Below are 115,343 nucleotides of genomic sequence, written 5' to 3' on the forward strand. Positions count from 1 at the left end.
TCTCTTAGTAAGAGATATACAAGTGGAATAAAAAACCTTCTTCATCGGCAAAATTAAGAAAAATCAGCGAACCTGCAAAATATAGGATTGTTTTTTTCGTTCGCAAACGCTTCCAAATGTTGATGAAATCTTTCCATCCGAAGACATACCCCCTATAAATCAGCGCAATGAAAGCACTCATTGCTCTCTTACTAAGAGAGCAATCATGCAAGCGAGCATGAACGGAATAAGAATTGTTTTTCATTATTGAAATTAGGTTAATGTAAAGGTAGCTGTCTTGTGAAAGACGGCTATCTTTTTTAGTCTGAATCCGTTGGAAAGCAGAAAACGAAAACACAAAAAAGACCCTAATACAAAACATAAAAAAAGTCCTCCACAATCCATAGATTGTTAAGGACTTTCCTCTCGTGACCCCGGAGGGATTCTAACCCTCGACCTTCAGAACCGGAATCTGACGCTCTATACAGCTAAGCTACGGAGCCTTAAAAACGATGCAAAATTAAGAAAAAAACAAAGACGCACCAAACTATTTCAAAAAATTAATCCGCAAAATAAAAATTATCATATAGACACAAAAAACACGTTATACACTTCCAAGTTAACAAAAATACGCTATCTTTGCAGAACATTCTGAAAGAAATCAATAAACGTCATAAAGCAATGAGTCATTTAATCAAACCGGAAAACTATCATGCGCTGTTGGATTTGCAGCAGACTGAAATTGCCATTAAGAAAATAAAAGACTTCTTCCTGAGCAGTATATCCACCGAACTGCGTTTACGCAGGGTGACTGCTCCCTTATTCGTACTCAAAGGGTTAGGAATGAATGATGACCTGAACGGAGTGGAGCGTCCCGTCACTTTCCCCATCAAAGACATGAACGAGGCCCAAGCGGAAGTGGTCCACTCTTTGGCCAAATGGAAACGGGTCACATTGGCTGAGTATAAAGTGGAACCGGGATACGGCATCATCACCGACATGAACGCCATCCGTGCAGACGAAAAAATGGATAACCTGCATTCGCTTTACGTAGACCAATGGGACTGGGAACGCGTCATGCCGCCCCACAGCCGCAACACGGAATACCTGAAAAAAATCGTCAACCGCATTTACAATGCCATCCTGCGCACGGAATTCTTTATTTGCGAGACCTATCCCCAGTTGAAAGCATTCCTACCGGAAGACATACATTTCATACATGCCGAAGAGCTCAGGCAACGTTATCCCGACCTTACCCCGAAAGAGCGTGAGGATGCCATCTGCCGGGAATACGGTGCCGTATTCATCATCGGTATCGGCGGAAAATTGGAAGACGGAAAGGAACACGACCTACGTGCCCCGGATTATGACGACTACTCCACAATAGACGAACGCAGCGGCTTGGCCGGACTGAACGGAGACCTGCTCATCTGGTATCCCATATTGGGCCGCGCCATCGAACTTTCCTCCATGGGCATCCGTGTAGACAAAGAAACCCTGCTCAGACAATTACAACTGAGCGGAAAGGAAGACCGTAAAAAACTGTACTTCCACCGCCGCTTGCTTGACGGTACCCTCCCCCAGTCCATCGGTGGCGGCATCGGGCAAAGCCGCCTGTGCATGGTGTTGCTCCACAAGGCACATGTGGGAGAAACCCAGTCGAGTATCTGGCCTGAGGAAATGCGCCAAGAGTGCAAAGAAGCCGGTATAATATTGATATAGCCTACATCCTCCCGCCCAAAAAATCACGCCCGAAACTCGCAGCGATGTGAGTTCCGGGCGTGGTATATGGTTGTTTCGAGTGATTATTTCTTCACGCAGCGCACGAAACGGGCATCTTGATTTTAACCATAAATCAGTTTTATTTTTTCAAAAGCCACACATAAAACAGTCAAATAAGACACACGGGAAGAAGAGAAGGGATTGACCTTGCAACCTCCGGCAACGGCTCCCATTCTTTCCGCAGAACGAAAAATCGTTCGGCTGAGAACTTCTTTCCGTTCTGCGCCAAACGATTTACAAGTGTGCAACTACTGTCACACCCCCATGAAACAAAAACAAGAAAAAAGCCTTCACCTGTTCATACCCATTGTATTCCAACGAATTAAGGTGAACTTGCATCGCAATACCCTTCACCTGCCTTTCACCGTCCTTTCAACATGGACTGGCTTTCAAACGGACACCTGAAAGAGTTAACAAACGTAAAACATTCACCTTAACACGTTATGGGACAAGAAGTATGAGCACCTGAAAGCATTTTTCAGACACACCCCGAACGGGCATAAAACCTTACAGAGCCTTACCTTTCAGCACGGCACCACCCTGGGCTGCCAATGTCAGCTTGAATTTTCCGTTCTTAGCCACCTTGGCCTCTTCTGCCTGTGGAGTTTTTCCATCCTTGCCGTCGTGGTAATAAGACACTGCCGTACCGGCCAACATAGGCAATTCCACAGTCAGTTTCAAAGCCTCCTTTCCTGCATTCAAGGCTGCCACATACCAATCCTGTCCGTGGCGACGCGCCAACACGACGTAGCGTCCGGGATAACCGTCGATGAACTTCACTTCGTCCCACACCGTAGGAACTTCTTTCATGAAGTCTATCTCGAAAGCCGGCACATCCGTCAGGTTGTTCGGTGCCAACGCAAAATTCTGGATAGGGTTCTGGAAAGCCACGGCCGTAGCCAACTGGAATATGTCGGTGGTGACACGGGTCGTTCCACCGTCGTTACCCCGGTTCAGCCGCTTGTTGAGGAAGGTGCCACCGAACTCCATGCAGCCCACCGAGTTGCGGATGAACGGGTGCAGCGTGGCATTGAAAGCCTCGTTGTCGCAGAAATGTTGGTTGAAAATCAGGTTCTCGGATGCTAGCACGGCCTCGCTGCCCACATAGTTGGGATACATGCGCTCCCAACCGCGCGGCAACGTACAGCCATGGAAGATGACCATCAGCCCGTGGTCGTCGGCATCGCTCAGGATGGCTTCGTACAAACGCATCGTCTCCTGCTTGTCGCCGCCGAAAAAGTCCACCTTGATGCCCTTCACGCCTTGCTGTTGCATCCAACGCATCTCCTTCTTGCGCGTGATGGGGTCGCACATGATGTTAATCGGACCTTGTTCGATGTCGTTCCAGTAACCGCTAGAACTGTACCACAAGAAAATATCCACGCCTTTGCCTTGCGCGTACTTGATGAGGTCTTCCATCCGCTTATGGCCGATATTGTTGTCCCACCAGTTGTCTATCAGGGTATATTCATAGCCCATGGCAGAAGCCATGTCTACATAACGCACCTGGTCGTCGTAGTTGATACTGTTGTCTTGCCAGAGAATCCAACTCCACGTGCCGCGCCCGTACTTATATTTATGTTCCGTGGTGAAACGGGGCTCCACCACGTCCCAAACCACCGTGGTCTCCACGATGGGAGCCAAGTCACGGGACACCGTGAGCGTACGCCAAGGCGTATGGCCAGGCAAAGCGAAAGCCGGTTCCGGCGTGCCGTTACCGTTGTTCTCTTCCGGCATCGGGAAAGCCACGGTGTACAGGCCGTCCTGCGCGTCGCTCAGGCGGGATCCGCAATAGCGGCTGTCCACGCCCGTTTCGCTCACAAGTACCCAACCGTCTTCCCCCACACGGAACAATCCGGGGAAGGTATAACCATGGCCGTACTGTGAAGGCGTCCCCATCGGTGCGTCGGCCTTATACTCCTCTTCGTAGCTGGGCTTCGTCCGCTTCCAACCTATCATGGCATCGCTTTGCGGTGTCAGGAAAGTCGTGGTCTTGCCGGGAAAACGGAACCCGGTGGTTTCGTTCATCACGCGCACACTGCCCGTTCCGCCCTGTTTGGGCAGGAAATAACGGAAAGCCACATTGTGGTCTTCCACCACAAATTCCACTTCCATCTCCTGTTTCTTGGCATTGGCAAGACGCACGGTAAAGGTATTGGCCTTCTTGTCCACCCGACTCGCCTTGCTGCGCTCCAGGTCGTAACGGATGTCGCGCGTACCGGCCTGTTCTTTCACCCATACCAAGTCGCGGCTGAAATCGGCAAAGTTCGTCACCAGACCCAAGGGAGACTCCTCCAACATCGTCACTTCCTTCCGTCCTTCTTTTCCATTTGCATAATATCCTACCTTATAATATGCGCGTCCGTCTTTCAGTCCTACTTTGAGGAAGGTCATACCGTCGGGACTGGTGACGGTCTTTTCATCCTGCTGCGCTGCCGCAGCCATGACTGCCGCCAAAGGAGCAGCGTCCGCTCCGCCCACAGCCCAGACTGTTCCGCCCGCAGACATCATTCCGGCTAACAAAATAGCCGCCAAAAAGTTTTTCTTCATTGTTTTTTCATTTTTAGTTCATATAATTTTCCATATTCTCATTTTCCAAACTGATACCCCCGGAAAAGCTTGCCACTCCGTTCTAATTCCGCACCGAAATAGAAGCCGGGCTGTGTGGGTTGGTTGTAGGCCACGTTTTCCGTCACGATACTGAGCCGGTAAGGCCGATCCTCCAAGAACGTATAGAAACGGTAAGGAGTGGGAAGCGGGGACACATATACGCGCAAAGCCGTATTGTCCGCCGTACGCACCACGACCTCTTCGCGCCAGTCGCCCAAAATGTCGCCCTGCAAGCAAGGATTGCTTTTCGACCCGTTGTTGAAACTGCATCCGTCGAACGTAGCCAACGGACGGCAAGCCTGTGCCTCCCAGTCGTACTTGCTCACCGTTTCATGGTCCAACATCTCGCGCAGCAAATCGCCGTCCCACCACACAGCCATGTTCATCGGCAACCCTTTAGGTGCGGCACAAACCACTTCTCCTTTTATATTCCGTATGCCCCCGGAAGCCGACGACCACATCTCCAATCCGTAATTCGTAGGGTCGATGTCCGCCGCCATGCAACGCCCCACGTCTTTGGCAGCCGGGAGTTGAAAGACGACCTTTCCGGTCGCAGCATCGCGGAAATCGCTCCCGTCGCGCTTGTTCTCATGGCAGTCCCACACTTGCAAACAACCAGACGAGGGGTCGAAAGCCGTGAGATGCAAGGCGTCGCCATGGCCGAAACCGGTATTGTACAGCCCCGTCCCGTCATGGTCTATCGCACACGAGCCGTACGTGATTTCGTCACAACCGTCACCGTCCACGTCGGCCACACGCAGGTTATGGTTTCCCTGCCCTGCGTACGAAGCCCAACGGGCGGAATCCGTATCGAACACCCAACGCGACGCCAACCGCTTGCCATCCCAATCAAAAGCCGCCAACACAGTACGCGTATAATACCCCCGGCACATCACTACGCTCGGATGCCTCCTGTCCAAATAAGCCACAGCTGCCAGATACCGTTCACTGCGGTTGGCATAATTGTCACCCCAGTCTTCCAACCTTCCACGCGAAGGGATATAGCCTACCGTCTGCAAGGCTGCGCCCGTCTTCCCGTCGAACACGGTCAGGAACTCCGGACCCGAAGCGATATACCCTTTCCGGCCTTCCACCGGCTCTTGCGCCCCCACCCGGTAGTCTGCCGAGGGATCGCCTATCGAATGTCCCCGGCCGTCCACCGTGCCGTCCGCAGTCTTGGCCGTGACTTCAGCCCGTCCGTCGCCATCGAGGTCGTACACCATGAACTGGGTGTAATGCGCCCCCGCACGGATGTTGCGCCCCAAGTCGATGCGCCATAGGCGGGTACCGTCCAACTTGTAAGCGTCCAAAAACACGGTTCCGGTAAAACCGCTGTGGGAGTTGTCTTTGGCATTGGAAGGCTCCCACTTCAGCACTATCTCGAAATCCCCGTCACCGTCCAAATCACCGACGGACGCATCGTTGGCCGTATAGGTGCAAACCTCGCCGCCGGGCATAGTCTGCGGCTCCGGCTGCTGCAACGGGATGTCCAGATAACCGCACGGGGCATTGGCCGGAAGCGTCCATTTGCCGCCGGACGAGGGTTCTTCCCGGCCGTCCACCACCGGACGTACCTCATATACCGATTTTCCCCAGGACGGGTTATAATCGTAAAACTGCGTGGAAACAGACACTGGTTTTGGGGTAACCAACAGACCGTCACGGTACACATTAAACACCGTACGGACCGAATCGGAAGACAAATAACGCCAACCCACCATGACCGTATCGGGTGATAACCTGACAGCTACGGTTCCCCGTCCCAAACGTTCCCCGGTGGTAGAAAGAGATGACTTCATTTCCGGCCTCCCGGTTACACAGGCGGAAACGGCATCTTCCTCCTGCATGGCAACCGGCCATACGGCCCCGGCCATGCACAGGGCCGAAATACATAAACAAGTTTTCCTCAGATTATTTTTCATGAGCCTTCAGTTAATGACGGTGCGAATATAGCGAAAAGAAAGGAGACACGCGACCGGCAGACTGATAAAATCTATTAAAATCTCTGGGATGCCTTACAGAAAAGCATGAAAACAAGTCGTCCCTTACCTGAAAATCTATTATATTTGCACAAGATAGGCGACAGTCCGTACTTTAAGAAGCACCGAATTGCATTGGACTATCCCTATCTCTATAACAAAATGGAACTAAAAAAGACGATAAAAACGATAAAGCTCCTCTTCTTGTTTCTTTTGGCATACGTCGGAGAGACCCAATTCTTATATGCTTCGGCCGCACCGACCGGAACCGACCGTTTCACGTTGGTCATCGACGCAGGACACGGCGGGAAAGATCCCGGTGCCATAGGCCGTTTCTCCCGCGAGAAAAACATCAACCTGTCTGTAGCAAAAGCTTTCGGCAAATTGGTGGAGGAAAATTGTCCGGACGTAAAAGTGATTTACACCCGGAAGACAGATGTATTCATTCCGTTAGGACGACGGGCGGAAATTGCCAACCGGGCAAACGCCGACCTATTCGTATCCATACATACGAATTCCTTGCCGGGCAAAGCGATAGGCCGGGGAGCCGAAACCTACACGTTGGGTATGGCCCGTGCCGACGAGAACCTGGAAGTGGCCAAACGGGAAAATGCCGTTATTTTAGTGGAGGACAATTATAAAGAACGTTACCAAGGCTTCGATCCGAAATCTTCGGAAAGCTACATCATTTTCGAACTGATGCAGGACAAATACATGGCCCAAAGCGTAGATTTTGCCAAACAAATCCAAAAGGAATTCAGGACAACCGGCGGACGGCCAGACAAAGGCGTACACCAAGCGGGCTTCCTTGTTTTGCGGGAAACCAGCATGCCAAGCGTATTGATTGAATTGGGCTATATCTCCACACACGATGAAGAGGCTTTCCTCAACTCACAAAACGGTATCCGTAAAATGAGCCAAAGCATTTATAACGCTTTCCTTTCTTATAAGAAGCAGCATACGAAAGGAAAAACAACGGGAGCGGAAAAGGATGCGCGACAGGCTGAAGGAAACGAAATGCAGGCCGTAGAAAGTGCTGTAACGGATGCCCCCGAAAGTGATATCGATTTATTGACCCAAAACAGTGATAAGCCTTCAACTTCCGGATCAGAGGAGAAAAAGCAGGAACAACCGGCAACGGACTCCCGGCCTGTATTCAAGATACAAATCCAGGCTTCCACCCGGCAGATTCCCACAGGTAGTTCCCGCTTTAAAAACCTGTCTCCGATAGATTTCTATAAAGAGGGAGCTTATTATAAGTACACGTACGGGGCAACCACCGACTATCAGGAAGCTATCAAAATACGCAATAAAATAAAAGAAGATTTCAAAGGGGCTTTTATCGTGGCCTTTAAAAACGGCCGGAAGATGGAACTCTCTGAAGCTATCTCCGAATATAAAAAGAACAAATAAACGTTGAAAAACTTATGAAATACTTTACGAAAGAGGTTAAAATCGGCTTAACCGGTGCTGTGGCTATCGCTGCACTCTTTATCGGACTCAATTTCTTGAAAGGCATTAACCTGTTCAAGTCCAGCAATTCCTATTATATAGAATTTTCGGACATCAAGGGATTGGCCAAGTCCGGTCCTGTGTTAGCCAACGGATATAAAATAGGTACGGTACGCGACATACTTTACAATTACCAACAGCCGGGCCATGTATTGGTGGAAATCAGTGTGGACGAAAACATGTGCCTGCCTAAGGGCACAAAAGGCACATTGGTTACGGAAATGTTAGGCGGCTGTAACCTGAACCTTTTACTGGGCAATCCTGAAGACGGACACTACGCTCCGGGCGACACCATTCAGGGAGACGACACCAAGGGGCTGATGGACAAAGCTGCCGACATCGTCCCGCAAGTGGAACAAATCATGGGCAAAGTGGACACACTGCTGACCACACTGAATACGTTGGCAGCCAACCCCAACTTGCCAAACATTATGGAAAACGCCCAAAGCATTACGGCCAACCTTAACGAAAGCAGTCGGCAACTGAACGGTTTGTTACGTAACGATATGCCAAAACTGACAGACAAGATGAACCGGATAGGCGACAATGTCATTACCCTGACCGACCACATGAATGAACTGGACCTGCAAGCCACCTTAAGCAAGGTAGATACGACATTGGGCTACGTGCAGCTCATGACCGAGAAGATGAACCGCAAAGACAATACGTTGGGACTACTGCTGAACGACAGTGCTTTGTACAACAATCTGACTCATACGGCGGGCAGTGCCAACAACCTGCTTATAGACTTGAAAGAAAATCCGAAACGCTATGTACACTTCTCGCTTTTCGGACGTAAGAACTAACTTCGAAAAAACAGAGGCTGCAAGGCTTGTAAAGCCGGATACCCGACCAAGGTGTCCGGCTTTGTATTTTCCCTCCCGACCACTCCCTGAAAACCTATCTTTCGGCAAGACAAACACTTAGAGAAAAACAAGCAAAAAGCACAATTTTATTTTTTTATTTTTTATCATTCTGACTGCAAGGGAATTAAAACGCCTTCTGCTTCCCGTCCTTAGCCAAAGGCTTGTTTTTATCGCGGAATATTGCGAAATTTGCAGCGTAGAAGTATATAGGAAGTTCATCGGATAAACACAAAATCTAATGGAAGGTTCAGCGCAATCGTTATGGGAACGTTGTCTGCCCATCATTCGCAATAACGTAGACGAGAAACAATACAGGACATGGTTTGAACCGATTCAGATCATCTCTTTCGAGAAGCAAGTACTGACATTCGGCTTGCCGAGCCAGTATTTCTATGAATTCTTGTCGGAACATTTCGGCCGGCTGATATTCTCCGTAGTACGACGAGTTTTCGGAGAAGGAACGCAGTTGAAATACAGCCTGATGGTAGACCAGACCCATCATTTGACCGTAGACATCGAGCCGGTCAACACACAGCCTTTGACGCCCCGTGCCAAGATACAGGCAACGGGTAGCAACAGGGCACCCAGTCCGTTACAGGCTCCCATGCCTCAGGATTTGGATCCTCAGTTGAACCGGAACTACAGTTTTGAAAACTTCATCGAAGGAGTAAGCAACAAACTGCCCCGCTCCGTAGGGCAGGCTATAGCCGAACATCCGAAACAATCCACATTCAATCCTTTGTTTATCTACGGAGCTTCCGGTGTGGGAAAGACTCATTTGGTAAACGCCATCGGGGCCAAAATCAAAGAACTTCACCCGACAAAGCGTGTGTTGTACGTTTCCGCCCACCTTTTTCAGGTGCAATACACGGATTCCGTACGGAAAAATACCGTAAACGACTTCATCAACTTCTACCAAACCATCGACGTACTGATTATCGACGATGTGCAGGAATTTGCTAGCCTGACCAAGACTCAGAACACGTTCTTCCACATATTCAATCATTTACACCAGAACGGACGACAGCTCATCCTGACGTCCGACCGACCGCCCACAGCCTTGCAAGGCATGGAAGAACGGTTGCTGACCCGTTTCAAATGGGGATTATTAGCCGAATTGGAGAAGCCGAACCAACAGCTTCGCCATGATATCCTGGAAAACAAAATCCGGCAGGACGGCCTGAAAATACCGGAAGAAGTCATCGACTTCGTCTCGGAAAACGTGAACGACAGCGTACGTGAGTTGGAAGGTATAGTCAATTCTCTCATGGCTTACTCCGTCGTATGGAACCGAGATATAGACTTGCCTCTGGCAGAACAAATCCTCAAACGTGCGGTAAAAGTGGAAAACAAACCTGTGACCATAGATTTCATTCTCGACAAAGTTTGCGGATACTTCAATGTCAAGCAGGAAGATGTGTTCACCAAATGCCGTAAGCAACCGGTGGCACAGGTACGGCAAATAGCCATGTACTTGGCTCAAAAACATACCAATCTTTCATTGGCCCGCATCGGTTCGCTGATTGGAAAACGCACACACGCCACGGTATTGCATTCCTGCAGCGTAGTCGAAGACCGGCTGCACGTAGACAAGGCATTCAAATCCAAAATGGATGAAATAGAAAAGCTGTTAAAACAACGATAAGCTTTCTATTTTAAAGAACTTCCGGCGCACCTGCTTCTGCAAGTGCGCCGGAAGTTTTTATTTCTTGATGACCTTGATGGTCTTCTGTATTCCGTCGCGATACAAATTCAAGAGATACATACCCTTACGCAAGTGCCCCGCTTGCAATTCAGTTGTCCCGGTCGGCGCTTCGTCCTGTGCCACGACAGCTCCCGACAATGAGACCAAACGCACGTTCCAGACTTTATCCGTGGCGTTGGAAATGACAATACGACCATCCACAACCGTACGTTCCACAGTCAACAGACCATCGGTCTCCACAGCAGAAACAGAAGAACCACCCTTGGGCTCAAGCACCACTGTCATATAGGTTCCACCGATATAACGATAGACATCGTTTACGGCATACACCTTTTCAAAAGGCAGGTAGCCCTCGGCTTCCACTTTCATGCGGATTTCGTCACCGCGCACGTCGGCCAAAGTCAGATACCCGGAAGCATTCGTCCGGTACACTTCACCATTCAGCGTCACGGTAGCCTTAGCCAAGCCCCGGCCTTCCACATCCTCCACGTCCAACTCCAACAAGATACCTTCCTGCTTGCGATCTATGTTAAGTTCCACATCAGTCAAACGTCCTGACTCCAATTTAACAACCTGCAAATCAGATATATGCAAATCAAACCCATCATAATTCGAAGCCGTGGCCTGTATGCCATATTGGCCGGGGGCAAGTATGACATAAGTTACCGTACCACTGCCCTCGAAGTCTATCTCTGTGATGAAATCTCCTCCACTGGACACATTGCAATAATCCGCCTCCAACCCGTCGGGCACAACGGTCCTCACACGAGCATACGCCAGACGACTGAAGTCCAATACCACCTTGTCCGATACACCTTCTACGGTCTCATGTGTCACGTAATCGAACTCTACATTATCTTCTCCCGAATAAGAGGAATAGCAAGTCCAGTTGAAAACATATTCCCCTTCCGGTAAACGGGTCTGAAACGTTGTTTCCCCGCGTTCAAGACGGAACTGCCACAAATTTTCACCCCGGGGCGTACTCACCTCGCACGTAAACGACCGCCCTTCCATGAAATCCGGCAAATTCGCCACGGAGACTTCAACCGGCACACTCTCCACCTTTGACAAATCTATCTCAACTTCCTGCTGTTCCTCCATATCAAACGAACCGAGTGTCAGGAAGTCTACTTGCTGCGTGGCATAATCCTGCCTTTCCAACGCGTAAGTGTATGATCCGGTTTTCAAACCCAACTCTGCCACCCACATACCGGAAAAGCCATCTTCCCCGTCAATCTGATTGAAGCCGGTAGACCAACCGTCTTTCCCACGCCTTACATGGATACCATAATAATGACCTTCTTCCGCCCCTTTCAACTTGAAACGCATCGTCCCATAATCGGAGGAATGGAAAGAGCAAACCACGTCACGGCTCTCTGCCGTATTCACAAGCCCGTGTTCTGCTTCGAAATACATTGGGGGATTGTAAACAGGTTGCACTCCATACTTATACAAACCATCTACCATGTAAACGGTATAAGGGAAGTCTATATTATTCACATAAAACTCATCATACTCCATGCCGACGGGAGAAATCGTCAAACTTCCGGACTGTACATCGCCCTCCGTACGGAACGTCACGGGTTTATACCCTTTGTCTTGGAAAGAATAATCCACAGTGGTAGTTTTCCCTGAAGCCGTAAAAGTAGCCAAATCCGTTGCAGGCGAAGCCAAATAGTTGCCTTCCATCTCAGGATAATAGTAATATGTACCAGGCTGAAGATATCCCTGCACGCTCCCCTGTTCATCGGTAGACAAATCTAAATTCGCTTGGAGAAGAATGACCTCGGCTTCGCCCGGTTTCCCCTCAGCATCTTTGACCTGAAAAGTGACCAATGTCATATCATCCAATTTTTCTGGCGTAACCACGGCTACATCTTCATCCTCTACGGTCACTTTACCGTTTTTCACTGCTACGCTGATTCCCTCGGGCGTAAACGCAGACAGTTCATAACTGTACTCTTCCGCACGCAGAAATTCACCGTCATCCATCCTTTGCGTAACCACTCCGGGCGTAGATTGTCCGGAAGCCGACCCGTCAGACAAGCCCAAATAATCCAAAGTCACAGTATAATCCTCCGGACTGCCCGACGTGAAACTCACATAATGATAAGGAGAGAAATCCGCATTCACCTCCACCGTCGTAAATTCCGGGTTGCCGAAATCAAAATGAATCGGCCCTTCGTAAGAAATCGACTGGTCCGGCATGTAAAGCCGGATGAAGTTATCCTCGTAAGGGTTATAAGACAACTTGCCCTTGAAACTACTGGAAGTTGCATCCCAGACAAACCCATTCTCAGGCATCCCCTGCCCGTTGAGTTCAAGTTGCAACTGCGCCACGTCGAAACGCTCGGAAGACGACGGGGTGACCTTTATCACCGTAGTCAACTCTCTCACCTCGTCTTGGGCATAAGTCTGCATGCCTAAGAACAAGCACAATAAAAGTAAGATCTTCTTCATACACTTATTTTTTTAAAGTTGGTTTTATACGGATTCAAAAATACTGAAACTCCGACAAAACAAAAAGGGAGGCAAAGCTTTTTTACCCCCCCCCGTTAAGTTTATTTAACACAGAGTAAAAGGCACGCTCTTACCACGCATGCCTGCGCCCGTCAATCTAAAAACCCCTGACGTTTCAAAGCCTCCAACATACCCCGGCTCATAGCCTCGTTATCCTTACGGGTGTAACGGATATCCGTGAAAATTTGAGCCAACGTCTCCTTGTGATTGATTTCCACAAAATGCCTGTTCTCTGGTAATTGTTCTTTCGGCCCGTAATATCGGTCGATGGTTTCGGGAATATAGTCGTGATAGGTCTCTTCATGTACCACAGCCTCCAAAGGCAGACGGTCGGCCTGCTCGGGATGTTCGTCGGGCCATCCGACGGTGAGTGTCGCCACCGGCATCACCAAGCGGGGCAACTGCAAGATGTCGATAATTTGGGACGGCATATATAAAGTCGTACCTAAATAACAAATCCCCAACCCTTCCGCCTCGGCCAAATTACAAAACGTCTGCGTAAACAACAGCGCATCCGTAGCGGCATTCAAAAATGAAAGAAAATTGTCATATCCGGGCTGCGCCTTGCGCTGCTCCGCCCATTTGACCGTACGGTTGAAATCCGCACATACCGTCAGGACCACAGGTGCCTGAGTCACCATAAGCTGATTGAAATGCGCCGGTGCCAAACGCTTTTTCATCTCTTCGCTACGCGTCACCACCACGCTATAAAGTTGCATGTTCCCCATGGTCTGCGTGCGTTCCGATACTTCCAAAAGCCGACGCAACAGTCCCTCATCCACCGGTTTTCCGGCATACTTCCGAATACTTCTGCGGTTCTTTACTGTTTCCATGATTCATTCGTTTTTTACTTCGGACAAAGATACACAAAATGATTCATAATAGATTAGATTTCAAAGGTTTTTATTTCTTAAGATTTTCATTTTTGGATAACTTTTCCGATTCGCTTAAAATGCATCAAACTCATAATCAAACGAATAACACAAAAGAATGGAAAACTTTCCATAAAAAGACAAGATTTTAAGTTTTTCCTTTGGTCATATCAGAAAACATGTGTAGTTTTGCAACGTCCTTCCGGATTGACCGCTATTGCTTCTACAAAATCTGATAACGGAATCCTAAAGTAAACCATTTAAATTCAAACAGTCGTGAAAGAGAAGACTTACAGTTATGACGAAGCCTTTGAGGCTGCCCTTCAATATTTCAACGGAGATGAGTTGGCCGCAAGAGTGTGGGTGAACAAATACTCCATGAAAGACTCATACGGCCATATTTATGAAGTATCGCCCGAAGACATGCACTGGCGTATCGCGAACGAAATCGCCCGCATCGAAAACAAATATGAGAATCCGCTCAAGGCAGAAGAAATATTCGGACTTCTTGATCACTTCAAATACATCATCCCGGCAGGCAGTCCCATGACCGGAATCGGCAACAACCACCAAATCGCATCGCTCTCCAACTGCTTCGTCATCGGTCTGGACGGACAAGCCGACTCATACGGCGGCATCATCCGCATCGACGAAGAACAGGTGCAACTGATGAAACGGCGCGGCGGCGTAGGCCATGACCTGTCGCACATCCGCCCGAAAGGCTCGCCGGTGAAAAATTCGGCCCTGACTTCTACCGGCCTCGTCCCTTTCATGGAACGATACAGCAACTCGACGCGCGAGGTGGCACAAGACGGACGGCGGGGCGCACTGATGTTGTCCGTCAGCATCAAGCACCCGGACTCCGAATCGTTCATCGATGCCAAAATGACGGAAGGCAAAGTCACGGGAGCGAACGTATCCGTCAAGATCGACGATGAATTCATGCACGCTGCCATTGAAGGAAAATCCTACACGCAGCAATACCCCATCGACAGTTCTTCTCCCATGGTGGCCAAGGACATCAACGCACAGGATTTGTGGAAGAAAATCGTGCATAACGCATGGAAAAGCGCCGAACCCGGCGTCTTGTTCTGGGACACGATCCTGCGTGAATCCGTGCCCGACTGTTATGCCGATCTTGGTTTCCGCACCGTGAGCACGAACCCCTGCGGCGAGATACCGCTTTGCCCGTATGACAGTTGCCGCCTGTTGGCCATCAACCTTTACGCTTACGTGGTCAACCCGTTCACGCCGGAAGCCTATTTCGATTTCGATTTGTTCAAGAAACATGTGCAACTGGCCCAACGGTTGATGGACGACATCATCGACCTGGAACTGGAAAAGATTGAAATGATTCTCCAAAAAGTAGACGCCGACCCGGAATCCGAGGAAGTAAAGGGCACGGAACGTCATTTGTGGGAAAAGATATACAAGAAAAGCGGACAGGGACGGCGTACAGGCGTAGGCATCACGGCAGAAGGTGACATGTTGGCCGCACTCGGCCTCCGTTACGGCACGCAAGAAGCCACGGACTTTGCCGTGGAAGTACACAAGACCGTGGCCCTGCAGGCATACCGTTCATCGGTACAGATGGCCAAAGAACGCGGGGCATTTAAAATCTTCGACGCCGAACGCGAAAAGAACAACCCGTTCATCAACCGCTTGCGCGAGGCAGACCCGGAACTGTACGAAAACATGGTAAAATACGGACGACGCAACATCGCTTGCCTCACCATCGCCCCGACGGGGACGACCAGTCTCATGACACAGACCACATCTGGGATTGAACCGGTATTCCTGCCCGTGTACAAACGCCGGCGCAAGGTCAACCCGAACGACCCGGAAGTACATATCGACTTCATCGACGAGACGGGCGATGCCTTCGAGGAATACATCGTCTATCACCATAAGTTCCTCACGTGGATGAAAATCAACGGATACGACACGGAAAAACGTTACACGCAAGAGGAAATCGACGAATTGGTGGCACGTTCTCCTTATTATAAAGCCACGGCCAACGACGTGGACTGGCTGATGAAAGTCAAAATGCAGGGAGCCATCCAGAAGTGGGTGGACCACAGTATCAGCGTGACGGTCAACCTGCCGAACAATGTGGACGAAGAACTGGTCAACCAACTCTATGTGGAGGCTTGGCGTTCGGGATGCAAGGGTTGTACCATCTATCGCGACGGTTCGCGTTCGGGCGTGATGATTTCCGTGAAGAACGAGAAAAAACAGCCGGAACTTCCCTGCAAAAGTCCCGAAGTGACGGAAAAACGTCCGCAGGTATTGGAATGCGACGTGGTACGCTTCCAGAACAACAAAGAAAAATGGGTGGCTTTCGTCGGACTGTTGAACGGCTATCCCTACGAAATCTTCACGGGTATTCAAGATGACGACGAGGGAATCGTCCTTCCGAAAAGCGTCATGAAAGGACGCATCATCAAGAACGTGGACGAAGACGGCAACAAACGTTACGACTTCCAGTTCGAAAACAAGAAGGGATACAAGACCACCGTGGAAGGACTTTCCGAGAAGTTCAACAAGGAATATTGGAACTATGCCAAGCTGATTTCCGGTGTGCTGCGTTACCGCATGCCATTGGACCATGTCATCAAGCTCGTCGGTTCGCTGCAACTGGAGAGCCAAAGTATCAACACTTGGAAAAACGGCGTGGAACGCGCCCTGAAGAAATACATCACGGACGGCACGGAAGCCAAAGGTATGAAATGCCCGAACTGCGGTCACGAATCGTTGGTATATCAAGAAGGATGCCTCATCTGTAAGCACTGCGGCGCCTCCAGATGCGGATAGGCTCTATGAAAGTGAAGAACAGCCGCATCCTGCTGCCCCGCGTACGTTTCTATGCCCACCATGGCGTGGATCCGCAAGAACAACTGACAGGCGCTTACTTCCACGTCGGGATAGAAGCCGACACGGATTTCAACGAGGCCATGCGGACCGACCGGTTGGAGGGCACAGTGAGCTATGCCGACTTATACGAAAGCATCAAAGCGGAAATGGACATCCCTTCAAAGTTGTTGGAACACGTGGCGGGGCGGATTCTTCAAAGGCTCTTCGACAACTTCCCTTCCATCAGCCGCATCCACCTGACCCTGACCAAGGAAAATCCGCCGATGGGGGCCGATTGCCGCGAAGCCGGGGTGGAAATCGAAGCGGAAAGATAAGGACCCGGACATCGGTATGAACTGTTTTTAGACAGAATATCTATATTTTAGACATAAGAACAAAAGAACATATTTTCAAGTCTTAAAAGGCTTTTTGTTCTTATGTTCTTTTGTCCAAATATCATTTTGTCAAATTGTCACTTCCGCCTCCTCAGAATCGCATATTCCGGACATGCAGGCACACATGGAGAAAAGAAACGATTCTCACGCATTTGCAGAAACCCTTTGTGCCCCCCTGCCACAACTTTTGCTTACTTCTTGCACAAGAATGAGGCATACAACGCGCAAACAAGCGAAAAGCACGTAAGCCCCAAAGAAGCTCCACCTCTCATTGTGCCATCCTGATTTCGACAACTTCCGACCTCCAAATAGAGAAAAAGATGGCGATTTACGTACTTCCCTACACCGGTTTCTACCTGTCGGCGCGCCATCGGGCAGATGTTTTTTCCACATCCTGCGGAGAAAAAAAACGTTTTTTCAGCCGAACGAAAAATCATTCAGCTGAGATTGATTCTTAAAATCTGTCAACAAGATTTAAAAGCATCCCGAAACTGTAAAAAAACATAAAGGAAACGAAGTGAAAATTGTCTGAATGGTGTTTTTTACAATCATTCGTTCCCTCCCTAAACAAGCTATTATCTTTCTTTTTGTTCCATAAACCCGCATTTTCGTATCATTTATTTCAAACAGGCTTTTCAGCAACTTCCTGAAAAGTCTCCATACATACCGAGTTCCGATATTGCATTTTTTTAAGAGTATTTTTCCACACTTATTCTTCCATCCCACAAGAAAATTTTGTAATTTAGCGGGCAATAACATGAAACAGACACAAAAGGACAAATTCACATAATAAATTATCACCAAAACAATGGAAAACATAGGTTTAGCATTACAACTCATGGTGGTGGGCATGGTTACGGTGTTCATCATCCTCATGATTGTCATCCAGTTGGGCAAATGGCTGATTCAGATAGTCAACAAAGTAGCCCCCGAAGAAACGGTGGCTCCGAAACGGAAGCCCGCACCCGGTATGGCCTCGGCCATCGATGCCCAAACACTGGCCGTCATCCGGGAGGCTGTCAGCCAAATCACCGGAGGCAAAGGAAGCGTGAGCAAGGTAGAACGCCTGTAAGCACAAACAGTCATTGAAATCTAAAAGAAAAAACATACAATGGAAAAAAGAGAAGTAAAATTCAGCTTAGTGTTCCGCGACATGTGGCAAAGTGCCGGAAAATACGTGCCGCGCGTGGACCAGTTGGTGAAAGTGGCTCCCGCCATCATCCGGATGGGATGTTTCGACCGTGTGGAAACCAACGGGGGCGGTTTTGAACAGGTAAACCTACTTTTCGGGGAAAACCCGAACAACGCCGTGCGCCAATGGACGAAACCGTTCCACGAAGCGGGCATCCAGACCCACATGCTCGACCGCGCACTGAACGGCCTGCGCATGAGTCCCGTGCCGGCCGACGTGCGCCGCCTGTTTTATAAAGTCAAGAAAGCGCAGGGCACGGACATCACCCGTACGTTTTGCGGGCTGAACGACATCCGCAACATCGCACCCAGCATCCGCTACGCCAAGGAAGCCGGCATGATTTCGCAGTGCAGCCTTTGCATCACCCACTCGCCCATACACACGGTAGAATATTACGTGAAGATGGCCCAACAACTCATTGACTTGGGATGCGACGAAATCTGCCTCAAGGACATGGCGGGCATCGGCCGCCCCGAAACCCTCGGTAAAATATGTGCGGGCATCAAGGCTTACAAGAAAGACATCATCGTGCAATACCATTCCCATGCGGGACCGGGCTTCAACATGGCTTCCATCCTCGAAGTATGTAAGAACGGATGCGACTATGTGGATACAGCCGTAGCCCCGTTGGCATGGGGTACGGGGCACGCCGACATCCTGGCCGTACAGGCCATGCTGAAGGACGCAGGTTTCAAGGTGAAAGAAATCAATATGGCGGCCTACATGGAGGTACGCTCGCAGATACAGGAAATGATGGACGACTTCCTCGGATTATACTGCAATCCGCTCAACCGTATCAACAACTCCCTGCTCATCGCCCCGGGACTGCCGGGCGGCATGATGGGTTCGCTCATGGCCGATCTGGAGACCAACTTGGAGTCGCTCAACAAATGGAAGGCCAAACATGGGCAAGCCGAACTGACGCAGGACGAATTACTCGTCAAGCTGTTCGACGAAGTAGCCTACATCTGGCCCAAGGTGGGGTATCCCTGCCTCGTGACCCCGTTTAGCCAATATGTGAAAAACCTGGCCCTGATGAACGTCATCCAAATGGAGAAAAGCAAAGAACGTTGGAGCATGATTGCCGATGACATCTGGGACATGATTTTGGGCAAGGCCGGACGCCTGCCGGGCGAAGTGGCTCCGGAACTGAAGGCACTGGCCGAAGCGCAAGGACGGAAGTTCTCCGACACCGACCCGCAAGCCAACTATCCGGACGAACTGGACAAATACCGCCAGATGATGGCCGAAAAAGGATGGGACACTGGACAAGACGACGAGGAACTCTTCGAGTATGCCATGCACCCGTCGCAGTATGAGGCTTACAAGAGCGGCAAGGCCAAACAAGACTTCCTGGCCGACCTGCAAAAGAGACGCGAGGCTGCCGCCGCACCGGCCAGCGCAGGAAGCGCACCGGCACAGCCTTCTACCGTTACCGTTACCGTGAACGGACAATCTTACAAAGTGGACATCGCCTACGGAGAACAAGCCGCACCGGCACAGACATCAGCCGCACCGGCGGCACAACCCGCCGCAGCCACAGGCGAAGGCGAAGACATCCCGGCTCCGTTGGAAGGTAAATTCTACCGCGTGAAAAACACGGAAGAAACACCGAAGCAACCGGGCGACCGCGTAAAAGCGGGCGACATCCTGGGTTACATCGAGGCCATGAAGACCTATAATGCCATCCGCGCCGAATTCGACGGCACCATCACGGCCATCTTGGTCAACTCCGGCGATGCCGTGGAAGAAGATGACGTAATCATGAAAATAGCCAAGCAGTAAATTATGGAACAGTTAACAGATATATTCAACAAGCTATACCAGATGACGGCTTTCAGCAACATCATTGCCGACCCGTCGTTCCTCATCATGTATGCGCTGGCTTTCGTCCTGCTCTACTTGGGTATAGTGAAAAAGTACGAACCGCTGTTGCTCGTGCCCATTGCGTTCGGGGTGTTGTTGGCCAACTTCCCGGGCGGCGAGATGGGGGTCATACAAGCGGACTCGCAAGGGATGGTCACACTGGCCAACGGCAGCAAAGCCAACATCTGGGAAATGCCGTTGCACGACATCGCCCATGAATTCGGCCTGATGAACTTCCTTTATTACATGCTCATCAAGACAGGTTTCCTTCCACCCGTCATCTTCATGGGAGTAGGCGCCCTGACAGACTTCGGTCCGATGCTGCGCAACTTGCGCCTGTCCATCTTCGGGGCCGCCGCCCAATTCGGCATCTTTGCCGTGCTGTTGGTAGCCATCCTGATGGGCTTCACGCCGAAAGAGGCCGCCTCGCTCGGTATCATCGGTGGTGCCGACGGCCCGACGGCCATCTTCACGACCATCAAACTGGCCCCACACTTGCTCGGTCCTATCGCCATTGCAGCCTATTCCTACATGGCACTTGTGCCGGTCATCATCCCGTTGGTGGTGAAACTGACCTGCACGAAGAAGGAACTGATGATTAACATGAAGGAACAAGAAAAACTGCATCCGTCTACCACGGAAATCAAAAACCTGCGTGTACTGAAAATCATCTTCCCTATTGCCGTCACGACAGTAGTAGCCCTGTTCGTCCCCACGGCAGTACCCCTCATCGGCATGCTGATGTTCGGTAACTTGCTGAAAGAAATCGGTGCCGACACTTCGCGCCTGTTCGATGCGGCTTCCAACTCCATCATGAACGCGGCCACCATCTTCTTAGGATTATGCGTGGGCGGAACGATGACAGTGGATGCGTTCCTCAACATGCAGACGATAGGCATCGTCATCGGTGGATTCCTCGCCTTTGCGTTGTCCATTGCTTCCGGCATCGTCATGGTGAAGATATTCAACCTGTTCAGCAAGAAGAAAATCAATCCGCTCATCGGTGCCACCGGGCTGAGTGCCGTACCCATGGCCAGTCGTGTCTGCAACGAAATCGCCACCAAATATGATGTGAAAAACCATGTGTTGAACTACTGCATGGCCTCCAACATCTCCGGTGTCATCGGCTCGGCCGTGGCAGCCGGCGTGCTGATTTCCTTCTTGGGGTAAGACAGTTACAAACCGGATAAACAAAGAAGACAGAAGAACATAAGGATAAGATTTTTTCCTTATGTTCTTCTGTCTTTAAAAGAAGTAAAATCAAAGACGTATCACCTTCACTCACATCGGCAACCCAACAGATTAAAAAACGGGTTATTCTGTTTCCGTATGCTCCGAACCATTTTGCCTTTTAACCCGTTTTACATATAGCAAACGTCGCATTCACAGCTTTCTTGCTTTTCAATATAGTAGCCAACATATACAATCCTCTTTCCGTGAACACGGCAGGCAAGGCACGACTTTTAGACGATATTTTTACGGTCGGATTTTTCGACCGCAAAAATATCATTTCCTCACGTGTCAACCGAAACATGTAAGTGGGCGGGAACTTATCCGGATTATTTTTCACAGCCTCGTTCACTCGTTTGGTTTACACAACATACAATTCCGCTATATCTGCATCTAATATCACCACCGTCTCACGCACGGTCATTATTTTACTGCGAACCTGCTCAAACATATTGCCTGTCGGCAGTCCCACATCAGTATGCTGCAAAGTATTCCTATCCATTTCCATTTTTTATGTCAGTCCTGATAATACACCCTCTTCACCCGGGCACTGACTCCCGTCAGGATTTCGTAGGGAATCGTACCCACAGCGTCGCTCAGCACCGTCACCGGCAAATCATCGCCGAAGATGATGGCGGTATCGCCCTCACGGCAATCTATGTCCGTCACATCTATCATGCAGACATCCATGCAAATATTGCCCACATACGGGGCACGCTGTCCGTTGACCAGACAATACGCACGGCCGCAACCTAATTTGCGGTCCAAGCCGTCGGCATAACCGATGGGCAGGGCTGCAATCCTGCTGTCACGCGTCAACCGCCCTTTGCGGCTGTATCCCACCGTATCTTCCTTCGGCACTTCGTGTATCTGGAGAATCGTGGTTTTGAGCGTACTGACATTATGGAGAATCTCATTATTCCGGGAATTGATACCATAGAGCCCCAAGCCGAGACGTACCATCTCCAAATGACGCTCCGGGAAATGTTCAATCCCCGCACTGTTGCAGATATGGCGCAAAATCTTATGACTATAAGCCTGCTGAAGCTGCGCACTGCCTTTCAGGAACAACTCGTACTGACGGGCGGAAAAGGCATCGAAATCGTCGCTGTCGCTCCCGACGAAATGGGAAAATACGGAACGGGGAATCACAGCCGACTGGCGTTTCAACCGTTCCACCAGCAACGGCATATCCTTTTCCGGGTCGAATCCTAACCGGTGCATGCCCGTGTCTAATTTCACATGGATGGGAAAATGGGTCACCCCTTCTTTCTCCGCCTCGTGAGTCAAGGCTTCCAACAAACGGAAACTGTACACTTCCGGTTCAAGGTCGTACTCGAACAAGGTCGGAAAACTGCTCATCTCCGGATTCATAATCATGATATTCGCCGTAATGCCGGCCTTCCGCAAGTCCACACCTTCGTCGGCCACGGCCACGGCCAGATAATCCACCTGATGATCCTGCAGGGTTTTGGCAATCTCCACAGCACCGGCCCCGTAAGCCGACGCCTTTACCATACATACCATCTTCGTCTCCGGCTTCATGAAACTGCGGTAATAGTTCAAATTATCCACTACGGCATTCAAATTGACCTCCAATGTCGTTTCGTGCACCTTCAAGGCCAAGTGTTCCGTCAAAACGTCGAAACGGAAAGACCTTGCCCCTTTGATGAGAATCACTTCGTCGTGCAACGTGTCCAACACACCGCTGCCCAACAATTCATCCGTAGAACGATAAAAACATGCCTCCATACCGAACAGACCTCGTACGGCAGACAAGCACGGACCGACTCCTATGAACTTCTCCACGCCGCGCATAGCCACCAAACGGGCCACGCGGCCATATAAATCCTCAGGCGCACCGCCAGCCTGCTCGATATCACTCAAAACCAACGTACGTTTCCGCCCCGCACAATCAGGACGCCGGTTCATGAAGTCGAGGGCGATATCCAAAGAATTATAATCCGAATTGTAACTGTCGTTAATGAGCGTACAACCCGAACGGCCTTCTTTCACCTCCAGGCGCATGGCCACCGGTTCGAGCACGGCCATCCTTGCGGCAATCGTCTCGGGACTCATCCCCAAATGCAAGCATACGGCCAGGCAGGACACGGAATTGGCCAACGAAGCCTCGTCGATAAAAGGAATAGAACAGGCTGCCTCCTTACCTTTATATATATAGGACACAACCGTCTCTGCCTCCCGCTTTTCCACCGATGCGATATATAAAGGTACATCGCGCTGCTGCCGCGACCATGCAAAGTATTCTCCTTTGAAAGCCGAACGGTTGACGCAACCGGCTACGCACGCATCGTCCATATCGTACACCAAGACTTTGGCATCCTTGAACAACTTCAACTTCTCCATACACTTTTGCTCATACGAAGTGAAATTCTCCTGATGCGCATCGCCCAAGCAAGTAAAAACCCCTATGGTCGGCTGAATCACCGACTGCAAAGCTTCCATCTCTCCCGGCTCGGAAATTCCGGCCTCAAAAAGCCCTACTTCGCTTTTCTCATTCAGGTTCCATACGGACAAAGGCACTCCGATTTGGGAATTGTAGCTCCTCGGCGAACGGGTGACGCGTCTTTCGGGCGACAACAACTGGTAAAGCCACTCCTTGACCACGGTCTTCCCATTGCTTCCGGTTATACCCACCACCGGAATGTCGAAAGCCTCGCGATGACGTTCGGCCAAGCGTTGCAAGGCTTTCAGCGGACTGACCACTTGCAGGAAGTTGGCATCGGGACAAGATGTCATGTCTTCCGGCAAACGACTGACCACAAAAGAGCGTACCCCCCGACGATAAAGTTCGGGAATATAACGGTGCCCGTCGTTGCGACGGCTTTCCAACGCAAAAAACAAAGTATCTTCAGGGAAACACAAAGAACGGCTATCCGTTAGAATCCACCGGACTTCCACTGCTTCGTCGCCCCACAAATGTGCACCGACCAACGAAGCTATTCTTTCTAATGTATAAGACATAATCCTCAATATTTTAGCAGACTTTTCAAATTCTCGTATGCAGATGTCCGGACTAAGTTCGGGTATTTTTCAGTAAGTCGTTCTAACTTTAACATAGTTTGACGCAGGAACTCCCGGTAAGCCGCCGATTCAGGATGTAGCGGACGGTGTGACAAAGCCTTCGCCACAGCCTCCCATTCTGCCATGAAGCTTCGTGTTTCCGCAGGGAAACAGACTTCGGAAAAACGTTCCCAAATATACTCTACCGCCACCTCGGACGGATGCAACATGTCTGCCGCATAAAACCGGTAATCCCTCAATTCGTCCAACACAATCTCGTAAGCCGGAAAATAGAAGCAACGCCCCCCATACGCCCGGCATAACTCGTCCACGGCCAACAACAGCACGGCTTTCCCCAACCGACTGCCGTGAAAACCATATTTGGCATAACGGTAAGGACTGACCGTAAAAACAATTTGCAAGGACGGATTGACCCGCCAAAGAGCCTCCAAAGCCTCTCCGAGTTCAGCCTTCGTCCCCTCCACGTCCAACTGCCCTTCCGTAAACCATGCCCCGGGTTGCTTATGGCAATTCGCCACCACCCGCCCGTTGTCATGCAGACGGTAATAACGGTTCGTACCCAAAGTAAGAAACAGGACTTTCAGCGACCTGAACCGGGCAGCTTCTTCACAGCGCACGTTTTCCAGACGGGCACGGCATTCCTCCCGGTTCTCCGTAGAAAAGGAACTGTCATTCAACCAACTGTGCCACAGTCCTCCCGATTCGAAAAAAATATCTTCGGGCAACGGCTCTCCGGTAGCCATCGCCCTGCACCACGCGGCTATACTCAACGGATTGTACAATACCCCAAACGGGTTAGCATGCGCATCCAACCCTGACTGCACCATACGCCGGCCGATATGGTCGGCAAAGCAAGAGCCCAACAGGGTAAGCCCGTCTCCGGGATGGATATCCAATCCCTTCATCTCATTTTCTACTGTGGTACGAAACTTCATATCTCACATTCGTTAAATGTCAAAACGGTATTTTTTCCTGCAAAAGTAAGCAAGATATATGAAATTATGCTAATTTTGCATGAACTAAATCAAGCTGATGACAAACAAAAATACATATAACCTTCTGTCGCAAATCAACATACCGGCCGACTTGCGCCGTTTGCCCATAGACAAATTGCCGCAAGTATGCGAGGAATTGCGCCGCGACATCATCGACGAGTTGGCAGACAATCCGGGACATTTCGCTTCCAGCTTAGGTGTCGTGGAACTGACGGTCGCTTTGCATTATGTGTACGACACGCCTTACGACCGCATCGTATGGGATGTGGGGCATCAGGCATACGGCCATAAGATACTGACAGGAAGACGGGAACGTTTCTCTACCAACAGGAAGCTGCACGGGCTGAAACCTTTCCCCTCTCCTTCCGAAAGCGAATACGACACGTTCACCTGCGGACATGCTTCCAATTCCATCTCCGCCGCTTTGGGCATGGCGGTGGCCTCGGCCAATCAGGATGAAAAAAGAAGGCATATCATCGCTGTCATCGGTGACGGTTCGATGAGCGGTGGGTTGGCTTTCGAAGGATTGAACAATGCTTCTTCCACTCCAAACGACATCCTCATCATCCTGAACGACAATAACATGAGCATAGACCGCAGTGTGGGAGGAATGAACCATTATTTCCACCAACTCCACACTAGCAGTCTCTATAACCGCCTGCGTTTCGCCGCTTCCCGGAAACTATTCAACTGGGGATGGCTCAACGAAAACCGCCGGAAGCAACTCATCCGTTTCAACAACTCGCTGAAGTCGCTTATCAGCAACCAACAGAACGTATTCGAAGGAATGAACATACGCTACTTCGGCCCTAGCGACGGTCATGACGTCATCGAACTGGTACACACGCTCCGGGTCTTGAAAGACATGAAAGGCCCTAAACTTTTCCATATACACACCGTCAAAGGCAAAGGATTCAAACCGGCGGAGAAAGCGGCTGACATCTGGCACGCACCGGGCAAATTCGACAAGGAAACCGGCGAACGCATACAGACGGACACGAGCAACCTGCCTCCACGTTACCAAGATGTCTTCGGACAGACCTTACTCGAACTGGCCCGGATGAACCCGAAAATCATCGGAGTGACACCTGCCATGCCGTCGGGCTGCTCAATGAATGTCTTGATGAAGGAGATGCCGGACCGGGCCTTCGATGTAGGCATCGCCGAAGGGCATGCCGTCACCTTTTCCGGGGGCATGGCACAAGACGGCCTCATCCCGTTTTGCAACATTTATTCCTCCTTTGCCCAACGAGCCTACGACAACCTCATCCACGACATTGCGATAGAACGCCTTAACATGGTGTTATGTTTAGACCGCGCAGGACTGGTGGGTGAAGACGGTCCCACGCACCATGGCGCATTCGACTTGGCCGCGCTCCGCCCCATCCCCAACCTCATCCTTTCTTCCCCACTCAACGAAAAAGAACTGCGCCTGCTCATGTACACGGCACAGCTCCCCAACCAAGGCCCGTTCGTCATCCGCTACCCACGCGGACGGGGCGTGCTGACCGACTGGCAATGTGATTTTGAAGCCATCGAAGTGGGGAAAGGACAACTTCTCAAAGAAGGAAAGGACATCGCACTGCTTTCGTTAGGCCCCATCGGCAACACGGCGGCAGAGGCCATCCGCCTGTTCGAACAACAACAGGCACAAGAAGGACATCCTCTCACGGTAGCCCACTATGATATGCGTTTCCTCAAGCCGTTGGACGAAAACATCTTACACGAAGTTGGAACGCATTTCTCCCGAATCATCACGATAGAAGACGGAGTCATCTGCGGAGGATTAGGGTCTGCCGTATTAGAATACATGTCCTACCATGACTTCTTCCCTAAAGTAACACGGATGGGACTGCCCGATTATTTCGTAGAACACGGCACGGTGGAACAACTACGGCAAATAGCCGGAATCGACCGGGATGCCATCGTGTCACAACTCCGTTCCATTTCACAAAAGTAAATCCATGAAGATTATCATTGCCGGTGCCGGGGCTGTAGGCACACATTTAGCACAACTCTTAGCCAAAGAAAGCCAGAACATCACGTTGATAGACGAAAGCGAAGACAAACTTTCAAAAGTAGCCGACAACGTTGACCTCATGACCCTCAACGTAAAACCGACTTCCATCAGCGGCCTGAAAGAAGCCGGAGCCGCACATGCCGAATTGTTCATCGCCGTCATGCCAGACGAAATGAAAAATATCACCTGCTGCATGTTGGCCCACACCTTGGGGGCGCGGAAAACCGTAGCGCGCATCGACAATGCGGAATACTTGGACGAAGAATACAAAAGCTTTTTCAAGAACATGGGTATCAGTTCCCTCATCTATCCGGAAATACTGGCCGCACGGGATATCATAGAAGGCATCAAACATAGTTGGATAAGGCAGTGGTGGGAAGTGCACGACGGGGCACTCGTCATGTTGGGCATCAAGTTGCGTGAAACCGCAGAAATCCTCAACATCCCGCTGAAGATACTGTGCGGTCCGGACACTTGCTACCATGTCGTGGCAGTCAAACGAGACGACATGACCATCATCCCGAACGGTGATGCCACGCTTCAACTGGGCGACATCGTGTATTTCATGACCACGAAGAAATACATTCCTTACATCCGAAAGATTGTAGGCAAAGAACATTATGAAGACGTGAAAAACGTCATGATCATGGGAGGCGGACGCACGGCCATGCACACCGCCCTGAATGTCCCGGGATACATGGAGGTGAAGATCATAGAAAGCGACCCCGCCCGCTGCAACGAGCTGAACGAGGCTTTAGGAGACAGCGACGTGATGGTCATCAACGGAGACGCACGCGACTCTTCGTTACTGATTACGGAAGGCATACAGCACACCCAAGCTTTCGTGGCCCTGACCGGACAAAGCGAAAGCAACATCCTGGCTTGCCTTACGGCCAAACGGTTGGGAGTGCGGAAAACCGTGGCGCTAATAGATAACCTGGACTATATCTCCATGGCCGAAAGATTGGATATCGGCACCATCATCAACAAAAAGACGATTGCCGCCAGTCATATTTACCAGATGATGTTGGATTCGGACGTTACCAACGTGAAATGCCTGACCGTGGCCGATGCCGACGTGGCTGAATTCGAAGTAAAATCCGGGGCCAAAGTCACCAAGAAACCGGTGAAAGACCTCGGCCTTCCGACGGGAGTAGCCATCGGAGGGTTAGTACGAAACGGCGAAGGCATGCACGTAAACGGATTGACACAAATCCAGGAAGGCGACAGCGTGGTCGTATTCTGCCAAAACATGTTCATCAAGAAGTTGGACAAGTATTTTGCATAGCTCCGGCATCCATGCGGTCCAACAAACGCCGGATGTCCCGTTCAAGCAATTTATAAGGCGGCGCATCCTTAAACCCTACATTCTTCCGCAACATGTCCTCCACGGAATTCTGGCTATGTTGGTAACACGACAATTCGTTTTGCCGCTGCGTGTCGTGCTCGGCCAGATTACGGATTTCACGCTCACGTTCTTTACGCAGCAAAATACAAACAGGATCCAACAAGGGAGAAATCACGTTGTCGAACAAGGTATGCCCCTGAATATACAAATAAGTCGTCTCCGGGGTGACCCCCAAACCTAACAGTTCCGTCTTCAGCATCTCGTAATCTTTCTTCGCCTGTGGGAAGTGGCGTTGCAACCAAGCTATCTTCCGGTTGACCCTCCGCCGCACAAGTTCCAACGTCTGTTCGGGATGGTACACATTAATATCACTGAAACTCACATGATTGCCAAACTCCGTCAAAGTAAACTCCCGGTAATGGTTCCGCCGGTACACCCAAACCGACCATACGAACAACGGCCAGATAAGTTGGGAATATTCCCGCATGAAACTCTCAAAATCCACAATCTGGCGGTCGTTGAGCGTAGCCATTACACAGACACGGTGCAACGTCTCCGCATAACACTGGTAATTCTCGATGGCGTATGCATAAGTATGGAACACAAAAGGGTTCCGGTTAATCAGCCGTGAGGTCGGCGTGGCGCCCTGCAACAAATAATCGTAGTCCGCATCGACGCAGGCTATCATATAATTTCCCAGTTGGGGGCCGAGCTTGTTCGTCAACACCAGTTTTTTCCCTTTGCCCAACGTACTGCGGGAAGGCAACATGATTTCAAAATAACGGCTGTCATCCTCAAAATCATCCAATACGGTCCGCCAGAAAAACACATCGTCGTAACTTTCCACATACGCCACGATTTTCCGCCGTGCCGTTTTGGGTTTCAACCTCTGCGCCGCTCCCAGATACAAAGAAGTCAGGTTCTCAGACAATCTTTTGGCCATAACGCTCCCCTCCCTTCCTCAGAAATTTATTGTGTAATGTCGGTCACTTCCGTCACGGCATCCATCCATCCGTTCATGATCATGGCCGGCGAATGCGTCGTCAGGATGATTTGGACATTCGGATTCAACTGCCGTATCAGCGTAATCAGCCTTTGCTGCCACTCTACATGCAGGCTGATTTCCGGCTCGTCCATGAAAAGCACGTAAGGCTGACGGTCTTCCACCAATACGGTAAGCAGAATCACGAGCATCTGCTTCTCGCCGGAAGAAAGTTTGTAAGGCGAAAGCACCTCGCCGAACTGCTCCAACTGTATTTCATTGCTACTGCGTACGATTTTCTTTCCGGTCTCGCTGAACAGCTCGTCCACCATGTCTTGGAACTGCACACGGGCTTGAGCTGCCTCCTGGGCCTTGGCCTTCGCTTCCGGGTCACCGCTCGTCAGCATGGCAATCATACGATTCCCCACATTGACCTGATAGTCCAGGAAACGCCGCTGCAAGAGATAAAGCTGCCAGTCTAGCTCTGTAGCCACCCTGTCATCCGCTAATTTTTCCAACAAATTGCTGTGGACCAAAGGACGGTCGAAGCTCCGCACCACATCGAACCTTACCGTCACCGCATCCACCGGTTCGTATGTCAGTTTCACATCGGGCTTGTCCGTACAGCTGTCTTTGACCACCTGCAAAAGCCTTAATATCACTTTGTTCAGAATCGTGCTCTTGCCGACCCCGTTCACACCGCTCAGGATATTCACCTTGCGGTCCAATTCCCACACGATATGCTTCTGCCCGCTCCAAAGCGAGTCTATCTCAATACGCCGTATGTATTCACCTATCTTATCCATAGTCTGCGTTTTTCAGAATCCTCTTTATCCAAAGACAGCAAACAGCCAGGCCGAATCCTGTCCTCGCTTCAGCAAAGATAAGTTTTCCCATAGAAAGAAGCAACGGAAAGATGCTAAAATTTGTGATGAAACGACTAACTTTGCAGTCGTTTTTCCGATACGTATAAATTCAAGAAAGATGTATAAAGATAAAAACCTGACAGGCCACCTTTGCATGTTTGCGGCCTGTGCGGCCTGGGGACTGATGTCGCCCTTAGGCAAAGATGCCATGGCGCACGGCATCAGCGGATTGGCATTGGTAAGTTTCCGGGCGGCCGGTGCGGCCTTATGCTTTTGGCTCACTTCCCTTTTCGGCCGCCATAAGGAAGAAGTCGCTCCCCGTGACTTACTGATGTTTTTCTTTGCCGGCATGCTCGCCATCGTGTTCAACCAATGCTGCTTTACGATTGGGCTATCCCTGACATCCCCCGTCAACGCCAGCATCGTCACCACCACACTCCCCATCGTGACCATGCTTCTGGCCGCCCTGTTCCTGAAAGAACCGGTCACGAACAAAAAAGTGTTGGGCATCTTCTGTGGTGCCATCGGTGCCCTGCTGCTTATCTTAGGCAACGGACACGCCACCCAAAAAGGCAATGGCAGCCTGACGGGCGACCTGCTGTGCCTTACCGCCCAATGCAGCTTTGCCGTTTACCTGACTATCTTCAAGAAGCTGATACAGAAATACACCGTAGTGACCTGCATGAAATGGATGTTCACCTACGCTACCATCGTTATCCTGCCCTTCACCTACAAGGACCTGGCCATACTGCCATGGGCTGAAATTCCGACAACCACTTGGTTTGAAACGGCTTTTGTGGTCTTCGTGGCCACTTATTTAGCTTATATCATGATGATGACAGGACAGAAACTGCTACGCCCCACCATCGTGAGCATGTACAACTACGTGCAACCCATCGTAGCCTGTATCGTCAGCGTAGCTACGGGGTTAGGAGTCTTCGGATGGAGTCAAGGGGCAGCCGTCCTTTTGGTTTTCGGAGGCGTATGGTTGGTTACCCAAAGCAAAAGCCGGGCCGACCTGAAATCCGAGCATGCTTCTCCTACCGATCCCAAATCCTAAGCCGCCATGCCTGCATCACCTGTCTTATGGCTCCAACAGCAACGTCGCTTGCTCGAATTGGAATATGAATACGAAAAAACGCAATTCCGCACCCAAACGGAAATAGCCGGCATAACCCGAAAAATCAAACAAGGGCTATGTTGGTACCCGCTTTCCTTAGGAAAGAGTTATTACAACTCGCTCAACCAACTGGTAATAGAAGTAGAACGCACGGAGCATACAGAAGAAGACCATGGCTTCGAGCCGGGTAAACAAGTGTGTTTCTTCACACAAGATGCCTCCGGAGAGCTACGACAGGGCAACCACGGCGGTCGACTGCATTATTTCCACTTTACCGGCACCGTAAGCTTCGTAGACGGCAATACGATGGTGGTAGCCCTGCCGGACACGGAAACCCTTTCGCATTTGAGAGGAAACGACCGCGTCGGTGCGCAACTCTACTTGGACGAAACCACCTACCGCCTGATGTTCGAAGCCTTGGACCGGGTAAGTGCCGCACGGCATGGCCGCTTGGCAGAATTGCGCGACATTTTTCACGGAACGGCCCAGGCCGGTCACTTTACATTCCAACCAGTACGTTTTCCTTGGCTCAATCCCACACAAGAAACCGCAGTCAACGAAGTGTTGCGTGCCAAAGACGTGATGATCGTGCACGGCCCTCCGGGAACAGGCAAGACCACTACCCTTGTGGAAGCCATCTACGAGACGCTCCACCGCGAGAGCCAAGTATTGGTGTGCGCACAAAGTAACATGGCCGTAGACTGGATTTCGGAGAAACTGACCGACCGGGGCGTGGCAGTCCTGCGCATCGGAAACCCTTCTCGCGTGAATGACAAGATGCTGTCGTTCACCTACGAACGGCGTTTCGAAGCACATCCTTCCTACCCCTCGCTCTGGGCCATCCGCAAAGCCATCCGCGACCTGTACGCCCACCGCCCGTCGTCGGGCCGTGAAGCTTTCCACCAAAAGATAGCCCGGCTACGCGACCGGGCAACCGAACTGGAAATCGCCATCAACGAAAGTTTGTTCAACGAAACGCGGGTCATTGCCTGCACGCTGACAGGCAGTGCCAACCGCGTATTAGCAGGAAAAAAGTTCTCAACCTTGTTCATCGACGAAGCCGCCCAAGCCCTCGAAGCGTCCTGTTGGATTGCCATCCAAAAGGCCGGGCGCGTCATCCTGGCCGGTGACCACCGCCAACTTCCTCCCACCGTGAAATGCCCCGAGGCCATGAAGGGCGGACTGGACCGCACGCTGATGGAAACCATCGCCGCCCGCCAACCTTCCGCTGTCAGCCTGCTCCGCACGCAATACCGCATGAACGATGCCATCATGCACTTCTCTAGCGAATGCTTCTACGACGGGAAGGTGGAAAGTGCCCCGGAAGTGAAATACAGGGGCATTCTGGACTGGGACACGCCAATGGAATGGATAGACACGGCAGACGAGGAACAAACCGCCCCATACCTGACAGAAGAACCTTCCAATCCGGTATCCGCACCGGCTCCCCCGACGGCAGGGATACCCGACTTCGAAGAAACCCGCAATCCGGACAGCACTAGCCGTTCCAACCCCGAAGAAGCACGGCTCACCCTGAACATACTGAAGGCCTATTTCCAAAAGATAGGCAAGGAAAGGATATTGGCGGAACGCATCGACACCGGGCTCATCTCCCCTTACAAAGGCCAAGTGCAACTATTGCGCACCCTGTTGCGCCGGGATGCCTTTTTCAAACCCTACCGCCATCTGCTGAGCGTAAACACCGTAGACGGGTTCCAAGGGCAGGAGCGCGACGTCATCCTCATCAGCTTGGTGCGGAGCAACGAGAACGGGCAAATCGGATTCCTGCACGACCTGCGCCGTATGAACGTGGCCATCACGAGGGCACGCATGAAGCTTATCCTAGTGGGCAACAGCCATACGCTATGCCGCACACCTTTCTACAAACTGATGTACAGCTACATCAAATCATTAGACACCCAATGATTTCCCCATTCCATGAGGGATACTAAAAACCGCCTGTTATCTTCACGACAACAGGCGGTCCAACCTTAACTAATCGAAAATATACTTTCCCATACGGAAAGCCTATTTCATTCGATTCTCCACTACTTTCCAATCAATAATCTGCCACAAAGCTGCGATATGGTCGGCACGCCGATTGCGATAGTCCACATAGTAGGCATGTTCCCAAACATCGAATCCCAACAGGGGCACGTAGCCCATCGTCACAGGATTGCCGCCGTTAGGACATTGTACGATAACCAATTCGCCCTTTTCGTTTTGCGCCAACCACGCCCAACCCGAACCGAATAAACCGGTGGAGGCTGCCGCCATTTTCTCCTTGAATTCGTCAAAGCTTCCGAATGCAGTCCGGATGGCCTTGTCCAACTTGCCTTCCGGCACTGCCGGGCCTTCAGCCCCCACCGGACGGAACTGTTCAAAATACAGTGTATGATTGAGCACCTGGCCCGCATTGTTAAACAACGGACCGGCCGGTGCATGGCGTACGATCTCTTCCAGATTCTTCTTTTCATACTCGGTGCCTTTCACCAACGTATTCAACGTATTCACGTATGCCTGTAAATGCTTGCCATAATGATAATCTATGGTTTCCTTGCTGATGACAGGTTCCAAGGCATTGCTCTCGTAGGGTAACTGGGGCAGCGAAAATACGGCTGCCATAGAAGTGATGATAATTTGCGTCAACATGATTTCTTCATTTTTTAATTAATATATTGGGTTTAGTATGCTTCCCCTTCATCTCTCACATACACAGGAATCGCATATCACAAAGGTAACACTATTTGCCATACCCACAAACTTTTCAGGATTTTATTTACCCTCATTTATACTTTGTGAAGAAATACTTATTTTCTGCCGCATAAAATACAGCTTTATTGTTTTTTGTGTACATTTGTTCACTGAACCACAAAATACATGATTATGGACTTCAAAGACCTTTGCCACGCACGCTATTCCGTGCGTGCCTTCAAGCCGGATGCCATTCCGGCAGAGAAAATGGAATATATCAAAGAATGCACGCGCCTGGCTCCCTCGGCCGTCAACAGGCAGCCGTGGAAATTCATCCTCTTCACCGGCGAAGACGACCGCGCACGCCTGCAGCAATGTTACGACAAGGAATGGTTCCGCGAGGCTCCGGCTTATATCTTGGTCTGCGAAAACCACGGGGCGGCCTGGACGCGGCGGTATGACGAGAAAAACCATGCCGACATCGACGTGGCCATCGCCATAGAGCACTTGTGCCTGGCTGCGACTGAACAAGGATTGGGCACTTGTTGGGTGTGCAACTTCCGCGTGCAACTCTGCCAAGAGCTTTTCAATCTGCCTGACGAGTGGTATCCGGTAGCCATCATCCCCATCGGCTATCCGGCCACACCGGCCATTCCGGAAAAGACACGCAAGGCGATGGCCGAAATCTGGGAAGACCGCTAAGCCCGGGAGTCAGGGCGTAAAGATTTACAAATTCCTCATGTAGGAAATCTGAAAAACAACATGCGCCAAATGAAAAATCAATCTCAGCCAAACGATTTTTCATTCGGCTGAGATTGATTTTTCATTTGGCGCAAAGAATTTCACGGCTCTACACAAAATATTAAACCTCTGAATGCCAACATAATAGAGGATGACACCCAGAGGTTTCACACTTCATCCGGAAACTTTACAAGAAAAGTTCCCGAAAAATATTCCTTACGCCACCTTTTCGAGCTTCTTCATAATGGAGAAGATGAACAAGGCCGAAAGCAGACAAAGCACGATGAGCACGCTCCACACCATCCACAACTCGATGCCGCCCCACAGGTAACCGATGATAGACACCATGTAATTGCCGATAGCCGTGGCCACGAACCAACCACCCATCATCATACCCTTATACTTCGGGGGAGCCACTTTAGACACGAAAGAAATGCCCATGGGAGACAACAACAACTCAGCAAACGTCAACACAAGATAAGTGGAAATGAGCAAATTGGGCGAGACCAAGCTGACATCGGCACCCTGAGCCAACGCATCGGGCGTAGGCAATCCCATGGAACCGAAAGCCATGATACCGAAACCGCAGGCGGCAATCAGCATCCCCAACCCGATTTTACGAGGAGCCGAAGGTTCCTTTCCTTTCTTGGCCAAGAAACCGAATATCGCCAACGAAACCGGTGTCAAGGCTACCACGAAGAACGGATTGAACTGTTGGAAAATCTGCGGCAGGATCTCCACCTCGGCATCGCTTGCTGCATACTGCCCCGCCAGAACGCCCACGGAAGCTACTGCCACCAGACCGGAAACCAGTTTGCTGCGGCCTGTCCTGCTTTGGAAGAGAGAGAACATGGCATACACCAAAGCAATAATCAGCACCAAATTGAACACATTAAACGTCATGCCCAACAAGCCCGAAGCCGAAGCCTGCGTATAATCGCGTGCGAAGAACGTAAGCGTCAAGCCGTTCTGGTGGAAAGCCATCCAGAAAAAGAGCACCACGGCAAACACAAGACAAAGCGCGGTGATGCGTTGGCGCGTCTCGGCCGGAGACAGTTCCTCCACGGGTACATGCCCGTCAGATGCCGTCTTCGCGTTATAATCGGCATGCTTGAAAGTGCTGCGGAAGCCATAGTATATAAGGATGGACACGATAAGCGAAACACATGCCACGGCAAAGCCGTAATTGTAAGCTTCGGACAACTTTTCGATGTAACTCTGACAGAAAACCGCCGTGTCACCCGTGAATCCCTGTGCAGCCTTGAGCGACTCCAACGTGGCGGCAGACTGTGCCGTCATTCCCGCCGCATTATCCATATACTGGTGGGCAAGGGCAGGAATCTGTGCATTATAAGTGAAGCCGTTCATGCCCAACACGTAATTAGTCATCTTGGTGGCCGCCGTGGGGGCAAACAGCGCACCGATGTTGATGGCCATGTAGAAGAGGCTGAACGCCGTGTCGCGCTTGTCCCTGTACTCTGGCGCATCATAGAGGTTGCCGACCATGACTTGCAGGTTGCCTTTGAAAAGTCCCGTGCCGCAAGCAATCAATGCCAACGCACCGAACATCATGGACTTTCCGGCCACATCAGCACCCGTCGGGACCGCCAACAACAAGTAACCGATGAACATGATGAATATACCGAGCGTGACCATCTTGCCGAACCCGTACCTGTCGGCCAACATTCCGCCAAAAAGCGGCACAAAATAAACCGCCCCGAGGAACACGCCGAAAATTGTGGATGTCTCACCGGCCGAGTATCCAAATTTCGCCTGTAAGAACAACGTGAAAATGGCCAGCATCGTGTAGTAACCGAAACGCTCGCCCGTATTGGCCAGCGCCAATGCATAAAGACCTTTAGGTTGACCTTCGAACATAACTTAAAATGTTTTTAATAGTGAATAATTTTAATCGCAAAGATAACATTTAATTTTTGCTTTCCACCCCATTTTGAGGCTTTAGTATCGTTTTTCCCCCATATCCACAAACATTTTATCATTTCCAACCTCTGCATAAAAACGTTTTTTAGCAATTTATTAGAGTTTGTGACATAAAAGGGCTATCTTTGCACTTCCTTAAAAACAATCAGGATATACAAATCCAAAATAATCAGATTATGAGCAAATTTGAATTCAAGCCTAAACTATTCCTTGACTTGAGAGAGTACAACAAAGAAAAGCTGACGGCAGACATCATGGCCGGCCTCATAGTGGGCATCGTAGCCCTGCCATTGGCCATAGCCTTCGGCATTGCATCCGGCGTGACACCTGAGAAGGGCATCATCACGGCCATCATCGCCGGACTGGCCGTGTCCCTGTTTGGCGGAAGCCGTGTGCAAATCGGCGGACCGACGGGGGCTTTTATCGTTATCATCTACGGTATCATACAACAATACGGCGAAGCAGGCCTGCTTGTGGCCACCGTCATGGCCGGCGTGTTCCTGATTCTGTTGGGCGTATTCCATCTGGGTACCATCATCAAATACATCCCCTATCCCATCGTGGTAGGCTTCACCAGCGGAATCGCCGTGACCATTTTCACGACGCAAATCAAAGACCTGTTCGGACTGACCATCGACAACGTGCCGGCCGATTTCATAGAGAAATGGATCGTGTACATCCGCCACTTCGGCAGCTTGGACGTATGGTCCACCGCCGTGGGTATAGTCAGCGTGGCCATTATCGCCCTCTCCCCCAAACTGACCCACAAGATTCCGGGTTCGCTCATTGCCATCATCGTCATGACCGTGGGAGTCTACCTGCTGAAACAATACGGTATAGCGACGCAAGTGGAAACCATCGGCGACCGCTTCATGATTAAAGCCGAACTTCCGGGCATGAACGTACCCGAACTGAACTGGGAAAGCATCAAGCAACTGATGGCTCCTGCCATCACCATCGCCATACTGGGAGCCATCGAATCGCTGCTCTCGGCCACCGTGGCCGACGGTGTCATCGGCGACCATCATGACTCGAACCAGGAATTAGTGGGACAGGGCATCGCCAACATCCTCTCCCCCATCTTCGGCGGCATCCCTGCCACCGGTGCCATCGCCCGTACCATGACGAACATCAACAATGGGGGACGCACGCCCGTGGCCGGTATCGTGCATGCTATCGTGCTGCTGCTCATTTTCCTGTTGCTCATGCCACTGGCGCAATACATTCCTATGGCCTGTCTGGCGGGCGTATTGGTCATTGTGAGCTATAACATGAGCGGTTGGCGGACATTCAGGGAACTTTTGCGCAATCCTAAGTCCGATGTGGCCGTCTTGCTTATCACTTTCTTCCTCACCGTGATATTCGACCTGACCGTAGCCATTGAGTTCGGACTGGTACTGGCCTGCCTGTTGTTCATCAAGCGGGTCATGGAAACCACGGAGGTGAACCTTTTTAAGGATGAAATCGTCCCTACGGATGCCGACGGCACCGTGATTTCGGAAGAACACTTGCACATTCCCGACCACACGGAGGTCTACGAAATCAACGGCCCTTACTTCTTCGGCATTGCCAACCGGTTTGAAGAGGTCGTACTACAAACCAAGGAACAGCCTAAGGTACGTATCATCCGCATGCGGAAAGTTCCGTTCATCGACTCTACGGGTATCCACAACCTGACCAACCTGTGCGAGATGAGCCATCGCGAAGGGGTGCACATCATCTTGTCCGGAGTTAATCCGAAAGTACACGAAGCCCTCAAGAAAAGCGGATTTTATGAACTGCTCGGCAAGAAAAACATCTGCGACAATATCCATACGGCCCTCGAAGTGGCCCGGCATTACTTGAACCGCTGACCCGTTTCTCCGGCCTTGACTAAAAAACAGCCGCCCTCCCATATATATAAAATAGGTATATGGAAGGGCGGCCGTAACTTCGGCTATGCCATCTACAACGCAAGCAGCTGTTCGCCGTGCGTCTTGGTCTTGACTTCTTTCGGGGAGAAGACCTTCTCTATCACTCCTTCTTCATCAATGACAAAGGTGGTGCGGAAAGTTCCCATATACTTGCGGCCATACATGCTCTTCTCTCCCCATACGCCCATCTCATTGACCAACAACTTGTCCGTATCGGCAATCAACGTGAAAGGCAACTCATGTTTCTCTATGAACTTCTTGTGCGAATCAGCACTGTCCACGCTTACCCCGATTACCTCGTATCCTTTATCCTTCAGCGCAGAATAGTTGTCGCGCAGGCTGCAAGCTTCGGCCGTACAGCCCGACGTATTGTCCTTGGGATAAAAATAAAGCACCACTTTCTTTCCACGGTAGTGGCTCAACAAAATCTGCTCTCCTTGTTCGTTCACGCCCAGCACCTCGGGCGCCTTGTCTCCTACATTCATATTTTCTTTATTTTCAGGTTAAATATAATCATCAGTCCGGCATCTTACGATTCACTCGCATTCGTCAATCGTATAGTTCACAAAATCATTGAAGGGCTTCATCAACTCGAAAATCTCGGCCGTACGGTCCAACCAGTTTTCATCACGGAAGAAATCATCCGGCACCGTGTGGCAAACGGAGTAATCTTTCGGCCTCAAATAATCCGGATAAGGGAAATCCTTCGGAAAGCCCTTAGGAAGGGTTTTCAAGTGCGTCTCGCCTATGACGGGAAATGCCGCCTTGAAATCTGCCGCCTCCACAATAGAACGGAATTCGTCCACCTCGTCCACGATGGACTGGCGGACAGCTTTCAGAATCGGCGAAGGCAGACACCACGACCCACCGGCCAACAAGCATTCACCGGGCTGAAGGTGGAAATAATAACCGCTATGCCAGGACTTCTTGCCGCAGGCGTTGATATAGGCTCCGAAATGGCGCTTATAAGGCGATTTGTCTTCAGAGAAACGCGTATCGCGATAAAAACGATACGTGCAATCCTTTACCGTAAGGTGTGCCACACTACCGTCAAATACCGCGATACGATGGATAAGTGCCTGCACCATCTCCTCGAAAAGCCCGTGCGCTTCCTCATACTGCCTTTTGTGTCCTGCAAACCATCCCCGGTCGTTATGCGCCGCCACATCTTTCAGGAAGTCCAATATGCAATCTATCTTTGCTTTCATTTGTGCCTTATTTTACAAGGGCAAAGATAGTACAAAGCGGATAAAAAACAAAGCAAATGCGCCAACCTGTGCCCAAAAAGAGCGTATTGATTCAACCCTACCACTATTTGACGCGTTTATTCTCTTTCCGCTATATCATAAAGGTGTAAATTTACAGCGTCGAGATCTTTGATAACCATAAAAAACAAGTATCGTGGGCGCACCCGCAATACTTCATTACAACTTAACCCATAAATTAAACAGTTAATCACAATGAGAAAAAACACGTTACTCGTAGGAGTACTGTCCTTATTGGGGACAAGTCAGGCGATGGCCGACGATTGGGTCATCGAACTCATGAAAAGCAACGCATCCCACATTGAGTTGGTAAAAGATGCGAGTTTTGATGTAGGTTACGGCTGCATCGGGAACACTTCGACGGAAACCGTCATCGGTTTGGGAGAAGTGGATTTCGGTACAGACGGGACGAACTACAAAGCCACCGGAGTGGAGTTCGCCCACGGATGGGGCAGTTACGACGAGGAGAAGATTGTAGTCCTCAGTGCCGGAGCCACGGCAGAAGAGGCCGTCCCGTTCAACGAAATGACCGTGACCCGCACTTACGGTTACCATCAGTTTGAACTATTTGCCGAGAATATGGACAAAGGAGACGGATTCGTCCTTCCCGCCGGTAAACAGAAAGTGTGGCTGACTTTCCGGGCCGGACAAGGCAACCTGCGTTCGGTGAAGTTCTATAAAAACGCCATCTCCGAAGGAATGGAAGGCGTACAGCCTTGGCCCAACCAAGCGGAAGGCTACGGAGACATCACGACTTCCATAGAAGCTGCCGCATTTGAAAGAGCGGTGGAAGTACCGGAAAATCCGGAAGAAGACCCTTACAAAGATGCCAAATACGATGAAAATACGGCATGTTGGGGCGGAACAAACGACGGATTCATCGTCAAATCCAATGAAGAAATAGACTTCGGCAACGGAGAATTCCAACAATTAGTGGCCTATATCGGGCATGACGGCGAAAGATACACGGAGTACATGGAATTCTATATCGACGAAGTAAAACCGGAAAATATGGTGGCCAGGACATGGACGGGCATCAATATACAGGAATGGAACAAGTTCACACCGGTGGCCACTACGTTGAAAGAGGTAACGGGCAGCCATCACCTGTATGTGAAATGGGGCAATGCCACGAACCTCCACCAGATAGATTTGGTCAAAGAACCCGTCTGGTATGAGAATCCGGACTGCGGAGTCGTTTACGACAACGCACAACCGTCGGAGAATGCTGTGGTATTCGTGACCAAAGGCGAATCCGGAGCTACGGAAGGCGGAGACGTGTCCCAAGGCGAAACTGCCTGGAAAATAATCCAACCCATCAGCGGGGGGGCCAAATGCGAAGGCAGCAACATCGGTTACACCAAAGCCGGCGTAGTGGTCATGTACCAGGACATAGACTTCAAGGACGGTTACTATAAGGACGTGTTCATCAACGCTTCTTGCGACAAGACCTATATCGGTGGCACCACGGAAGAAGCCAATTATTCTTTATACGTGGATTTGGATGACATCGACTGGGCCACCGTGACGAATCTGGACGAACTGCATGGCGCACTCGAAGGCCGTGAGCCGGTGGCTGTGGTCAGGGCACAAGGCACGGGCGCGTGGAGCAACAAACTCACCACTACCGCCCCGTTAAGCCACGTGGAAGGCGTACATAATTTATATGTGGTCTATAATTTGCCCGACAGGGACAATATCGGTGCCAACATCTACGGATTGTATTTGGATCCGGGACAGAACCCCGAAGAGCCTCAACCTGCTACCGGCGACTTGTTTATCCCGCTCATGAAGAGCAATGCGGAAAACATCGAATTAGTAAAAGATGCGTCTTTTGACGTCGGTTACGGGAATATCGGCAATACAAGCGAAAACACCATCATCGGATTGGGAGAGGTGGATTTCGGAAAAGACGGGAATGCCTATCAGGCTACCGGTGTGGAGTTTGCCAACGGTTGGGGCACGTATGGTGAAGCCAAATACGTCGTACTCAGTGCCGGGGCTACTCCGGAAGAAGCCGTCCCGTTCAATGAAATCAGGGTGGAAAGGACTTTCGGTTACCACCAGTTCGACATGTTTGCCGAAAACATGAAAGAAGAAGACGGTTTCGCACGTCCTACCGGCAAACAGAAAGTATGGCTGACTTTCCGTGCCGGAAGCGGGAACTTGCGTTCCGTAAAATTCTATGAAGAGGCTATTCCCGAAGAAGAGGAAGGCCTGCAACCATGGCCCAACGAAATGGAAGGATACGAAGAAATGGCCATCGTCATTGACGGTTCTGCCCTTGTGAGAGCAGTAGACGTTCCGGAAAATCCAGAAGAAGATCCTTACAAGGATGCACTATACAATGAAGAAACGGGGTGTTGGGGCGGAACAAACGACGGATTCATCGTCAAATCCAATGAAGAAATAGACTTCGGCAACGGAGAATTCCAACAACTGGTGGCCTATATCGGTCACGACGGTGAAAGATACACGGAATACATGGAGTTCTACATCGATGAAGTAAAACCGGAAAACATGGTGGCCAGGACATGGACAGGCATCAATATACAAGAATGGAACAGCTTCACCCCAGTAGCCACCCGGATACAGGAGGTGACTGGCAGCCATAGCCTGCTCATCAAGTGGGGAGGTGCCACGAACTTGCAGAAGATTGAACTGGTCAAGGATTCCCTCTGGTTTGAAAATCCGGATTGTGGAGTCGTATATGAAAACGTAGAACCATCGAAGAATGCCGTAGTGTTTGTCACGACAGGAGAAAACGGAGCCACGGAAGGAACTGACACCAACCAAGGCATACAATGGGAAGTCATCAAGCCCATCAGCGGGGATGCACGATGCGAAGGAAGCAACATCGGGTTCACCAAAGCCGGCGTAGTCGTCGCTTACAAAGGCATCGACTTCAAGGACAATTACTATCAAAAGGTCTTCATCAACGCATCCTGCGAACCGTCATATATTGGCAGTACCATAGAAGATGCAAACTTTACGCTTTACACAGACTTGAACGACATCGACTGGGAGAATGTCACCAACCTGGAAGAATTGAATGCGACACTCGAAGGACGCGAACCCGTAGCTGTCGTCAGGGCACAAGGCACCGGAAGTTGGGGCAACAAGCTGACGACAGCCGGCGATTTGGCAGACTTAAGCGGAATACATGACTTGTACGTAGTCTATAACTTACCCGACAGGGACAATATCGGTGCCAACATCTATGGCTTGTACCTCGACCCGGGAGAGAATCCCCAAAGCATCAAGGAAAACATTGCCCAAGGAAACGGAATAGAAGTACGCGGCCATGACAACCGGGCCACCATTTGTACCGGCACGGATATGCATGTCACGGTTTACACCGTAAACGGAACTGCCATAGCTGAAATGGACGTAAAAGCCGGCACAACGCTCATCGACAACCTCAATTCGGGCATCTATATCCTGAAAGCTACAGACAAGGACGGTAAGACAACCGCCCAAAAGTTTATCGTGAAATAAAAAACACCTAACCTTTGGATGCGGGGTGAACATGCCCCCGCATCCATTTCTAAAATGACCATTATGAAAATAAAACACATGATTGCCGTAAGCCTGCTATTACTCACAGGCATACGGACGGCAAATGCCGTAGAATGGCAAATGAAGCAAGGCCCCATGATGACACCTTGGAGCGAAACCCTTGACCCGGAAAATGTGCTCGGCGAATACCCCCGTCCACAAATGGAACGCCAAGAATGGATGAACTTAAATGGCATCTGGGACTTGCGGAAAGCCATACAAGACGAAGATTACAGCCCCGATTTCATTTATGACAAGAAAATACTCGTGCCCTTCCCACTTGAATCGGCCATTTCCGGCGTAATGGAAGAAAGCGACAACCAATGCTATTGGTACAGGCGAACTCTGACGATACCGGAAAGCATGAAAGGGAAAAACATCCTGTTGCATTTCGATGCCGTGGATTGGAAAGCGATTGTCTATGTCAATGGAAAAAAAGTAGGCCAACACACGGGAGGTTACGACCCGTTCTATTTCGACATAACCTCTGCACTAACAGACGGAGGCGAGCAGGAAATAGCCGTTTATATCCATGACAATACGGGAGCAGAAGGCCAACCTAAAGGCAAACAAGCCTTGGACAAGTGGGGATGTTGGTACACTCCAGTCAGCGGCATCTGGCAGACGGTTTGGCTCGAACCGGTGAATCCGGTACATATCACCCGGTTGTCTATCGAACCGGACGTGGACAATTCCTGCTTCAAACTGCAAGTGAACGCTACCGGCGACAGCGAAGCCACTGCCGACATCCGGTTGTCAGACCCCGACGGTAACACTGTAGCTTCATTGCAAGGCGTAGCCACAGGCACTCCATGCACCTTGCCTGTAAACGCTCCGGAACTGTGGTCGCCAGAACATCCCTACCTTTACGACCTCAACATCACACTATCTTCGGAAGGACAACAAACCGATGCCGTGAAAAGCTATTGCGGCATGCGCAAGATTGAAGTGAAAAACGTGGACGGCACACCACGCATCTTCCTGAACGATACACAAATCTTCCAAATGGGACCATTGGACCAAGGTTGGTGGCCGGACGGACTGTACACGGCACCTAGCGACGAAGCCCTCCTGTTCGACATCAAAGCGATGAAAGAACTTGGCTTCAACATGATACGCAAACACATCAAAGTGGAACCGTCACGCTGGTACATGCATTGCGACCGCGAAGGGATATTAGTATGGCAAGACCTGCCCAGTCCTAACCTTCCTGCCGGACACGAAGCCTTTGCAAGGCAGAACTTTGAAGAGGAAGCTGTCCGCATCATAGATGCTTTCGAAAACCATCCGAGCATCGTGCAATGGGTCGTATTCAATGAGGGGTGGGGACAGTTCGACACCGAACGGATGACGCAAGTAGTCATCGACAAAGTCAGCCCGCAAAGCCTTGTCTGCTGCGCCAGCGGATGGAATGATGCCGAAATCGGTGACATCAAGGACTCTCACAGCTACCCCTACCCTTCTTGCCCCATCGACCAGAAACGCGCCTGCGTCAACGGTGAATACGGAGGCATCACCCTGAAAGTACCCGGACATATCTGGCCGGGCGGAGACTTCGGATACACGACAGTGGAAACAGCAGAAGACTTTACCATCATGTTCAATGACTTGGCTGACAAAATCAAAGACCATTATTATTATGGGCTTAATGCAGCCGTTTACACACAGTTGTCGGACGTGGAAATCGAGAAGAACGGCATCTACACCTATGACCGGCGCATATTGAAACCATATTCACCCACAGGAGAATTGAAAGATAAAATCTTGGAATGCATCAACATGCCGCAAAGCGACGTAAAGATACAACCCGTCGTATCGACGGCCAAGGAACATAAATACAAATGGAAGTTCATCACCGAAGACAATGCACCTCGCCACTGGTTTTCCAAAGGGTTCGACGACAGCCTATGGCCCAAAGGGACTGCCGCATTCGGAAAGAGTTCATTATGGAATACGCAAGGACTTATCTCCATACCTTGGACCACACCGCAAATTTACATGCGCCGTTGGTTCTACTTGGGCGACGTAACCCAAGAAATGATCGACTGCATGCGCTTCATGATTTACCATGACGATGACATTTTCATCTACATCAACGGAGTTTGGGCTGCCACGAAGAAAGGTTCTGTTTCCAATTACATTCCTTACGACATTTCCGACGAAGCACGCCAGACCCTCAAACCGAACAGTTGGAACCTGATAGCCGTAAAATGCATACAAGGCAGCGGAGAGCAAATCGTAGACGTGGGCATCTCGGCGTTTTCAGCCACAGACTTCCATTATAAGGAGGTGTACGACGAATTCACGAACGAAGACTTTACCGAACTTCCGGAACCGGGTAATCCGACAGAACCGGTATTTGAAAAAGTGAAATACCCCGTGCCTGCCGAACAAGCGGCTACCGCCATCTCCCGTGGACAGTTCCTGCATTCTACCGACCGTTCCAATGCGGCTTGGGGAGACTTCGACAACGACGGATTCCTGGAAGTCACTTATTCCGGCAACAACGAACACCAACGGATAACCTCGCGGAAAAAGTTTTCCGCCCTGTATGACTATCAAGAAGACGGGACATTCAAGAAGCTGGACAGTCCTTTCGACGTGGTATATTATGCTTGCCCCACATGGTTCGACTACAACAACGACGGCTTAATGGACTTGTTCGTACCCGGAGTGAAATCCATGGATTATGAAAATGACCTCGATGATGTGGTTGCCTACTTGTACGAGAACAAAGGTATCGGACCGGACGGGCAATATGTATTTGAAGAAGTAAACCAAGCCACGCCGGAAAGCAACCTCATGGGAATCTCTCCTATCTACGGCTCGCTGGACGGTGGACGGTCGCGCCACTACGTATCCGTAGGCGATTATGACAAAGACGGTTACCTTGACCTCATCATCGCCGGACTGGACGACTACGAAGACAAAGACGGCATCACGGATGAAAACGGTAACCCCGTCGTACACCACGACCGGCGCGTGCTTTACCTCTATAAAAACAATAAAGGGAAAGGATTCATCCGGCAAGAAACCCCTCTGGACGGCGACAAACCCTTCACGGGGCTGTCAAGAGGTTCGGTACATTTTGCCGATATGGACAACGACGGTTGGTTGGATATCATCTCATCCGGTTACGGCCCGGGCGAAGGCAATCTCCGCATCTATTGGAACAATGGCGACGGCACTTTCTCCGAAAACGGGCAATACCTATACGGATCATACGATTCGTCTTGTTTCCCCTGCGACCTGAATGCCGACAGGTGGACGGACATCGTGGTAACCGGATATTCTGCCACCAAAGGACAGAATGCCAAATCATTCTACGTATACCGCAATAAGGGCGGACGGACATTTGAGATGTTGGACGATTTGTTCTGCGGATTTGAAGGAGTAGACGGGGCTACCCCCTCGTTCGGCGACGTGAACCACGACGGGCTGCCGGACATCTTAGCGGGCGGACACGGCGAAAGCCACGAAATCACAACCTGGCTTTATCTGAACCGGGGAGATTTCTGTTTCAAGCCCTACGGCGGATGGTACGACACGGAATCTCCTTGGACGTTCAACCGCATCACCCACGGTAACAATCATTTGATAGACTTCGACAACGATGGCTATCTGGATGCCTGGAACATGGGATGGGCGCATAGTGACGTATGCTCACGCGAATGCGCCACCGAACTTTACCGGAACATGTCGTCCGACAAGGGAGCCGTCCCCAACGGAGCCCCCACCGCCCCCAAAAACCTGAAAGCCGTCTACGACCAAGCCACAAAGATGGTCACTTTCAGTTGGGACGCAGCTTCGGATGACGTCACTCCCCAAGAAGCCTTGCAATACAACCTGTATTTGAAAAAATCGGGTTCAGACAATATCTTCATGACCGTGCCGGCTGACGTGCAAACCGGTTTCATCAAAACAGGAGAAATCTCGGGACAAATCTCGACGACCGTCTACTCCATGTACATAGATGACGAGGAAGCCACGTATGAATGGGGCGTACAGGCCATCGACAACGGCAAGAGAGGCGGAGCGTTCACACAGTCCCGCTTCGACCCGTCCGGCAGTTCCGTAGAGGAATATATGCTCCCCGGCGTCCGGATATATGGTGCAAATGGCAAATTGCATTACCACGTGAACGAAAGCACAACCCTGACCATCATGGATGAAACCGGAACCACCATTTCCCACATGACTGTCAACGGCAGCGGAACAACCGACATTCCCCTACACGGGGTCTATCTCATAAAAGCCGACATTGGAAATAAGGCACAAACTTTCAAAGTTGTCTTATAACCACTTCCACAAACTGAATTACGTACACTTCCGCAGATAAAACCACATTATCCTATGGGCGGAAGTGCACGTTTCTTTTTCTCTTCCCCCGTTTTGGTGCAGCTATTACATTATTTGAAGCATACATCAACTTTTTGAAAGCTGCGGAATACATACCTTTGCTATGCAAAAGAAACTATTTTTTATAACCATTAAAAACATTCGTCATTTATGTACAAAAGTTTAAGAAGCATGCTGCTCATGGTTACCTGCGCAGTGTGTGGTTCAGTCCTCGCCCAAGACAACCTGAAAGCCATGCAACAGAAATTCGTCAACGAGAAGTTCGGCATGTTCATCCATTTCAACATGCCCTCATTTGTGGACGAAGACTGGCCCGACCCCGACATGCCGGCCGAAACCTTCCACCCGAAGAAACTGGACTGTAACCAATGGGCCGAAGCTGCCCTTAGTGCAGGAATGAAGTTCGGATGCCTGACCACAAAACACCACAGTGGTTATTGCATTTGGGACACGAAGACCACGGAATACAACGTCATGAACAGCCCCCTGAAACGTGACGTGGTACGGGAATACGTGGACGCTTTCCGTAAAAAAGGGTTGGAGGTGATGTTATATTATTCCATCCTCGACACGCACCACCGTTTACGTCCGGGATTTATCCATCGTGACCACATCGATTTGATTAAAAATCAATTAAAGGAGCTGCTGACTAACTATGGCCCCATTTCCGCCCTCATCATCGACGGTTGGGACGCTCCTTGGTCGCGCATTTCATACGAAGAAGTCCCGTTCGATGACATCTACCACTTCATCAAACAGCTCCAACCGAACTGCCTCGTCATGGACTTGAATTCTGCCAAATACCCACAGGACGCATTGTTCTACACCGACATCAAGTCCTTCGAACAGAATGCCGGACAACACATCTCCAAAGACACCAACCGGATGCCGGCCTTGTCGTGCCTGCCGCTGAACTCGTCGTGGTTCTGGAAAAGCGACTTCCCCACAACGGACGTGAAATCGCCCGAATGGATTGTCAACGAGAACCTGGTACCTTTCAACAAAGCATACTGCACCTTCATCCTCAATGTGTCACCCAACCGGGACGGATTGATTGACGACAATGCCTTGGAGGCGTTGAAGGAAATCGGCCGCCTTTGGAAAGGAAAAGAAGGCGGTGAAATGACGTTGGGCGAATATGAACGTCCGATTACAGCAGAAAACATCGCCAAACACCGTCCGGCCAATTCCAGTTGGAGTTACGATTCTTTCATCATGGACTTCGGGAACGACGACAACTTCGGCTCGGCCTGGCATTCCAACCCGAGAATCAAAGAACCATGGTACGAAGTGGAATTTGAACGCACGCGCCCGTTCAACATGATTTCACTCGTAGACAACAACGAAAGCTTCAGCAGCTACCGCATACACTACCTCAAAGACGGAGTTTGGCATGAGATTCCCGTGACACCGAAGAACGGGAAAATAAAAGTGCACCGCTTTGATGAAGTATGGGGCAATAAAGTCAAAGTCACTTTCACCAAGAAGAACGAAAACGAACGCATGTACCTGAATGAAATCGGCGTGTACAACGAACGCCGCGACTAAAAAAGATTTCCCCTTATTCAGTCCTCTCCCATCTGGAAAGAGAAAGAATAAGGGGATTATTATACGTGCACGGCATCTAAAGCCGACACACATTCCAACTTACTTTATCAACAAGCGGAAAGCACCCTTTTGTGTCTTCACGATGTATAATGTATTGGTACGCAAAGCTACCGGAATAACAGTGCCTTCATACCGACCGACCAAAGCTCCTGTCAAGGCGTAAACTTCCACGCGTCCGCCGCAAGGCACATACAAATTCCCATTAGCATAAGCCACTTTCACGTCTCCACTATTTACAGATGTAACTCCATTGCCCTTTTCCACCGTCAAAATACCATTTACGGTCTTCACTTCATAGTTTTCGGGCATGCTCTCAACTTTCACTACGATAGGATAAGTACCAGGTACGAGTTCCGTCGGAAGTTCGGGTTGCGCCACAGGTTCAGTTTCAAAAACGGTCTCCACTGTATCTTTCCCTATCCAACCCTCATATACCAAATCGTAGGTCGGAGGCAGTTCCTCATCCACTTTAACCGTCACATTCTTTGCCGTAACCGTAAGCAAAGCTTTCTGTACTTCGAACGACACCTTCGTTGTAGTGGCACCGTAATCCACATCATCCACCGTTTTGGCGTTAGTCATTACCACCAACTCAGCCTCACCCGCTTTCTTTGCCGTAACCACACCTTTAGATGTCATACTCACCACGCCTGAAGTCAACACCTTATTACTATATGTAATACCATGCTCATTGGAAACTAACGTGAATTCATCACCATAAACAACTTTCTCGGGTATTGTTACCGTAATATCAGGATTGGCCGCCATGACAAGTTTGGCAACATCTGGTACAATACTGATAAGGTCAAAGTTATCAAAAGACACCTGTTCCGGCAATTTCAGTGAAACCGGGAACTCATCACCAATTTCAGCATCCTTGCTCACCGTACATACCACCTCCGGCTGAACGTCCATATTGGCCAAAACGTCTTCATCATCATATACAACATCCGTGTATTCTACCGTAAAGATGTATTCATCTTGCCCCACAGCCACTTTCACAGTACGATATTGTTCACCGTCGTATACCGATGACAAAGTATTGTTTCCATATCTGACGTATACACCCACTTTATTTTTCACCACCGCAAACTTTGCCTTGTCCGACAACGCAAGTTCATAATTTGCAGCCTCTCCGCCACTTAATGCAGCCTCACGCATGTCACCGGCCTTTTCTTCTTCTTTTGGCGCATTAGCCTTCACCGTAGGAAGCTTGGAAAGAATTTCCTCCACAGGTTTCTCGGCATCATCACCTTTCAAGCCATCCAAAACAAACGAATAACCACATTTGCCTTTATCTAAATTGGAAGTACTTACATTGACGCCGCGCCAACACCAGGCATCTTCCGCAAGGGAAACATTCAATACCGCCTTGGACACCTGCACCATCAACGGTTCAGAAACAGCCGGAGTATAATCTTCACTACCGGTCTGACTTGCCGTTACCATAACTTCACCGGCTCCAATAGCATGTAATTTCCCATCTTCTCCTTGTTTCAGTACGCCGTCGACAGAGAATGAATAACTAAAAGCCTGGTCACTATTGGATACAAAACCAAGTCCATCTAAGGCATCACCATACGTGATGGACGGTGCCGCTTCGGGTAAGGAAATCACGGTTTGTACTCCCTTAAATGTCAACTTGTAAGTATTTTCTTTCTCACCTTTGGCAGTATCGTCGGTCACAACAATTGTCGTCACATTTCCGTTTTTTGAGACAGCCACTTTGGCATCTTTACCAAAAGCCTTGGCTTCCACTTTGGCATCCACCATGTCACCGGGTAGTTGGTATTCGAATACGCCATTGTCAAAACCGGAAACCTCTTGCCCTCCCACCGTCAGGCTTTTCAGGCGTGAATTATAAATGAATCGCACATCGTCCACCGTCAGTGTATTGCCGGTTCCTAATGCAGAACGGTCGAAGTAATCGGAAGCAGCAAAAATAATATTCATCTTTTCCGGATTCACATCCGATTTATAATCGATGGCAAAAGAATTACGCGTCCAGTTTTCAACATCGCCCTCAATATAATATTCATTAGAAGCCACTAACTTGGCATCTCCGGTCACACCTTCTGTTATCTTTCCCAAAATATCCTTCTCGCGGTCTACCATATCAATAACCTCCGGCGCATTGCTCATTCCGGTAGTAACTTTCGAAACCGAACTTCCCGTCCATGAATAAAACACCACCGTAGCCCTTTCACTTTCATTAAAAGAACCGTTTGCAGGTTTCTCATGCGCATGAGTACGCTTTATATAAAAAGCCAAAGAATCTGGACGAGAAGTAAAGGCGACACCACCATACGCACCACCGTCACTGGTATCTTCCGGAGTTCCTACATTAGACACATCACCATATGCCCAAGCCTTACCCAACGTGATATATCCGGGAGCGGTTGCACCGATGCCGAACATTCCGACGTAATCATTCCACATTCGCACGGAATGTCCATCTTCATTGCCTATACGGTCGGCATCTGCTTCCACTAATTCTTTCTTCATCGTGATGATGAAGTTCTTGCATACACTGGATGCCATCCAACCCTTCGGCTGCGTACCCACTGCCGTCTTTCCATCGGGATAGCAAGTTTCCCAAGGCCCATCAAACGAACCGTCAAAACCCTGTGCCGCCATCGAAGCCGATGCCAACAACAAAGTAGATAAAAGTAGATTTCTCTTCATTATTTTCTTTTTTAAGAATTATACATACTTTCTTTACGCACATTACAATTAATGAAGACAAAGTTACCATTGTTCGCATGAAAGACAAAGCAAATACGGTAAAAAGAGGAGGTTTACCGAAATATATACCGAAAAATCCATTCTAAAGTACCACTCAGCGGATTGCTACAGGCTCCCATAACATTGAATAGTCTATACCATCCTCCAAAACACATTTCCCCGTCCGCGTTGGCAATGCCACGGTCTTTTTTTCAGGTTCAGGGTTTGTAACCGAAAAGTCGGACCGAGATATCCCCCCCGCTTTGCTTTCTCTACCATCCTGCCATGAGGCAACTTTACTTTCCGGCCGAACGAAATAAACCGTATCACGCACGACCTCATGGCATATTACCGTATCTATTTCCTGCGCAACCTGCCGAAACGACGATTCATCTGACATTTTACCTAATTCCACTCCCCATAAAAGACCAACCACGGCTGCCACCGGCGTAGCTACCCATCCCCAAGAAATGCCACTACCCCGACGCGGGTTCCGTGGCACACATAAACGACCGTTTTCTTCATTCCGCAGCCGTATGGCTGCCTGTGAAACTTGTTCCTCAAAGTGTTTCATAAACCTTCAATTTCTTTCTTAAGTATTGCAATAAATAATGAAGACGCGATTTCACCGTACCTTCCGGGATACCCATTACTTCGGCCAGTTGCGGCACCGTAAGTTCCTCCTCATAACGCAAAGCAAACAGCACACGTTGCTCCGGAGGCAGCTTGTCCAACAATGTGGAGAGTTCGCGATCGAACATCTGGACATCCATCCGAAGTTCCGGCTGTTCCTCATACGTATCCGGCCCGCCACGCACCTCTTCCGCAAAACCTACCGCAATATTCCGGAAACGATATTCATTCCTGCACAGATTATAGGCCATCGTGAAAAACCAAGGACATAACTCCCGTCCGCATTCATACCGCCCCCTTACCGCCCATACGCGCAAGAACAGTTCCTGTGTGAAGTCCGAAGCCAACTGCCCTTCCCGCCCCAACATACGGAAGAAGAAGCCATACAGGCGGCGGGCATAACGACGGTACAGTTCATCGAAAGCCTTTTCGTCACCCATTTGCCGTACACGTCCCATCAATTCCTCGTCCGACAGTTTCCGCAACGACGGCCTGAAGTTTATTTTTACCGCCATTTCTCCAAATAGTCCAAATATTCCTTTTTCTTCGCGGCTGAAAACCGGCCGTTCTCCACCGAAGCTTTCAATATCCGGTAAAGCCAACCGGCACGCTCCTGATTACCCGATTCCCTATATGATTGTACCAATGGCCCTAACATGACCGTGTAGTTCAGCAGCAACATCTCGCTTCCCGACCACCATGACTCCAAACGGAAAGCAGGTTCGGTCAGGTAATCGAAATGATAATCCCGCTCTACATGGCGCTTGGCTGCCGAAACATTGTCATAAGGCTCTTCACTGTACCGGTACACCAACCCCTCATTATAAAGTTTGCGGGCTATGCCCTGCACGGCCCACTGCGAACCCGGCGAGAAGTAAGCCGGGCGACCGGATTCGCGGATGACATATTCCACCATCTCTTGCACAGCCGCCTTGAACTCTTCTTCCGTCCTGACCTCGCGCCCGGGAAAGATCGGAATCCCCAACTTCCGGCACAAAGCGTCGCGATAGGACCGTATGGACAGAAAAGGAATCACGACCACCACCTTGTCCGTATGCACGTGCATCGCACGCTGCAACATGAGCTTGTCGAAAAGTTCCGCGTCGCCGTTACCGAAGAAAAGCCCTCCTTCGGCCATCCCTTGCAACTGGTTGTAACCGAAACGAAGGATAAACGAAGGATATTTGCCATGCTCATACTGGCGACGCAGGATGTCATTGAAAAGCCCGGCCTTCCATCCTGTCCCGTCCGTTTCCCCCATCATCCAAAGGTAACCCAGTACGGCATCATACCCACGGTCTGAAATATCGTCGGGCAACATCTTCATCGCCTTCTCCGCAAACTTGTTGTCTGGCCCTTGGGAGGCGCGGTAAGCACATATATTATAGGTATAAGTCTCGGGAATAGCCCGCTCCATACGCTCCAAGACACGGGGTATTCCTCCATCGTTCTTTCCACGGGAACAAGATTTCAGCCCCCAGGCAGCCTCAAACAGGTTGCGCCACGCCTTTTCATCCTGCCCGTCTGCATCCACTTCTTTTTGCCAAGCCTCGACCTGCCCTGCATACCAGAGCGAGTCATGCGCCTCTTCCACTATGCCTCTTATCTCCTGCGGTTCCTGTGCCGGTGCGCAAAGTGCCACGGCCATCGCCCACGAAACGATTAACTTCTTTCTCATATTCTTTACTATTTCTACCATAAATGATGTTTGTACTTGCAACACGTGTCATAAGGATATACACGCCACAAGGCATTTCGTTCAAAGAAAAAACAAGGCATGCCACGCCCATCCTACTAAAATACGATAGAAACGGTTCCGGGCGGTGGAGTACCCCCGAAAATTACCCGGCAGAGATTGGAAAATCATTCTGCGCCAAACGAAAAATCGTTCGCCTGAGATTGATTTTTCGTTTGGCGCAGAAAAATCTGGCCGCTTTTTCCCGTGTAACAACCGGACATTTGACCCTCGCATTCACGCCCCGTCACGGCCTTGCACCGCGCTAAGGAGCTTGCCAGAAATAACGGTCGTCGTAAGTAGCATACTCGGATAACGGCCAGAACCCCTCCGGTACCAAATAGATTTGACGGCTTCCCGACCCGTCAGCAGGCTCCGTCTCAAACCGGCTTTCAAGGTGGGCATCGAGCATATAAAGGTTCTTGGCCATGTAATTCTCCAAATATCCTTCTTTGGTCTGTTTGAGCTTATGGTTCCAGTTTGCATCCTCGTTCAATACCAAAGGGAGTCCCTTGATTAGCCGCTCGCGCACCTCGCCCAGATGCAACAGCAGACCGTTTTCGTCGGTGACGTAAGCTGCAAAAGACGCGTCCATCCATATCCATTTCCCCAACTGGTGGCTCCACACCATATTGATGACATGGCAATCGGTGTCGGTGTTATACGCTTTCGACTGGCACGTCACGAAGCGAGACGGGAATCCCATGGCCAGATACATCTCATTGAGCACCTGTGCCAGGAAACGGCAGTTCAGCCCACGCCCTTCGCGCTTGCATAACTCATACATGGCTATCGAGTTCCGCGCACAGTCCGGCCTCCCCGAACCACCGTCGTGACGGATGGCATCATGCAGCCAATACATCAGATTCTTGATTTGGCTGATTTCGTCGCCGCCACCGGCTATGCTGTCCAAATTGAAATAGCGGCGCACACGTACCAAATTGCTGTCCGTAGGCGGTTGGTACGTAAATGCAGGCATCGGACGGGCATCTTCCCGATAGGCCGGGGACTTCTTCAATATATAAAGGTAGTCCCCCACTTCACGCACCTTTTCCACAAGGGCTTGAAACTCCGGATTTCCGCGCAGGGCATCCCACTCCTTGTCGCTCTTTATCCGGTCATACTCGGTAAATCCCAACTTTATTGCGATGTCCAAATGCGCCAAAGCCTCCTTGTCTCTTCCCTCAGATGCCCAAGCGCAGGCCGAACGATAAAACCAAGGGGAGGAGGTCTTCTTCATGTATCCCATCACCTCTCCGCCGTGCGCCCAAATCCGGTGTACAACCGACGCGAACCGGCTCATGAAGTCGGCCAAGCCGCGTCCCTCCAGACTCTCTTCATCCGATAATTGCGGAACGAAGTCTTTATGCTGACTGTACAAGACCTTTCCTTTCACGGTATATCCTTCAAACAAAGGGCAATGCTCTGCCTCACCGAGTCCTGTTTTCAATATATCGCCATGGAACACCACCTGTTCCAACCGGGGGCAGTCCGCCAACAACGTGGGGCCTCCCGATCCCAAGACCACGCCACGGAAATCCACACGCTTCAACTGCGGGCATTCGGCAAAAGTGCGCCACCCGTCGAGTTGTCCCACGTCTCCGTTCACTTCTATCCGCTCCACGGCCGGCATCTTCTGGAAAGTACATCCACTGATAAAGTCCACATGATTCAACGACAAGACTTTCAATTGGGTACATCCTTCAAAAGCCCCCTTCCAAATGGCTTTCGTATGTTGGGGGAAGACCACTTCCGCCAATTCGCTGCTCCCATAAAAGGCAGAAGCACCCACAAACACATTTTCCGGCAATACGATCCTGCTGATTCGTGTGGCTCCCAAAGCCCCTTCCGCTATGGTGTCCAACCGTTCGGGCAAAACGATATGCGCCAATCCACATTCGCTGAACAAATAAGGCGGAAGCGTATGCTCTCCCTGCACCTCTCGCCATTCCCCGTGTCTTACGTACCCACCTCCGCCACGGGCAAAAGAAACGCCCCGCATGTCCAACGTGCGCAAACGTCCCGGTGTGGATTGCCGCTCTTTGTCCCTCCCGGCCATTTCGCGCAGGAAGCACAAGTCCCTCCCGTTCAATGTTCCTTTCAGCGTCAGGTCCGTCACCTTGTACTTGGCTTTCTTCCCCACCAGTTCCGGTAACGTCCCGGGCGTTTCCACTTCCACTTTCAAACGTTTTGCCACGGCATGTCCCACATTTCCCAAAAGACAAACCCACACGAACAATATCCGGGCATAATACAAAACACCCTCACTGCTACAGTTTTCTTTCCGTTCCATGGTATTTCACTTTTTAATAGTCCTACATATATGAATACGCAGAAACCGGATTTTTGTGACAAGAGAATCGTGTTTTTCCTCAAAAACTGGTCAAAAAAGTATCTCATTCATCAAAAAGAGGCTTGACAGACCTCAAATACTTGTCCCGTGAAATCGCACGGTTGCAACCGCTCCGGTCAGCCCTAAAATTCGTACATCCCAAGAACGGTTCTCCCCATCCTTCTTTCACTATCAAATAACCGTCCTTGCAACAGTCGCATTTCAGGATGGGCAAATCACCGCCCTTCAGGTTATTGGTCATGAAATCGCAAATCTCCGGTTCATTGGAACAAATCCACAACTTCAACCCGTATGCCTTCTTGTACCTCAGCTGCATGGGATAACCGCATACGGGACACCGTTTCATTTCAGTGCGCGTCTCCCGGCAATCGTCCAATTTACCATTTACCATCACGCCGGGATAGTCTTTCACGAGTTCCCGTACAAAATCGGAGGGATGCTGTTGAGGCGTAACGATGTACACGCGGTTCTTGGTACGTGTCAAGGCCACATAGAAAAGCCGCCGCTCTTCCGCATATTCCATCGAATGGTCATCCCTCACGACATACTTCAATACCGGGTCGTCCTGCACTTGCGACGGGAAGCCGTACAACTCATTACGGGCATTGATGAGGATGACATGGTCGTATCCCAATCCCTTTGAGCGGTGCACGGTCATAAAATCCAGTTTCGCGAACGGGTACTTCTTGGAAATCACATTCCCCGTCTTCTCCTCGTACGTGAACTCCGATGAACGGCAAAGGTTAAAAGCGTCGAACCCGTAACGCCCCAACAACAATATCGACGCGTCCGGATTCTCCTCCAATATCTGCCCGACAATCCTCTCCACCGTTTCGCCCACAAGGAAATACTTCCCGCCTCTTCCGGCATATTTGCTCCGGTCTACGTTCTCCGTATAGGTCTCGACCACAATCGGACGTGTTATATGTTTGGGCGAAACCAGGCTTTTGCGTATCTGCGCCGTGTTCTTCTGTATGAAGCTACCGGCTATGTCGATTACTTCTTGGGCGTTCCGGTAAGTTTGGGTAATACCCAGTTCCAATCCGTACCCAAAGGAATCCTTGAATTGGGTGAACAGCGTGATATCCGAACCTGCATAGGCATAAATGGATTGCCAATCGTCGCCCACGGCCACGATCTTTGCATCGCAGAGTTTGCTCAACTCCAAGGTCAGATTAAACCGTTGACGGGAAATATCCTGATACTCATCAACTATGATATATTTGAACCCCAATCTCTCCCCTTGGATTTCCTTTTCGCGGAGCATTTTCGCCGAACTGTTTATCATGTCTTCAAAATCTACCGCCTGCTTTTCTTTCAGACGCTTGGAGTATTCTAAATAACACCGCTCGCAGATGGATAGAAACAACTTGTTTCTCTCATTGGAGGACTTGCTTTGAAACTGGTGGAAATGCTCTATCGTGAAGCCGTTGGTCTTAAAGCCATGCAAGAACGTACAAACCAACTTGACCAACTTTATGATATATTTGTTCTCTTCCGTGCTGACCAACCTGTCGAAAACTTCCCGTGAAGTTCTCGGGTGGAACTCAATCCCTTGGGCTACGAGCATTTCCTGCAAATGGTCAAGGTAATCGCGCCCGTCGTCATATTCGGAATAAGTATAAACCAAATCCGTATGGTGCCTGCGGTGCAAACGGATTTTATCATCTATTTCTTTTTTATACCGGGCCAACTGTTCTTCCGTATATCTGCTGTTCCGGCCATCTTCCGTAATGCCGAAATGTTCAATATACACCGTCTTGTCTCCTTGGGTAATCGTAAAATCCGGAGTATATGGCTTGTACGAATACCTCATATTATAAGGATAAATTTTCTCGTACACATAGTCAATGCCGTTCATGAACAGGAAATTCGCTATCCTGACCTCCTGAACCGACCTTAACGTCTCGTGGGCAATGCTGACACATTTGCCGGTCCGTTGGTCTATAATCTTTTCCGCATACTCATCCATATTGCCACGCAAAGTGGAAAAGTCGGCTTTGGATATGTAATTGAAGAAATCATTGAGATTGTCGCCCTCATACGGTGCGTCGAAATAACTTCCGAAGAACAATATCAGCTTATCCACCAACTCCGGACACTCCAATATGTTTTCTTTCAAGTAATTGTTGACCACATGCCACATAAAGCCACCATCCACTACCGTCTTCCTTTCGGTGTCTTTCTTTCGCAGTATGGCATAGCCCGTCTTATGGAAAGTCGTCACCGGGCAATCTATCTTCAGACCCTTATTGATTTTGCTGCGCAATTCCCCGACCGCCTTATTCGTATATGAAATGACCAATATCTGTTCCGGTTTCACCCCTCTTTTTTCCACAAGGTATTTCACCTTCGCAGCCATGGTCGTTGTCTTCCCGGCTCCGGCCCCGGCTACAACCAACGTGTAGTCTTCATCGGACAATACGACCCGTCGCTGTTCCTCATCCAGCTTCACATTAGGGTCCACCCTACGAAGTATCGTATCAAGATAAAGTTTGTCTTTGGCCAAATGCCTCTTGACAAATTCGTCATTGTGCGCTTCAACGACCTTGGAACCCTCCTTACTGCCCAAGTCTTCATACAGGCAAAGGAATCTCTCCATTTTCTTCGGGTCTATACGGTTCTTTTCGCAATACACGTCCAACATCCCCATCTTTTCCAAATTGGACAGACTGACATGCAGCTCTGCATATCTTTCATGAATAGTACGGTAATCGCTTCGGGCTATGAAACGGTCGCTATGCAGTAAAAGTCCGATTTGCCTCTCGAAATCCTCCAAGCGCTTGCTTCCAGTGCATTCTTCACCCTCTGAATGCACCTTTTTTCTCCGGAAAAATATCTTATCCCACTTCCCAACTGACATACTTTGTTTTTCCTATTGGCAAACCGACTTGATTTATTTGGGTGTAAAATTATAAAAAAAGCCACAACCATCCTGTGATACAGCCATTTTTAACAATAAAGAGGAATACTTCTTTTTACACAGAAAGTATTCCTCTTCATGATTATCATATATCGTACCGGATTATTCAGCCGACGTTTCCACAGCCGCCTGGCGGTAGCTATCCAATTGCTCTGCCGTGAACTTGCGGATAAAGTTGAAATGCTTCTCCACCTCGGCCTCGGCATAGTTCACATACACGTTCAGGCTCTTGGCAAACAAATCGGGACGGCGCGTGGCATCCTGCATCATCAAATGGCACATGATGGTATCGGCTGCCATCTCCATCAAACGACGGGCCACGAAATCGTGCAGTTCTTGGTTGCCTGCTTCTTTCACGGCGTTCGTACAAGCGTCGAACTTGTTGGCCATCTCCTTCACGCGGTTCATGTAGCCCTCGTATTCCGGAAGCACAGGCTGCTGCTCGAAATCACGAATGGTGGCGATGTATGCCCCATTCGTCACGTAACGGATGGCCGCCACAGTCTGCAACTGGGTCGTACCCTCGTAAATGGAAGTGATACGAGCGTCGCGGTAAATGCGCTGACAAGCATATTCCAACATGAAACCGGAACCTCCGTGCACCTGGATACCGTCGTAAGCATTCTGGTTGGCGTATTCCGAATTCATACCCTTGGCCAATGGCGTAAAACTGTCGGCCAGTTTGGCATACTTCTTCTGTTCGGCACGTTCTTCCGGCGTCAGCTTGCGTTCGCAGGCTATGTCGTCCAATGCCTTGTAAATATCCACATAACGCGAAGTCTGGTACAACAATGCACGACCTGCGTCCAACTTAGCTTTCATCGTGGCCAACATGTCATATACGGCCGGGAAGTTGATGATGGCCTTACCGAACTGTTCACGGTCTTTCGCGTATGCCAAAGCCTCGTTGTAGGCCGCCTGACTCAACCCTACCGACTGTGCAGCAATGCCGAGGCGTGCACCGTTCATCAATGCCATGACATACTTTATCAAACCCAACTTGCGGCTTCCGCATAACTCAGCCTTCGCATTCTTATACACCAGTTCGCAAGTCGGCGAACCGTGGATACCCATTTTGTTCTCGATGCGGCGCACGTCCACTCCGCCGTCGCGCTTGTCGTAAATGAACATGGAAAGCCCACGTCCATCCCTCGTGCCTTCCTCCGAACGCGCCAACACCAAGTGAATGTCGGCATCCCCGTTCGTGATGAAACGCTTCACACCGTTCAGTCTCCAACAGTTGTTCTCCTCGTCGAAGGTGGCCTTCAACATGACGCTCTGCAAGTCGGAACCGGCATCCGGTTCGGTCAGGTCCATCGACATCGTTTCCCCGGCGCATACACGCGGGATGAAGCGGCTGTGCTGGTCTTCGTCGCCAAATTCATACAAGGTTTCGATACAGTCCTGCAACGACCAGATGTTTCCGAAACCGGCATCGGCGGCAGCCACCACCTCGGCACACATCGTGTACGGCGTAATAGGGAAGTTCAACCCGTTGTACTTGCGCGGCATCGTCATGCCGTTCATACCCGCCTTGACCATGGCGTCCAGGTTCTCCACCGTCCCACTGGCATAATCCACACGGCCGTCGTGGCAGTGCGGGCCTTCTTCGTCTACCCCTTCGGCATTCGGGGCAATCACATTGGCCGTGATGTCGCCTACGATGTCCAACACCTTATTATACGAATCCATCGCGTCGGCATAGTCCACCGGCGCATAATCAAATTCGTCCTTGTCCCTGAAGTCGCGCTCTTTCAATTCCACAATGCGCTTCATCATCGGATTCTCTAAGTGATACTTGAGTTCCGGTATATCTGAATAGTAATTAGCCATGTTGTTTACTTGCTGTTTTGTTTGTAATACTTGATGAGCTTCGGCACGACTTCCTCCACCGTACCGTTAATGACATAGTCGGCAATGGCATTGATCGGGGCGTTCGGGTCGCTGTTCACGGAAATGATGATACCGCTTTCCTTCATGCCCGCAATGTGTTGGATGGCCCCGGAAATGCCGCAAGCGATATACACTTTTGGGCGCACCGTCACGCCGGTCTGGCCGATTTGCAGGTCGTGGTCGCAGAACCCGGCATCCACAGCCGCACGGCTTCCACCCACTTCGGCATGAAGCTCGTGCGCCAATTCATAGAGCATGCCGAAGCCTTCCTTACTGCCCATGCCGTAACCTCCGGCAATGACGATGGCCGCACCTTTCAAATTGTTTTTAGCCTTCTCCACATGGCGGTCGATGACCTTCACCACGTATTCCGTTTCCGGTACATACTTGGCCACATCGTGCACAATCACTTCTCCTTTATAATTAGGATCGAGCACTTCCGCCTTCATCACGCCGCTGCGCACCGTAGCCATCTGCGGACGGTTCTCCGGATTCACGATCGTAGCCACGATGTTACCCCCGAACGCCGGACGAATCTGATAAAGCAGGTTCTCATACTTCTTTCCGGCTTTCTTATCCTCATGGGAACCGATTTCCAATGAGGTACAGTCTGCCGTCAACCCGGAATGAAGGGCGGACGACACACGCGGCCCCAAATCACGCCCCACGACATCGGCCCCCATCAGGCATATTTGCGGCTGCTCTTCTTTAAACAGATTCACCAACACGGCCGTATGCGGCAACGACGTGTAAGGAGCCAACCCCGGAGCGTCGAAGATATGCAATTTATCTACGCCGTATGGCAATATCTGCGGTTCTATCTTTCCCGTAATGCCCGCCCCGGCGGCCACAGCTTCGAGCTGCACGCCGAGCGTGTTGGCTAACTTACGGCCTTTGGTCAATAATTCCTGGCTTACTTCGGCCACCGTAGTGCCTTCAAGCTCGCAATATACAAATACGTTGTTCATCTTTATCCGATTGTATGGTTAGCCAATAATTCCTGTATCAATCCCTCAACGTCGGCATCGGAAGCCGTCAGCACCTTGCTCTCCTTGGCCTTGAACACGATGTTCTGCACGGCCTTCACCTTGGTGGGCGAACCGCTCAGCCCGCACTGCTTCAAGTCGGCATCCACGTCGGCCGTACTCAACTGTCCCAAAGTCAGATAAGGTTTCTTGTCGTACTCTTCAGCGTAGGCCAACCCTTCCGCAGGCTTTTCCATCGGCACCATGGCGCGCTTGTATTTCATCACCAACTTGGCGTTGCGCGGACGGCAAGGAGCCGCACTCCCGTTCACCGTCAGCACAAGGGGCAACGGAGCCTCCACAGTCTCCACACCGCCGTCGATATGACGCTTCACCGTCATCTTCCCGTCGGTGCATTTCAGGATTTCTTCCACGTAGGTCACCTGAGGCAAGCCCAATTTCTGCGCCACTTGCGGCCCCACTTGTGCCGTATCGCCGTCGATGGCTTGACGACCACCCAAAATCACATCGGGCATGCCCAATTTCTGAATTGTAGCAGCTAGCGCATAACTGGTGGCCAGGGTGTCGGCACCTGCAAAAGCACGGTCGGTCAACAAATAGCCACCGTCGGCTCCACGGTATAAACTCTCGCGAATCACTTCGGCTGCACGGGGAGGCCCCATGGTGATGACAGTCACGGTAGAACCCGGATTCGCATCTTTCAGCCTCAAAGCCTGTTCCAACGCATTCAAGTCTTCAGGATTGAAGATAGCCGGCAAAGCAGAACGGTTTACCGTGCCTTCCGGTGTCATGGCATCCGGCCCGACATTGCGTGTGTCGGGAACTTGCTTGGCAAGTACAATGATGTTTAAACTCATAGTTCTTTACTTATTTTTGTCGTACAGATTAAGATTTGTTTCCTTTTCATGGCAAAACATATCTCGCAAATGTACTTATTTTATGGCAAGTGCCCAAAGAAAAAAAGCATAAAAAGGCATTCAGACCGTAATTTGCAAGATGATTCACTCTCGGAACAAAAGTTTTTCCCTATCGAAAGAACAGGATTCCAGTTCAAAACATTATCTTTGCCACACCAATCGAAACACTGACTGACATGAAAAAGACCTGTATGCTTTCCGCCATTTTAATAGGATGCGGATTATGTTCCACCGCCCAAAACTCCAAGAACTTCCGCCCGATGGAGGACGTGAACCACGTCACGGACCTCACGCTCGACAGTCTGGAAAAGGCCAATACGGCACGCCCTGTGCCCGGTTCGTCGCGGAAGGGCAACCACCCCGTGCTCTTCCTCGTGGGAAACTCCACGATGCGTACCGGCACGAAAGGCAACGGCGACAACGGCCAATGGGGTTGGGGATATTATGCCCACGAGTTTTTCGACGCAAACAGGCTGACCGTGGAAAACCACGCCTTGGGCGGCACGAGCAGCCGCACGTTCTACCGTAAACTATGGCCGGACGTGAAGAAAGGCATCCGCAAGGGAGACTACGTCATCATCGAACTGGGGCACAACGACAATGGTCCGTTCGACAGCGGACGGGCACGGGCATCCATACGCGGCATCAGCCCCACGGACTCGCTTTGTGTGACCATCAAGGAGACGGGCGAGAAAGAAACCGTCTACAGCTACGGCGAATACTTGCGCCGCTTCGTCCGTGAATGCAAAGCCTTGGGCGCACACCCCATCCTGCTCTCGCTCACGCCCCGCAACGCATGGGACACGAAACGCCCCGGGCACATCGTACGCGTGGACGAGACCTTCGGACTTTGGGCGCGGCAAGTGGCCGAAGAGCAAGGCATACCCTTCGTAGACCTGAACGAAATATCGGCCTCGAAATACGACCGGTTCTCGGCATGGAAGGTGGATTACCACTTCTATCGGGACCGCATCCACACCAGTGCGTTCGGCGCACGCCTGAACGCCCGTTCGGCCGCCGAAGGAGTGGCCGCTTCCACGCACCCCACGCTGAAAGCCTTGCAGGCTTGCCTGACGAACCTCGAACCGCCCACCGCACAAGTGAAACGCGAGAAAGGCAAACCCGTGGTCTTCATCACGGGAGATTCCACCGTAAAGAACGAGGACAAAGACCCGGACAGCATGTGGGGTTGGGGCAGCCAGGCGGAAACCATCTTCGATACGGACAAAATCACCGTGGCAAACGAAGCTAAAGCCGGCCGGAGCACCCGTACTTACTTAGAAGAGAACCGTTGGGAACGTGTATACAATGCCCTTCAACCGGGCGACTTTGTGTTGATACAATTCGGCCATAACGACATCGGTGACATCGACCGTGGCAAGGCCCGAGGCGTCATTGCCTGCGCACAAGACACCAGTCACGTTTACCGGGTCAATAAAGGAGATAAAGTTTACAACGAAGTCATTTACTCCTTCGGATGGTATCTGAAAAAATTCATCGACGACGTGCGCGAAAAAGGTGCCACGCCGATTCTGGTGTCCCTCACGCCCCGCAACGAATGGCCCGGCGGAAAGATAGAACGCCGCAACGACAGCTACGGCAAATGGTATCGGGAGGTAGTGGCCGAAACCGCCGTAGAGTTCGTGGACCTGCACAACATCTCGGCCGATACCCTCGACCAGATAGGGCAGAAAAATGCCAAAGCTTATTATAACCGCGACCACACGCACACCTCACTCAAAGGTGCGCAACTCAACGCGCAAAGCATAGCCGAAGGATTGCGTGCCATAGACAGCCCGTTGGCCCGGTACTTGAAATTTCACATTTCTTCTACATGCCCTATTAAAAATTAACGCGTGCGCACAATAAAAGAGGTGACGGACACGTTTTCTTAAAGTATATTTAGCAAAAAAAGACATGATAGAATACGTGAAGGGCCAGATTGCCGAACTCACTCCGGCCACCGCCGTCGTGGATTGCCACGGCGTGGGATACGGCCTCAACATCTCTTTGAATACATTTTCCGCCCTGCAAGGCAAGCAGGAAGCCAAACTATATGTTTACGAAGCCATCCGCGAAGACGCTTACGTGCTTTACGGTTTTTCCACCCGCCAGGAACGTGCCCTCTTCCTACTGCTCATCAGCGTATCGGGCATCGGGGGCAACACGGCACGCATGATTCTCTCCGCCCTCACACCGGCAGAATTGGTCAACGTCATCAGCTCCGGCAACGACAAGTTGCTCAAAACCGTGAAAGGCATCGGGCTGAAAACCGCCCAACGCATCATCGTGGACCTGAAAGACAAAATCGCATCGGTGGAAATCGAAGGGACAGCCTCCCCCGGCACTTCCGCGACCATGGCAACCGGACATTCCGAAATACTGGAAGAGGCCGTGGCCGCCCTCACCATGTTGGGCTTCCCGCCCGCCCCCTCGCAAAAGGTCGCATTGGCCATCCTGAAAGAAGAACCGGAAGCCGCCGTGGAGCGTGTCATCAAACTTGCCCTCAAAAGATTATAGGAAGCTGAAAGCTTCATAGCCCAACGGAACAGCATGAAAAGAAACCTACAAAAGTGGCTCTACCTCATCCTTTTGGCCATCAGTGCCAACGCACTGGCGGACATGGGAGGTGCCGCTTTCTTGCATATACCCCGGAACGAGACCCCGGCTCCGGCCGAACCGGACACCATCCGGCCACGTTTCAGCGTGAAGCGGACGGTGCCCCGCGACGAAGACGACCTGAAAAAACGGAGCCTCGACCTGAAAGACCCGGACAACCTGAAAACGGATACTGTTTACGACCCGGCGACAGGCAATTACACCATCGGTACCAAAGTGGGCGACAGTTACCTGAACGCCCCTCTCCTGATGTCGCCGGAAGAATATCAGGAATGGAGCCTAAAAAAGTCCTTACAGAACTACTACCGGCAAAAGAACAGCGAAGCTTTCGAAAATGAGGGCAAAAACAAATTCGACTTCACGGACATGCAATTCGACCTGGGACCGGCTGAGAAAATATTCGGCCCCGGCGGCGTACGCATCAAGACCCAAGGTTCCGCCGAACTGAAAATCGGGGGCAACCTGAAGAAGACAGATAACCCAAGCCTATCGGAAAACCGCCGGAAAACCTTCGGATTCGATTTCGAAGAGAAAATCAACATGAGCATGAACGGCAGCGTGGGCGACAAAATCAACATGAACCTGAACTACAACACCGATGCCACGTTCGACTTCGACGCACAAAGCATGAAACTGCGCTACGAAGGCAAGGAAGACGAAATCATCAAGTTGATAGAAGGGGGTAACGTCTCGCTTCCCACCAATTCCTCGCTCATCAAAGGCGCTTCCTCGCTGTTCGGCCTGCGGGCTGACCTGCAATTCGGCAAACTGAAACTGCAAACGGTCGTTTCCCAAAAGAAATCGGCCTCGAAAAGCGTGTCGTCCAAGGGCGGCACACAAACGCACAATTATGAGTTCTCGGCCACGGAATACGAAGAGAACCGGCATTTTTTCCTCGCCCACTTCTTCCGTGAACATTATGACCAGAACATGAGCAAACTGCCCACCGTCATGTCCGGCGTGACCATCAAACGCATCGAACTTTGGGTGACGAACAAATCGGGAAGCTATGAAAGCAACCGTAACATCGTGGCCTTCACCGACCTGGGCGAACATGACCATATCTCCAACCCGATTTGGAGCAAAGGCAACGTGCAAGTGGCCGCCAATGCCGCCAACACCCTCTATTCGACCATGACCACGCAGCATGCCGCCGCACGCGACATCAGCCAGACATCGAGCGACTTGGACGCCATCGCGGGCTTTGAAGGCAGCGTGGACTATGAAAAGCTGCAAAGCGCACGCCTGTTGTCTTCTTCGGAATACACCGTAAACAATTCATTGGGCTACGTGTCGCTCAACTTTACCCTGCAACCGGACGAAGTCCTGGCCGTAGCCTTCGAATACACTTATAACGGCACAACCTACCAAGTGGGCGAATTCTCGGCCGACCTGACCGACAATACCCAAGCCTTGTTCGTCAAGGCCCTGAAGAACACCTCGAACACACCGCAGATGGGCAACTGGGACTTGATGATGAAAAACGTGTACAGCTTGGGAGCCACAAGCACGCAAAAGGAGAAGTTCAAGCTGGACATCCAATACCAAAGCGACTCCGCCGGGGTGTACGTGTCCTACATTCCCGAAGCCAAGTTCAAAAGCACCAAACTTTTAAGAGTAATGAACTTAGACCGCTTGGATGCCAACAACCGTCCGAACCCCAACGGACAGTTCGACTACGTGGAGGGATACACCATCAACAAAGGGCGCATCTATTTCCCCGTGACCGAACCTTTCGGAAGCCACCTGCGTAAATATTTGAACGATGAAGCCTTGGCCGAAAAGTATTGTTTCGACGCATTGTACGACTCCACCAAGACCATGGCCAAGCAGATAGCGGAAAAGAACAAATTCCTGCTCTCCGGAGAGTACAAGGGAAACAACGGTGCCGAAATCAGCCTCGGCGCCATGAACGTGCCACAAGGCTCCGTGACCGTAACGGCGGGAGGCGTGACGCTGACGGAAAACACGGACTATACGGTGGACTACTCGATGGGCGTAGTGACCATCATCAACCAAAGCATCATCGATGCCGGCACGAACGTAAGCGTGGACTTCGAAAGCAACGACAACTACGGCATGCAGCGCAAAACGCTCGTAGGATTCAACCTGCAATACGACGTGAGCAAGGACTTCACGTTCGGCGGAACGTTCATGTTCCTGAACGAACAGCCGCTCACCACAAAAGTAAACATGGGCGAAGAACCTTTGAAAAACACCCTGTGGGGCGTCAACCTCTCGTGGAAGAAAGAAAGCCAATGGCTGACCAACCTGATAGACAAAATACCGCTCATCGACGTGACCGAGCCTTCGCAAATCAGCTTTACCGGGGAGTTCGCCCAACTCATTGCCGGGCAAAACAAGAAGATACAGGGGTCGGCTTCCTACATCGACGACTTCGAGAACACGAAAAACGGCATCAGCGTGATGCAGCCCACCAACTGGATGATTTCCAGCGTGCCGTCCGACTTTGAAGAAAGCAAGCTCGTCAACGACGTGCGCGGAGGCTACAACCGCGCCCTGCTGAGCTGGTACACCGTGGATCCGCTCTTCACGCGTCAAAGCTCCTCGCTTACGCCCGCCCATATCAAGAGCGACTTGAACCAACTTTCCAACCACTATGTACGCGAAGTGTACGAACGGGAACTCTATCCCAACAAGACACAGACCAGTTACAACTCGGCTGCTTCGCTCCCGGTAATGAACCTCGCTTTCTACCCTACCGAACGGGGAGCCTACAACCTGGATCCGAACTTGGACTACAACGGAAGACTCACCAACCCCAAAACCCGTTGGGGCGGCATGATGCGTAAATTGGACACCAACGATTTCGAGACGGCCAACATCGAATACGTAGAATTCTGGTTGCTCGACCCGTTCATCTATACCCGTGACAAGGGCGGCGATTACGGGGGGGACTTCTATCTGAACTTAGGCGAAGTGAGCGAGGACATCCTCCACGACGGGAAGAAATTCTTCGAAAGCGGAATGCCCATCGACGGGAACTCCAGTTACTATACGGAAACAGCGTGGGGACGCGTGCCCAACACCACCAGCGTGGTCTACGCCTTCAACAACGAGTCCGGAGCGCGCGAGCGGCAGGACATCGGGTTGAACGGACTCAACAGCGAAGAAGAACGCACGTTCGGTGCCTACCGCGAGTTCCTCATGGCCGTACAAGGGAAAGTAAGCCCGCAAGTGTACGATTCGCTGATGAACGACCCGGCCGGAGACGATTACCATTACTTCCGGGGGTCGGACTACGATGCCCAACAACGCAGCATCCTCGACCGTTACAAGTACATCAACCTGCCGGAAGGCAACTCGCGGTCGAACGAAAATGCGAACGAATCGTATGACACTTCATACAAGACCACGCCCGACGTGGAAGACATCAACCAGGACTACACGTTGAACGAGTACGAGAAATATTACCAATACAAAATCAGCATCCGTCCGGAGAGCTTCGTCGTGGGACAAAACTATATCGTGGACAAACGCACGGCGAGCGTCAAGCTCCGCAACGGCAACACGGAAGAGGTGAACTGGTACCAGTTCCGCGTACCGCTTACCGAATACCAAAAGAAAGTGGGCAACATCAACGACTTTACGAGCATACGGTTCATGCGCATGTTCCTGACCGGTTTCGAACAGCCCGTCATCCTGCGTTTCGCCACGTTGGACCTGGTGAAAGCCGAATGGCGTTCCTACGAACAGGCCCTTTATGCAGGAGAAATGCCCTCCACGACCGGAAGCATGGAAATATCGGCCGTCAACATTGAAGAAAACAACGACAAGACACCGGTGAACTACGTACTCCCTCCGGGTATCAGCCGCGTAGTGGATCCCTCACAAAGCCAACTGGCAGAAGACAACGAACAGGCCCTCTCGCTGACGGTCCGCAACTTGGCCACAGGAGACGCCCGTGCCGTGTACAAGAATACCAACTTGGACATGCGCCAGTACAAACACCTCCAAATGTTCGTACATGCTAACGCGTTGGCCGAGAACGTAACCGAAACGGAAGACAACCAGACCAGTGTCTTTATCCGCCTCGGTTCGGACTACAAGAACAATTTCTACGAATACGAAATTCCCTTGAAGCTGACGGCTGCCGGACGGTACGACACTTACTCCGCCGACCAGTGCCGTGCCGTGTGGCCCGAAGAGAACATGTTGGACATCGACCTCTCGGTGTTTACCAAAGTAAAACAGGCACGCAACCGCGAAAAGAGCCTCGGCAACACCAACCTGACCACACTCTTCTCCGTCTACGACGACAACAGGCCGAACAACAAGGTAAGCGTCATGGGTAACCCTACCTTGGGAGAAGTGAAGACCATCATGATAGGCGTGCGCAACAATGCCCGCGAAACCAAGTCGGTGGAAGTATGGGCCAACGAGCTTCGCCTGCAGGAATACAGCAACGACGGCGGATGGGCAGCACAAGGCTCCTTGAACGTCCAATTCTCCGACCTCGGCTCCGTCAACCTGACCGGGCACATGGAAACTGCCGGATTCGGAGGCATAGAAGACAAAGTGAGCGAACGCAACCAGGAGGACATGTACAATTACAGCATCACGACCAGTTTTGAACTGGGCAAGCTGCTGCCGGAGAAAGTACGCTTCACGGCTCCCATTTACTATTCGTTCAACAAAGAGGTCGTCAAACCGAAATACAATCCGCTCGACACGGACATGTTGTTGGAAGACGCCCTCGACGCTTGCGCCACGGAACACGAAAAGGACTCGCTGCGAAGCCTGACTACCACGGAAACCACGAACAAGAACTTCAGCCTGAGCAACGTGAAATTCAACATCGCCACACCCAAACACCCCATGCCCTACGACCCTGCCAACTTCTCGTTCAGCTATTCGCACAGCGAGTCTAACAAAACGGGCGAAACCACGGCTTGGGAAACGGAAAAGAACTGGAACGGAGCGTTCAACTACAACTATTCTCCCGAATACAAGCCTTTCGAGCCGTTCAAGAAGATGATTAAAAGCAAGAGCAAATGGTGGGACATCATCCGCGACCAGAACTTTAACTACTTGCCGCAAAACATCAGCTTCAACACGAACATCCTGCGCAACTATTACGAGTACCAGGAACGGGACATCGAGAATCTGGAAGACCCAACGTCGCTCCCTCTCTCCTTCTCCAAAGAATTCCTGTGGAACCGTGATTTCAGCCTGAAATGGGATTTGACCAAAAACCTTCATTTCTCGTTCAATTCCGCCACCCATGCGGAAATCGAAGAACCGAACGTTCCGGTCAACAAGGACCTCTACGCCGACCAATACCACGCATGGAAAGATTCCGTATGGCACAGCATCAAGGGTTTCGGTACGCCGCTTGACTACCAACAGGACTTTACGGCCTCCTACAAAGTGCCTTTGGAGAAAATCCCGTGCTTCTCGTGGATTTCGCTTGACGGGAACTACACGGCCAACTATTCCTGGGAACGCGGCATGGAACTGGAAGACGGGACTTCCTACGGCAACACCATCAACAACCAACGTTCGGCTACGATAAACGGGCGCTTCAACCTGGAAACGCTGTATAATTTCTCTTCTTTCCTGAAAGAGGTCAACAAGAAATTCTCGGCCAGCGAACGAAAGAAAGCCAAGGACAAAAGCAACCGTGAACGGGAGAAGGCCAAGGCACAAAAAGAAAAAGAGAAGGAAGCTGCCGCCAAGGGAAAAGACGGGCAAAACAAAGACGGGAAGGACAAACCGGGCAGCAAACCGGCAGACAATGCCAAAGGCACGGCCAACGCCAAGGTGAAAAACCCGAAGTTCAAGGGATTCGCCGGTGAAATCACCCTGAAGCCCGACACGACCGTGGAACTGGCGCACAACCAAAAAAGCCGCCGCATACGCGTCACCGCCGTAACCGCTGCCGGACACCGCTACCCGATCAAGTTCAAGAAACTGGACAAGAACAAGATTCGCATCCTGAACATGGACTCCGTAAAACTGCGTGTCAACGTCATAGCCAAGACACCGGCCAGGGAAAAGCCCTGGTACCCCTACTTACAAGGAGCTACACGCTTCCTGATGATGGTGCGCAACGTCAGTGTCAGCTACCGTAACACGTTTGCCATGTCCTTACCCGGGTTCCTGCCCAACGTGGGCGACATGCTCGGGCAACGCACGGGCGGCGGCATGCAACCGGGATTGGACTTTGCCTTCGGTTTCACTGGCGAAAGCTATATCGACAAGGCCAACGAACGGGGCTGGCTGCTCAACAATGACAGCATCAGCACGCCGGCCACCACCAACGCCATGGAGGACCTCCAGATTAAAGCCACGTTGGAACCTATCCCGGACTTGAAGATTGACTTGAACGCCAGCCGTACGGTGAACAGCAACAAGAGCATACAATATATGTATGCGGGCATGCCCACCACGCAAAGCGGCAGCTTCACGATGACCACCATTTCCATCAAATCGGCCTTCGAAAGCCGGGGCGATGCCGGAAACGGATACAGCAGCAAGACATTCGCCCGTTTCCAACAATACCTCAACACGTTCCAAAGCCGTGTGGAAGCCCGCTACGCCAATGCCACCTATCCGGCTGCCACCGGGTTACAGGGCAAGTTCGACCCTGCCAACGGTACGGTAGACAAGTATTCGTCCGACGTAATGATACCGGCTTTCCTGGCCGCTTACACCGGGGGAGGTGACATCAACTCCCCGTTGGACATTTTCCCGAGCCTGGCACGCATGCTGCCCAACTGGACCGTATCCTACAAAGGCCTGGCCTACCTGCCTTGGATACGGGACCATTTCAAGAGCGTCACCCTGAACCACTCTTACAAGAGCATCTACTCCGTGGGGGCTTACAATACGTACAGCAGTTGGATGGAGTACATGGGCGACTTAGGATTCATACAAAACACCACGGACAATGCCATCATCCCAAGCAGCATGTACGACATCAGTTCCGTATCCATCAACGAAGCCTTCTCGCCTTTGGCCGGATTGGACATGACGTTGAACAACAACATGACTTTCAAGGTGGAATACCGCAAGACACGCGTACTCACCCTGAGTATGACCGCAGCGCAGTTGAATGAGGCGTGCAGCAACGACTTCGTCATCGGATGGGGCTATAAAATCAATGATTTCAAGTTCTCGTCCCTCTTTGGAGGCCGACGCAAGAAAGCCGGGAGGGGAAGCAACAACAAACAAACGAACGCGGCCAACAACCGGAACAATACCCGCAAGAGTGGGACTTCGGCAAAAAACAGCCGAGTCATCAGCCACGACCTGAACCTGCGTTTCGACTTCTCGTTCCGCAACCAAGATGCCATTACGCGCAACATACAGACTTCGCTGTCGGAAGCTACAAGCGGCAACAAAGCCATCAAAGCCTCGTTCAGTGCGGACTACACGATGAGCCGTTACGTCACATTGAGCCTCTACTACGACCGCCAACGCAACCAACCGTTGCTCTCGTCCAACGCTTATCCCACCATCACGCAGGATTTCGGGTTCAGCCTGCGGTTCTCGCTGACAAGATAAGCCCTCAACCTACCAACGATACGGCGGGGCAGGAAAGCATCCAGCTCCGCCGCATTGTTGGTTTCCCGTCCAAGAACTTTGTTTCACATGTATATGATTTTCATCGTCCCTCCGCCCCAAATAAAAATCTCCTGAGAACGGAATTTCATTCGGCTGAGAATGAGAAATCGTTTGGCTGAGATTGATTTTTCGTTTGGCGCAGAACGAAACGTCATTCTCTTCCGTTCGAGAACGAACTATCTACCCAACTGTATCACAGTTAATTAAAAAGAAAGCGGCCACCCATGGCAAAAGAAGCCACAGTCTCCTCCGGCTGTCAAACTTCTTCCTTTACCGATGCAGAAGGTGCTCCTCCTATTTCTGAAGTGCCGACCGGTTTAAGTCCCATCTTTACCGCCCGACGGAGCATGAACTCGTATGCCGCATCGTGCTCGTTCGGCACCACACCGTCGAGAATCGCATCCTTAATTGCACTCTTCAGGCTACCGACTTCACGGCAAGGAGGCAGTCCGAACACCGCCATAATCTCCTCTCCCGAAACCGGAGGCTGGAAGTTGCGCACGCGATCGCGCTCCTCCAAATCCACCAACTTGCGGCGTACCAATTTGAAATTGTCTAAGAAACGTTGTTTACGTTGGGCGTTCTTCGAGGTAATATCAGCCTCGCAAAGTGTCATCAAGTCCTCGATGTCATCACCGGCTTCGAACAACAAGCGACGCACAGCAGAATCTGTCACTTCCTCATCGGCAATGACAATGGGGCGCATGTGCAGCTCCACCATCTTTTGCACATATTTCATCTTCTCGTTCATCGGCAGCTTCATCTTCCGGAAAATGTCCGGCACCATCTTGGAACCGATAAAGTTATGGTTGTGGAAAGTCCACCCCGCCACAGGGTCAAAACGTTTCGTACGCGGTTTGCCGATGTCGTGCAAGAGGGCCGCCCAACGCAACCACAAATTATCCGTGTGCCGGCAAATATTATCGAGCACTTCAAGCGTGTGGTAGAAATTGTCCTTATGCGCACGTCCTTTTACCTTTTCCACCCCCTCCATAGCTGCCAACTCAGGAAAAATGAGAGGCAACAAGCCGCACCGGGCCAACTCCACGAAACCCTTCGAAGGCGTAGGGGTCATCATTATCTTGTTCAATTCATCGGCAATACGCTCGCGGGAGACAATCTTTATCCGTTCCCGGTTCCGTTCCAGTGCCTCGAACGTCTCTTCGTCTATATAAAAATTCAGTTGGGTGGCAAAACGCACACAACGCATCATGCGCAGCGGGTCGTCGCTGAAAGTGATGTCGGGGTCGAGCGGCGTACGGATGAGGCGGTCTTCCATGTCCCACACGCCGTCGAACGGGTCGACCAGTTCCCCGAACCGTTCACGGTTCAAACATACGGCCAACGCGTTAATCGTGAAATCACGGCGGTTCTGGTCGTCTTCCAACGTCCCGTCTTCCACCACCGGCTTGCGCGAGTCATGGCTGTAACTCTCCTTCCGTGCTCCCACGAACTCCACCTCCATCCCCCGGAACTTGACTTGTGCCGTACCGAAATTGCTGAACACACTCAGGCGTGCACCTCGCCCTAACCTGCCGGCCAGGGCCTTTGCCAAAGCTATGCCGCTCCCCACCGTCACGACATCGATGTCCTGCGAAGGACGCTCCAGAAAAAGATCACGCACATAACCGCCTACGACATAGCATTCCACACCCTGCTCATCAGCCACTTCCGATATTTGATGGAATATCTTTTTGTCCAACAAATGTCGCAAATCTTCCTTCGTCAAATTCCTCATTCTTCAAAAATACCATAAAATAATTGCAAAAATACGATTTTTTGCGCATCGGTTTGAATTATTCCCTCAAAAAATGGTACTTTTGTAAAACGAACTCTGTGACAAAAAGCCTATGAGAAAAGCATTATACACCTTATTGCTTCCTGTTATCGCCTGTTCCTGTACAGGCCAAGAAGATAAGGAAGAAGAATACGCAGGCCGTATGATCGATGCCGCGCGTACCTTAATGACAGAAGGAAACTACGTAGCTGCCAAAGACAGTATTCTGGCCATGCGTGAAACTTTCCCTACGGCCTTTAAAGCCCGCGCCACCGGCATTATCGTAATGGACAGCATCGAACTCCTTGCGGCACAAGATACGTTGGCCATAATGGACAGCACCTTGATGGCAGAACAGGAAATACTGAAAAAACTGGAAACAGAAAAACGACGGGGAAATAATGCCGAATATTACCGGCAACGCACGGAAGTATTCCATCTCAAACAACGTTTTGACGAACTGGGAGCCAAAGTCAAATTTTATCTGCGCAAGATTGAAGTGGACATGCTTGAGAACAAGCGAGACACGGGCAATAAGGAACAAGATTGAGCCACTACCCACTTTTTACATCATAAGGAAACAACGTCCCCTTCATAGCCGTTGCGGCAAGAAGGGGACGTCTACTATAATTGATTGTGTTTGTGTGTTACCAGAACTTATTGGCTGCCGCATTATATTCCAAACCGGCTTCGGCCATCTTGCCTTCCAATTCCTGACGGTCCACGTCCATATCATCGCATAAAGCATCGAGCGTCGGATAAAAATCACGCAACTTCATATTGATGAAACTCATCAACATCATCGGATCTTTCGGCATTTCTCTTTCCATCTTCTTTCTCTCCATCTTATCATTATAAATGTCCGTGCCTGACCGTCACCACCAACGTGCCTATGCAAAGCGCAGCCGCCACCAGACAAGCAAACAACACGTGCCATATATATGTATCCATCTGAAAAAATAATCTTTTTACCTTAAACAAACCGTAACCTAACGCGTATCTTTACCTTAAAACAATTACCTATTAATCTCTTTTTCGTGATACAAAGATACAAACAGGACGTTTATCCCGCAAGGATGAATAATCATTTAGAAATGAATTCCGGTAAATTCTTGACCTAAATCAAGAATTTACCGGAACGTTGTATCAGATACGACAAAGATGTTACAATAAGAACCTCACAATATCATTATAACAAGCCAACACCATAAGACCCATGATCAAAGCCATACCTACCACTTGGGCACGTTCGAGGAACTTGTCGCTAGGCGGGCGGCGAAGAATCATCTCGGCAACGAGAAACAGCACGTGACCACCGTCCAACGCCGGAATGGGCAGGATGTTCATGAAGGCCAGCATCAGGCTCAGGAAAGCTGTGGTTTCCCAAAACGTCAGCCAGTCCCACGTAGCAGGGAAAATGCTCCCGATAGTGATGAAACTGCCCACACTTTTCGCTCCGTCGGCCGTAAATAAGTACTTCAAGTCGCTTACATATCCGGAAAGTACATCTATCCCATGGGAAACACCGGCCGGAATACTGGCCCAGAAACCATAGTCAACCTTTATTGGTTTATAATATGCCGAAAGGGTTTGTTTCAACAATCCTAATTTGTAATCCGCCCCAAGTTCCAATGTAACGGTATCCGTACGAGTGCCATCTTTCGACTGGTAAACCACAGACAGGCGACTGAGACGCACGCTATCCTCATGGGACGGGCTTTCGGCCATCAAAGGTTCCATGCGTGCTCTCATAATTTCGTCAAAGTCGCTCCACGTAGCCACCGGCTTCCCATCCATCGCCACGATGCGGTCACCACTACGGATTCCGGCTTCATACACCGGAGAGGAAGGAAGAACAGAATCTATGACCGAGGGAATGAAAGGAACCATGAACGGCGGATTGGACTTGAGCATCTCCAACATGTTCATATCTTCCGGCATTGTCAAGTTTGCTTCCTTGCCCCCACGCAACACAGTCACTTCACGGGCTTCCGATACGGCACGGTAAACGGAACCGTCCCATTTCCGGATTTCTTCACCGTCCACCGCCAACAAGACATCCCCGTCACGGAAACCTAACCGTTCCGCTTGTTCGTTGAACTGATATCCCATCGTCATATCCTTGGCCGGAACATACTGTTCGCCCCAATGGAAAAGAATCATGGTGTAAATGAACAAAGCCAAAAGGAAATTGACTACTACGCCTCCAATCATAATGAGCAGGCGTTGCCACGCCGGTTTGGCACGGAACTCCCACGGCTGCACCGGTTTTTTCATCTGCTCGGTGTCCATGCTTTCGTCTATCATGCCGGCAATCTTCACATAGCCTCCAAAGGGAAGCCAACCGACACCGTACTCGGTCTCATTGTCCTTGCACTTGGGAAACAAACGGGTAAACCATTTGTCTTTCGTACTAAATAAGTGGAAATAAGGATCGAAAAAAAGAAAAAACTTCTCCACTTTCACGCGGAAGAGTTTGGAGAAAAAGAAATGTCCCCCCTCGTGAAGCACTACGAGAATCGAAAGCGAGAGCACCAACTGGAGGGCTTTAATCAATGTTGCATCCATGTAATATTGTGTTTGTTTTGTTTTTGTTTAACATGTCCCGACGTACTCTGCCGCAATCCGGCGTGCCTCGGCATCTGTCTGCAAATAATCCTCGTACGTGGGTTCCTTTATGAAAGAAGCTTCCCGCATCGTATTGGCTATCACATCGCTCATCTGCAAGAAACCGATACGATCCTCCAAAAAGGCACGGTTGACAACTTCGTTAGCCGCATTGACAATGCAAGGCATGTTCCCACCCTCGTACAAGGCTTCATACGCCAAAGCCAGATTCCGGAAACGACAGGTGTCCGGCTCCTCGAAAGTAAGCGTACCTATCCGGAACAAGTCCAACCTTTCGAATGAACTCTGCAAACGCAACGGATAAGAGAAAGCATATTGTATGGGCACACGCATGTCCGGCACTCCCAACTGAGCCTTGACCGCCCCGTCGGCAAACTGCACGGCACTGTGCACGATAGACTGTGGATGTACCACCACCTGTATCTGTCCCGGCTCGACGCCAAACAACCATTTGGCCTCTATCACTTCAAAGCCCTTGTTCATCATCGACGCGGAGTCGATGGTAATTTTCGCCCCCATCGACCAATTCGGATGTTTCAAAGCCTGGGCTTTGGTCACCATAGCCAACTGTTCACGGGAAAACGTGCGGAAAGGACCGCCCGAAGCTGTAAGGATAATCTTCTCCACAGGGCTTACCTCACCAGCCAGACATTGGAAAATGGCGGAATGTTCCGAATCCACCGGAATGATGTCTGCATGGTAATCATTTGCCAGACGGTTAATCAATTCTCCGGCCACGACCAATGTTTCCTTATTGGCTAAAGCTATGGCCTTACCGGCCTTTATGGCACTGATGGTCGGCTTCAATCCTGCAAATCCCACCATGGCCGTCAGCACCACGTCCACCGGTCTTTCCTGCACAATCTGGCAAAGCGCATCCGCCCCGGCATATACTTTAACGGGCAAGTCGGCCAACGCATCTCGCAGCACCTCATACTTGTCCTCATTGGCAATGACTACCGCTTCGGGCATGAAACGGCGTGCCTGTTCTATCAACAGCTCCACCCGGTTGTTTGCCGTCAGTACATACGCCTCATACAAATCGGAATGTTCCTCGATGACTTGCAAGGCCTGCGTCCCGATAGATCCCGTGGAACCTAATATCGCAATCTTTTTTTTCTCGTTCGTATTCATCCAAGGTATTATTCTCATTCACCCAAAGCCAAAAGGCCATCGGGCAAAGTCATGTAAATCTTACGGTTTTTATGGTCGATATCATCCACCAAATCTTCACCGGCCGGAAGCAAAATCTTCCCGCCGGAAGGGGTAGCGACTTCAAAAAGGATATTCAACGTAGATTCGTCTACCGCTTCCACCTGTCCCAATTCACCATGAACCATGTCCACAACTGTGAAACCAGTGAAGTAACTCCACGTATATTCTCCCTCATGTACCTCTTCCGTCAGGGCCTTCGGGAAATAAACCTCCACGCCGACCATGCGGCGTGCCTGCTCCTCCGTATCCACCCCTTCGAATTTCATCAAGACCGTCGTATCGCTCCGAAAGCGGTATTCTTCCATAAAGAAAGGCACCAGTATCCCGTCCATACGGCATACCACATACTCCGCTTCCACACGGTCGAACACATCGTCCGTAAAGGCCATGTTCAATTCCCCCGACACCCCGTGTGTCTTGGTCAACATACCTATTTTATATACTTCGTCTTCACCTATCATTCTTCCACACGTTTGATGCAAGCTCCCAATGCCGCCAGACGCGATTCGATATTCTCGTATCCCCGGTCAATCTGTTCGATATTGCTGATACGGCTCGTCCCGTCTGCACTCATGGCGGCTATCAATAGGGCAATTCCGGCACGTATGTCAGGCGACGTCATGCGTCCGCCACGCAAACGGATTTGATGGTCGTGCCCGACCACCACGGCCCGATGCGGGTCACAAAGGATAATCTGTGCACCCATGTCAATCAACTTGTCCACAAAGAACAAGCGGCTCTCGAACATCTTCTGGTGAATCAACACCGTACCTTTGGCTTGTGTAGCCACCACGAGCAACACACTCAACAAATCCGGGGTCAGTCCCGGCCACGGTGCGTCGCTCAAAGTCATGAACGAACCGTCCAAGAAAGAATCAATCTCATAATGGTCATGCCTCGGGATGAACAAATCATCTCCATGACGAAGCACTTGCACGCCCAGACGGCTAAAAGTATAAGGAATGATGCCTAAATTATCATACGAGACATTCTTGATGCCGATACCGTCGCCCACCATGGCCGCCATGCCAATGAAGCTGCCCACCTCTATCATGTCCGGCAAAACCGTATGTGCGGCACCGTGAAGCGCATCCACTCCTACGATGGTGAGCAGGTTGGAAGCTATTCCGCTGATGTTCGCCCCCATACGGTTGAGCAAATGACAAAGTTGCTGGATATAAGGTTCGCACGCGGCATTATATATCGTTGTCGTACCCGTAGCCAACACCGAAGCCATAATGATATTGGCCGTACCCGTGACCGAGGCTTCGTCGAGCAACATATACGTACCACACAAGCGCCCGGCATGAATGTCGTACACGCCCCGGCGGATGTCGTAATCAAACTTGGCCCCCAGTTTCTGGATTCCGAGGAAATGTGTGTCCAACCGACGGCGTCCGATTTTGTCTCCCCCCGGTTTAGCCACCATGGCACGGCCGAAACGGGCTATCATCGGCCCGATAAGCATCACGCTTCCCCGCAGTTTGGTACAACGCGCCAGGAACTCATCGCTCTGCACATATTCCATGTTCACCTCGTCGGCCTGGAAAGTAAAGTCGCCCGGAGCATTCCGCGTGACTTTCACACCGACATCTTCCAACAATCGGATTTGGTTGTTCACATCCGAGATGTCGGGTATGTTTTTGATACGTACCGGTTCTGAAGTAAGCAATGTCGCACAAATCACCTGCAAGGCTTCGTTCTTCGCGCCTTGGGGTACAATCTCTCCGGTCAAACGACGACCGCCCTCTATGATAAATGAAGCCATACAAACAGAACCGCCGCTTAATTTTTCCGTTTGTTCTTCCGCCCAACATTGCGATAGGCCACAGGAGCACGCCCCGGTTGGACCTTATCGTATTGGTCGAAGAATAGATGGAACCGTTCTTTGTCCAAATGCACGGAACCATGCGTATAATGGTCCAAATCCAGAGCCACCTTGTCATCGTCCATGGCATCCTTGTTCCAATTTCCCAAACTCCGTTTCATCTGCCCGGCTACCAACATCGTCAGTTCTTCCCGTTCCACGCCCTCCGGCATCTCGGCCAATTTGCGTATCAACGCTTCCAACAAAGCCCCGTAATGACGATAACGGATCTTTTTCATCGGATAAGCCATAGGAGACGGCTTACCGTCCCCTCCTACTTTTCTGGGCGTCACTTCGTACGGATAATCAATATCCAACTTATAATCGGCCATGATAGCCAAATGATCCCACAATTTATGCTTGAAATCCGGTACATCACGCAAATGCGGAAACATATTTCCCATTATCGAGACTATCGTGCGGGCACAACGTTGACGCTCCTCACGGTTTTCCAATGTGAGCGCATAATCCACCATTTCCTGAATGCCGCGCCCGTACTCCGGCATCGGTAATTTCTTGCGTTGGGTATTATATATCATTTACAAAAGTTTTTTCGGTTTTGAAGCTACAAATTCTTTCAAATAGAAAGGCTCGAAATAAGCCACATCTTCAAATCGGCCCAGTGCGAAAGCCTTCTCGGCCAGAGGCCCCATGTTCCGTGCCAAAGGCAGGACCTCCGGAAGGAAACGCGCATTCGGGTGCGTAATCCCGACCTTGCACTTCTCAGCCCCGTCACCGAAGAAGTAGACGGGCCGCTCATTCAGAAAGTCTTGGTAAGTGCTTCCGTCCACGATGTCGGCCCCGATGGCCCGTACAGGTCCCAAGGCCCTGTCGTACAAAGCGGCATACACTTCCATCCTGCGCGCATCTATCATAGGACATAGCAAAGCGTCTTCAGGCAAATCTTCGTGATAGAGCAACACCGGCACGCACAACAGTTCCAACGTCGGGACAGCTATCAACTTCAAACCACGGGCATAACAGATGCCCTTGGCCATCGACACACCGATACGCAATCCCGTATATGAACCCGGCCCCTGACTCACTGCCACCGCATCAAAAGGAATTCCGTGATTGTCGATATAAGAGATAGCTTCGTCCACAAAAACACCTAACTGCACCGCATGTGAAGGCCCGCTTTTGTCTACTTTTTCAAACAATACCGCCCCGTCTTCCGTGACGGCTACCGAGCAAACCTTCGTACTCGTTTCAATATGCAGTATACAAGACATAAACTATTTTTTCCTTAGAATAACTCCGCAAAGTTACCATTTTATCCTATTATTTTCCTACTTTTGCATAAAATAATTATTAAATCATGATTCAATCAATGACGGGCTACGGCAAATCGACTGCCGTAGTGAAAGGCAAAAAGATACACGTGGAAATCAAATCCCTCAATAGCAAGGCTTTAGATCTTTCTGCACGTATCGTACCGCTCTATCGGGAAAAGGAAATGGAAATCCGTGCCATGATCAGCCAGACGTTGGAGCGCGGAAAAGTGGACTTCACTATCTGGGTGGAAAAAGACGACACGCAAACGGCTACACCTATCAACGGCGTTATCTTGGACAACTATTACCAACAGATTAAACAAATCAGTGAAGAACGGCATATTCCTCTTCCGGCCGACTGGTTCGCCACGTTATTGCGCCTGCCTGATGTCATGACCCGCACGGAAGTGGAAGAATTGGACGAGGAGGAATGGAATGCCGTACGGACCGCCATCAAGGAAGCCATCGGCAAGCTCGTGGACTTCCGTAAACAGGAAGGTGCCGCATTGCAAAAGAAATTCACCGAGAAGATACAAAACATAGGTGATTTGCTGAAAAGCATCGAGCCGTATGAGCAAAGCCGCACCGAACGCATCCGCCAACGCCTGGTGGAAACCTTGGAAACGATTCCCAATGTGGAATACGACAAGAACCGCCTGGAGCAGGAAATGATTTATTATATCGAGAAACTGGACATCAACGAAGAGAAACAGCGTCTGGCCAACCACTTGAAATATTTCGTGGAGACCATGGAAAACGGGCATGGACAAGGCAAGAAGTTAGGCTTCATCGCCCAGGAAATGGGACGTGAAATCAACACGACAGGAAGCAAAAGCAATCTGGCAGAAATGCAAAACATCGTGGTGAAGATGAAAGACGAACTGGAACAAATCAAAGAGCAAGTGCTCAACGTAATGTAACCATACTGACGAAAATGACAGGCAAACTGATTATCTTTTCCGCTCCCAGCGGCAGCGGGAAAAGCACGCTTATCAATTATCTGATGGGGCAGGACTTGAATTTGGCTTTCAGCATCAGTGCAACCAGCCGCCCGCCACGGGGAACGGAACGTGACGGGGTGGAATATTTCTTCCTCACGCCCGAAGAATTCCGCCAACGCATCGCCAACGGCGAATTTTTAGAATACGAAGAAGTCTACAAAGACCGCTTCTACGGAACCTTGAAAGCACAAGTGGAAAAGCAACTGGAAGCCGGACAAAACGTAGTATTCGACGTGGACGTGCACGGTGGATGCCGCATCAAAGAGTTTTATGGCGACCGCGCCTTGAGCATGTTCATCCAACCGCCCTCGGTGGAAGAACTTCGCCGCAGATTGGAAAACCGGGGCACGGATACGCCGGAAGTCATAGACGACCGCATCGCACGGGCGGAATACGAACTGACCTTCGCCCCCAAATTCGATACGATTGTCGTAAACGACGACCTCGAAAAGGCCAAGGCCGAAGCACTGGCCCGCTTGAAAGCCTTCTTGCACCCATAAAACCCATATTCCATGGACGATAAAACCATCCAAAGGAACTTACAGACTAGCATCATACTGTTCGTCCTGTGCCTGATAACCACCATCGCCGCAGCCCTTCTGCAATGGACCGAAATCACTATAGCCATGGGCGTGTTGGCTGTGGTGCAAGCCTATATCATCTACGTATGGTGGCACCGCAAACGTCACCGGAGACCCCATTTCCAACATAAATCCCACGAAAGGGCATGACGGAAACGGGCATCTACGGGGGGTCTTTCAATCCTATCCACCGGGGACACGTGGAACTGGCCGAACGCCTTTGCCGGGATGAAGGGTTGGATGAATTGTGGTTTATGGTATCTCCCCAGAATCCATTCAAAAAATCGTCTCCCGATTTGTTGGATGAAAATAGCCGTCTGGAGTTGGCCCGCATGGCCGTACGGGAACATCCCTGCCTCAAAGTGAGCGATTTCGAGTTCCGCCTGCCCCGTCCATCCTACACGGCAGACACCTTGGCCGCCCTGCGGCAAGCTTATCCCGACCGGCTTTTTACATTAGTCATCGGTGCCGACAACTGGCTTGCTTTCAAGGATTGGAAGAAACCGGACGAGATTCTAAGCCACCATCGCATCTTGGTCTACCCCCGCCCCGGTTATCCGGTGCAGACCGCGTCCCTGCCCTCCGGAGTCCGGCTCACGGAAACCCCGCTCATCGACATCAGTTCCACCGAACTCCGCCGTCTCATCTCCCAAGGTGAAGATGCCTCTTACGGATTGGACGAAGTGGTCTGGCAGGAAATCCGCAAAAGGGGATACTATCGGAAAGCATAAAGCACCCTGTAGATAAAAACAGGCATGCCCACTGTCTCTTCCACGATTCAGCAGGCATGTCACATCTTTACGGCATCCTTCTCTCATAAAAGCCGATATGCCGACTCATTCATTATACCAATTTTACCTTCAATACCGGTGCTATGCCATTCGTCTTCCCCTCCGGCAACGTCACTTTCAGGCCATCTTCGCCACAAGTGAACTTCACCTTTCCGTAACCTAACAACTCCACACTTTTCACCTTTCCTTTATAATAAGGAGAACCTTTACGGAAGCTTTTCATCATGATTACTTTGCTTTCGGGCCATCCCAAAGCCGTGGCATATACAATCTTCTTGCCTTTCTGCACAAAACGTACATCCTTTGCCGTATAATTCTGTCCTTCATTGAACCCTTGGGCTTTCATCGGGTTGGCAGCCTCTGCCAAAGGCCCCTCACCAAATACGTTCCACGGGCGCGTACCATAAATACTTTCTCCATTGACATCCATCCACGCTTTAATATCTTTAAGGATAGCCACTTCCTTCTCATCTATGGCACCGCTTCCCCTCAAAGGCACACTCAACAAGAGGTTACCGTTTTTGCTCACGATATCCACCAACATCTTTACCACTTGGCTTGCAGGCTTGTACCCGTTACGGTCGTACACGCTCCGTTCATAATGCCAGTTACCCAAGCAAGTACACGTTTGCCAAGCTTTCTCCTGCGGACGGTCGGGTATGCCGCGCTCCACATCCCACACCATGGCCTCCTTGTGCTTGTCCTCAAGTATTTTGCCCGTCACCACGGCACGCATCTTCCCCTTGTTCTCTTTCAGGCTCGTGTTATACATGTGGGCCAGAATCCTCACCCCCTCGTCACTGATGGGATAAAACGGCAACACGGTATCATCGAAATACAACACGTCGGGATGGTAACGGTTCACTACATCCAACGTCCGGTTATATATTTTCGTCTTGAAATCTTCCGAAGGCTGCGAAGCCCCGTTGCCCCATGCCCACTGCGAATGAATGGTTCCGACATTCTTGCTGTCCTTGCTCCGTTCGTGCCGCTGTTCGTACAAATCCTGCGGGTCATAACCTTCCCACCATTTTCCTTTCCCGTCGGTCTTCGTCAACTTGCCATCGAAATCCTGAGAACCTTCCAACCAAGTCCAGGCATGCGAGGCATGGATGCTCACGCCGAGCGGCAAGTCGTATTTCTTGCAAGCCGCAGCCCATTCTCCGACCACATCCCGTTTCGGCCCCATGTTCACGGAGTTCCACGGTTGGTATTTGCTGTCCCAAAGGTCCATATTGTCATGATGGTTACCCAATGCCATGAAATAACGGGCACCCACGCTCTTGTAAAAACGCACCAAGGAATCAGGTTGCCACTCCTCTGCCTTCCATTCGTTAATCACATCCTTGAACCCAAAATCCTTCGGATTGCCGTATTTCTTCACGTGCACGTCGTGCTGCCAATGTCCCGGATAATACATGTGGCGCGCGTACCAATCGCCCGACTCCGGTTCGCACTGCGGTCCCCAATGCGCCCAAATGCCGAACTTGGCATCGCGAAACCAGTCCGGGCACTCGTATGCCGCCAAAGATTCCCACGTCGGTTGGTATTTGCCCGTTTGCATCGGTTCGGGCTGTACATTTTGCTGTGCTGCAACGGGCACACACACAAGCATCGCCGCTCCACAGCACAAAGACATCATCCATTTGTTTCTCATCATCTCATTTATTTGGTTTTGGATGCAAATTTAAATATTTATCCTTAAAACAGGATTGCACTATCTCAATTTAAAATAGGATTTTATAGGCTTTTCCCTTTATCTCTCATTTTCTCACCGGACGATTCAACTCCACGGCCACAACCGTCAAGTCTTCTTTTACGGGACGAATGCCCCTCAACGTCACTCCCCGCCCCTTTTGCCTGTATTGCAACGGCTGCTTGGTATAAACGTTGTATGCCCGTTTCACTTTCATCCCTTTATCCAACCGAGGCAGGACAAAAGTATCATCCCCATAACCTCCGAGGAAATAAATATAAATCATATTGCCTTTGTAACAAAAGCCATACTGTCCGTCCACTGGCTGCCAAGGTCCGCCACGCGTACCGTAAACAGCTTCACGCGTCGCGTTCACCCATTCGCCAAACTCAAGCATACGCTGTTCCACCAAAGGAGCGACGTTGCCATGCCGATCCGGCCCCACATTCAACAGGAAACACATATTGCGCACCATGCAATCGGCAAAAAGACGCTTCACCTTCTTCAAAGGCATGATGCTCGACAGATTCTCCATCTGCTTGTTATATCCCCATCCGGGTGCCAAAGAAACGCACTTTTCCACCACTCCGGAACGAATCTCTCCCGTCACAGCTCCACCGCCTTCCTCACAGGTGAAATCGCCTATCCAACCGCTGCGCGGATTCACCACAATATCCGGTTGGTATTTCCGGACGATACCCATCAATCCCAACGGCTTCCCGGTTTCCTCATCATAATCACGGAAGTAAGGATTCACCGGCCACCCGTTATTCTCGTCCATGTATTTTCCAGACTCCCAAAACGATGCTCCTTCCGCATCCGTTCCCTTTTGGGCAATCCAACCACCATCCCAAAACAAGTGGTCGATTTTCCCGTAATGCGTCATCAGTTCCTTGACCTGGCAATAAAGTTCTTCCTTCATCAGCCTGGCGTTCTCCTTATGCCATGATGCCGTGGTATAACCGAAACGGTTCGCCGGATTACAGTTGGTACCCGTAATGTCATAATATCCTGGAAAACGCCAGTTAATCAGCGTCTTGTAAAGCCCGACCTTCAAACCGGCCCTACGGCAAGCCTCTACGTATTCTTTCACAAAATCCCTATTGTGCGTCTGCTTCGAAGTAAAAGCGTTCATATATTGGCTTTCAAAAAGTGCGTAACCGTCATGATGCTGAGTGGTGAGGCACACATAGCGCATTCCCGCTTTCTTAGCCAACCGCATCCACTTGTCCGCATCGAAATCCCGGGCATCGAAATATTCCTCGCCAGACTCGGGATAAGCCAATTTACGGTATTCCTCTATGCCGACACCTTGATTCTCCATATACCATTCGCCCTTTCCCGGCCCTGCGTACAGCCCCCAGTGGATGAACATGCCCAACTTGCCATCCAACATCCATTTTATCTTCTCGTCCGGCTGCATGGAAACACCCAAATCGGTCTTCACTTCACGCATCGGAGCGGGTGGAATCCCGTCGTACGTTTTCTCGTGATACTTTCCCGTACATACAATACGAAGGTCGTCCAACCAGGCACACGTGCCCTCCGGATTGTTCTCAAACATCACTTCCACCACGGCCTCCTTTTGCCCTGCCGAAGTATGAAACGGTTTCTTGAACTCCGTCCAAGCAGCCAAAGCCGTAGAAATACTGATGTTGTTTTTCCCTAACCCGGTAGTTTGCAACGTCACATTGTCTGCCCCACTTTCCGTTTTCATGCGTACGGCAAGTTCATAAGCCGACGAAGGCTGCAAAGCCACCTTCAAGCGGAAAGTCGTTCCCGGCGATAATTTGGCCGATTTCCCCCGGTATGCTCCTTCGTCACTGACCGGCTCAGCTTTTCCCCGCGCCACTTCCCAACCTTGCAACCCACATTCGAAATCGGAAACCACCACTTCCTGTGCCGCCAAACAGGCCGAAGACAACACAGCTATCCCCCAACAGGACACACGCCTGCCCAAGAGTCCCAATCTGAACCTGTCAGGAATATTTTTCATATACATAGGATTTACCATTAATATTATGAGATTAAGAAATATTTATTTGCAAAGATACATCTTAAGATGAAAAAAAGTTTGTACTTCATCTGCAATAAATAGTATTTTATCGACATATTTTTCACTGACAGCAAAATGCCCAAACGTCAAAGCACCAAACCAGAGCGGACATGATTCGCACAAACCCGCGCCCTCCATATTCCGGCACATTTTATGCAATCCCATAGCACCAGAAGCAAAACAAAAAATGGCTTTCCGCAGCCACATCAGGCAACCGAAGATTTGGACATTTGCTGCAAAAACAGACAATCCGGATACATAATGTAATCATCAACCCCATTTTAGACAAAAAGAAAGTCTCATAAAAAACGCGTTCCAAGTGCTTTTACACCCCTTTTCAGAAACACTATTTTGCATTTCAGGCTCGTTTTTCACCCGATTACAGCATTTTTAAGAAAAAACGAGGCCAAACTTTTTTCCGTCCTCAGCAAGAAACACTTTTTTTCTCCGCAGGCCACCGCGCCAACGTCCGCATACCGACGCGCCAACGGGCTGTCCGCAGCATTCGGAAACGGGCATACCCCCCTTTTTTCCCACAGAACGGAAACGGATATTGTAAAAAACCGGATGACACAATGCCCGGAAAGTGCCGCAAAAGTCTTACGCATCCTTCACCAACGAGCGCACGATATTTCCCTCCATGATGCCAAAAGTACCCTCAAACAGCCTTACGACTGACACAAAGGTTCGGGCAAGGCACGCGAGAATCGCGTCTTTCCATACGATTACGCCCCTACCCTCAAAAAACGGAATCTTCAAGAGGCAGAAGTGGCAATTTGACAAAAAGACAAAAGAACATAAGAACAACAAACTTCAGGGCTTGAAAATATGTGCTTATGTCCTTTTGCCTAAAACCAATCTGTATCCAACCGGACTTACTTATGCCCACCCCTTCCGGTAAGCCCTGTGTCCATAGATCGTCACGACGACAAAGCAAACGAACGGCAGGACAAAAGACAGGTTAACGGCAGGCATGCCCCAAAGCGTGTGCAGGTCGATAATGGCAGCCTGCACCGGCGGCAACACCGAACCGCCCAAAATAGCCATAATCAAACCGGCAGCACCGAACTTGGCATCATCCCCCAACCCTTGCAGGGCTATACCGTAAATCGTCGGGAACATGAGCGACATACAAGCCGAAATGCCTACCAGGCAATACATGCCCCACACATCCTGCAAGAAAATCACTCCTATGGCCAACACCCCGGCCACGACGGCCAACGTACGCAACAGGAGCCCCGGATTGAGGTAACGCAGGAGGAACGTACAAATGAAACGGCTCGTACAGAAAATGGCCATCGCTATGATATTATACTTTTGCGACAAGACCTCGGCAGCCTGTTCTTCCATTCCCGTCTCCATAAACAAGCGCGTACCATATTGGATGATAAAAGTCCAACACATGATTTGCGCCCCCACGTAGAAAAACTGCGCCAATACGCCCTCACGATAACGCGGCACAGCGAAAATACGCTTCAGAGTGGGAACAAAATCAATATTGTGAGTCTGGTCATTGTTACGTGGCATCTTCGTGAAACGGATGAGCAACAATACGCCTAACGTCACCAAGCCTATCATCAAATAAGGAGCTATCAATGTGGACAAATCGGCATCTCGGATGGCAACAAAATCGGCATCGGAAAGTTGGGCGCGTTCTGCCGTGTCCATCGGATGCAAACGGTTCTGTATGAAATTCATCGCCACATACATACCCAACAAGGAACCCATCGGATTGAAAGCCTGCGCCAGATTAAGCCGACGCGTGGCCGTTTCTTCCGCCCCCATGGACAATATATAAGGATTACTACTGGTTTCCAAAAACGACAACCCGCAAGTCAGGATAAAATAGGCCAACAGGAAAGGATAGTAATCTCCGGTCAACTTGGCAGGGAAAAACAAAAAAGCCCCTAACGCGTACAAACCCAATCCCATCATGACACCAGCCTTATAAGAATACTTACGAATAAATATCGCCGCCGGGAAGGCCATGGCAAAATACCCCCCGTAGAAAGCCACCTGCACGAGTGCCCCTTCGGTAACGCTCATACGGAAAATCTTGGAAAAGGCCTTCACCATAGGGTTCGTTATATCATTGGCGAACCCCCATAGCGCAAAACAACTCGTAATCAAAATAAAAGGGATGAGAGCCGCCCATGTGCCATCACCGACAATCTTTTTCTTTTCGATGCTTTTCATGTCTTGTTTTTATTAGCTTTGTCTATTACTGTTTTCTATTCATAAAGGTAAAACATCCTCTCCATCGGCTTCCACTTTTCCGCAGAAGAGGCACCCGGATCAGCTTGTTGGAATACGGACATATAGTCTTCCCATTCTTGTTGGCGTGGCAGTGTGGCCAGTTTGGCCATGGCCTCATCCCAATCGAAATCCAACGGGGTCTCCACAATCATGAAGAGCTTAGTGCCCAAGATGTAGATTTCCATCTCCAAAATACCCACCTCGCGGATGCCCTGCCGGATTTCCGGCCAAGCTTCCTCACGACTATGGCGCCGACGATACTCGGCAACCAATTCGGGATTGTCCCGCAACTCCAATGTTTGACAATAACGCTTAACCGGTGCGTTATATTGCTTTACTTGATAACCTTTCATGTTTTTTTTAGATTATAATGTGAATTTCGTTCTTGTTCTTGATTTTTCCGCACGCTTCGACCTGTACCAACAGGTTGCCGATAGCCGTAGCCTCTACAGGACCGGACAATACAGGAATACCCGTAGCCTCTTCCGTCAGGCGGTTGAGCAAATGATTGCGGCATCCGCCGCCGATGACATGCAGGCACTCCACCGGCCGGGACAACAAGGCGTTCATTTGTTGTATCCCCATCCGGTAACGCTCAGCCAACGACTGCAACACACAACGCACATATTCACCTTGCGTGACCGGTACTTTCGTTCCCCGGGCTCGGCAATAGTCCGCAATAGCCTTTTCCATATCAGCCGGATGCTTGAAATCCGGTGCATCGACATCTATGGACGATACGTCTTCTACTTGTTCCGCCCCAGCTATCAGGAAATCATAGTCGGCACGCCATCCCCGGGCTTCCCATTGACGGACGAGGCACTGCAATATCCACAAGCCCGTGATGTTTTGCAGGAAACGGATACGGCCACCCACTCCGCCTTCGTTGGTAAACCCTGCACGGCGGGCTTCTTCGGTCAACACAGGCTCATCCAAGGCGACACCTAGCAACGACCACGTGCCGGAACTGAGAAAAGCACTGACCGCCTCCTTTCCCTTGCGGAAAGGAACGGCATGCACGGCACTGGCCGTATCGTGAGAACCTACGGCCACCACCTTGACTCCCGGGGACAGGCCGACCTCGGCAGCGACTTCCGGGCACAACGTCCCACGGACAGTTCCCGGCTCCAATAACTCGCCGAACAAATGTTCCGGCAAACCCAGTTCGCGTATCAGCGGCATGTTCCATGTGCGTCTACGCGCATCCAGAAGTTCGGATGTCGATGCGATACAATATTCATTGCCGGGTACGCCAGTCAGATAATAGGCAAACAAATCGGGCATGAAAAGCAAGTGGCGGGCTTCGCGCAACCAAGCTTCATTCTCTTTTTTCCGGGCATAGAGTTGGAACATCGTATTGATGGGCATCACCTGTATGCCGGTTTCGGCGTAATGTGCCGCCTCGTCTATACGGGCGAACATTTCCTCCGGCGTGTCGGCCGTGGAAGCGTCTCGGTAACAAAGGGGATTCCCCATCAGATTGCCAGCCTTATCCACTAGCCCATAGTCCACGCCCCACGTGTCGATACCGATGCTTTCCACGTCGGCATACTTGGCTGCGGCACGGCGCAGCCCCTCTTTCATCTCCTCGAACAAGGCTAGGAAATCCCAGTACACATGCCCCCCCAACCGTACTTGCCGGTTGGGGAAGCGATGCAATTCGTCCAATTCCAACTGCCTGCCGACTACGTGCCCGGCTATCACCCGCCCGCTTCCGGCTCCGAAATCCACAGCCAAGAACGTACTCATGGTTTCTTACCCAATATGTAAGTTTCCAAATCGTCTATTTCTTCCTGCGAAAGGACTTCATAACGGCCTCCCGAGAGCACGATGATGCGGCAGGCCATCTCGAAGAACATGGCACGCTCGAAAGCCTGGTCGAAATCCTTCCCGCACACCACCTGCCCATGCTTGCGCAGCAAACAGGAATTATGGTCTTTCAGAGCTGCCTTCACCTGCTCCGCCAACTCAGGAGAACCGGGACGGAAATAGGGAATCACGGGAATCACGCTCCCCACATGACAAGGCACCTCAGCCGTCACATTGAAGTTTCGGGGTATCTCCTTCATACAAGCCACCGCCGTGGCGTAAGGCGACTGGAAGTGGAGCACGACATCCACGTCGGGACGTTCTCGCAGGATCCCGAGATGGAATCCGCTCTCCATCGAGGGCTTCACCCCGTTCAAGACTTCCCCATCGGCCACGCGGCATACGGCTATTTTCTCTTTTGTCAAAGAGGGCACCCAGGAACCTGTACCGGACACCAAAGCCTCCTCTCCGATGCGCCAGGACAGATTGCCACTGCTGCAAACGGTCAAACCGGCATCCCCCACACGGTGAGCCTGAGCTATGAATTTTTCTATTTGTTCTGCGGTAATCATATTCTTTTCAGTTTTTCAAAGCCATTAATACATTAATATGAAAAATAGACGGCAAGGCCGGACAAGGAAACTTTCACAAGTTTCCTGTCCGGACATCCCGCCAACTTTCAAACACTAAACATTATTCACTTATCATTTATAAATAGGACCATATACCTGACATGCCCGATAATCAGCCCCTTCTTTGTCCATGCCGAACGCATTCCACGCCGCCGGACGGAAAATCTTGTCTTCCTCCACATTGTGCATGCAGACGGGAATGCGGAGCATCGAAGCCAACGTGATCAAATCTTGCCCGATGTGACCGTAACTGATGGCTCCATGGTTGGCTCCCCAGTTGTTCATCACGGAATAGACATCACGGAAAGCCGGTTTGTCGCACAAACGGGGCACGAACCAAGTCGTAGGCCAAGTGGGGTCGGTACGCTTGTTGAGCACTTCATGGATTTCCGAATCCACATCGGCCGTCCATCCTTCAGCAATCTGAAGCACAGGGCCTAATCCTTTCACTAAGTTCAGTCGCGACATGGTAACAGGCATTCCTCCTTTCGACAAAAAATTGCTAGAGAAACCGCCTCCACGGAAATAATCACGGTCGGCCGGCAACCAGTTAGTGGCCTTCAGGCAAGCCTCAGCGTCTTTTTCCGTCATCTCCCAACAAGGTTTCATGCAGGGTTTGCCTGCCGCATCGGTACTTTCACCCGTGGCATCCAACGTGGTGGCACCCGAGTTAATCAAATGAATCATGCCCCCCGCTGCCAGACCGGTCAGTTCTTTTCCCGTCACACGTTTCACGGCTTCGGGACTCCAATATGTACGCACATCACTGAACATCTGCCCGCAACCGGTCAGCAGGTTGCCGAACAACATGGCCACTGCGTTGCAGGAGTCGTTTTCAGTAGCCAACACGTATGCCTTGCGGATACCGTTCCAGTCGAACGTGCTGCACATCAAAGCTTCCGTGAAATCCCCATTGGGCTTCCAGTCCGTCCACTGACGCTGTCCTTGGAAACCTGCAGCAATGGCATTATGCCCGATGGCCTCTTCCTTGAAGCCCATCTCACGAAGCCGGGGATTACCCTGCATCAGATCACGGACGATAAGGGTCATTTTCACGACAAATTCCCAATCAGCATCTTTCTGTTCCCGGGTTTTCTGCCGTTCGGGACGGTTTTTATCCCAACCTTCTTTCGACTTGCAATACTGCTCCGTCCATGCCATAGCTTTATCATATTCTTCGTGGTCATATATTCCCTCTTCCATGCGACGCAGGATTTCGGTCTCGTCCACACTTTCATTGCGCATGCCCAAATATTCCTGAAAGAAATTCTGGTCCACGATACTGCCTGCAATACCCATGCACTGGCTGCCGATGGACAAATAGCTTTGCCCGCGCATCTGGGCCACAGCCACGGCTGCACGCGCCCAACGCAATATCTTTTCGGCCACGTCGGCCGGAATGGAATTGTCATCCAAATCTTGCACGTCATGCCCATAGATGCCGAAAGCGGGCAATCCTTTTTGAGCGTGCCCGGCCAATACGGCAGCCAAATATACGGCTCCCGGACGCTCGGTCCCGTTAAAGCCCCATACGGCTTTCGGCCAATAAGGATTCATGTCCATCGTCTCCGAGCCATAACACCAACAGGAAGTTACGGTAATCGTAGCCCCTACCCCCTCGCGCTCGAATTTCCCGGCACAGGCCGCACTCTCGCCTACGCGCCCTATTGTGCCGTCGGCAATCACGCATTCCACCGGCGTACCGTCGCTATACTTCACGTGCGAAGAAATCAAATCTGCGACAGCCCGAGCCAAACTCATGGTCTTGTCTTCCAAACTTTCGCGGACACCGCCCTGCCGACCGTCGATGGTCGGACGAATACCAATCTTAGGATACTTGTTCATAATATTAAAGGTAGTTTTTGAATAATCATATTGCGGAAAACACTCTCTTGTTCATCCGATGCAAAATTAGTGATTCCATTTCCGGGAAAATGGTACTAAGCCGTCAAAGAATAGGATTATATCGACTTCTTATCTTTCCCAACGAAGAAAAAACATCGTGCAAGCCTCTTTGGTCAAAAGCTTTTTCATTATCTTTGCCTCCGTAAAAGCCGAAATACAAAATCTATGAACAACGACATCGACCAAATGCACTTCCTCGTGCTTCATATCGGAGAAGCTTGTTGCAGAGAGAATTGGAACTACAAAAACATCTGTAGTCCGTTCACCCGAATATATTACGTAACGAAAGGCTACGCACAAATCGAGTTACCCGACAAAAAACAAGATTTGCACCCCGGATTTATGTATATTATTCCGGCCTTTACCACACACAGTTACGTTTGCCATGGAGAGTTTTGCCATTATTATATCCACATCTATAATGAATCCGACCACGATATTCTGGAAGACTGGGAACTCCCGACAGAAATCCGGACGGCAAATGAAATGCTTTCCTACATCCGGAAATTGAATAAACTGTGCCCGGGATTGGAACTTACGCAAACCGATCCGCAATATTATGACAATAGTCCGGCACTTACCCGCAATATCCTGAAGAACAAACAGCGGGAACTGTATGCACGGGTGGAATCCCGCGGCATCATCTACCAATTATTGGCAGAATTCCTGCATCAGGCACAACCGAAAAAATACGTAGCCGACGAACGTATCACCCGGGTTTTGGCTTATATACGCACGCATCTGAATGCCAAACCGGACATTGAAGCTTTGGCTACTCTATCCTGCCTGTCCAAAGACCACCTGATCAGAATCTTCAAACGGGAAATGAGAATGACACCTTTATGCTATATCAACAAGAAAAGAATGGAGAAAGCACAACTTCGCCTAGTGACGGAGTTGACTCCAATTAAGGAAATAGCTTACCAACTGGGCTTTGAAGACCAAGCTTATTTCAACCGTATCTTCAAAAAAACGACGGGACTGACTCCGATGAATTACCGTAAAGCTTATCATAACCAAACATTATAAGAAACAAACATGGAAGAACCGACTTCTCTCCCTGCACATTGGACACAAAAGACATGCTGCGCATGGCCCATCCTCCTCGTTTTCTTTTTGGCCCTTCTCACCAGACTATATTGGATACACGAAAAGGAATACTTATACGGTGATGACCCTACCTCTATCAGCCTTGCTTACAACCTACCAGGGTGGGGGAAGAAGACATTTGAGGTCGGACAAATCCTTACAGGAAAGGAGCTACGCCAACAATGTTACATCGATGACCGTGGAGGACCGGAAGGCTTGTGGGACGATTTGGCCGCATTACATCATGACAATAGGGACGGCTCGCATGCCAGCCTCTATTATATGGCACTACGTTGTGCGCTGACGGGAGTGAACACCCCATCGACAGACGTGCTTATCCGTCGCTGTTGCGGGTTGAACCTTGTGTTTTTCGGCCTGTCTTTCCTGTCCATGGTACTCTTCTTGCGCATGTTATTTCCCGGAAAAACCATGTTGACGGCTTTCTGCCTGCTATTAGCCTATATGAATCCTGTATCCGTTTCAAATGTCCTACAGGCTCGCGAATACCTCATGGCTGAATGGCTGTTTGCCCTTTGGGCCTATTGGTGCCTGCGAGCAGCCTCACGCATCCACAACCAACAGACAATTTGGACACCAGGCATTTCCATAGGTGGTCTTGCCATATCAGCCGCCTTATTGTCATGCGGATACTTCAATGCCTTGTTCTTCGGATTTTCCCTCTTATGCCTTGCAGTATACAGCTACCGTCAACACGCTTACAAGGACTTGGGCTTTTACCCGGTCCTGGGAATAGCCAGCCTACTCTTATGCGTACTCCTTTATGAAGGTTTCTTCAATTTCCTGCATGATGCCCGCGCAACGGAAGTAGCAGATAAAATGCAAGGCAGTGACTGGCTTAGCAATTTGAGACTTACCGTAATAGGATTGGCCTACATCACCGCCTTGCGCATACTCACCCCCGTATGGGGAATAGCCATTATTCTCTGCTTGGCAACTCTCCTTGTTCGCAAACCGAAACAACCGTTCCATTTCCACCGGTTACCAGGTGCATGGCTATTTGCCTGTGCTATGGCATGGGCCGTAGTTATCATGTGGATGGCCAACTGGAAAGCGACTCGGTATATCAGCCCTTCCGTTCCGCTGTGCTTAGTGGCTGTGGCTTACTATCTCGCCTTGGGCTTGCAGCGCGCCCCCAAAGTCTTGGCCGGCATATTCGTGGCGGCGTTTATCGCTTATGCATGGTGCGAACGCCCCATGGAATACGTGAATCGCACCTCGGACAGAGAATGGCCGTCACACGCGAAACGAATCTTGCTTTACGGTCCCGACCATGAAGAAAAGAACACCCTTCTCCTTATAACCCACTTCATCGGTGACAAGCAAGAAATCGCCATTGTGGAACACGCAACTGACATCCGACATTATGCCACAAAAGAAGACACGACCATCTACGTGTACGGCGCAAAAAACAACCCGGACTTACAAGCCGAGCCGGGATATAAAACAGAAAAAGTGTTCGACGATTGGTTGAGCGTCTATACTTTTAACTTTCAATAAGCACGGTAGCGTATGCAGAAATACCTTCTTCACGCCCAGTAAAACCTAACTTTTCTGTCGTTGTGGCTTTTACAGACACGTCATCTGCATCAATGCCCATCACATCAGCCAGACAAGCTTGCATGGCGGGAATATGAGGTTTCAACTTCGGACGCTCTGTACAAACCGTGGCATCGACGTTTCCCACACGGTAGCCTTTCGTGCCAATCAGTTCCACCGTCTTGCGCAACAAGATTTTACTGTCGATATTATGGAATTCCTCTCCCGTATCCGGGAAATGGTAGCCGATGTCTCTCATATTAGCGGCTCCGAGAAGAGCATCACAAATAGCATGAATCAAGACATCAGCATCACTATGCCCCAACAAGCCCATGAAATGATCCAAACGGACCCCCCCCAACCATAATTCACGTCCTTCTACCAAACGGTGTACGTCGAAACCGAAACCCACTCTAATCTTTCCCATGATTTACCCTTTACGATTAACGACGGCGACCGAACAAATCTTTCATGCCGTCCAAATCAAAACCTAAAGTGAAACGCATGGTCTGGTCAAGCGGATTGCTTTGAGCCGTAGAGAATACGTAACCGGCATCCAACGAGAATACACTCATCCGAAAACCGGCTCCCACGGTGAAATACTTGCGGTTTCCCTTGTTTTCGCTCTCGTGATGGTAACCGGCGCGAAGCGAAAAGCGGTCATTATAGATATACTCCAGGCCCATGCTCCATTGTATCTCTTGCATTTCTTCCTTAAAACCGTTGGGAGCATCACCGAAACTCTTGAAAATACCGGCAATGGGAGATATATCGTAATAATCCCGCTGTACACGATCCGTATAATCCTGATCGGCCTCGCCTTCGTTCTGTTTCGGATAAGTCGGCACCAAAAGTTTATTGGCATCAGCCGCAATGGAAAACTTGTTATACTCATTTATAGGAATGAGGAAATTGACTCCAAAACGCAAATTCGTCGGGATGAACTCGGAGTTATCATCTCCACCGTAAGAAATCTTACTACCGATATTACTGATGTTCAAACCTATGCCCATGTTCCATTCCCGCGTACGCCCCGTAAAATAACGATTCCAATAAAGTGCTATGTCGGCAGCAAAAGCTTTACCGGGACTCGTCTCATCCGAATAATCGTAAGTAATATCGGAATATATGAAACGTAAAGCTACTGCCGCCGAGAATGTTTCACTCAACATGCGGGAATAGGCCACATCCACCGACATTTCATACGGGCTGATAGTCATATTATCCGACGAAGACATATCGCTGCTCGTTGACACTTCACCCAAAGAAAAGTAACGCAAAGAAGCACTCAACGCCTGATAATCACCAATACGGTAGAACCCGCTCACGTATGCCAGGTTAATATCATTGACCAACTGGCGCAACCAAGGCGTATAATTCACGGCAACTCCTGCCCGTCCGATACAAAAAGGGTACTTGGCCGGATTCCAATACTGCGAACTCACGTCCGGATCCGTAGCCGTCCCAAGGTCGCCCATCGCACCGCCACGCGCATCCGGTGCGATGGATTGAGAGGTCACACTGGTGGTTACGGGGTTGAACATATTTTTTTTGTCCTGTGCATGTAGCGACAACATCGTGCCACCCCACAGGCACAAAATAGCAAACAGATATTTCTTCATACTGGTTTTCTTTCTTTTTCACATGATAAAATAACGCGAGGCTTTTCTATTTATTGCCCAGTATAATGATTTTATTCGCACGGGAAACAGCCTTGCTATCCGACGTGGACACATAAGCCCTATACAGATAGACCCCGGTGGAAAGCGGCATGCCGGTAGATGTCGTCAAATTCCAATCCACCCGATAAATACCGTCTTCCGACATGCCCTGTTCCGTATGCGTCCAAAGTTTACGTCCTGCAAAGTCGAACACTTCGAGCGTAAACTCGCATTCCGTACCCGGACGGTCGTACCGCATAATAAACGTAGTCTGCTCACGGGCAGGATTGTTCGTGCAAGTCAAATTTATCAAATCAGGACTAAGGCTACCGTCCACATTAAAATCCAAAGTCACGGTGGAGGAATTATTCATCACATCCCATGCCCGGAAAGTCAAGGTATGCTTGCCATTCGGCAATGCAGGTATGACGTAAGCCAGTTGCCCCCTCCGGTAATCGCCGAAGTCACTTACGTAATCATTATTCAAAATATAAGTCATAGCAGGATCTCCGTCTATCGTAAGCTCCAAATCATGCCCCACAGCCGTATTGGTCACATTAATCCCACTCTCGTCTTCCAACAATGCCACGAAATAAGGTGAAGCGTTAACCGTTCCCCCTGAAATGAAATCCTCACGGTTCAGATAAGCCGTAATCTTCGGCCCTTCCTTGTCTCCGGACAATTCATCACTGCTACCGCCCACCGTCACATTTTCCGTATACCCGTTAGCCTCACGCCGCTTCTCATTGTCAATCGCGTACAACAAAACCCGGCCGGCCTCTCCTGAATACTTGATATCCATCGGTATCGGAAACGTAATGGTAAATTCACCCTTCTTAATGGAATCGCTACCAGTATACAAACGTTTGTCACGCGTGACATAAACCACGGCAGAATCCGCCTCCCCATCATTGTTCAAACAGGTGATGACACTTTCACTGTCATACACCATTGCTGAAAGTACGCCCGAGTAATCAGGCAATCGGGTACCTGAAGCATCTGTAACATGTCCGGATACACGGGCTATACTTCCCGCCTCAAAATTGGCAAAAGGCAAATCATCCCCGATTTGTGTCCCGTTAATACTATCTATCACGAGTTTGTATTCTGGTACGCCGAGATTCAAAGCCGGGTCACCCAAAAGGACATAATGGAGTTTGTTGACAGTATCATCTTTTCCCGTATCCACAAGATCCATTTTAGCCAAACGTACGGCATCTCCAATAGTATTGCGCCGACCGGATGCATCTTTCCCCAACACATACTTAGTAAAATAACGGTTCATCCAACTGTTGGGCGTGGAATACACCGTCCGGGTGGTTCCGTAAAAAGCCACGGCAGCCCCTTTCGGGTTCAGCACAGCCCGCTCGCCGATGTTGTCTTCCATCATATCAAAAGGATTCACATCGCAAGCAGCCGTAATCCACAAAGGTAAATTAGGTGAAGAAAAAGAAGAAAAATCAGCCATCTTCAGCACCAACTCATGCGACAATTCGCGTGGATTTCCATGCCCCGAATAATTCATCACCAGGCATCCCTCCTCCATCTGTTGCTTAATGTCCGCCGTCACGGCGGGGTAAGAATATCCGGAAGCACTGGCTTCCCTTTTATAAGCATCCCAATAAATACGGTTTACCTGCATGTCGGCATGTTCTTCTTCCACCTGCTTTGCAATAAGTTCGGCCTTCACTATATGGTCATTGTTATCTCCATCGTCACCCATCACACAAATCACATTTCTCCAAGAGCCGGCATACTTGTTCTCCATATAACCGACGGTCTTGTCCACCAAAATCTTGGCTTCTGCCTCCGTTGTAACCGGGAAACGGCCGATTCCCAAATCCACCTTATCCATCATCAAATCACCTCCTTCACCATCATCCAAAAGCCCGAAATAGTCTTCCATCACGAAACTAGAAGTATGGCTGAGAGAATTCTCCGATTCGTAACAAAGCAGATAATCATCCGGATTAAGGCCACGCGTGTCGGCTGTTACCATACGGTTGTCCCATACACCGTCGCCGAATAACAAAAGGTAGCGGGGCATATCGGCATCTGTCGCCGCACGATCATACAGCATTTTCATAAAACGGCGATAGGCCGTAGCATCCGGTGTACCGGAAGAGAATTCATTATAAATCTGGTCGGCACGTACAATTTGTACGCGCAAGCCATCCAGACGCCGATGAGCCTCGGCCAAACGTTCCGCCTGCGCATAAAGTTTGCCGCTAGCCGGAATGATGATAATCATGTCGGTAGCAGGCATAGCATGCAAATTTTGGTTGGACACCTCACCGATATAAGACGGTGATGGAAAATCCGCATTCACATCCACTGCCACATATTCCAAGGTCGGATCGGATACAGGAACCGTATAGGTGGAACCGGACCATGTGCCTTGAAACTCCACCATAGGATTGCCCCTACGTCCCAAACACCACAACTTCAATCCGCTCCTCCCATTAGCATCTATCACAAAATTACTGGAGGAAGTTTCTGTATGACGAATATACAGAAAAGCATCCCGCATTTTGAGTCGCCTGCGGTAACACAACTCGAGATAGCCCAAACGGGCATCTACCCCGGCCGTAGAAACCAAAGTGACTTGGGTCCCCGTCGTTCCTTCACGCAAGGTATTCAATGTATAAGTCTGGGTTCCCTCCTTGGCAGCATCGTATTCTCCAGACGCCGTAATTGTTATAGGATTCAATGGCACGCCGTCCACCGTCGGCTGCACGGAAGAACTTCCGCCAGTGGTATGTGCCGTAAAATTCACTTTCAAGGAACCACCCGCAGAGGCAACGGGATCCACGACCGGCAACTGATAAGTATGCGAATTGGAAGAGGCGTAACTGACAGACTCGTAAAAGTTACGCCCCGACTGGTACCATGCATATTCTTCTTTTTTATATAATACATTTGCCGGTGTGTAATCCAAATTTTTCTGTGGAGAGCCGGACACGGATGTAACTCCTATAGTTTTGGGCGAATCACCCTCCGTAAGAAAGTAACAAGCTTGTTTTGCAAAAGTATTCACACGGTGGGTCGCCCGCCCCCTACGGTCCGTAGCCGACCACGAAATCACCCCCTTGCCGAAAAACAGAAGTCCCCGTTCATCACGATAAAGAGGGACTTCTTCCAAATCGTCAAAATCCGTATCGGCATCTATCACTTCGTCCTGCACATGCCCCCCATAGCCATACAACTTCACCCGGGAAGGATCATTAAATCCCATCCGCTTCAAATCAGCAGCAGTCAGGCGGTACACCCCATCTTCCGTAATACCGATCTTCACCCAACGCCCCTGCGACAACACCGAATTAGCGGCATATCTTTCCGCTGCCGTCTTTTCCTCCGCGACCGACAAAGCCCTCGTATGTGCTTTCGGACTGCGAACTATATTCATTTTGAAACTCGCCAACTTATAATATTTCCCTCCACGCCGTACGATTGGGACAAAAGCCACATCCAACACACCCTTCTTCCGGCTTACCGCCACTTGGCAATAAACGTCCGGATTCTCCGGCAAGTCCTTTCCCCATACAGCCACACGCTCCGCTTCCGTTGCGGTCAAACGGACATATTCAGGATAATCCAAACGGACTTCGTAGCGGAAACCACGATAATCCTCGTCCAAAGGAATCACTTCCGTATATTGGACCGGCAGTGTATCTGGACGCAATATATTCCAATCTACATAAGTAAACTCCTGTGCCCACAAACGTGACATGCACGTCAGAAGCAAGAATATGGCTGTCTTTAATCTCATTCTTTCACCTCACATTAAAATCCAAAACTTTTCGTTCCTGGATATACCCCTGTAAATGTTGTCCCACAGCTACAGGCCCTACCCCCGAAGGCGTGCCAGTAAACAGCAAGTCACCTATCTTCAGCGTATAGAAGCGGCTGACGTATGCGATAAGTTCATCCACCGCAAAGAGCATGTCGCCCGAATAGCCTTCCTGCACCGTATGCCCGTCAATATCCAAGTGGAAAGGTATCTGCTGTATATCCGGGAGTTCTTCCTTAGGCACAAAATCTCCTATGACTGCAGAGTTATCAAAACCCTTGCAAAGTTCCCACGGCAGACCTTCCTTCCTGAACTTCCTCTGCAAATCCCGTGCCGTAAAATCAATCCCCACCGTCACTGCATCGTAATAACGATAAGCAAAACGCGAGGCGATGTTCTTGCCTAACCGGGAAATACGGATTACTAATTCTGTTTCGTAATCGCACTGTTTCGTAAAATCCGGGATAAAGAAAGGTTTCCCATCCTTCAATAAAGCCGAATCCGGCTTTGCGAAAATCACAGGTTCTTCCGGTTTATATAACGTTCCGTCAAGCTCTTTATTGTGCTTGGCATAGTTCATGCCCACTGCCAGTATCTTCATGCTCTGTCTCTTTTTAAATTATACTGCAAAAATACAGATTTATTCTCTACACCCGCAAGCCTTAAACCTAATAACGTTATTTTAACGAAAAAAGAGCAGGACAATCCATCGGGATGTCCTGCTCTTCCTCAAAATATATTCGCGTATGAAAAATTATTCGGCACGCAAGGTAAAACGCTTGAAAGCTGTCACCGTACAATCCTTGTCGGCACCCTTCAAATAGTCTGCCACGCTTACCTTATCGTTCTGGATGAAAGCCTGTTTCAACAAGCATTCTTCCTTGAACAGCTTATTCAGACGTCCGGTAGCAATCTTTTCAATCATATTCTCAGGCTTGCCCTCCTGACGCGCCTTGTCAGCAGCGATTTCTTTTTCCTTAGCCAATACGTCTGCCGGATAGTCGCTTTCGTCAATCGAACGGGGATTCATGGCTGCAACCTGCATGGCTACTGCGTGACCATATTCCTCGGCCACTTTCTTGTTCAAAGCAACCATGGTGCAAAGTTGGTTCTTGTTCTGATGGTTGTACACAGCGATGTCCTCACCTTCAATCACCATATAACCGTCCAACTCCATCTTTTCTCCGGTGATACCGCTACGGTCAACCACAGCATCTGCCACAGTCGCCTTACCCATCGGCAAAGCTTTCACCTCGTCCAGAGTCTTGCATTTGTTGGCTACGGCCAAATCAAGAATGTCCTTTGCCAACTTCACAAAGTCTTCGTTCTTGGCTACAAAGTCCGTTTCACACTTCAAAGCGATAATCGCACCGAAACCATTCTCAGCCTTTACTATCACGCAACCTTCTGCAGCCTCGCGGTCTGAACGCTTAGCAGCCACGGCCTGACCTTTTTTACGAATGATTTCCATTGCTTTCTCGATGTCATTGCCTGCCTCTTCCAAAGCTTTCTTGCAATCCATCATACCCGCTCCCGACATTTGGCGGAGCTTGGTAATATCTGCCATTGTAACAGCCATAATCTTTATCTTGTATTACGTGTGATTAAATCTATTATGCTTCAGCCTCGGCCGTCTCGACAGTTTCTTCCGTAGCCTCTTCCGACTTCTCTACACGAGCCTTGGCCGTGCGTTTACGGGGTTTGTTTTCTGCCTCGCCAGCAGCCTCTGCATCCACTTTTTCTGCCTTACGTTCTTCCAAGCCTTCAGCGATAGCCGCACAACAAGCCTCAAGTATCACCTCCACACTCTTGTTTGCATCATCGTTTGCCGGAATAACGAAATCGATGTTGTCCGGATTTGAGTTCGTATCTACGATAGCAAACACGGGGATGCCTAAACGGTTAGCTTCGCGGACAGCAATCTGCTCTTTTAACACGTCAACCACGAAAAGTGCAGACGGAAGACGAGTCAAATCAGCAATAGAACCCAAGTTCTTCTCCAATTTGGCACGTTGGCGGGAAATCTGAAGAATCTCGCGCTTTGACAAATTGGAATAAGTCCCGTCAGCCGTCAACTTATCAATATTGGCCATCTTCTTCACAGCCTTGCGGATGGTCGGGAAGTTGGTCAACATACCGCCCGGCCAACGTTCGATCACATAAGGCATGTTCACAGCCGCAGCTTTCTCAGCTACGACCTGCTTAGCTTGTTTTTTAGTAGCAACGAACAAAATCTTCTTTCCCGATTTTGCAATCTGTTTCAAAGCCTCTGCGGCATCGTCGATTTTAGCCACAGTCTTATGGAGGTCGATGATATGGATACCATTACGTTCCATAAAGATATAAGGAGCCATTGCCGGATTCCATTTTCTTTTCAAGTGGCCGAAGTGGCAACCGGCTTCCAATAAGGTATCAAAATTAGTTCTTGACATTGTTTTTTCTTTTTTAATCGTTTACTTTCTTTTTTGTTTTCTCAACCAACCCACAGGTAGTCACTACGGAATCCCGCAGATTTAGATACTAAACGTTTATGCAGCTCGATAAACGGCCGATATTAACGTTTACTGAACTGGAATCTACGACGTGCTTTCGGACGACCCGGTTTCTTACGTTCAACAACGCGGGAATCACGTGTCATGAACCCTTCTGCACGAAGTGCCTTCTTATCGTCAGCATTGATTTTCACCAATGCGCGGGCGATAGCAAGACGCAACGCCTGAGACTGGCCGGTAAAGCCACCGCCATATACGTTCACCTTGATGTCATATTTCTCTTCTACGCCCAGGGTAGACAGAGGCTGCTTTACCACATATTGAAGAATTGTAGAGGGAAAGTACTCTGCAAGGTCTCTCTTGTTAATAGTAATCTTTCCTGTACCCTCGCTAACATATATGCGAGCTACGGCACTCTTACGTCTGCCTAATGCATTAACTACTTCCATCACTTATTATTTATACAGGTTTATATCAATAACTTTAGGTTGCTGTGCCTCGTGCTTGTGCTCACTGCCGGCATAGATATACAAATTACCTATCAACTGGTTCGCCAAACGATTCTTAGGCAACATTCCCTTTACTACTTTTCTCACCAACCTATCCGCGCCGTTAGGACGAGACATCAAACGGGCCGGAGTCATTTCACGCTGGCCACCGGGATAACCTGTATAACGGAGATATACGCGATCCGTCCATTTCTTACCGGTCAGCTTCACCTTGTCCGCATTGATGATAATTACATTATCACCGCAGTCCACGTGAGGCGTAAAATTCGGTTTGTACTTACCTCTCAATAATTTTGCCACCTTAGAGCCGAGACGACCTAACACTTGGTCTGTTGCATCTACAACGACCCATTCTTTCTTCGCGGTCTCCTTATTGGCCGAAATGGTCTTGTAACTTAAAGTATCCATTCTTTAATTTAAAAATAAAATTGTTACTACTAAAAAAACTTTAATTTTCCTTTTCTGCGATTCCCTAACCGCCCTTCCAGGCCAATGAAAGAGCTATTAACACGCAGGTTCTAAGACTTTTATCGTCTTTTTGATAATAATCGGCTTGCAAAATTACTACTTTTCAATCAAACGTCCAACAAAATCCACAAACTTTTTCACCTTTTCTTAGAGTTCAAGGCGCATGATATAATCATTCATATAGAACCCGTTACCGATATCGAAATCGCCTTCACGGTCGATGCGCATGCCCATACGGCGATAAAAACCAAGCGCTGGATTTTGCCGGTTCACGTTCAGCTCTATTGCCCGCGCCTCCGGACAAATCCGTCTTACATACGCCACGGCATGGCGGAACAAGGCACTTCCACAATGGCATCCCTGAAAATCAGGCAAAACATAAATTTTCTCCAAATGGAACACTCCGGCATCCTCCGGCCTCACGGACACATAACCGGCCGGCTCGTCCTCCACATATATAATAAAGTACACGTGCCCTTCTTCCGTCATTTGCCGACGCAAGTTGGCTTCGTCGTACATCCAGTGCATCATATACTCGATTTGCTCCGGTGTCAGTATGGCCTGGTAAGTAGCAGGAAAAGCTTCCCAAGCCAAGCTATTAATTAAATCACAATCTTTTATTGTAGCTTCCCTTATAGTATATCGGGGTTCTAAATCATGTATACTCATTCTTTTATGTTCCTTTATACTATGGGCAAAGATAAGGCTTTCTCATGCGTTCCACAACCCAACGCTTATTTTTCAAATCCCATCGTCGACAATTTAACATAAGGCATGCTTACAGTTATCCCCCACGCCTCCAAAAACGGACTTACCACAAAAGATATATCTCCTCTATCCCCCCTAAAAAGTCCATAGTTCCAACTTACAGAAAACAAGACACAGCACATCCTAAAATCAATCTCCTGAGATTGATTTTTCATTCTCAGCCGATTGATTTTTCACTTTCAGGAGAAAAAAACACCAATCTGCGGAGATTTATAAAAAGTTGTAATTCAGATATTTGCAAGACTTACGTTTCATGACAAAATGAGTGACGAAAAAAGGATGCCCGTTAGCGGGCATCCTTCTCTTATATATGTTTCCCACTCGGGAGAACAACAGGCTTAGAACTCTGCGTTCTTCGGGGTACGGGGGAATGGAATGACATCGCGGATGTTCTGCATTCCGGTGACGAACAAAATCAAACGCTCGAAACCCAAACCGAAACCGCTATGCGGACATGTGCCGAAACGGCGGGTGTCGAGATACCACCACATGTCCTTCATCGGGATATTCAGCTCCTCGATACGGGCCATCAGCTTGTCATAGTTCTCTTCACGCTCGGAACCTCCGATAATCTCGCCAATTTGAGGGAACAACACGTCCATGGCACGCACCGTCTTCCCGTCGTCGTTCATCTTCATGTAGAAAGCCTTGATTTCCTTCGGATAATCCGTCAGAATGACAGGACGCTTGAAATACTCTTCCACCAAGTAACGCTCATGCTCGCTGGCCAAATCGGCTCCCCAATATATCGGGAACTCGAACTTGCGGCCGTTCTTCACGGCCTCCTCCAGAATCTCGATACCTTTCGTGTAAGGCAAGCGCACAAAGTCGTTCTCTACCACGAAGTTCAGGCGTTCGAGCAACGTCTTGTCAATCATCTTGTTCAGGAAAGCCAAATCGTCCTGGCAATGCTCCAAAGCCCAACGCACACAGTACTTGATGAAGTCCTCTGCCAAATCCATATTGTCGTGGATGTCGTTGAAAGCCACTTCGGGCTCAATCATCCAGAACTCGGCCAAATGGCGCGGCGTGTTGGAATTCTCTGCACGGAACGTAGGCCCGAAAGTGTAAATGGCTCCCAAGGCCGTGGCACCCAACTCACCTTCCAACTGCCCGGATACGGTCAGCGAAGTCGTCTTGCCGAAGAAATCGTCGGAATAGTCTATCTTCCCCTCGTCGTCTTTCTTCAAGTCATAGAGGTTCTTCGTAGTCACCTGGAACATCTGTCCGGCTCCTTCGCAGTCGCTGGCCGTAATAATCGGTGTATGGAAATAGAAAAAGCCGTGCTCATGGAAGTAACGATGGACGGCCATCGCCATGTTATGGCGGATACGGAACACCGCACCGAACGTGTTGGTACGCAAACGCATGTGGGCATGCGTACGCATATACTCCATGCTCTGCCCTTTCTTCTGCATCGGATAATCCGAACCGCACGTACCCAACACCTCTATTTCACGGGCTCGGATCTCCACGGCTTGTCCCGAACCTACACTTTGCACCAATTCACCTGTCACACTCAGGCACGCACCGGTCGTGATGAGTTTAATCAGTTCATCATCAAACTTATCCGCATCGGCCACTATCTGTACATTATTAATCGTAGACCCATCATTCAAAGCAATGAAATGGACAGACTTGCTGCCTCGCCGCGTACGCACCCAACCTTTTACATTGACCTCCGAACCGTAGTCTTCACGCTTCAGTACATCTATAATCTTTATTCTACGAATAGTTTCCATTTTTTTCCTCTTTATGATATCCTATCATTCGAACGCTCCCATACGCAACATGTTGACTTCCTGTTCTGTCAGGAATCTCCAGTCGCCCCGGCGGACGTTCTTCTTCGTCAGTCCGGCAAACAGCACGCGGTCGAGCTTCACCACACGGTAACCTAAAGCTTCGAATATGCGGCGCACAATACGGTTTTTACCGGAATGGATTTCGATGCCTATCTGTTTTTTATCGGTAGGACTGGCATACTCGATGGCATCAGCCTTGATCTCACCGTCTTCCAACGTGATGCCCTCGGCAATCTGCCGCATGTCGGCTGCTGTTACGTTCTTGTCTGTCGTCACATGGTAGATTTTCTTTTTCAGGAATTTGGGATGCGTCAACTTGGAAGCCAGTTCTCCGTCATTGGTAAACAACAGCACGCCCGTAGTGTTGCGGTCAAGGCGCCCCACCGGATAAATACGTTCACGGCAAACATTCTTGACCAAATCCATCACGGTCTTGCGGTTTTGCGGATCGTCGCTGGTAGTCACGTAATCTTTCGGCTTGTTCAGCAGGACATACACCTTGCGCTCGATGCTCACCGGCTGTTCGTGGAACTTCACCTCGTCCGAACGCTTAACTTTCGTACCCAACTCCGTGACCACCGTCCCGTTGACGCTCACCACGCCTGCCGTGATGAATTCGTCCGCTTCACGACGGGAACAAACTCCGGCATTGGCCAAGAACTTGTTCAAACGAATCGGAGCATCCGGATCCACATTGAGTTCTTTATACTCAATCTGTTTCTTCAAGCTATATTTGGCATTGGGGTCATAATTGCCGGTACGGCGCTGCTGCGGCCTGCCTCCGCCGAAACGATTGTTCCCATAGCCGCCTTGCGGACGACGGAAACCGCCACCATTATTGTCGCGGTTGTAGCCTCCTTCACGGTTACCGTAACCGCCTTCGCGACGGTATCCACCGTTGTTCGGACGGAAGCCACCCTCACGGTTATATCCCCCTTCTCGGTTGGCATACCCGCCTTCACGACGATACCCTCCATTATTCGGACGGAAACCGCCATCGCGGTTATAGCCTCCTTCTCGGTTGGCATATCCCCCCTCCCGATTATAGTCCTGACGGGGCTGATAGCTGCGATAAGGACGCTGGGCACCACCGTAACTACGCTGTTCGCCACCAAAGCCACGCTCTTCACGGTTGTAAGACGGGCGGAAAGGCCGTCCCTCCTGTGCACCGTCGGCCCCATTGGCCGTATAAGCACGCTCGGCCCGCTGAATCCGCGGCCGCATCACACGACCTTCGCGCACTATGCGGTTCGTACCTTGATTGTTGTTCTCACTGTCGAATGGCTTATAGCCCTCACGGCTACGATCTGTCCTTTCAGAAGCAAAATTATCCTGCCATTTTTCGTCTTCCATACTTTTTTCCTTTCTATATAATAATTAAAACAAGGAGACTGCGTTCGCCCTCGCGGGCCAATCGCATCTCCGGTCAACATTTTTAAATACCCGTGTAAGAATGGGGCGTAATGGCACGAAGCTCTTGCTTCACCTCTTCACTGACAGCCAGCCCCTCTATGAAATTCTTAATGGATTCTTCCGTTATTGCCTGGTTCGTACGCGTCAAGGCCTTCAAAGCCTCATAAGGATGAGGATATGCCTCCCGGCGCAAAATCGTCTGGATAGCTTCGGCCACGACCGCCCAACAGTTGTCCAAATCGGCATTGATGGCCTCACGGTTGAGCAACAACTTGCGTAAACCTTTCAGCGTGCTCTGGATGGCTATTACCATGTGCCCCATAGGTACACCGACATTGCGCAAGACTGTGGAGTCCGTCAAGTCACGCTGTAAACGCGACACCGGTAACTTCATGCTCAAATGTGCCAATATGGCATTGGCTATGCCCAAATTACCTTCGCTATTCTCGAAATCGATCGGGTTCACCTTATGGGGCATGGCACTGGAACCGACCTCGCCGGCTTTAATCTTCTGTTTGAAGTACTCCATAGACACGTACTGCCAAAAATCACGGTCCAAGTCAATCAAAATCGTATTGATGCGCTTCATGGCGTCGAAAACCGCCCCCAAATTGTCGTAATTGGAAATCTGGGTCGTATACTCCTCACGCTCCAACCCCAACTTGCCTGCCACAAAATTATTGCCGAACGACTTCCAATCATAACGGGGATAGGCCACATGATGGGCATTGTAGTTCCCCGTCGCTCCACCGAACTTGGCCGTAATGGGGCACGCCTTGAGCATCTCCAACTGGCGTTCCAGACGATAGACAAATACCATCACTTCTTTCCCCAAACGGGTAGGCGAAGCAGGCTGTCCGTGTGTCTTGGCCAACATGGGCACGTCATTCCATTCCCCTGCATACGCACGGAGTTGGGCTATCAGTTCCTCCATTTGGGGATAGTAACATTCCTCCAACGCTTCCTTGATGGACAAAGGAACCGATGTATTGTTGATGTCCTGGGATGTCAGTCCGAAATGGATGAATTCCTTATAAGCCTCAAGACCGCCGATTTTATCAAACTCTTCCTTGATAAAATACTCCACAGCTTTCACGTCATGGTTCGTCACGCTCTCTATTTCCTTCACCCGTCCGGCATCCGCTTCCGTGAAATCCCGATATATGTCACGCAAACGGGGAAACAAGTCATGATTGAAAGCAGCCAACTGCGGCAAAGGCAATTCGCACAAAGTAATAAAGTATTCTATCTCTACACGCACACGATAGCGAATAAGCGCGTATTCAGAGAAATAGGAAGCCAAAGCCTCTGTTTTACCTCTATAACGGCCGTCTATCGGAGAGATGGCCGTCAACAAATCCAATTCCATAAAAGTAATACGTATTATTTATGGTGCAAAAATAGTCTATTTTATCGGTTTGCACATATAAAATAGAGAAAACTTATCTAAAAAACAAATAACAATGACATAAAACAACAAAAGACACCCGTAAGGTGTCTCTTTATCCGTGGTGGGCGCTGAGGGATTCGAACCCCCGACCCTCTGCTTGTAAGGCAGATGCTCTGAACCAACTGAGCTAAGCGCCCCTCTTGCCCTGACACGAAAGAGAAGAAGAATCTGTGGTGGGCGCTGAGGGATTCGAACCCCCGACCCTCTGCTTGTAAGGCAGATGCTCTGAACCAACTGAGCTAAGCGCCCCTCTCTTTCGTTTCAAAAGCGATGCAAAGGTACGGTTTTTTTTCTTTCCTGCAAATTTTTGGCGCACTTTTTTTAAATAAAAATCCGTCGCAGGATTTAGCTCCTGCGACGGACGGTATTCATTTTCCCCCGGCCTATATCATTTTACACTAAAACGAGCTGCCTGCTCGGCAATCAAGGCCTCATCGTCGAAATAATTTATCTTCATGGCCTTACGCACCTCCGACAATGTGTCGGCCGCTACGGCGCGAGCCGCCTCACATCCGTTCTTCAGCATCTCATATACGGCCGGAATGTCTTGCTCGAACTCCTTGCGACGCTGACGGATAGGCTCCAATTCCTCCTGCATCACGGCTGCAAGGAATTTTTTCACCTTCACGTCGCCCAAACCTCCACGGCGGTAATGGGCTTTCAGTTCCTCCAAATCGGCATAATCCGGCAAATAACGGCCGAAATGCTCCGGACGGGAAAAAGCATCCAAATAAGTAAACACCGTATTGCCCTCCACTTGTCCTGGATCGGACACCTTCAAGTGGTTGGGATCCGTGTACATGGTGCGTATCTTCTTCTCCACCTCGTCTGCCGAATCCGACAAATAAATACAGTTACCGAGAGACTTGCTCATTTTTGCCTTGCCGTCGGTACCCGGCAAGCGCAGGCAAGCGGCATTTTCGGGCAACAGGATATTGGGTTCCACAAGCGTATCCCCGTAGATATAGTTGAAACGACGGACAATCTCACGCGCCTGTTCCAACATCGGCTCCTGATCCTCTCCCACCGGCACGGTCGTTGCCTTGAAAGCCGTAATGTCAGCAGCCTGGCTGATGGGATAAGCGAAGAACCCCACAGGAATGCTCGCCTCGAAGTTACGCATTTGTATTTCTGTCTTCACCGTAGGATTACGTTGCAGGCGCGACACGGACACCAAGTCCATGAAATAGAAAGACAACTCGCACAACTCCGGTATCTGAGACTGGATGAAGATGGTAGACTTGGCCGGATCGATGCCGCAGGCCAAGTAATCGAGCGCCACTTCTATCACGTTCTGCCGTACTTTTTCCGGATTATCTATATTGTCCGTCAAGGCCTGGGCATCTGCTTCAAAGATGAATATTTTATCGAACTGACCGGAGTTTTGCAACTCTACTCTTCTTCGTAAAGAACCTACATAATGGCCGATATGCAATTTTCCGGTAGGACGGTCTCCCGTCAATACAATTTTTTCCTGCTTCATTTTCTGTCTGTATAATTAGTTCTGCAAAGATAGTGCAAATCAAGTGCAAAACGCCAAGCTTACTTGGAATATTTGCCAAGATGCCGCCTATTTTATGAAAAGCCGCCGAGTGCACCATGAAGAAACCAACAAGGCTCACCCAAAAAGTTGGTCTAAATCATCCTGCTCCAATATGGCAACAACGACCTTGCCGTCAGGGGTCTGGTTGGGGTTACGACAGACGAACAAGTCGTCTACCAAAGCCTCCATCTCTTCATTGGACAACACCTGCCCTTGCACAATGGCCGCGCTACGGGCCAACGACAAAGCAATATAATGGCGCACATCTTCCTCTACATTACATCCCTTTTCGATGGAAGAATGCACAATGCCGCGCACCACCTCCACCGGATTCAACCCCTCTGTCCCTGAGGGGATGGCGTTAATGGAGAAACTTCCGCCGCCCAACACGGACAAATCAAATCCCAAGGCATGCAAATCATCCGTCAGGTGCTCTAACACAATGCCCTCTGACGGGGGCAACTGTAACATTTCAGGAAAAAGCAGCCCCTGAGATTGTCCGTTGCTACCCTCCATTTGTTTACGGTAACGGTCGTAAAGCACACGGATATGTGCACGATGCTGGTCGATAATCATCAGTCCGGACTTTACCGCCGTCATGATATATTTGCCTTTATACTGATAATGTTGGGTTGATTTTTCAAAAGTGTCCTTTGCATCCGCATACAAAGTCAGGTCATCGGGGAGGGAGGATGAGAAATCTCCTCCTCCGAAATCGTTCGTCACTACGGAAGACACACTTTGCTCCACACCCTCATACAAAGGTTCCCAATCCATCCGCTGCGATTTATAACCGGAAGAAGAGCCGGACTTAAAAGGATTAAAATCGGGATTCACCTCCAATACCGGAGCTTCGACGGTTGCCGGAGAGAAAGCATTGCCAAAGACAGGAATGTCCGGAGCGCCTTCCGTATCAAAATCAATCGTAGGCACGGCATTGAAACGCCCTAACGACTCCTTCACCGCCGCCACTATAATCTGCCAGATGGCCAGTTCGTTTTCAAACTTGATTTCCGTTTTCGTAGGATGGATGTTCACGTCGATATTGGCCGGATCTACTTCGAAATAGAGAAAATAAGACACCTGCTCACCGACGGGTATCAACTGTTCGAAAGCCTCCATCA

General features: G+C 50.2%; 80 protein-coding genes and 3 tRNA genes (1 of these 83 running past the window's edge). 28 read left to right on the forward strand and 55 right to left on the reverse strand.

The window, feature by feature from the left end; translation table 11 throughout:
• Window positions 1–408 precede the first annotated feature (408 nt).
• A tRNA-Arg gene (locus HMPREF9442_RS04025) sits at window positions 409–482 on the reverse strand.
• Window positions 483–660: 178 nt separating this feature from the next.
• On the opposite strand from HMPREF9442_RS04025, the gene asnA reads away from it, so the two are divergent.
• Window positions 661–1,701, forward strand: a complete 1,041-nt coding sequence (gene asnA, locus HMPREF9442_RS04030; protein WP_040602615.1) for an aspartate--ammonia ligase — start codon at window positions 661–663, stop codon at window positions 1,699–1,701.
• A gap of 567 nt (window positions 1,702–2,268) precedes the next feature.
• Here asnA and HMPREF9442_RS04035 read toward each other — a convergent pair.
• Window positions 2,269–4,311, reverse strand: coding sequence for a glycoside hydrolase family 97 protein (locus HMPREF9442_RS04035; protein WP_008625619.1), 2,043 nt, complete (start codon window positions 4,309–4,311; stop codon window positions 2,269–2,271).
• A 38-nt stretch (window positions 4,312–4,349) separates the two neighbouring features.
• Window positions 4,350–6,245, reverse strand: a complete 1,896-nt coding sequence (locus tag HMPREF9442_RS04040; protein WP_008625621.1) for a rhamnogalacturonan lyase — start codon at window positions 6,243–6,245, stop codon at window positions 4,350–4,352.
• A gap of 267 nt (window positions 6,246–6,512) precedes the next feature.
• Between HMPREF9442_RS04040 and HMPREF9442_RS04045 the strand changes: the two genes are divergently transcribed.
• From HMPREF9442_RS04045 to dnaA, 3 genes are all read left to right on the forward strand, one after another.
• Window positions 6,513–7,763, forward strand: coding sequence for an N-acetylmuramoyl-L-alanine amidase family protein (locus HMPREF9442_RS04045; protein ID WP_040602617.1), 1,251 nt, complete (start codon window positions 6,513–6,515; stop codon window positions 7,761–7,763).
• Window positions 7,764–7,777: 14 nt separating this feature from the next.
• Complete coding sequence (locus HMPREF9442_RS04050; RefSeq protein ID WP_008625625.1) at window positions 7,778–8,668, forward strand: MlaD family protein; 891 nt, start codon at window positions 7,778–7,780, stop codon at window positions 8,666–8,668.
• A gap of 298 nt (window positions 8,669–8,966) precedes the next feature.
• Window positions 8,967–10,373, forward strand: coding sequence for a chromosomal replication initiator protein DnaA (dnaA, locus tag HMPREF9442_RS04055; RefSeq protein WP_008625636.1), 1,407 nt, complete (start codon window positions 8,967–8,969; stop codon window positions 10,371–10,373).
• Window positions 10,374–10,430: 57 nt separating this feature from the next.
• Here dnaA and HMPREF9442_RS04060 read toward each other — a convergent pair whose 3' ends face one another.
• Together HMPREF9442_RS04060 and HMPREF9442_RS04065 are read right to left on the reverse strand one after the other, a co-directional pair.
• The gene (locus tag HMPREF9442_RS04060; RefSeq protein WP_008625637.1) at window positions 10,431–12,893 is read right to left on the reverse strand and encodes a T9SS type A sorting domain-containing protein; all 2,463 of its coding nucleotides are present in this window, start codon (window positions 12,891–12,893) and stop codon (window positions 10,431–10,433) included.
• Between the two features lie 152 nt (window positions 12,894–13,045).
• Complete coding sequence (locus tag HMPREF9442_RS04065) at window positions 13,046–13,786, reverse strand: nitroreductase family protein (RefSeq protein ID WP_008625638.1); 741 nt, start codon at window positions 13,784–13,786, stop codon at window positions 13,046–13,048.
• Window positions 13,787–14,101: 315 nt separating this feature from the next.
• On the opposite strand from HMPREF9442_RS04065, the gene HMPREF9442_RS04070 reads away from it, so the two are divergent.
• The 5 genes from HMPREF9442_RS04070 to HMPREF9442_RS04095 all read left to right on the forward strand — a co-directional run bounded on the left by HMPREF9442_RS04070 (window position 14,102) and on the right by HMPREF9442_RS04095 (window position 21,301).
• Complete coding sequence (locus HMPREF9442_RS04070) at window positions 14,102–16,639, forward strand: adenosylcobalamin-dependent ribonucleoside-diphosphate reductase (RefSeq protein WP_008625640.1); 2,538 nt, start codon at window positions 14,102–14,104, stop codon at window positions 16,637–16,639.
• 5 nt (window positions 16,640–16,644) lie between these two features.
• Window positions 16,645–17,013, forward strand: a complete 369-nt coding sequence (folB, locus tag HMPREF9442_RS04075) for a dihydroneopterin aldolase (RefSeq protein WP_418809885.1) — start codon at window positions 16,645–16,647, stop codon at window positions 17,011–17,013.
• A gap of 868 nt (window positions 17,014–17,881) precedes the next feature.
• Window positions 17,882–18,145 (forward strand): OadG family protein, encoded by a 264-nt coding sequence (locus HMPREF9442_RS04085; RefSeq protein WP_008625647.1) that lies wholly within the window; start codon window positions 17,882–17,884, stop codon window positions 18,143–18,145.
• Window positions 18,146–18,184: 39 nt separating this feature from the next.
• Complete coding sequence (locus tag HMPREF9442_RS04090) at window positions 18,185–20,050, forward strand: biotin/lipoyl-containing protein (RefSeq protein ID WP_008625649.1); 1,866 nt, start codon at window positions 18,185–18,187, stop codon at window positions 20,048–20,050.
• A gap of 3 nt (window positions 20,051–20,053) precedes the next feature.
• Entirely contained in the window at window positions 20,054–21,301 is a 1,248-nt protein-coding gene (locus HMPREF9442_RS04095; RefSeq protein ID WP_008625651.1) for a sodium ion-translocating decarboxylase subunit beta, read from the forward strand.
• Between the two features lie 181 nt (window positions 21,302–21,482).
• Here HMPREF9442_RS04095 and HMPREF9442_RS16650 read toward each other — a convergent pair whose 3' ends face one another.
• The 4 genes from HMPREF9442_RS16650 to HMPREF9442_RS04110 are packed head-to-tail and all read right to left on the reverse strand — an operon-like array spanning window position 21,483 to window position 25,341.
• Window positions 21,483–21,713, reverse strand: coding sequence for an ORF6N domain-containing protein (locus tag HMPREF9442_RS16650; RefSeq protein WP_008625653.1), 231 nt, complete (start codon window positions 21,711–21,713; stop codon window positions 21,483–21,485).
• 9 nt (window positions 21,714–21,722) lie between these two features.
• Window positions 21,723–21,863 carry an ORF6N domain-containing protein gene (locus HMPREF9442_RS16655; RefSeq protein ID WP_253271011.1) on the reverse strand — a complete coding sequence of 47 codons (141 nt, stop codon included), beginning with the start codon at window positions 21,861–21,863 and terminating at the stop codon, window positions 21,723–21,725.
• Window positions 21,864–21,877: 14 nt separating this feature from the next.
• Entirely contained in the window at window positions 21,878–24,346 is a 2,469-nt protein-coding gene (locus HMPREF9442_RS04105; protein ID WP_008625657.1) for a bifunctional UDP-N-acetylmuramoyl-tripeptide:D-alanyl-D-alanine ligase/alanine racemase, read from the reverse strand.
• Between the two features lie 5 nt (window positions 24,347–24,351).
• Window positions 24,352–25,341: a GSCFA domain-containing protein gene (locus HMPREF9442_RS04110; protein WP_008625659.1), complete on the reverse strand. Its 990-nt coding sequence runs from the start codon at window positions 25,339–25,341 to the stop codon at window positions 24,352–24,354.
• A 97-nt stretch (window positions 25,342–25,438) separates the two neighbouring features.
• On the opposite strand from HMPREF9442_RS04110, the gene dxs reads away from it, so the two are divergent.
• Together dxs and trkA are read left to right on the forward strand one after the other, a co-directional pair.
• Window positions 25,439–27,361, forward strand: coding sequence for a 1-deoxy-D-xylulose-5-phosphate synthase (gene dxs / locus HMPREF9442_RS04115; RefSeq protein ID WP_008625661.1), 1,923 nt, complete (start codon window positions 25,439–25,441; stop codon window positions 27,359–27,361).
• A 4-nt stretch (window positions 27,362–27,365) separates the two neighbouring features.
• The gene (gene trkA / locus HMPREF9442_RS04120; protein WP_008625663.1) at window positions 27,366–28,709 is read left to right on the forward strand and encodes a Trk system potassium transporter TrkA; all 1,344 of its coding nucleotides are present in this window, start codon (window positions 27,366–27,368) and stop codon (window positions 28,707–28,709) included.
• Here trkA and HMPREF9442_RS04125 read toward each other — a convergent pair.
• Entirely contained in the window at window positions 28,681–29,712 is a 1,032-nt protein-coding gene (locus tag HMPREF9442_RS04125; protein WP_008625665.1) for a DUF4435 domain-containing protein, read from the reverse strand. The two genes, trkA and HMPREF9442_RS04125, sit on opposite strands and share 29 nt — an antisense overlap.
• 26 nt (window positions 29,713–29,738) lie before the next feature.
• Complete coding sequence (locus tag HMPREF9442_RS04130) at window positions 29,739–30,557, reverse strand: AAA family ATPase (protein ID WP_008625667.1); 819 nt, start codon at window positions 30,555–30,557, stop codon at window positions 29,739–29,741.
• A gap of 178 nt (window positions 30,558–30,735) precedes the next feature.
• On the opposite strand from HMPREF9442_RS04130, the gene HMPREF9442_RS04135 reads away from it, so the two are divergent.
• Entirely contained in the window at window positions 30,736–31,677 is a 942-nt protein-coding gene (locus HMPREF9442_RS04135) for a DMT family transporter (RefSeq protein ID WP_040602589.1), read from the forward strand.
• Window positions 31,678–31,683: 6 nt separating this feature from the next.
• Window positions 31,684–33,663, forward strand: a complete 1,980-nt coding sequence (locus tag HMPREF9442_RS04140) for an AAA domain-containing protein (RefSeq protein WP_008625676.1) — start codon at window positions 31,684–31,686, stop codon at window positions 33,661–33,663.
• Window positions 33,664–33,765: 102 nt separating this feature from the next.
• Here HMPREF9442_RS04140 and HMPREF9442_RS04145 read toward each other — a convergent pair whose 3' ends face one another.
• Window positions 33,766–34,389 carry a superoxide dismutase gene (locus tag HMPREF9442_RS04145; protein WP_008625677.1) on the reverse strand — a complete coding sequence of 208 codons (624 nt, stop codon included), beginning with the start codon at window positions 34,387–34,389 and terminating at the stop codon, window positions 33,766–33,768.
• A gap of 234 nt (window positions 34,390–34,623) precedes the next feature.
• On the opposite strand from HMPREF9442_RS04145, the gene HMPREF9442_RS04150 reads away from it, so the two are divergent.
• Complete coding sequence (locus HMPREF9442_RS04150) at window positions 34,624–35,133, forward strand: nitroreductase family protein (RefSeq protein ID WP_040602620.1); 510 nt, start codon at window positions 34,624–34,626, stop codon at window positions 35,131–35,133.
• Between the two features lie 255 nt (window positions 35,134–35,388).
• Here the strand turns inward: HMPREF9442_RS04150 and HMPREF9442_RS04155 are convergent, their stop codons facing one another.
• Window positions 35,389–37,050, reverse strand: coding sequence for a peptide MFS transporter (locus HMPREF9442_RS04155; RefSeq protein ID WP_008625681.1), 1,662 nt, complete (start codon window positions 37,048–37,050; stop codon window positions 35,389–35,391).
• A 239-nt stretch (window positions 37,051–37,289) separates the two neighbouring features.
• Here HMPREF9442_RS04155 and HMPREF9442_RS04160 point away from each other — a divergent pair, with 239 nt between their 5' ends.
• Window positions 37,290–38,966 (forward strand): SulP family inorganic anion transporter, encoded by a 1,677-nt coding sequence (locus HMPREF9442_RS04160; RefSeq protein ID WP_040602590.1) that lies wholly within the window; start codon window positions 37,290–37,292, stop codon window positions 38,964–38,966.
• A gap of 92 nt (window positions 38,967–39,058) precedes the next feature.
• Here HMPREF9442_RS04160 and bcp read toward each other — a convergent pair whose 3' ends face one another.
• Window positions 39,059–39,511, reverse strand: a complete 453-nt coding sequence (bcp, locus tag HMPREF9442_RS04165; protein ID WP_008625688.1) for a thioredoxin-dependent thiol peroxidase — start codon at window positions 39,509–39,511, stop codon at window positions 39,059–39,061.
• Window positions 39,512–39,562: 51 nt separating this feature from the next.
• Window positions 39,563–40,234: a DUF2461 domain-containing protein gene (locus HMPREF9442_RS04170; RefSeq protein ID WP_008625690.1), complete on the reverse strand. Its 672-nt coding sequence runs from the start codon at window positions 40,232–40,234 to the stop codon at window positions 39,563–39,565.
• A 252-nt stretch (window positions 40,235–40,486) separates the two neighbouring features.
• On the opposite strand from HMPREF9442_RS04170, the gene HMPREF9442_RS04175 reads away from it, so the two are divergent.
• From HMPREF9442_RS04175 to HMPREF9442_RS04185, 3 genes are all read left to right on the forward strand, one after another.
• The gene (locus tag HMPREF9442_RS04175) at window positions 40,487–43,789 is read left to right on the forward strand and encodes a T9SS type A sorting domain-containing protein (RefSeq protein ID WP_008625692.1); all 3,303 of its coding nucleotides are present in this window, start codon (window positions 40,487–40,489) and stop codon (window positions 43,787–43,789) included.
• Between the two features lie 18 nt (window positions 43,790–43,807).
• Window positions 43,808–48,148, forward strand: coding sequence for a glycoside hydrolase family 2 (locus HMPREF9442_RS04180; RefSeq protein ID WP_008625694.1), 4,341 nt, complete (start codon window positions 43,808–43,810; stop codon window positions 48,146–48,148).
• 231 nt (window positions 48,149–48,379) lie between these two features.
• Window positions 48,380–49,756, forward strand: coding sequence for an alpha-L-fucosidase (locus tag HMPREF9442_RS04185; RefSeq protein WP_008625695.1), 1,377 nt, complete (start codon window positions 48,380–48,382; stop codon window positions 49,754–49,756).
• A 99-nt stretch (window positions 49,757–49,855) separates the two neighbouring features.
• Here the strand turns inward: HMPREF9442_RS04185 and HMPREF9442_RS04190 are convergent, their stop codons facing one another.
• The 9 genes from HMPREF9442_RS04190 to HMPREF9442_RS04230 form a co-directional block, all read right to left on the reverse strand.
• The gene (locus HMPREF9442_RS04190) at window positions 49,856–52,501 is read right to left on the reverse strand and encodes an MBG domain-containing protein (RefSeq protein WP_253271013.1); all 2,646 of its coding nucleotides are present in this window, start codon (window positions 52,499–52,501) and stop codon (window positions 49,856–49,858) included.
• 154 nt (window positions 52,502–52,655) lie between these two features.
• The gene (locus tag HMPREF9442_RS04195) at window positions 52,656–53,114 is read right to left on the reverse strand and encodes a hypothetical protein (RefSeq protein ID WP_008625697.1); all 459 of its coding nucleotides are present in this window, start codon (window positions 53,112–53,114) and stop codon (window positions 52,656–52,658) included.
• Window positions 53,101–53,688 (reverse strand): RNA polymerase sigma factor, encoded by a 588-nt coding sequence (locus tag HMPREF9442_RS04200; RefSeq protein WP_008625698.1) that lies wholly within the window; start codon window positions 53,686–53,688, stop codon window positions 53,101–53,103. The genes HMPREF9442_RS04195 and HMPREF9442_RS04200 overlap by 14 nt, the downstream gene beginning before the upstream one ends.
• Entirely contained in the window at window positions 53,679–54,851 is a 1,173-nt protein-coding gene (locus HMPREF9442_RS04205) for a hypothetical protein (RefSeq protein WP_253271014.1), read from the reverse strand. The genes HMPREF9442_RS04200 and HMPREF9442_RS04205 overlap by 10 nt, the downstream gene beginning before the upstream one ends.
• Before the next feature lie 322 nt (window positions 54,852–55,173).
• Window positions 55,174–57,201 (reverse strand): leucine-rich repeat protein, encoded by a 2,028-nt coding sequence (locus HMPREF9442_RS04210; protein ID WP_008625702.1) that lies wholly within the window; start codon window positions 57,199–57,201, stop codon window positions 55,174–55,176.
• Between the two features lie 103 nt (window positions 57,202–57,304).
• Complete coding sequence (locus HMPREF9442_RS04215; RefSeq protein ID WP_008625703.1) at window positions 57,305–60,124, reverse strand: UvrD-helicase domain-containing protein; 2,820 nt, start codon at window positions 60,122–60,124, stop codon at window positions 57,305–57,307.
• A gap of 162 nt (window positions 60,125–60,286) precedes the next feature.
• Window positions 60,287–62,017, reverse strand: coding sequence for an acyl-CoA dehydrogenase family protein (locus HMPREF9442_RS04220; protein WP_008625704.1), 1,731 nt, complete (start codon window positions 62,015–62,017; stop codon window positions 60,287–60,289).
• A 5-nt stretch (window positions 62,018–62,022) separates the two neighbouring features.
• The gene (locus HMPREF9442_RS04225; RefSeq protein ID WP_008625705.1) at window positions 62,023–63,045 is read right to left on the reverse strand and encodes an electron transfer flavoprotein subunit alpha/FixB family protein; all 1,023 of its coding nucleotides are present in this window, start codon (window positions 63,043–63,045) and stop codon (window positions 62,023–62,025) included.
• Between the two features lie 2 nt (window positions 63,046–63,047).
• Window positions 63,048–63,920 (reverse strand): electron transfer flavoprotein subunit beta/FixA family protein, encoded by an 873-nt coding sequence (locus HMPREF9442_RS04230; protein WP_008625712.1) that lies wholly within the window; start codon window positions 63,918–63,920, stop codon window positions 63,048–63,050.
• A 236-nt stretch (window positions 63,921–64,156) separates the two neighbouring features.
• On the opposite strand from HMPREF9442_RS04230, the gene HMPREF9442_RS04235 reads away from it, so the two are divergent.
• From HMPREF9442_RS04235 to sov, 3 genes are all read left to right on the forward strand, one after another.
• Window positions 64,157–65,833, forward strand: coding sequence for a rhamnogalacturonan acetylesterase (locus tag HMPREF9442_RS04235; protein WP_050795488.1), 1,677 nt, complete (start codon window positions 64,157–64,159; stop codon window positions 65,831–65,833).
• A gap of 64 nt (window positions 65,834–65,897) precedes the next feature.
• Window positions 65,898–66,500: a Holliday junction branch migration protein RuvA gene (gene ruvA, locus HMPREF9442_RS04240; RefSeq protein ID WP_008625714.1), complete on the forward strand. Its 603-nt coding sequence runs from the start codon at window positions 65,898–65,900 to the stop codon at window positions 66,498–66,500.
• A gap of 102 nt (window positions 66,501–66,602) precedes the next feature.
• Window positions 66,603–74,129: a T9SS outer membrane translocon Sov/SprA gene (gene sov / locus HMPREF9442_RS04245; RefSeq protein ID WP_494545877.1), complete on the forward strand. Its 7,527-nt coding sequence runs from the start codon at window positions 66,603–66,605 to the stop codon at window positions 74,127–74,129.
• A gap of 316 nt (window positions 74,130–74,445) precedes the next feature.
• On the opposite strand, the gene HMPREF9442_RS04250 is transcribed toward sov, so the two are convergent.
• Window positions 74,446–75,927, reverse strand: a complete 1,482-nt coding sequence (locus HMPREF9442_RS04250) for a CCA tRNA nucleotidyltransferase (protein WP_008625721.1) — start codon at window positions 75,925–75,927, stop codon at window positions 74,446–74,448.
• A gap of 112 nt (window positions 75,928–76,039) precedes the next feature.
• Between HMPREF9442_RS04250 and HMPREF9442_RS04255 the strand changes: the two genes are divergently transcribed.
• Entirely contained in the window at window positions 76,040–76,516 is a 477-nt protein-coding gene (locus HMPREF9442_RS04255; RefSeq protein ID WP_008625722.1) for a hypothetical protein, read from the forward strand.
• A gap of 97 nt (window positions 76,517–76,613) precedes the next feature.
• Here the strand turns inward: HMPREF9442_RS04255 and HMPREF9442_RS04260 are convergent, their stop codons facing one another.
• The 7 genes from HMPREF9442_RS04260 to tsaB form a co-directional block, all read right to left on the reverse strand.
• Window positions 76,614–76,796 (reverse strand): DUF4250 domain-containing protein, encoded by a 183-nt coding sequence (locus HMPREF9442_RS04260; RefSeq protein WP_040602592.1) that lies wholly within the window; start codon window positions 76,794–76,796, stop codon window positions 76,614–76,616.
• 334 nt (window positions 76,797–77,130) lie between these two features.
• The gene (rseP, locus tag HMPREF9442_RS04270) at window positions 77,131–78,534 is read right to left on the reverse strand and encodes an RIP metalloprotease RseP (RefSeq protein ID WP_008625725.1); all 1,404 of its coding nucleotides are present in this window, start codon (window positions 78,532–78,534) and stop codon (window positions 77,131–77,133) included.
• A 27-nt stretch (window positions 78,535–78,561) separates the two neighbouring features.
• Window positions 78,562–79,728: a 1-deoxy-D-xylulose-5-phosphate reductoisomerase gene (locus tag HMPREF9442_RS04275; protein ID WP_040602594.1), complete on the reverse strand. Its 1,167-nt coding sequence runs from the start codon at window positions 79,726–79,728 to the stop codon at window positions 78,562–78,564.
• 14 nt (window positions 79,729–79,742) lie between these two features.
• Window positions 79,743–80,270, reverse strand: a complete 528-nt coding sequence (gene rimM, locus HMPREF9442_RS04280; RefSeq protein ID WP_008625727.1) for a ribosome maturation factor RimM — start codon at window positions 80,268–80,270, stop codon at window positions 79,743–79,745.
• Complete coding sequence (murA, locus tag HMPREF9442_RS04285) at window positions 80,267–81,577, reverse strand: UDP-N-acetylglucosamine 1-carboxyvinyltransferase (protein WP_008625728.1); 1,311 nt, start codon at window positions 81,575–81,577, stop codon at window positions 80,267–80,269. Before murA ends, rimM begins: the two co-directional genes overlap by 4 nt.
• A gap of 17 nt (window positions 81,578–81,594) precedes the next feature.
• The gene (locus HMPREF9442_RS04290; RefSeq protein ID WP_008625729.1) at window positions 81,595–82,215 is read right to left on the reverse strand and encodes a DUF4290 domain-containing protein; all 621 of its coding nucleotides are present in this window, start codon (window positions 82,213–82,215) and stop codon (window positions 81,595–81,597) included.
• Window positions 82,216–82,908, reverse strand: coding sequence for a tRNA (adenosine(37)-N6)-threonylcarbamoyltransferase complex dimerization subunit type 1 TsaB (gene tsaB / locus HMPREF9442_RS04295; protein ID WP_008625730.1), 693 nt, complete (start codon window positions 82,906–82,908; stop codon window positions 82,216–82,218).
• An 86-nt stretch (window positions 82,909–82,994) separates the two neighbouring features.
• Here tsaB and HMPREF9442_RS04300 point away from each other — a divergent pair, with 86 nt between their 5' ends.
• From HMPREF9442_RS04300 to nadD, 4 genes are read left to right on the forward strand one after another with little or no spacing between them, the layout of a single operon-like run.
• Window positions 82,995–83,870, forward strand: coding sequence for a YicC/YloC family endoribonuclease (locus HMPREF9442_RS04300; protein ID WP_008625731.1), 876 nt, complete (start codon window positions 82,995–82,997; stop codon window positions 83,868–83,870).
• A gap of 14 nt (window positions 83,871–83,884) precedes the next feature.
• Window positions 83,885–84,451, forward strand: coding sequence for a guanylate kinase (gene gmk, locus HMPREF9442_RS04305; protein WP_008625732.1), 567 nt, complete (start codon window positions 83,885–83,887; stop codon window positions 84,449–84,451).
• 12 nt (window positions 84,452–84,463) lie between these two features.
• Window positions 84,464–84,682: a hypothetical protein gene (locus HMPREF9442_RS04310; RefSeq protein ID WP_008625733.1), complete on the forward strand. Its 219-nt coding sequence runs from the start codon at window positions 84,464–84,466 to the stop codon at window positions 84,680–84,682.
• The gene (gene nadD / locus HMPREF9442_RS04315; protein ID WP_008625734.1) at window positions 84,679–85,263 is read left to right on the forward strand and encodes a nicotinate (nicotinamide) nucleotide adenylyltransferase; all 585 of its coding nucleotides are present in this window, start codon (window positions 84,679–84,681) and stop codon (window positions 85,261–85,263) included. Before HMPREF9442_RS04310 ends, nadD begins: the two co-directional genes overlap by 4 nt.
• Before the next feature lie 112 nt (window positions 85,264–85,375).
• Here nadD and HMPREF9442_RS04320 read toward each other — a convergent pair whose 3' ends face one another.
• From HMPREF9442_RS04320 to fucI, 7 genes are all read right to left on the reverse strand, one after another.
• Entirely contained in the window at window positions 85,376–86,980 is a 1,605-nt protein-coding gene (locus HMPREF9442_RS04320) for an alpha-L-fucosidase (RefSeq protein ID WP_040602626.1), read from the reverse strand.
• 106 nt (window positions 86,981–87,086) lie between these two features.
• Window positions 87,087–89,015 (reverse strand): alpha-L-fucosidase, encoded by a 1,929-nt coding sequence (locus HMPREF9442_RS04325; RefSeq protein ID WP_157183522.1) that lies wholly within the window; start codon window positions 89,013–89,015, stop codon window positions 87,087–87,089.
• A gap of 939 nt (window positions 89,016–89,954) precedes the next feature.
• Window positions 89,955–91,271, reverse strand: a complete 1,317-nt coding sequence (gene fucP, locus HMPREF9442_RS04345) for an L-fucose:H+ symporter permease (protein ID WP_008625750.1) — start codon at window positions 91,269–91,271, stop codon at window positions 89,955–89,957.
• A 35-nt stretch (window positions 91,272–91,306) separates the two neighbouring features.
• Complete coding sequence (locus HMPREF9442_RS04350; protein ID WP_008625752.1) at window positions 91,307–91,684, reverse strand: L-rhamnose mutarotase; 378 nt, start codon at window positions 91,682–91,684, stop codon at window positions 91,307–91,309.
• 7 nt (window positions 91,685–91,691) lie between these two features.
• Complete coding sequence (locus HMPREF9442_RS04355) at window positions 91,692–93,080, reverse strand: rhamnulokinase (protein WP_008625753.1); 1,389 nt, start codon at window positions 93,078–93,080, stop codon at window positions 91,692–91,694.
• Entirely contained in the window at window positions 93,077–93,712 is a 636-nt protein-coding gene (locus tag HMPREF9442_RS04360) for a class II aldolase/adducin family protein (RefSeq protein ID WP_008625754.1), read from the reverse strand. The genes HMPREF9442_RS04355 and HMPREF9442_RS04360 overlap by 4 nt, the downstream gene beginning before the upstream one ends.
• Before the next feature lie 132 nt (window positions 93,713–93,844).
• On the reverse strand, window positions 93,845–95,617 hold the full coding sequence (gene fucI, locus HMPREF9442_RS04365; RefSeq protein ID WP_008625755.1) for an L-fucose isomerase: 1,773 nt from the start codon (window positions 95,615–95,617) through the stop codon (window positions 93,845–93,847).
• Window positions 95,618–95,842: 225 nt separating this feature from the next.
• Here fucI and HMPREF9442_RS04370 point away from each other — a divergent pair, with 225 nt between their 5' ends.
• Both HMPREF9442_RS04370 and HMPREF9442_RS04375 read left to right on the forward strand, forming a co-directional pair.
• Complete coding sequence (locus HMPREF9442_RS04370) at window positions 95,843–96,706, forward strand: helix-turn-helix domain-containing protein (protein ID WP_008625757.1); 864 nt, start codon at window positions 95,843–95,845, stop codon at window positions 96,704–96,706.
• A 9-nt stretch (window positions 96,707–96,715) separates the two neighbouring features.
• Window positions 96,716–98,284 (forward strand): hypothetical protein, encoded by a 1,569-nt coding sequence (locus tag HMPREF9442_RS04375; protein ID WP_008625759.1) that lies wholly within the window; start codon window positions 96,716–96,718, stop codon window positions 98,282–98,284.
• Here the strand turns inward: HMPREF9442_RS04375 and ispF are convergent.
• The 16 genes from ispF to mutL form a co-directional block, all read right to left on the reverse strand.
• Window positions 98,271–98,750, reverse strand: a complete 480-nt coding sequence (ispF, locus tag HMPREF9442_RS04380; protein ID WP_008625760.1) for a 2-C-methyl-D-erythritol 2,4-cyclodiphosphate synthase — start codon at window positions 98,748–98,750, stop codon at window positions 98,271–98,273. The two genes, HMPREF9442_RS04375 and ispF, sit on opposite strands and share 14 nt — an antisense overlap.
• Window positions 98,751–98,766: 16 nt before the next feature.
• Window positions 98,767–99,945 carry a type IX secretion system outer membrane channel protein PorV gene (gene porV, locus HMPREF9442_RS04385; protein WP_008625761.1) on the reverse strand — a complete coding sequence of 393 codons (1,179 nt, stop codon included), beginning with the start codon at window positions 99,943–99,945 and terminating at the stop codon, window positions 98,767–98,769.
• Window positions 99,946–99,991: 46 nt separating this feature from the next.
• The gene (gene porU, locus HMPREF9442_RS04390) at window positions 99,992–103,753 is read right to left on the reverse strand and encodes a type IX secretion system sortase PorU (protein ID WP_008625762.1); all 3,762 of its coding nucleotides are present in this window, start codon (window positions 103,751–103,753) and stop codon (window positions 99,992–99,994) included.
• A 4-nt stretch (window positions 103,754–103,757) separates the two neighbouring features.
• Window positions 103,758–104,375, reverse strand: coding sequence for a fumarylacetoacetate hydrolase family protein (locus HMPREF9442_RS04395; protein ID WP_008625763.1), 618 nt, complete (start codon window positions 104,373–104,375; stop codon window positions 103,758–103,760).
• 153 nt (window positions 104,376–104,528) lie between these two features.
• Entirely contained in the window at window positions 104,529–105,353 is an 825-nt protein-coding gene (gene tsf / locus HMPREF9442_RS04400; protein ID WP_008625764.1) for a translation elongation factor Ts, read from the reverse strand.
• A 34-nt stretch (window positions 105,354–105,387) separates the two neighbouring features.
• Window positions 105,388–106,206, reverse strand: a complete 819-nt coding sequence (gene rpsB, locus HMPREF9442_RS04405) for a 30S ribosomal protein S2 (protein ID WP_008625765.1) — start codon at window positions 106,204–106,206, stop codon at window positions 105,388–105,390.
• A gap of 122 nt (window positions 106,207–106,328) precedes the next feature.
• Window positions 106,329–106,715: a 30S ribosomal protein S9 gene (gene rpsI / locus HMPREF9442_RS04410; RefSeq protein ID WP_008625766.1), complete on the reverse strand. Its 387-nt coding sequence runs from the start codon at window positions 106,713–106,715 to the stop codon at window positions 106,329–106,331.
• A 6-nt stretch (window positions 106,716–106,721) separates the two neighbouring features.
• Entirely contained in the window at window positions 106,722–107,183 is a 462-nt protein-coding gene (gene rplM / locus HMPREF9442_RS04415) for a 50S ribosomal protein L13 (protein WP_008625767.1), read from the reverse strand.
• 207 nt (window positions 107,184–107,390) lie between these two features.
• Window positions 107,391–107,912, reverse strand: coding sequence for a GNAT family N-acetyltransferase (locus HMPREF9442_RS04420; RefSeq protein WP_008625768.1), 522 nt, complete (start codon window positions 107,910–107,912; stop codon window positions 107,391–107,393).
• A 437-nt stretch (window positions 107,913–108,349) separates the two neighbouring features.
• On the reverse strand, window positions 108,350–109,753 hold the full coding sequence (gene asnS, locus HMPREF9442_RS04430; protein ID WP_008625772.1) for an asparagine--tRNA ligase: 1,404 nt from the start codon (window positions 109,751–109,753) through the stop codon (window positions 108,350–108,352).
• A 24-nt stretch (window positions 109,754–109,777) separates the two neighbouring features.
• Window positions 109,778–111,166: a pseudouridine synthase gene (locus HMPREF9442_RS04435; RefSeq protein WP_040602601.1), complete on the reverse strand. Its 1,389-nt coding sequence runs from the start codon at window positions 111,164–111,166 to the stop codon at window positions 109,778–109,780.
• 82 nt (window positions 111,167–111,248) lie between these two features.
• Entirely contained in the window at window positions 111,249–112,595 is a 1,347-nt protein-coding gene (gene purB, locus HMPREF9442_RS04440; RefSeq protein WP_008625778.1) for an adenylosuccinate lyase, read from the reverse strand.
• A 140-nt stretch (window positions 112,596–112,735) separates the two neighbouring features.
• Window positions 112,736–112,813 (reverse strand) — tRNA-Val (locus HMPREF9442_RS04445).
• Between the two features lie 34 nt (window positions 112,814–112,847).
• Window positions 112,848–112,925, reverse strand: a tRNA-Val gene (locus tag HMPREF9442_RS04450).
• A 139-nt stretch (window positions 112,926–113,064) separates the two neighbouring features.
• Window positions 113,065–114,159, reverse strand: a complete 1,095-nt coding sequence (gene trpS / locus HMPREF9442_RS04455; RefSeq protein ID WP_008625781.1) for a tryptophan--tRNA ligase — start codon at window positions 114,157–114,159, stop codon at window positions 113,065–113,067.
• Between the two features lie 135 nt (window positions 114,160–114,294).
• On the reverse strand, window positions 114,295–115,343 hold the 3' portion of the coding sequence (gene mutL, locus HMPREF9442_RS04460; RefSeq protein ID WP_008625782.1) for a DNA mismatch repair endonuclease MutL. 802 nt of this gene lie beyond the right edge of the window; the window shows 1,049 of its 1,851 coding nt (coding positions 803–1,851); its start codon lies off the right edge, out of view — the gene reads right to left on this strand; its stop codon occupies window positions 114,295–114,297.

This window comes from Paraprevotella xylaniphila YIT 11841, assembly GCF_000205165.1.
GTDB classification, from domain to species: domain Bacteria; phylum Bacteroidota; class Bacteroidia; order Bacteroidales; family Bacteroidaceae; genus Paraprevotella; species Paraprevotella xylaniphila.

Bases quoted from the DNA above. Each gene is read 5' to 3' on its own strand.
- asnA (WP_040602615.1), top strand. From the start codon at position 661: ATGAGTCATTTAATCAAACCGGAAAACTATCATGCGCTGTTGGATTTG.
- HMPREF9442_RS04035 (WP_008625619.1), bottom strand. From the start codon at position 4,311: ATGAAGAAAAACTTTTTGGCGGCTATTTTGTTAGCCGGAATGATGTCT.
- HMPREF9442_RS04040 (WP_008625621.1), bottom strand. From the start codon at position 6,245: ATGGCCGGGGCCGTATGGCCGGTTGCCATGCAGGAGGAAGATGCCGTT.
- HMPREF9442_RS04045 (WP_040602617.1), top strand. From the start codon at position 6,513: ATGGAACTAAAAAAGACGATAAAAACGATAAAGCTCCTCTTCTTGTTT.
- HMPREF9442_RS04050 (WP_008625625.1), top strand. From the start codon at position 7,778: ATGAAATACTTTACGAAAGAGGTTAAAATCGGCTTAACCGGTGCTGTG.
- dnaA (WP_008625636.1), top strand. From the start codon at position 8,967: ATGGAAGGTTCAGCGCAATCGTTATGGGAACGTTGTCTGCCCATCATT.
- HMPREF9442_RS04060 (WP_008625637.1), bottom strand. From the start codon at position 12,893: ATGAAGAAGATCTTACTTTTATTGTGCTTGTTCTTAGGCATGCAGACT.
- HMPREF9442_RS04065 (WP_008625638.1), bottom strand. From the start codon at position 13,786: ATGGAAACAGTAAAGAACCGCAGAAGTATTCGGAAGTATGCCGGAAAA.
- folB (WP_418809885.1), top strand. From the start codon at position 16,645: ATGAAAGTGAAGAACAGCCGCATCCTGCTGCCCCGCGTACGTTTCTAT.
- HMPREF9442_RS04085 (WP_008625647.1), top strand. From the start codon at position 17,882: ATGGAAAACATAGGTTTAGCATTACAACTCATGGTGGTGGGCATGGTT.
- HMPREF9442_RS04090 (WP_008625649.1), top strand. From the start codon at position 18,185: ATGGAAAAAAGAGAAGTAAAATTCAGCTTAGTGTTCCGCGACATGTGG.
- HMPREF9442_RS04095 (WP_008625651.1), top strand. From the start codon at position 20,054: ATGGAACAGTTAACAGATATATTCAACAAGCTATACCAGATGACGGCT.
- HMPREF9442_RS16655 (WP_253271011.1), bottom strand. From the start codon at position 21,863: ATGGATAGGAATACTTTGCAGCATACTGATGTGGGACTGCCGACAGGC.
- HMPREF9442_RS04105 (WP_008625657.1), bottom strand. From the start codon at position 24,346: ATGTCTTATACATTAGAAAGAATAGCTTCGTTGGTCGGTGCACATTTG.
- HMPREF9442_RS04110 (WP_008625659.1), bottom strand. From the start codon at position 25,341: ATGAAGTTTCGTACCACAGTAGAAAATGAGATGAAGGGATTGGATATC.
- dxs (WP_008625661.1), top strand. From the start codon at position 25,439: ATGACAAACAAAAATACATATAACCTTCTGTCGCAAATCAACATACCG.
- trkA (WP_008625663.1), top strand. From the start codon at position 27,366: ATGAAGATTATCATTGCCGGTGCCGGGGCTGTAGGCACACATTTAGCA.
- HMPREF9442_RS04125 (WP_008625665.1), bottom strand. From the start codon at position 29,712: ATGGCCAAAAGATTGTCTGAGAACCTGACTTCTTTGTATCTGGGAGCG.
- HMPREF9442_RS04130 (WP_008625667.1), bottom strand. From the start codon at position 30,557: ATGGATAAGATAGGTGAATACATACGGCGTATTGAGATAGACTCGCTT.
- HMPREF9442_RS04135 (WP_040602589.1), top strand. From the start codon at position 30,736: ATGTATAAAGATAAAAACCTGACAGGCCACCTTTGCATGTTTGCGGCC.
- HMPREF9442_RS04140 (WP_008625676.1), top strand. From the start codon at position 31,684: ATGCCTGCATCACCTGTCTTATGGCTCCAACAGCAACGTCGCTTGCTC.
- HMPREF9442_RS04145 (WP_008625677.1), bottom strand. From the start codon at position 34,389: ATGTTGACGCAAATTATCATCACTTCTATGGCAGCCGTATTTTCGCTG.
- HMPREF9442_RS04150 (WP_040602620.1), top strand. From the start codon at position 34,624: ATGGACTTCAAAGACCTTTGCCACGCACGCTATTCCGTGCGTGCCTTC.
- HMPREF9442_RS04155 (WP_008625681.1), bottom strand. From the start codon at position 37,050: ATGTTCGAAGGTCAACCTAAAGGTCTTTATGCATTGGCGCTGGCCAAT.
- HMPREF9442_RS04160 (WP_040602590.1), top strand. From the start codon at position 37,290: ATGAGCAAATTTGAATTCAAGCCTAAACTATTCCTTGACTTGAGAGAG.
- bcp (WP_008625688.1), bottom strand. From the start codon at position 39,511: ATGAATGTAGGAGACAAGGCGCCCGAGGTGCTGGGCGTGAACGAACAA.
- HMPREF9442_RS04170 (WP_008625690.1), bottom strand. From the start codon at position 40,234: ATGAAAGCAAAGATAGATTGCATATTGGACTTCCTGAAAGATGTGGCG.
- HMPREF9442_RS04175 (WP_008625692.1), top strand. From the start codon at position 40,487: ATGAGAAAAAACACGTTACTCGTAGGAGTACTGTCCTTATTGGGGACA.
- HMPREF9442_RS04180 (WP_008625694.1), top strand. From the start codon at position 43,808: ATGCGGGGTGAACATGCCCCCGCATCCATTTCTAAAATGACCATTATG.
- HMPREF9442_RS04185 (WP_008625695.1), top strand. From the start codon at position 48,380: ATGCTGCTCATGGTTACCTGCGCAGTGTGTGGTTCAGTCCTCGCCCAA.
- HMPREF9442_RS04190 (WP_253271013.1), bottom strand. From the start codon at position 52,501: ATGAAGAGAAATCTACTTTTATCTACTTTGTTGTTGGCATCGGCTTCG.
- HMPREF9442_RS04195 (WP_008625697.1), bottom strand. From the start codon at position 53,114: ATGAAACACTTTGAGGAACAAGTTTCACAGGCAGCCATACGGCTGCGG.
- HMPREF9442_RS04200 (WP_008625698.1), bottom strand. From the start codon at position 53,688: ATGGCGGTAAAAATAAACTTCAGGCCGTCGTTGCGGAAACTGTCGGAC.
- HMPREF9442_RS04205 (WP_253271014.1), bottom strand. From the start codon at position 54,851: ATGAGAAAGAAGTTAATCGTTTCGTGGGCGATGGCCGTGGCACTTTGC.
- HMPREF9442_RS04210 (WP_008625702.1), bottom strand. From the start codon at position 57,201: ATGGAACGGAAAGAAAACTGTAGCAGTGAGGGTGTTTTGTATTATGCC.
- HMPREF9442_RS04215 (WP_008625703.1), bottom strand. From the start codon at position 60,124: ATGTCAGTTGGGAAGTGGGATAAGATATTTTTCCGGAGAAAAAAGGTG.
- HMPREF9442_RS04220 (WP_008625704.1), bottom strand. From the start codon at position 62,017: ATGGCTAATTACTATTCAGATATACCGGAACTCAAGTATCACTTAGAG.
- HMPREF9442_RS04225 (WP_008625705.1), bottom strand. From the start codon at position 63,045: ATGAACAACGTATTTGTATATTGCGAGCTTGAAGGCACTACGGTGGCC.
- HMPREF9442_RS04230 (WP_008625712.1), bottom strand. From the start codon at position 63,920: ATGAGTTTAAACATCATTGTACTTGCCAAGCAAGTTCCCGACACACGC.
- HMPREF9442_RS04235 (WP_050795488.1), top strand. From the start codon at position 64,157: ATGAAAAAGACCTGTATGCTTTCCGCCATTTTAATAGGATGCGGATTA.
- ruvA (WP_008625714.1), top strand. From the start codon at position 65,898: ATGATAGAATACGTGAAGGGCCAGATTGCCGAACTCACTCCGGCCACC.
- sov (WP_494545877.1), top strand. From the start codon at position 66,603: ATGGGAGGTGCCGCTTTCTTGCATATACCCCGGAACGAGACCCCGGCT.
- HMPREF9442_RS04250 (WP_008625721.1), bottom strand. From the start codon at position 75,927: ATGAGGAATTTGACGAAGGAAGATTTGCGACATTTGTTGGACAAAAAG.
- HMPREF9442_RS04255 (WP_008625722.1), top strand. From the start codon at position 76,040: ATGAGAAAAGCATTATACACCTTATTGCTTCCTGTTATCGCCTGTTCC.
- HMPREF9442_RS04260 (WP_040602592.1), bottom strand. From the start codon at position 76,796: ATGGAAAGAGAAATGCCGAAAGATCCGATGATGTTGATGAGTTTCATC.
- rseP (WP_008625725.1), bottom strand. From the start codon at position 78,534: ATGGATGCAACATTGATTAAAGCCCTCCAGTTGGTGCTCTCGCTTTCG.
- HMPREF9442_RS04275 (WP_040602594.1), bottom strand. From the start codon at position 79,728: ATGAATACGAACGAGAAAAAAAAGATTGCGATATTAGGTTCCACGGGA.
- rimM (WP_008625727.1), bottom strand. From the start codon at position 80,270: ATGATAGGTGAAGACGAAGTATATAAAATAGGTATGTTGACCAAGACA.
- murA (WP_008625728.1), bottom strand. From the start codon at position 81,577: ATGGCTTCATTTATCATAGAGGGCGGTCGTCGTTTGACCGGAGAGATT.
- HMPREF9442_RS04290 (WP_008625729.1), bottom strand. From the start codon at position 82,215: ATGATATATAATACCCAACGCAAGAAATTACCGATGCCGGAGTACGGG.
- tsaB (WP_008625730.1), bottom strand. From the start codon at position 82,908: ATGTCTTGTATACTGCATATTGAAACGAGTACGAAGGTTTGCTCGGTA.
- HMPREF9442_RS04300 (WP_008625731.1), top strand. From the start codon at position 82,995: ATGATTCAATCAATGACGGGCTACGGCAAATCGACTGCCGTAGTGAAA.
- gmk (WP_008625732.1), top strand. From the start codon at position 83,885: ATGACAGGCAAACTGATTATCTTTTCCGCTCCCAGCGGCAGCGGGAAA.
- HMPREF9442_RS04310 (WP_008625733.1), top strand. From the start codon at position 84,464: ATGGACGATAAAACCATCCAAAGGAACTTACAGACTAGCATCATACTG.
- nadD (WP_008625734.1), top strand. From the start codon at position 84,679: ATGACGGAAACGGGCATCTACGGGGGGTCTTTCAATCCTATCCACCGG.
- HMPREF9442_RS04320 (WP_040602626.1), bottom strand. From the start codon at position 86,980: ATGAGAAACAAATGGATGATGTCTTTGTGCTGTGGAGCGGCGATGCTT.
- HMPREF9442_RS04325 (WP_157183522.1), bottom strand. From the start codon at position 89,015: ATGAAAAATATTCCTGACAGGTTCAGATTGGGACTCTTGGGCAGGCGT.
- fucP (WP_008625750.1), bottom strand. From the start codon at position 91,271: ATGAAAAGCATCGAAAAGAAAAAGATTGTCGGTGATGGCACATGGGCG.
- HMPREF9442_RS04350 (WP_008625752.1), bottom strand. From the start codon at position 91,684: ATGAAAGGTTATCAAGTAAAGCAATATAACGCACCGGTTAAGCGTTAT.
- HMPREF9442_RS04355 (WP_008625753.1), bottom strand. From the start codon at position 93,080: ATGAGTACGTTCTTGGCTGTGGATTTCGGAGCCGGAAGCGGGCGGGTG.
- HMPREF9442_RS04360 (WP_008625754.1), bottom strand. From the start codon at position 93,712: ATGATTACCGCAGAACAAATAGAAAAATTCATAGCTCAGGCTCACCGT.
- fucI (WP_008625755.1), bottom strand. From the start codon at position 95,617: ATGAACAAGTATCCTAAGATTGGTATTCGTCCGACCATCGACGGTCGG.
- HMPREF9442_RS04370 (WP_008625757.1), top strand. From the start codon at position 95,843: ATGAACAACGACATCGACCAAATGCACTTCCTCGTGCTTCATATCGGA.
- HMPREF9442_RS04375 (WP_008625759.1), top strand. From the start codon at position 96,716: ATGGAAGAACCGACTTCTCTCCCTGCACATTGGACACAAAAGACATGC.
- ispF (WP_008625760.1), bottom strand. From the start codon at position 98,750: ATGGGAAAGATTAGAGTGGGTTTCGGTTTCGACGTACACCGTTTGGTA.
- porV (WP_008625761.1), bottom strand. From the start codon at position 99,945: ATGAAGAAATATCTGTTTGCTATTTTGTGCCTGTGGGGTGGCACGATG.
- porU (WP_008625762.1), bottom strand. From the start codon at position 103,753: ATGAGATTAAAGACAGCCATATTCTTGCTTCTGACGTGCATGTCACGT.
- HMPREF9442_RS04395 (WP_008625763.1), bottom strand. From the start codon at position 104,375: ATGAAGATACTGGCAGTGGGCATGAACTATGCCAAGCACAATAAAGAG.
- tsf (WP_008625764.1), bottom strand. From the start codon at position 105,353: ATGGCTGTTACAATGGCAGATATTACCAAGCTCCGCCAAATGTCGGGA.
- rpsB (WP_008625765.1), bottom strand. From the start codon at position 106,206: ATGTCAAGAACTAATTTTGATACCTTATTGGAAGCCGGTTGCCACTTC.
- rpsI (WP_008625766.1), bottom strand. From the start codon at position 106,715: ATGGAAGTAGTTAATGCATTAGGCAGACGTAAGAGTGCCGTAGCTCGC.
- rplM (WP_008625767.1), bottom strand. From the start codon at position 107,183: ATGGATACTTTAAGTTACAAGACCATTTCGGCCAATAAGGAGACCGCG.
- HMPREF9442_RS04420 (WP_008625768.1), bottom strand. From the start codon at position 107,912: ATGAGTATACATGATTTAGAACCCCGATATACTATAAGGGAAGCTACA.
- asnS (WP_008625772.1), bottom strand. From the start codon at position 109,753: ATGGAAACTATTCGTAGAATAAAGATTATAGATGTACTGAAGCGTGAA.
- HMPREF9442_RS04435 (WP_040602601.1), bottom strand. From the start codon at position 111,166: ATGGAAGACGAAAAATGGCAGGATAATTTTGCTTCTGAAAGGACAGAT.
- purB (WP_008625778.1), bottom strand. From the start codon at position 112,595: ATGGAATTGGATTTGTTGACGGCCATCTCTCCGATAGACGGCCGTTAT.
- trpS (WP_008625781.1), bottom strand. From the start codon at position 114,159: ATGAAGCAGGAAAAAATTGTATTGACGGGAGACCGTCCTACCGGAAAA.